General features: G+C 66.8%; 104 protein-coding genes, 2 tRNA genes and 1 other RNA gene (2 of these 107 running past the window's edge). 49 read left to right on the top strand and 58 right to left on the bottom strand.

Features of this window, described 5'->3' with window-relative positions:
• Positions 1–63 carry the end of a tRNA guanosine(34) transglycosylase Tgt gene (tgt, locus tag MFF26_RS15610; RefSeq protein ID WP_137827314.1) on the top strand. 1,089 nt of this gene lie to the left of the window's left edge, so only the last 63 of its 1,152 coding nucleotides appear in the window; its start codon lies beyond the left edge, outside the window; it ends in the stop codon at positions 61–63.
• A gap of 3 nt (positions 64–66) precedes the next feature.
• Here tgt and MFF26_RS15615 read toward each other — a convergent pair whose 3' ends face one another.
• On the bottom strand, positions 67–324 hold the full coding sequence (locus MFF26_RS15615; RefSeq protein WP_137827313.1) for a hypothetical protein: 258 nt from the start codon (positions 322–324) through the stop codon (positions 67–69).
• Between the two features lie 284 nt (positions 325–608).
• Between MFF26_RS15615 and MFF26_RS15620 the strand changes: the two genes are divergently transcribed.
• Positions 609–684 (top strand) — tRNA-Lys (locus tag MFF26_RS15620).
• A 395-nt stretch (positions 685–1,079) separates the two neighbouring features.
• Here MFF26_RS15620 and MFF26_RS15625 read toward each other — a convergent pair.
• The 3 genes from MFF26_RS15625 to MFF26_RS15635 all read right to left on the bottom strand — a co-directional run bounded on the left by MFF26_RS15625 (position 1,080) and on the right by MFF26_RS15635 (position 4,884).
• Positions 1,080–2,696 (bottom strand): FG-GAP repeat domain-containing protein, encoded by a 1,617-nt coding sequence (locus MFF26_RS15625; RefSeq protein WP_238308179.1) that lies wholly within the window; start codon positions 2,694–2,696, stop codon positions 1,080–1,082.
• Positions 2,697–3,332: 636 nt separating this feature from the next.
• Complete coding sequence (locus tag MFF26_RS15630; RefSeq protein ID WP_238308180.1) at positions 3,333–3,869, bottom strand: hypothetical protein; 537 nt, start codon at positions 3,867–3,869, stop codon at positions 3,333–3,335.
• 682 nt (positions 3,870–4,551) lie between these two features.
• Entirely contained in the window at positions 4,552–4,884 is a 333-nt protein-coding gene (locus MFF26_RS15635) for a hypothetical protein (protein ID WP_137827311.1), read from the bottom strand.
• A gap of 398 nt (positions 4,885–5,282) precedes the next feature.
• On the opposite strand from MFF26_RS15635, the gene MFF26_RS15640 reads away from it, so the two are divergent.
• Complete coding sequence (locus tag MFF26_RS15640; RefSeq protein WP_238308181.1) at positions 5,283–5,930, top strand: lytic transglycosylase domain-containing protein; 648 nt, start codon at positions 5,283–5,285, stop codon at positions 5,928–5,930.
• Positions 5,931–6,118: 188 nt separating this feature from the next.
• On the opposite strand, the gene MFF26_RS15645 is transcribed toward MFF26_RS15640, so the two are convergent.
• Entirely contained in the window at positions 6,119–6,691 is a 573-nt protein-coding gene (locus MFF26_RS15645) for a YciE/YciF ferroxidase family protein (RefSeq protein ID WP_137827309.1), read from the bottom strand.
• Positions 6,692–7,220: 529 nt separating this feature from the next.
• On the opposite strand from MFF26_RS15645, the gene MFF26_RS15650 reads away from it, so the two are divergent.
• Both MFF26_RS15650 and MFF26_RS15655 read left to right on the top strand, forming a co-directional pair.
• Positions 7,221–9,152: a PAS domain-containing protein gene (locus MFF26_RS15650; protein ID WP_238308182.1), complete on the top strand. Its 1,932-nt coding sequence runs from the start codon at positions 7,221–7,223 to the stop codon at positions 9,150–9,152.
• A gap of 354 nt (positions 9,153–9,506) precedes the next feature.
• On the top strand, positions 9,507–10,679 hold the full coding sequence (locus MFF26_RS15655; RefSeq protein WP_238308183.1) for an alpha/beta hydrolase: 1,173 nt from the start codon (positions 9,507–9,509) through the stop codon (positions 10,677–10,679).
• Positions 10,680–10,732: 53 nt separating this feature from the next.
• Here the strand turns inward: MFF26_RS15655 and MFF26_RS15660 are convergent, their stop codons facing one another.
• The 3 genes from MFF26_RS15660 to MFF26_RS15670 form a co-directional block, all read right to left on the bottom strand.
• Complete coding sequence (locus MFF26_RS15660; protein WP_137827306.1) at positions 10,733–11,332, bottom strand: hypothetical protein; 600 nt, start codon at positions 11,330–11,332, stop codon at positions 10,733–10,735.
• 16 nt (positions 11,333–11,348) lie between these two features.
• Complete coding sequence (locus tag MFF26_RS15665; protein ID WP_137827305.1) at positions 11,349–12,524, bottom strand: zinc-dependent alcohol dehydrogenase; 1,176 nt, start codon at positions 12,522–12,524, stop codon at positions 11,349–11,351.
• Positions 12,525–12,978: 454 nt separating this feature from the next.
• A complete protein-coding gene (locus MFF26_RS15670) occupies positions 12,979–13,215 on the bottom strand; it encodes a DUF6894 family protein (RefSeq protein WP_137827304.1) in 237 nt (78 codons plus the stop codon).
• A 209-nt stretch (positions 13,216–13,424) separates the two neighbouring features.
• Between MFF26_RS15670 and MFF26_RS15675 the strand changes: the two genes are divergently transcribed.
• Positions 13,425–14,219, top strand: a complete 795-nt coding sequence (locus MFF26_RS15675; RefSeq protein WP_137827303.1) for a Crp/Fnr family transcriptional regulator — start codon at positions 13,425–13,427, stop codon at positions 14,217–14,219.
• Between the two features lie 91 nt (positions 14,220–14,310).
• Here MFF26_RS15675 and MFF26_RS15680 read toward each other — a convergent pair whose 3' ends face one another.
• Both MFF26_RS15680 and MFF26_RS15685 read right to left on the bottom strand, forming a co-directional pair.
• Positions 14,311–16,215 carry a PAS domain S-box protein gene (locus tag MFF26_RS15680; protein ID WP_238308184.1) on the bottom strand — a complete coding sequence of 635 codons (1,905 nt, stop codon included), beginning with the start codon at positions 16,213–16,215 and terminating at the stop codon, positions 14,311–14,313.
• A 708-nt stretch (positions 16,216–16,923) separates the two neighbouring features.
• Positions 16,924–18,099, bottom strand: a complete 1,176-nt coding sequence (locus MFF26_RS15685; RefSeq protein WP_238308185.1) for a peptidoglycan-binding domain-containing protein — start codon at positions 18,097–18,099, stop codon at positions 16,924–16,926.
• Positions 18,100–18,632: 533 nt separating this feature from the next.
• On the opposite strand from MFF26_RS15685, the gene MFF26_RS15690 reads away from it, so the two are divergent.
• The 3 genes from MFF26_RS15690 (at position 18,633) to MFF26_RS15700 (ending at position 20,226) form a co-directional block, all read left to right on the top strand.
• The gene (locus MFF26_RS15690) at positions 18,633–18,806 is read left to right on the top strand and encodes a hypothetical protein (RefSeq protein WP_171015364.1); all 174 of its coding nucleotides are present in this window, start codon (positions 18,633–18,635) and stop codon (positions 18,804–18,806) included.
• A 607-nt stretch (positions 18,807–19,413) separates the two neighbouring features.
• Positions 19,414–19,797 (top strand): phage holin family protein, encoded by a 384-nt coding sequence (locus MFF26_RS15695; RefSeq protein ID WP_238308186.1) that lies wholly within the window; start codon positions 19,414–19,416, stop codon positions 19,795–19,797.
• Positions 19,798–19,983: 186 nt separating this feature from the next.
• Positions 19,984–20,226, top strand: coding sequence for a hypothetical protein (locus tag MFF26_RS15700; protein WP_171015363.1), 243 nt, complete (start codon positions 19,984–19,986; stop codon positions 20,224–20,226).
• Between the two features lie 208 nt (positions 20,227–20,434).
• Here the strand turns inward: MFF26_RS15700 and MFF26_RS15705 are convergent, their stop codons facing one another.
• From MFF26_RS15705 to MFF26_RS15720, 4 genes are all read right to left on the bottom strand, one after another.
• A complete protein-coding gene (locus tag MFF26_RS15705) occupies positions 20,435–22,204 on the bottom strand; it encodes an ABC transporter ATP-binding protein (protein WP_238308187.1) in 1,770 nt (589 codons plus the stop codon).
• Between the two features lie 73 nt (positions 22,205–22,277).
• Positions 22,278–24,053 (bottom strand): ABC transporter ATP-binding protein, encoded by a 1,776-nt coding sequence (locus MFF26_RS15710; RefSeq protein ID WP_137827297.1) that lies wholly within the window; start codon positions 24,051–24,053, stop codon positions 22,278–22,280.
• A complete protein-coding gene (locus MFF26_RS15715; protein WP_238308188.1) occupies positions 24,050–24,397 on the bottom strand; it encodes a hypothetical protein in 348 nt (115 codons plus the stop codon). The genes MFF26_RS15710 and MFF26_RS15715 overlap by 4 nt, the downstream gene beginning before the upstream one ends.
• A 509-nt stretch (positions 24,398–24,906) precedes the next feature.
• On the bottom strand, positions 24,907–26,817 hold the full coding sequence (locus tag MFF26_RS15720; protein WP_238308189.1) for a TonB-dependent receptor: 1,911 nt from the start codon (positions 26,815–26,817) through the stop codon (positions 24,907–24,909).
• Positions 26,818–27,044: 227 nt separating this feature from the next.
• On the opposite strand from MFF26_RS15720, the gene MFF26_RS15725 reads away from it, so the two are divergent.
• The gene (locus MFF26_RS15725) at positions 27,045–28,001 is read left to right on the top strand and encodes a helix-turn-helix transcriptional regulator (protein WP_137827294.1); all 957 of its coding nucleotides are present in this window, start codon (positions 27,045–27,047) and stop codon (positions 27,999–28,001) included.
• 39 nt (positions 28,002–28,040) lie between these two features.
• On the opposite strand, the gene MFF26_RS15730 is transcribed toward MFF26_RS15725, so the two are convergent.
• The 6 genes from MFF26_RS15730 to MFF26_RS15755 are packed head-to-tail and all read right to left on the bottom strand — an operon-like array spanning position 28,041 to position 34,914.
• The gene (locus tag MFF26_RS15730) at positions 28,041–28,709 is read right to left on the bottom strand and encodes a class I SAM-dependent methyltransferase (RefSeq protein WP_137827293.1); all 669 of its coding nucleotides are present in this window, start codon (positions 28,707–28,709) and stop codon (positions 28,041–28,043) included.
• A gap of 53 nt (positions 28,710–28,762) precedes the next feature.
• Positions 28,763–29,830, bottom strand: a complete 1,068-nt coding sequence (locus tag MFF26_RS15735) for a glycosyltransferase (RefSeq protein ID WP_137827292.1) — start codon at positions 29,828–29,830, stop codon at positions 28,763–28,765.
• Positions 29,827–30,774, bottom strand: coding sequence for a glycosyltransferase family 2 protein (locus MFF26_RS15740; RefSeq protein WP_137827291.1), 948 nt, complete (start codon positions 30,772–30,774; stop codon positions 29,827–29,829). The genes MFF26_RS15735 and MFF26_RS15740 overlap by 4 nt, the downstream gene beginning before the upstream one ends.
• 47 nt (positions 30,775–30,821) lie before the next feature.
• Entirely contained in the window at positions 30,822–31,970 is a 1,149-nt protein-coding gene (locus MFF26_RS15745; RefSeq protein WP_137827290.1) for a glycosyltransferase, read from the bottom strand.
• Between the two features lie 9 nt (positions 31,971–31,979).
• Complete coding sequence (locus tag MFF26_RS15750) at positions 31,980–32,870, bottom strand: glycosyltransferase family 2 protein (protein WP_137827289.1); 891 nt, start codon at positions 32,868–32,870, stop codon at positions 31,980–31,982.
• Positions 32,860–34,914 carry an HAD-IIB family hydrolase gene (locus tag MFF26_RS15755; RefSeq protein ID WP_137827288.1) on the bottom strand — a complete coding sequence of 685 codons (2,055 nt, stop codon included), beginning with the start codon at positions 34,912–34,914 and terminating at the stop codon, positions 32,860–32,862. The genes MFF26_RS15750 and MFF26_RS15755 overlap by 11 nt, the downstream gene beginning before the upstream one ends.
• 57 nt (positions 34,915–34,971) lie before the next feature.
• On the opposite strand from MFF26_RS15755, the gene MFF26_RS15760 reads away from it, so the two are divergent.
• Positions 34,972–36,012: a glycosyltransferase family 4 protein gene (locus MFF26_RS15760; protein WP_137827421.1), complete on the top strand. Its 1,041-nt coding sequence runs from the start codon at positions 34,972–34,974 to the stop codon at positions 36,010–36,012.
• Positions 36,012–37,211, top strand: coding sequence for a glycosyltransferase family 4 protein (locus tag MFF26_RS15765; protein ID WP_137827287.1), 1,200 nt, complete (start codon positions 36,012–36,014; stop codon positions 37,209–37,211). The genes MFF26_RS15760 and MFF26_RS15765 overlap by 1 nt, the downstream gene beginning before the upstream one ends.
• Here the strand turns inward: MFF26_RS15765 and MFF26_RS15770 are convergent.
• Entirely contained in the window at positions 37,208–38,182 is a 975-nt protein-coding gene (locus tag MFF26_RS15770) for a glycosyltransferase family protein (protein ID WP_137827420.1), read from the bottom strand. The two genes, MFF26_RS15765 and MFF26_RS15770, sit on opposite strands and share 4 nt — an antisense overlap.
• Before the next feature lie 201 nt (positions 38,183–38,383).
• Between MFF26_RS15770 and MFF26_RS15775 the strand changes: the two genes are divergently transcribed.
• The gene (locus MFF26_RS15775) at positions 38,384–38,959 is read left to right on the top strand and encodes a glycosyltransferase family 29 protein (RefSeq protein WP_137827286.1); all 576 of its coding nucleotides are present in this window, start codon (positions 38,384–38,386) and stop codon (positions 38,957–38,959) included.
• Between the two features lie 10 nt (positions 38,960–38,969).
• Positions 38,970–39,614 carry a hypothetical protein gene (locus MFF26_RS15780; RefSeq protein WP_137827285.1) on the top strand — a complete coding sequence of 215 codons (645 nt, stop codon included), beginning with the start codon at positions 38,970–38,972 and terminating at the stop codon, positions 39,612–39,614.
• Between the two features lie 199 nt (positions 39,615–39,813).
• Here MFF26_RS15780 and oxlT read toward each other — a convergent pair whose 3' ends face one another.
• Complete coding sequence (gene oxlT, locus MFF26_RS15785; protein ID WP_137827284.1) at positions 39,814–41,115, bottom strand: oxalate/formate MFS antiporter; 1,302 nt, start codon at positions 41,113–41,115, stop codon at positions 39,814–39,816.
• Between the two features lie 963 nt (positions 41,116–42,078).
• On the opposite strand from oxlT, the gene rplM reads away from it, so the two are divergent.
• The 4 genes from rplM to MFF26_RS15805 all read left to right on the top strand — a co-directional run bounded on the left by rplM (position 42,079) and on the right by MFF26_RS15805 (position 43,772).
• Positions 42,079–42,540 carry a 50S ribosomal protein L13 gene (gene rplM / locus MFF26_RS15790; RefSeq protein ID WP_238308192.1) on the top strand — a complete coding sequence of 154 codons (462 nt, stop codon included), beginning with the start codon at positions 42,079–42,081 and terminating at the stop codon, positions 42,538–42,540.
• A gap of 2 nt (positions 42,541–42,542) precedes the next feature.
• The gene (gene rpsI, locus MFF26_RS15795; RefSeq protein WP_137827282.1) at positions 42,543–43,028 is read left to right on the top strand and encodes a 30S ribosomal protein S9; all 486 of its coding nucleotides are present in this window, start codon (positions 42,543–42,545) and stop codon (positions 43,026–43,028) included.
• A 94-nt stretch (positions 43,029–43,122) separates the two neighbouring features.
• Positions 43,123–43,479 (top strand): DUF2293 domain-containing protein, encoded by a 357-nt coding sequence (locus MFF26_RS15800; RefSeq protein WP_137827281.1) that lies wholly within the window; start codon positions 43,123–43,125, stop codon positions 43,477–43,479.
• 83 nt (positions 43,480–43,562) lie between these two features.
• Positions 43,563–43,772, top strand: a complete 210-nt coding sequence (locus tag MFF26_RS15805; RefSeq protein ID WP_137827280.1) for a TOBE domain-containing protein — start codon at positions 43,563–43,565, stop codon at positions 43,770–43,772.
• A gap of 2 nt (positions 43,773–43,774) precedes the next feature.
• On the opposite strand, the gene MFF26_RS15810 is transcribed toward MFF26_RS15805, so the two are convergent.
• Entirely contained in the window at positions 43,775–44,653 is an 879-nt protein-coding gene (locus MFF26_RS15810) for an aldose 1-epimerase family protein (protein ID WP_238308193.1), read from the bottom strand.
• Positions 44,654–44,726: 73 nt separating this feature from the next.
• On the bottom strand, positions 44,727–46,499 hold the full coding sequence (locus tag MFF26_RS15815) for an ABC transporter ATP-binding protein (protein ID WP_137827278.1): 1,773 nt from the start codon (positions 46,497–46,499) through the stop codon (positions 44,727–44,729).
• Positions 46,500–46,716: 217 nt separating this feature from the next.
• On the opposite strand from MFF26_RS15815, the gene MFF26_RS15820 reads away from it, so the two are divergent.
• The 7 genes from MFF26_RS15820 to MFF26_RS15850 all read left to right on the top strand — a co-directional run bounded on the left by MFF26_RS15820 (position 46,717) and on the right by MFF26_RS15850 (position 52,423).
• Positions 46,717–48,195 (top strand): protein adenylyltransferase SelO, encoded by a 1,479-nt coding sequence (locus MFF26_RS15820; RefSeq protein ID WP_137827277.1) that lies wholly within the window; start codon positions 46,717–46,719, stop codon positions 48,193–48,195.
• A gap of 116 nt (positions 48,196–48,311) precedes the next feature.
• Positions 48,312–49,418, top strand: a complete 1,107-nt coding sequence (locus tag MFF26_RS15825) for an acyl-CoA dehydrogenase family protein (protein ID WP_373324482.1) — start codon at positions 48,312–48,314, stop codon at positions 49,416–49,418.
• Positions 49,415–50,014: a class I SAM-dependent methyltransferase gene (locus tag MFF26_RS15830; RefSeq protein WP_137827276.1), complete on the top strand. Its 600-nt coding sequence runs from the start codon at positions 49,415–49,417 to the stop codon at positions 50,012–50,014. The genes MFF26_RS15825 and MFF26_RS15830 overlap by 4 nt, the downstream gene beginning before the upstream one ends.
• Entirely contained in the window at positions 50,001–50,690 is a 690-nt protein-coding gene (locus MFF26_RS15835) for a cytochrome b/b6 domain-containing protein (protein WP_137827275.1), read from the top strand. The genes MFF26_RS15830 and MFF26_RS15835 overlap by 14 nt, the downstream gene beginning before the upstream one ends.
• On the top strand, positions 50,690–51,433 hold the full coding sequence (locus MFF26_RS15840) for a molybdopterin-dependent oxidoreductase (RefSeq protein WP_137827274.1): 744 nt from the start codon (positions 50,690–50,692) through the stop codon (positions 51,431–51,433). Before MFF26_RS15835 ends, MFF26_RS15840 begins: the two co-directional genes overlap by 1 nt.
• Positions 51,434–51,599: 166 nt before the next feature.
• Positions 51,600–51,675, top strand: a tRNA-Ala gene (locus MFF26_RS15845).
• Between the two features lie 136 nt (positions 51,676–51,811).
• Positions 51,812–52,423: a hypothetical protein gene (locus MFF26_RS15850; RefSeq protein ID WP_137827418.1), complete on the top strand. Its 612-nt coding sequence runs from the start codon at positions 51,812–51,814 to the stop codon at positions 52,421–52,423.
• A gap of 146 nt (positions 52,424–52,569) precedes the next feature.
• On the opposite strand, the gene rfbA is transcribed toward MFF26_RS15850, so the two are convergent.
• From rfbA to rfbC, 4 genes are read right to left on the bottom strand one after another with little or no spacing between them, the layout of a single operon-like run.
• A complete protein-coding gene (gene rfbA / locus MFF26_RS15855; RefSeq protein ID WP_137827273.1) occupies positions 52,570–53,460 on the bottom strand; it encodes a glucose-1-phosphate thymidylyltransferase RfbA in 891 nt (296 codons plus the stop codon).
• A gap of 18 nt (positions 53,461–53,478) precedes the next feature.
• Positions 53,479–54,363: a dTDP-4-dehydrorhamnose reductase gene (rfbD, locus tag MFF26_RS15860; protein WP_137827272.1), complete on the bottom strand. Its 885-nt coding sequence runs from the start codon at positions 54,361–54,363 to the stop codon at positions 53,479–53,481.
• A complete protein-coding gene (gene rfbB / locus MFF26_RS15865; RefSeq protein ID WP_137827271.1) occupies positions 54,363–55,424 on the bottom strand; it encodes a dTDP-glucose 4,6-dehydratase in 1,062 nt (353 codons plus the stop codon). Before rfbB ends, rfbD begins: the two co-directional genes overlap by 1 nt.
• Positions 55,425–55,468: 44 nt before the next feature.
• Positions 55,469–56,020: a dTDP-4-dehydrorhamnose 3,5-epimerase gene (gene rfbC, locus MFF26_RS15870; RefSeq protein WP_238308194.1), complete on the bottom strand. Its 552-nt coding sequence runs from the start codon at positions 56,018–56,020 to the stop codon at positions 55,469–55,471.
• Positions 56,021–56,225: 205 nt separating this feature from the next.
• Here rfbC and MFF26_RS15875 point away from each other — a divergent pair, with 205 nt between their 5' ends.
• A complete protein-coding gene (locus MFF26_RS15875) occupies positions 56,226–56,660 on the top strand; it encodes a DUF2147 domain-containing protein (RefSeq protein ID WP_137827269.1) in 435 nt (144 codons plus the stop codon).
• 22 nt (positions 56,661–56,682) lie between these two features.
• Here the strand turns inward: MFF26_RS15875 and MFF26_RS15880 are convergent, their stop codons facing one another.
• The 7 genes from MFF26_RS15880 to MFF26_RS15910 form a co-directional block, all read right to left on the bottom strand.
• Entirely contained in the window at positions 56,683–57,696 is a 1,014-nt protein-coding gene (locus MFF26_RS15880) for a peptidoglycan -binding protein (RefSeq protein ID WP_137827268.1), read from the bottom strand.
• Positions 57,696–58,694: a MotA/TolQ/ExbB proton channel family protein gene (locus MFF26_RS15885; RefSeq protein WP_137827267.1), complete on the bottom strand. Its 999-nt coding sequence runs from the start codon at positions 58,692–58,694 to the stop codon at positions 57,696–57,698. The genes MFF26_RS15880 and MFF26_RS15885 overlap by 1 nt, the downstream gene beginning before the upstream one ends.
• 141 nt (positions 58,695–58,835) lie before the next feature.
• The gene (locus tag MFF26_RS15890) at positions 58,836–59,657 is read right to left on the bottom strand and encodes a TIGR00282 family metallophosphoesterase (protein WP_137827266.1); all 822 of its coding nucleotides are present in this window, start codon (positions 59,655–59,657) and stop codon (positions 58,836–58,838) included.
• A gap of 8 nt (positions 59,658–59,665) precedes the next feature.
• The gene (locus tag MFF26_RS15895; RefSeq protein ID WP_137827265.1) at positions 59,666–60,256 is read right to left on the bottom strand and encodes a 5-formyltetrahydrofolate cyclo-ligase; all 591 of its coding nucleotides are present in this window, start codon (positions 60,254–60,256) and stop codon (positions 59,666–59,668) included.
• Positions 60,246–60,402: non-coding RNA, 6S RNA (gene ssrS, locus MFF26_RS15900), on the bottom strand. Before ssrS ends, MFF26_RS15895 begins: the two co-directional genes overlap by 11 nt.
• Before the next feature lie 101 nt (positions 60,403–60,503).
• Positions 60,504–60,839: a cell division protein ZapA gene (locus MFF26_RS15905; RefSeq protein WP_137827264.1), complete on the bottom strand. Its 336-nt coding sequence runs from the start codon at positions 60,837–60,839 to the stop codon at positions 60,504–60,506.
• Positions 60,840–60,858: 19 nt separating this feature from the next.
• On the bottom strand, positions 60,859–61,161 hold the full coding sequence (locus tag MFF26_RS15910; protein WP_137827263.1) for a DUF4164 domain-containing protein: 303 nt from the start codon (positions 61,159–61,161) through the stop codon (positions 60,859–60,861).
• A 380-nt stretch (positions 61,162–61,541) separates the two neighbouring features.
• On the opposite strand from MFF26_RS15910, the gene gap reads away from it, so the two are divergent.
• The 6 genes from gap (at position 61,542) to MFF26_RS15940 (ending at position 67,423) form a co-directional block, all read left to right on the top strand.
• Entirely contained in the window at positions 61,542–62,549 is a 1,008-nt protein-coding gene (gene gap / locus MFF26_RS15915; protein ID WP_137827262.1) for a type I glyceraldehyde-3-phosphate dehydrogenase, read from the top strand.
• 102 nt (positions 62,550–62,651) lie between these two features.
• Complete coding sequence (locus tag MFF26_RS15920; protein ID WP_137827261.1) at positions 62,652–63,143, top strand: hypothetical protein; 492 nt, start codon at positions 62,652–62,654, stop codon at positions 63,141–63,143.
• Positions 63,144–63,159: 16 nt separating this feature from the next.
• Entirely contained in the window at positions 63,160–64,362 is a 1,203-nt protein-coding gene (locus tag MFF26_RS15925; RefSeq protein ID WP_238308195.1) for a phosphoglycerate kinase, read from the top strand.
• A 229-nt stretch (positions 64,363–64,591) separates the two neighbouring features.
• Positions 64,592–65,659, top strand: coding sequence for a class II fructose-bisphosphate aldolase (gene fba, locus MFF26_RS15930; protein ID WP_137827259.1), 1,068 nt, complete (start codon positions 64,592–64,594; stop codon positions 65,657–65,659).
• 10 nt (positions 65,660–65,669) lie between these two features.
• On the top strand, positions 65,670–66,338 hold the full coding sequence (locus MFF26_RS15935) for a thiamine phosphate synthase (RefSeq protein WP_137827258.1): 669 nt from the start codon (positions 65,670–65,672) through the stop codon (positions 66,336–66,338).
• Positions 66,335–67,423: a tetratricopeptide repeat protein gene (locus tag MFF26_RS15940; protein ID WP_238308196.1), complete on the top strand. Its 1,089-nt coding sequence runs from the start codon at positions 66,335–66,337 to the stop codon at positions 67,421–67,423. The genes MFF26_RS15935 and MFF26_RS15940 overlap by 4 nt, the downstream gene beginning before the upstream one ends.
• 28 nt (positions 67,424–67,451) lie before the next feature.
• Here the strand turns inward: MFF26_RS15940 and MFF26_RS15945 are convergent, their stop codons facing one another.
• The 4 genes from MFF26_RS15945 to MFF26_RS15960 all read right to left on the bottom strand — a co-directional run bounded on the left by MFF26_RS15945 (position 67,452) and on the right by MFF26_RS15960 (position 71,356).
• Positions 67,452–67,910, bottom strand: a complete 459-nt coding sequence (locus MFF26_RS15945; RefSeq protein WP_137827257.1) for a hypothetical protein — start codon at positions 67,908–67,910, stop codon at positions 67,452–67,454.
• Positions 67,911–68,042: 132 nt separating this feature from the next.
• Entirely contained in the window at positions 68,043–68,438 is a 396-nt protein-coding gene (locus MFF26_RS15950) for a hypothetical protein (protein ID WP_137827256.1), read from the bottom strand.
• Between the two features lie 102 nt (positions 68,439–68,540).
• Positions 68,541–70,361: a methylmalonyl-CoA mutase subunit beta gene (locus tag MFF26_RS15955; protein WP_137827255.1), complete on the bottom strand. Its 1,821-nt coding sequence runs from the start codon at positions 70,359–70,361 to the stop codon at positions 68,541–68,543.
• A 143-nt stretch (positions 70,362–70,504) separates the two neighbouring features.
• Complete coding sequence (locus MFF26_RS15960; protein ID WP_137827254.1) at positions 70,505–71,356, bottom strand: undecaprenyl-diphosphate phosphatase; 852 nt, start codon at positions 71,354–71,356, stop codon at positions 70,505–70,507.
• A gap of 256 nt (positions 71,357–71,612) precedes the next feature.
• Here MFF26_RS15960 and MFF26_RS15965 point away from each other — a divergent pair, with 256 nt between their 5' ends.
• From MFF26_RS15965 to MFF26_RS15975, 3 genes are read left to right on the top strand one after another with little or no spacing between them, the layout of a single operon-like run.
• Positions 71,613–72,305, top strand: coding sequence for a glutathione S-transferase family protein (locus MFF26_RS15965; RefSeq protein ID WP_137827253.1), 693 nt, complete (start codon positions 71,613–71,615; stop codon positions 72,303–72,305).
• Positions 72,306–72,349: 44 nt separating this feature from the next.
• Positions 72,350–73,489: a tRNA epoxyqueuosine(34) reductase QueG gene (gene queG / locus MFF26_RS15970; RefSeq protein WP_238308197.1), complete on the top strand. Its 1,140-nt coding sequence runs from the start codon at positions 72,350–72,352 to the stop codon at positions 73,487–73,489.
• On the top strand, positions 73,486–74,361 hold the full coding sequence (locus tag MFF26_RS15975; protein ID WP_137827252.1) for an SDR family oxidoreductase: 876 nt from the start codon (positions 73,486–73,488) through the stop codon (positions 74,359–74,361). Before queG ends, MFF26_RS15975 begins: the two co-directional genes overlap by 4 nt.
• A gap of 85 nt (positions 74,362–74,446) precedes the next feature.
• On the opposite strand, the gene MFF26_RS15980 is transcribed toward MFF26_RS15975, so the two are convergent.
• The 5 genes from MFF26_RS15980 to ppk2 all read right to left on the bottom strand — a co-directional run bounded on the left by MFF26_RS15980 (position 74,447) and on the right by ppk2 (position 81,354).
• Positions 74,447–76,402, bottom strand: coding sequence for a methyl-accepting chemotaxis protein (locus MFF26_RS15980; protein WP_137827251.1), 1,956 nt, complete (start codon positions 76,400–76,402; stop codon positions 74,447–74,449).
• Between the two features lie 275 nt (positions 76,403–76,677).
• Positions 76,678–77,448: an NUDIX hydrolase gene (locus tag MFF26_RS15985; RefSeq protein WP_137827250.1), complete on the bottom strand. Its 771-nt coding sequence runs from the start codon at positions 77,446–77,448 to the stop codon at positions 76,678–76,680.
• Positions 77,399–77,893 (bottom strand): DUF983 domain-containing protein, encoded by a 495-nt coding sequence (locus MFF26_RS15990; protein ID WP_137827249.1) that lies wholly within the window; start codon positions 77,891–77,893, stop codon positions 77,399–77,401. The genes MFF26_RS15985 and MFF26_RS15990 overlap by 50 nt, the downstream gene beginning before the upstream one ends.
• Before the next feature lie 23 nt (positions 77,894–77,916).
• Positions 77,917–80,289 carry a ribonuclease R gene (rnr, locus tag MFF26_RS15995; RefSeq protein ID WP_137827248.1) on the bottom strand — a complete coding sequence of 791 codons (2,373 nt, stop codon included), beginning with the start codon at positions 80,287–80,289 and terminating at the stop codon, positions 77,917–77,919.
• Between the two features lie 150 nt (positions 80,290–80,439).
• A complete protein-coding gene (gene ppk2, locus MFF26_RS16000) occupies positions 80,440–81,354 on the bottom strand; it encodes a polyphosphate kinase 2 (RefSeq protein WP_137827247.1) in 915 nt (304 codons plus the stop codon).
• A gap of 235 nt (positions 81,355–81,589) precedes the next feature.
• On the opposite strand from ppk2, the gene MFF26_RS16005 reads away from it, so the two are divergent.
• Positions 81,590–83,059, top strand: coding sequence for a cobyric acid synthase (locus tag MFF26_RS16005; RefSeq protein WP_137827415.1), 1,470 nt, complete (start codon positions 81,590–81,592; stop codon positions 83,057–83,059).
• Here the strand turns inward: MFF26_RS16005 and MFF26_RS16010 are convergent.
• Both MFF26_RS16010 and cbiB read right to left on the bottom strand, forming a co-directional pair.
• Positions 83,035–84,129, bottom strand: coding sequence for a DUF3616 domain-containing protein (locus MFF26_RS16010; RefSeq protein ID WP_137827246.1), 1,095 nt, complete (start codon positions 84,127–84,129; stop codon positions 83,035–83,037). The genes MFF26_RS16005 and MFF26_RS16010 overlap by 25 nt on opposite strands.
• Positions 84,130–84,201: 72 nt before the next feature.
• Positions 84,202–85,197, bottom strand: a complete 996-nt coding sequence (gene cbiB / locus MFF26_RS16015; protein ID WP_137827245.1) for an adenosylcobinamide-phosphate synthase CbiB — start codon at positions 85,195–85,197, stop codon at positions 84,202–84,204.
• An 11-nt stretch (positions 85,198–85,208) separates the two neighbouring features.
• Between cbiB and cobD the strand changes: the two genes are divergently transcribed.
• Positions 85,209–86,204 (top strand): threonine-phosphate decarboxylase CobD, encoded by a 996-nt coding sequence (gene cobD / locus MFF26_RS16020; RefSeq protein ID WP_238308204.1) that lies wholly within the window; start codon positions 85,209–85,211, stop codon positions 86,202–86,204.
• Between the two features lie 6 nt (positions 86,205–86,210).
• Here cobD and MFF26_RS16025 read toward each other — a convergent pair whose 3' ends face one another.
• Positions 86,211–87,386: an MFS transporter gene (locus MFF26_RS16025; RefSeq protein ID WP_137827244.1), complete on the bottom strand. Its 1,176-nt coding sequence runs from the start codon at positions 87,384–87,386 to the stop codon at positions 86,211–86,213.
• A 236-nt stretch (positions 87,387–87,622) separates the two neighbouring features.
• Here MFF26_RS16025 and MFF26_RS16030 point away from each other — a divergent pair, with 236 nt between their 5' ends.
• Entirely contained in the window at positions 87,623–87,823 is a 201-nt protein-coding gene (locus MFF26_RS16030; protein WP_137827243.1) for a hypothetical protein, read from the top strand.
• 30 nt (positions 87,824–87,853) lie between these two features.
• Here MFF26_RS16030 and MFF26_RS16035 read toward each other — a convergent pair whose 3' ends face one another.
• The 3 genes from MFF26_RS16035 to MFF26_RS16045 are packed head-to-tail and all read right to left on the bottom strand — an operon-like array spanning position 87,854 to position 90,398.
• Complete coding sequence (locus MFF26_RS16035) at positions 87,854–88,483, bottom strand: TadE/TadG family type IV pilus assembly protein (protein ID WP_171015360.1); 630 nt, start codon at positions 88,481–88,483, stop codon at positions 87,854–87,856.
• Positions 88,483–89,079 (bottom strand): TadE/TadG family type IV pilus assembly protein, encoded by a 597-nt coding sequence (locus MFF26_RS16040; RefSeq protein ID WP_238308198.1) that lies wholly within the window; start codon positions 89,077–89,079, stop codon positions 88,483–88,485. Before MFF26_RS16040 ends, MFF26_RS16035 begins: the two co-directional genes overlap by 1 nt.
• 5 nt (positions 89,080–89,084) lie before the next feature.
• Positions 89,085–90,398, bottom strand: a complete 1,314-nt coding sequence (locus MFF26_RS16045; protein ID WP_281405152.1) for a TadE/TadG family type IV pilus assembly protein — start codon at positions 90,396–90,398, stop codon at positions 89,085–89,087.
• A 376-nt stretch (positions 90,399–90,774) separates the two neighbouring features.
• Between MFF26_RS16045 and MFF26_RS16050 the strand changes: the two genes are divergently transcribed.
• On the top strand, positions 90,775–92,184 hold the full coding sequence (locus tag MFF26_RS16050) for a malonyl-CoA decarboxylase (RefSeq protein WP_137827240.1): 1,410 nt from the start codon (positions 90,775–90,777) through the stop codon (positions 92,182–92,184).
• 145 nt (positions 92,185–92,329) lie between these two features.
• Positions 92,330–92,686, top strand: a complete 357-nt coding sequence (locus tag MFF26_RS16055) for a CsbD family protein (RefSeq protein WP_137827239.1) — start codon at positions 92,330–92,332, stop codon at positions 92,684–92,686.
• A 51-nt stretch (positions 92,687–92,737) separates the two neighbouring features.
• Here the strand turns inward: MFF26_RS16055 and MFF26_RS16060 are convergent, their stop codons facing one another.
• Positions 92,738–93,523: a 3-hydroxybutyrate dehydrogenase gene (locus MFF26_RS16060; RefSeq protein ID WP_137827238.1), complete on the bottom strand. Its 786-nt coding sequence runs from the start codon at positions 93,521–93,523 to the stop codon at positions 92,738–92,740.
• A gap of 193 nt (positions 93,524–93,716) precedes the next feature.
• Between MFF26_RS16060 and MFF26_RS16065 the strand changes: the two genes are divergently transcribed.
• A complete protein-coding gene (locus MFF26_RS16065) occupies positions 93,717–94,679 on the top strand; it encodes an acetyl-CoA carboxylase carboxyltransferase subunit alpha (RefSeq protein WP_137827237.1) in 963 nt (320 codons plus the stop codon).
• Between the two features lie 506 nt (positions 94,680–95,185).
• Positions 95,186–96,655, top strand: coding sequence for a L,D-transpeptidase family protein (locus MFF26_RS16070; RefSeq protein WP_137827236.1), 1,470 nt, complete (start codon positions 95,186–95,188; stop codon positions 96,653–96,655).
• A gap of 170 nt (positions 96,656–96,825) precedes the next feature.
• On the opposite strand, the gene MFF26_RS16075 is transcribed toward MFF26_RS16070, so the two are convergent.
• Complete coding sequence (locus MFF26_RS16075; RefSeq protein ID WP_137827235.1) at positions 96,826–97,620, bottom strand: cobalt-precorrin-6A reductase; 795 nt, start codon at positions 97,618–97,620, stop codon at positions 96,826–96,828.
• Between the two features lie 47 nt (positions 97,621–97,667).
• On the opposite strand from MFF26_RS16075, the gene MFF26_RS16080 reads away from it, so the two are divergent.
• Positions 97,668–98,945, top strand: a complete 1,278-nt coding sequence (locus MFF26_RS16080; protein ID WP_238308199.1) for a DNA polymerase IV — start codon at positions 97,668–97,670, stop codon at positions 98,943–98,945.
• Between the two features lie 371 nt (positions 98,946–99,316).
• Here the strand turns inward: MFF26_RS16080 and MFF26_RS16085 are convergent, their stop codons facing one another.
• Positions 99,317–100,207 (bottom strand): cell envelope integrity EipB family protein, encoded by an 891-nt coding sequence (locus MFF26_RS16085; protein ID WP_137827233.1) that lies wholly within the window; start codon positions 100,205–100,207, stop codon positions 99,317–99,319.
• Between the two features lie 468 nt (positions 100,208–100,675).
• On the opposite strand from MFF26_RS16085, the gene MFF26_RS16090 reads away from it, so the two are divergent.
• Complete coding sequence (locus MFF26_RS16090; protein WP_137827232.1) at positions 100,676–101,227, top strand: GcrA family cell cycle regulator; 552 nt, start codon at positions 100,676–100,678, stop codon at positions 101,225–101,227.
• Between the two features lie 130 nt (positions 101,228–101,357).
• On the opposite strand, the gene MFF26_RS16095 is transcribed toward MFF26_RS16090, so the two are convergent.
• A complete protein-coding gene (locus MFF26_RS16095; protein WP_238308205.1) occupies positions 101,358–101,783 on the bottom strand; it encodes a DUF1036 domain-containing protein in 426 nt (141 codons plus the stop codon).
• Positions 101,784–101,904: 121 nt separating this feature from the next.
• Positions 101,905–103,218, bottom strand: coding sequence for a glycerate kinase type-2 family protein (locus MFF26_RS16100; RefSeq protein ID WP_137827230.1), 1,314 nt, complete (start codon positions 103,216–103,218; stop codon positions 101,905–101,907).
• A 218-nt stretch (positions 103,219–103,436) separates the two neighbouring features.
• Between MFF26_RS16100 and MFF26_RS16105 the strand changes: the two genes are divergently transcribed.
• The 4 genes from MFF26_RS16105 (at position 103,437) to MFF26_RS16120 (ending at position 105,701) form a co-directional block, all read left to right on the top strand.
• A complete protein-coding gene (locus MFF26_RS16105) occupies positions 103,437–104,210 on the top strand; it encodes an N-formylglutamate amidohydrolase (RefSeq protein ID WP_137827229.1) in 774 nt (257 codons plus the stop codon).
• A 58-nt stretch (positions 104,211–104,268) separates the two neighbouring features.
• Entirely contained in the window at positions 104,269–104,577 is a 309-nt protein-coding gene (locus tag MFF26_RS16110; RefSeq protein ID WP_137827228.1) for a DUF1244 domain-containing protein, read from the top strand.
• Between the two features lie 170 nt (positions 104,578–104,747).
• Positions 104,748–105,014, top strand: a complete 267-nt coding sequence (locus tag MFF26_RS16115; RefSeq protein ID WP_003601858.1) for a DUF2312 domain-containing protein — start codon at positions 104,748–104,750, stop codon at positions 105,012–105,014.
• Positions 105,015–105,203: 189 nt separating this feature from the next.
• Positions 105,204–105,701, top strand: coding sequence for a lipocalin-like domain-containing protein (locus MFF26_RS16120; protein WP_137827227.1), 498 nt, complete (start codon positions 105,204–105,206; stop codon positions 105,699–105,701).
• Between the two features lie 15 nt (positions 105,702–105,716).
• Here the strand turns inward: MFF26_RS16120 and mepK are convergent, their stop codons facing one another.
• The 3 genes from mepK to MFF26_RS16135 all read right to left on the bottom strand — a co-directional run bounded on the left by mepK (position 105,717) and on the right by MFF26_RS16135 (position 111,232).
• Complete coding sequence (mepK, locus tag MFF26_RS16125) at positions 105,717–107,180, bottom strand: peptidoglycan L,D-endopeptidase MepK (RefSeq protein ID WP_137827226.1); 1,464 nt, start codon at positions 107,178–107,180, stop codon at positions 105,717–105,719.
• Positions 107,181–107,472: 292 nt separating this feature from the next.
• Positions 107,473–109,473 carry a L,D-transpeptidase scaffold domain-containing protein gene (locus MFF26_RS16130; protein WP_137827225.1) on the bottom strand — a complete coding sequence of 667 codons (2,001 nt, stop codon included), beginning with the start codon at positions 109,471–109,473 and terminating at the stop codon, positions 107,473–107,475.
• Positions 109,474–109,741: 268 nt separating this feature from the next.
• Positions 109,742–111,232: a sigma-54-dependent transcriptional regulator gene (locus tag MFF26_RS16135; RefSeq protein WP_137827224.1), complete on the bottom strand. Its 1,491-nt coding sequence runs from the start codon at positions 111,230–111,232 to the stop codon at positions 109,742–109,744.
• Positions 111,233–111,553: 321 nt separating this feature from the next.
• Between MFF26_RS16135 and MFF26_RS16140 the strand changes: the two genes are divergently transcribed.
• Positions 111,554–112,971, top strand: the 5' portion of a protein-coding gene (locus tag MFF26_RS16140; RefSeq protein ID WP_137827223.1) for a M3 family oligoendopeptidase. 460 nt of this gene lie beyond the right edge of the window; the window shows 1,418 of its 1,878 coding nt (coding positions 1–1,418); it begins with the start codon at positions 111,554–111,556; the stop codon falls past the right edge of the window.

Genomic DNA, 112,971 nt, shown 5'->3' on the forward strand with positions numbered 1-112,971 from the left:
GCGGACTTCATCGGCGCGACCAAGGAGGGCTGGGCCCGTGCCGAAGCCGCCGAGAAGGCCTGACGCTCAGCGCAAGTCGGCGCGCTTCTGCGCCTTGGTGTAGCTCGTGATCGCCGCCTGGCAGCCCGGCGAGAGCTTGGCCTTGTTGGTCTTGAAGCAGGCGCGCACCTCGGGACCGTCGGGGGCGAGATCGCCGCAGAAGCTGAGATAGTCGCCGGTGCAGTGCTGCCGCAGGGCATCGCGGTCGGCCGGCTGGCCCGGTGCAGGAGCGGCCCAAGCCGCGCCGGTGGTGAGAACGAGGGCGAAGAGGGTACGTCCGATCATCAAGTCGTCTCCTGCGCCCGGTCTGGCCGGGCGGCGAGGGTAGACCTGCCGATCTGGACGAGAGTGCGGCCATTGCATGGCCAGACCTTCGAAGCCTCAACGGCATGCCAAGAACGCCGGCTGCTCGGCTCGCTCTCTGCTCCGAGGGGCTGCATGACAGGGTGTGTCGGAAGCCTGCTTGGGATGACGCTCGCTGCGTGTTGACCCTCCCGCCGCGACCCCCTATTGCGAGCCACACGCACCGCCCACCGCCGCCCCGCGAGGCAGCCTCGGGTCCGCCGTGCGAGCGCGTAGCTCAGTTGGTAGAGCAACGGACTTTTAATCTGTAGGTCCTGGGTTCGAGTCCCAGCGCGCTCACCATCTCACTGAAACTTGCTGGACGATCCCACCCTCCGGCCACGAGGGATCACGACATTGCGGGCACCGATCAAAATGACGAAGGTCTCTGTCCTTTGTCGTCATGCTGATCAGGGTCGTTGAGAGCGGCTGTCATCGCCGCAGAGAGGGAGCATCGCGCCCGGCAGTGCGGCGGCGCTCCTGTTCCGCCTTATTTAGTATGACCTTCACCGCGGCACCGACGCTCACCAGGATATCTGCTCGCGTACAACGTTCGCCGATGGTCAGAAGATCGACCCATACACTGCTTTCAGAGCCAGTTGCGTAGATGAAGCCCTCGGTGTCGCGCGACGGTCGCTCAAACACGCCAGCTGATCGTATCGGCAGGATCACTCCAATCCTGCCGATACTGCCGAGGGTTAAGCAACGATTGTCCAGCCCGAATCGATCGAACCGATATTGGGCGCGGCGGCGACCCGCCCGGTCGCGTCGAGCAGCCATTCGTTGACGTGCCCGGCCGTATCCCGCCACATCAGATCGACCGTGCCATCTCCGTTGTAATCGCCCGTACCGATGAGGGTCCACTCAGCCCCAATGGTTCCGATGTTCGGCGCGGATGAAACCTTTCCGGTTGCGTCGAGCAGCCACTCGTTCACATGCCCGGCCGAGTCCCGCCACATGAGATCGGCGACGCGGTCGCCGTTGAAATCGCCTGTCCCAATCAACGTCCATTCGGCGCCGATCGTGCCGATATTGGGAGCGGAGACCACCTGACCGTTGCTGTTCAACAGCCAGGCATTCACGTGACCCGCTGTGTCTTGCCACAGGATATCGGCCCTGCCGTCGCCGTTGAAATCAGCGATGGCCTTCTTCTGCCATTCCGCGCTGATGGTGCCGATATTGGGCGCAAACGCGACCGCGCCGTCGCTGTTCAGCTGCCACTCGTTGACGTGGCCCGCGCTATCCCGCCAAAGGATGTCGGATGTCCCATCGCCGTTGAAATCGCCGAGACCCTGGAAGGTCCATTCGGCACCGATCGTGCCGATATTGGGCGCAACGGCGACTTGGCCATGCGTGTCGAGGAGCCACCCGTTGATATGGCCCGCTCCATCACGATACAGAATGTCGCCAGTGCCGTCGCCGTTCAAATCCCCGATCCCTTGCGCAACCCATTCGGAACCGATCGTTCCGATGTTGGGCGCTGCGGAGATTTGTCCGCCGCTTCCTATCAGCCATTGGTTGATATGACCGCTGGCATCTCGCCACAGCAGATCTGAAGTCCCATCGAAATTGAAATCCTTGGCGACATACGGCGAACCATCGTTGACGCTATAACCAAGGTCTCGCATGATAGCGATGTCGAGACTGGATATGTCATATCGCGTCTGGTAATAGAAGTATATTCCATTCATTAGATCTTGGCCACCGTGCTCGTGGTCACTATTGAATAAGTGAAAATATTGCTGGCCGTTGTTTAGCGTCGTGACCGGCACGGGCCCGCCCCAATTCTTTTGAGCGTAGTACCCAGTGAAATATGCACTTCCGTTTTGATTTATCGAAACAAGTTGGTCCCAGGGCGTCGCGTAGCCGGGAAGAGAGCCTGAATTCGTGTCACGATAGCCGGAGACCCCCAACCCATGCGCGATCTCATGCATGAAGACGCTGAGGCCATCGACTTTATCGGCCGGCGCGGCCGTGTTGGGGTCCAGCCAAAGTGTATTGAGATAGGCCGGATCGACATTGATCATGAGATCGGGGGATGATCCATTGGAATCCCGCGAGGTCCGCATTTCATAGGACGTATTCGGCTCATAAATTTTTCGATCACCCTCTGCTCCGACATAAACGACAGAGGCGGGGCCACCGCTCGCTCGACCACTTGAAGTGCTTGATACGTTAACTTGTATATCCAGCACGCCGAAGCCACGAATGTATCGCGACCATTGCTCGGCAGCCGCCGCTACGGCGTTGTACAGAGCACCGTCCTGCGCCGATTTGGACGGATCATTCAGTGTGACTGTATATCGGAAGCTCATTGCTCAAACCTTATTCCTGACGCTATACGATCACTTTATATTAAGCGCTGAATGCTGCCACGACTCGGGATGATACACTGGCGACCAGAGCACTCTTGTTCGACCCACTGTCCGCTGAGCAATATCACAGGCTTTCGCAACAGGCTAAATATCTCGTAACCGAAAATAATTTTCAATTTATTGATCGACCCGCCTCGATCACCCGCCCTCCGGACGACAAGCTCCAGGCTTGGCGCTGCCGCGGCTACCCGGTAAATTTGCGTCGAATACCTCATACGTACGTCTCGCGTCAGCGATGAGACGTCCTCGAATACAGGTGATTATGAAGCCGGAACTAGAAATTTAAATTGCATTCGGTGATGCGCCTAAAGCTTTCGGAATTATCACCCGTCTGACCGAACTTCACGAAATCGCCATTGGGACTGGTGCGTTCCACCCTGATATCCAGGCTCGTCATGAAAGCGTGACAGCGAGAAGCGAGCGCATCGGCGTATGCCGATGACACTGCAGAACCTGCATAGCTTGAGGGCGACGACGGAGGCACGCGTAGGATCGGAGAAGACACGATCCAGCGTGCAACGCCGAAGGCCATCGTCGTGGCCTTCCACCGACAACCGTTTCTACAGGTGAAAGCCTTTACGCAGCCCTGTGTTCACCGGTCGTGATGCTTGAGAATTCGTCGGAGATGACCTCGTGCAAACGCCTCAACCAGTTTTCTGCAATACTCGCTCTTTCCTCGGCTGCGGTCGCCCGCTCTTCGGCCGCGCGGATCCGCAATTCTGCCTCAGCCTCGATTTTGGCAGCTTTCGCCTCGGCCGCGCGCACTCTCTCACCGGCGCGCTTGATGTCCTCGCGAACGCGCTCCAGCAGCTCCTGAACCCTGTGCTCCTGCTCCTGCGCTTGCGCTTCTGTTTCGCGCGCATGAGCGGCCGCAGCTCGCACTCGGTCGATCAGGCCGGTCCAATCCTGGAATGACGGAAGGGGCTCTGAACTCGAAAGGGGATTTTGCTCGAGGCTCGCGTGGACGATGCGCAATATGTTGGGAAGCGTGGCACTCGGTTCTGAGATTGCCGCCAACTCCGCCATAGCGGGCGACGTCTCAAGCGCGTTGACTTGCTCTTCGGGGCGAATCTTGAACGATGGATCCCACCGCATCTTCTTCGTCAGGTCCATCGGGAGCGTCTTCCAGCGAGACATGTTGCCAAGTGGGCCCGTATGGGCAACCACGGGATCCGCGGCATCAGTCTCGTTAACCAATCCGTTCGCACAAGAAAATTGTGCACTCGATCACGCGATATCGTGAGATTGGAACAAGATGTGTCTCTTGAGACACGTTTTCCGTTAACAAATGGTTAATATATAACAAAATACAATTAAAAGATCTGTGTAGCTTACACGAAACCAATCGGCACAACTAAGATTCCTAAGATCGACAATACATTAGATGATGAATACAACATTATTGCGCAATGCGTGATAGCCGGCCGGTAATCCATGCACTGAGCGCGATGTAGGGATCTAGAACGATTTGGCAATTTGTAAAAAAGCGATAGCAAGAGAAAGAGAGACACTTGTATGCATGAGATTGTGTTGAAATTGCCAGACACAGGATTGTAAACCAAGCCAAATGCGTTCGGTGCCCAAATCATACATGTGGCAATTAATTATTGAGGCCAACAAGCAAGAGGAGCCGCGTTGGTCAATTTAATCGAGACTGAATTGCAACGCTCAGTGCGGGCGTCCATCGCCAGATACGTGCGGCAAATGGATATGAGCCAATCCGTCAAGCCACATACGATACCAGAATTATCCTTGGCAGCTATGAAACGCACACCCCGAATTAATGTGTGTTAGTTCAGCGGAAGCACCAAAGAAGAAAAAGACCGATCGCTTGTAGGGTGCACATTCCAAACAATGCAACGATCCACTTGTACAATTCAGCGGAGTTATCTCGTAGGACCAGCACATCCCGTTCGATAATTCGAATATGATGGGAATTGGCATTCTCATATTTCTTGATTTGTTGCCATTCGTTTTGAAGCTCGCGATGCCCCTGTTTTGCTGGGGGCTCATTATTCGCTGATTGCGGCATGGCAAACTGGGACAGCGACCCAGATGTTGTAGCGTCAGCGACAAGACGGCGAGCGCCGCCATCGCGCGCACGGATCCAATGTTCCTGACTGTTCATTGCGCCTACCTCTCGGAGGGCCGCGCGCGCGGCCCGCTACATCCTCGATCACGATCGCAGTCCGCTGGTCGAACTGCACAGCACGGCCCAGCGCACGGCCGTTATTCCGGTCGGCCAGTTGCGCCCTTTCATCTTTATGCATGTTTCGCGCCCGTTTTAGGCACCCGGACGAACAATCGTGTGACCGGCGAATAAGCGAGCCCGTGAAGGGCAGAAGCCGCCCTCCTGCCGAACTGTCGCCCGGACTTTCGCCCGACGGTTCGACGCTCAAGGAGGTAGAGAACGCGGCCAGCCAGCTTCAGCGCAGCAAGGTTGCCCCTCGCAGAGATGAGCGAATACCGACTGGCAACCAATTTGTGGTAACTCGAGCCTCCAACGGAGGCAGTATGTTGCGTCGTTTGAGCTACCTGCTCGTGCTGGTCGCCCTGACCGCCGGTGATGTGACGGCACAGGAATCGGCCATCCCCAGTGATCGTGCGACGTATGTCGGAATGGTCCGGCGGGCGGCGACCGAGCGCGGTTTGCCGCCGGATCTCGCCGAGGCGGTCGCGCAGATCGAGAGTTCGTACGACCCGCGGGTTGTGGGTACGGTCGGCGAGGTCGGCCTCATGCAGGTCCGCCATCCCACGGCTCAGATGCTGGGTTTCAAGGGCACGATTGCAGAGCTCGCACGGCCAACGGAGAATGTCCGCTACGGGGTCGCGTATTTGGCAGGTGCTTGGGGGCTGGCACGCGGTGACGTGTGTCGCGCTCTGATGAAGTACCGCGCTGGCCACAAGGCGGAAACGATGACGCCCCTCTCTGTCACGTATTGTCAGAGAGCACGGGCCTATCTCGCGGAAATCGGATCGACGCTGGCGAGCGGCGTCGGACCCGCACCTGTAGCGGCCGTGGCTCGCCCGACCGTGGAGCCTGCGGGTCCGGCCCGCATGCCGAGCTGCCAGCGAGGAACGCCGGCCTGTAGTAAGCTGTTCTGGGCAGCGCACGAGGCACGCGTCCGCCGCATCGTCGCGCAACTGCAATCGGGTCGACGGTCAGGAGGCTGAGAGCACTTGATCCGCTAGCCGGATACCGCGCTCATCGACAGATGGGTTCGGCAGAAATATGCCCCCACGGCAACTGCGCTGCGTCATGATTGAACCCGCCGAAGCAAAAGAATCCAGCTGATCGCAGCATCGAGGGGCGCCTGAAGGGCGCCCCAGGATCACGGGCCTAAAGCGGTATGAGGTGGCGCCTAGGCCGCCTTGCCGCGCCCGCCGCCGCGCTCCTTGCTTCCGGCTTTGGCGGTCTCGTTCTCGGCCTGGTCGTTTTCTGACGGATCGCCCTCGACATTGATGCGCTCGGCAATCTCGCTCAGAAGCGCGTCGGTCTTCTTCTCCTCTTGCAGGGTTTGATCGAGCAGCTTGGCCGCATCCGCATAGCCGAGCTGTTTTGCCCAGGTCTTGAGGGTACCGTAACGGGCAATCTCGTAATGCTCGATCGCCTGAGCACACGCCGCGAGCACCGCGTCCGATGCCGGGCTATCTGCAAACTCCTCGAGATCTTCTTCCATTTCAGAGGTCAGCCCTTGCATGGCTTCGCAGGTCTTGGCCCGGGCAGACTTTCCGATGATTTCGAACACCAGCTGGAGCCGTTCCACTTGATCGGCACTTTCCTCAGCATGGGTTTCGAACGCTTGCCGCAGCTCATCGTTTTTTGCTGCTTTGGCGGATTTTTTAAGCGCCTTTACCGACTGCCTTTCAGCATAGTAGACGTCTTTCAGCGTTTCATAAAAAGCATCCTGCAAACTCTTTTGCTTAGCGGCCATGTGTATTTGTCCTATAAAGAGAATTGAATAAAGCTGCAGGAGAGCGCTCACCGGCAGACGACGCCTTGAGAACCGACCGAAGACGGTTCGGGTCCGTAAATTTGTCGAGGAAAAGCTGAAAAATTCGAGGAACTTTGTAGGGTCGACTCAGCCAGCTTGCCGTCGCGCACCCCGTTTCAAGGCAGAGGCGAGCCGAATTGCTTCATGTGGCACCATCGCGGGGAACGTTCGCGCACAACGCAATGGGTCGGGTCAGCACCACCGAGTGCCTAACGCGCATAGGGCTCATTTCCTCGTTAACCGGGGCCCCTCACACCGCCCAATCGGTGACCGCGGCTTGCATGGCGAAGCCGCCAGGAGGCCGCCTCGACCGAGCAGAACGCGCGCTGCGGCTACGCTCTCTTGTGGAGACCATCCGAAGCGGTGGGACAACCAAAACCAGGCCAACGGGCGACGAAAACTCCCACGATTGTGCGAGACGATTGCGCGCAATTGGGTTATGAGACGATCGCATAAGCCACCTGTGCCGATGTCCAAACCCGCTCTCCCCAGTACCACCTTCGATCCCGTCCGGTTGGACGCCCTCGCCGCGCTCGATTTGCTCGATACGCCGCCGGAGGCGGAATTCGACGACGTTGCTCATCTGGCGGCATTGGTCTGCAACACGCCGGTCGCTCTAGTCAGTCTGGTGGCCGGGGATCGGCAATGGTTCAAGGCGCGTGTCAGCTTTCCGGCCTGCCAAACTGATCTGAATGCCTCGGTTTGCGTCCACGCGCTCGCGGCACCCGATCTCCTCATCATCCCGGACCTGACGGCCGACCCGCGGACGCGTGACAATCCGCTCGTGACCGGTGAACCGTCGATCCGGTTCTATGCCGGAGCCCCCCTGCGCAGTCCTGACGGGCATGTGCTCGGCAGTCTGTGTGTCATCGACCATAAGCCTCGGGCCCGAGGCCTCACCACCGCGCAGGCGGACGGTCTGCGGCGGCTGTCGCGGCAGATCACGACCGTGCTGCGCGAGCGGCAGCTCAACCGGGACATGCGGGCCGCTCGGGACGCGCTGCGGATCTCCGAGGAGCGACTCACCTTCGCCTTCGCGGCGGCGGGCGGCCTCGGTTGGTGGGATTGGGACATCCGGGCCGACCGGCTCTATGCCGGCGAACAATTCGCTCGAATGTTCGGTGTCGATCCGGCCGAAGCGGCGAAGGGCGCGCCGCTCTCGGCCTTCATCGATGGCATCCACCCCGATGATCGGGGATGGGTCGGCGAGCGGATCCAGCTCGCTCTCGAGAAGGGGGGCGAATTCAGCGAGGAATATCGCCTGCGCCACGGCGATGGGACGATCTCGTGGGTCCATGCCCGCGGACGCTGCTTCCACGATGCCGATGGAAGAGCGTCCCGCTTTCCCGGCGTGGTCCTCGATGTGACCGCCCATCGTGACGCGGTCGCGGCCCGCCTCATCAGTGAAGCCCGGCTGCGGACGGTCATGGAAGCTGTACCGGTCGGCATTCTGCTGGCCGAAGCTCCGTCCGGCCGCATCCTGATGGGCAACAGGCGGCTGGCCGACTTTCTCGGTCACGACACGCTCTATGCTCCCTCCAGCAACGCCTATGGAAGCTTCGTGGCCTTCCATGGCGACGGGCGGCCGGTGGAGGGACATGAATATCCGCTGGCGCAGATCACCAGCGGTGCGTGCAAGCGGGCGAGCCTCGAAGTGCAGTACCAGCGCCCGGACGGCACACGCCGCTGGATCGCGATCGCCGGCGAGGCGATCGAGGATGAGCAAGGCGCGACCATGGGTGCAGTGGTCGCGGTCAGCGACATCGAAGTGCGCAAGGCCGCCGAAGCCCATCAGGACATTCTCAACCGCGAGCTGTCGCATCGGTTGAAAAACACCCTGACGATGGTCCAGTCGATTGCCTCGCAGACCCTGCGCAACGCATCGAGCCTCGACGCCGCCCGCGATGCCTTGGCGGCCCGATTGATCGTGCTCGGCAAGGCGCACGACATTCTACTGGACGGGCAGACCGACAGCGCCCGCGTGGATCGGGTGGTGCAGGAGGCCGTAAACCTTCACGACGACACCGGACAACGCTTCCGGGTCACCGGCCCTGACCTGCTGATCGGCCCGTCTGCCGCGCTCTCGCTCGGCCTCATGCTGCATGAGCTCGCGACCAATGCGCAGAAGTACGGCGCCCTCTCGGCGCCGGGGGGCAGGGTCTCGATCGAATGGACGGTCCAAGGGGAGGGGGCGGATGCCGTGTTCCAGTTCGACTGGCAGGAGCAGGACGGCCCGCCGGTCACGCCTCCCACGCGCAAGGGTTTCGGCTCACGGTTGATCCAGCGCGGCCTTGCCGGGGGCGGCGTGTCGCTTCGCTATCGCAGCCTGGGGGTGCATTGTACGTTGCGTGCCCCGCTCGCCGAATTGCGCATCGACGTGCAACCGCTCGCACTCCCCTGAGGCGTCCGATGCGTGATCGGCGCAGTCGACACCCGCTTGTGATGCGTCGACGGATATAGGCGGAGCCTTCAGAGCGAAACGCCGTAGAAAACTAACGACCGATGGCAGGATGACGCAGGCCATGGTGACCGCGAACTGCCGCAATCGCGCGGCATCTTTATCGAGGGCAAGAATTCGTTAACCGTCATCTGGCCCTGGCATGGATCGAGATTGGGTGCGGGGCCGCTGGTGTTCGAGATATATCCGGGGAAGCAGCGGAGGCTTTTGGGCGCCGGCCTCGCAGCCACGCTGGCCCTCTTGAGCGCTTGCGCCGGCCGCCCGACCGGAGTGCTTCTCCCGATCGCCGAAACCGGGATGCTTCCGGGCACATCGCGGGTCGAGATGCTGGTGGCGACGACTCGCAAGTCGGCGAGCGATCGCGGTGTGCTCTTCTCCGGCGAGCGCGGCGACGCGGTGACCTATACCGATCTCGCCGTCTCGATCCCGCCGGACACGACGCGTCAGCCGGGGACCGTCCAATGGCCGAAATCGCTCCCCGGAAATCCGGCGACCGATTTCGTTGCCCTCCGCGCCGAGCCGGTCGAGCGCTCGAAAGTGTCAGCCTGGACGGGCCGCACGGTTCGACGCGGGGCCAAGCGCCACGTTCTCGTGTTCATCCACGGCTTCAACAACAAGTTCGAGGATGCCGTCTTCCGGTTCGCGCAGATCGTGCACGATTCCGGTGCCGAGGTGGCGCCGGTGCTGTTCACGTGGCCGTCGCGCGGATCCGTGCTGGCCTATGGCTACGACCGGGAAAGCACCAATTTCTCGCGTAACGAGCTCGAGACATTGCTGCGGGATCTCGCGAAGGATCCGAATGTCGGTGAGATCACGGTGCTGGCCCACTCGATGGGCAACTGGCTCACCTTGGAAAGCCTGCGCCAAATGGCCATCCGTGACCGTCGCGTCGCGCCCAAGATTCGCAATGTCATCCTGGCAGCGCCGGATGTCGACATCGATTTGGCCCGGTCCGCCTTCCGCGACATGGGCCCGAACCGGCCACGGCTGACTCTGATGGTGTCCGGCGATGACCAGGCGCTAGCGGTGTCGCGGCTGGTCTGGGGCGACAGCGTGCGGTTGGGCGCCATCGACCCGACGGCCGAGCCGTACCGTACGGAACTCGAGCGTCAGAATATCGGCGTCCTCAACCTTTCAACAGTGAAGGGTGACGATCCCCTCAACCACGGCAAGTTCGCCTCCGGCGATGTGGTGGCCCTGCTGGGCAAGCGCCTCGCCGATGGCCAGCCCATCTCGGACGGCCAGATCGGCATCGGTGATCGGTTGGTGAGCACGGCGGCCGGCGCCGCCTCGACCGTGGCCACCGGTGCGGCGCTGGCGGTGGCCGCTCCGGTCGCCATCATCGATCCGCAGACGCGCGAGACATATGGCGAGCATCTATCGAATGTCGGCTCGGGCCTCCGCGATACGGTCGGCTCAACCGTCGATCTCGCCGGCGCCCCCGTACGGGCTATGACCGGCAATCGCTAGCCGGCTCGTCCCCTCATCAGCCGAGACGAGCCGGCTCTGCGAAAACCGCTGTGTCAGGCGGCGGACGTTCTCGGCGAAACCTTAGCAAGGTGCGGGGCATGCCGGAGATCATCGGGTGTCTTGAAATCTCGCGCGGCACCACGGGACGCCTGGACGCCGCGTGGGAAGCCGCTTCGATTCCGGTAGGATCGCTTTCGACCGACATCGCGGCTGTGCCGCGCCGAATGGGCTTTGGCATCAATGAGATCGACCGCCGTGATACCGAGGAGAAGGGCGAGGGCGACGACGACGTTGTCGCGCTTCGGGTTGTCGTGCCGCAACGCCGTCATCACGGTCGCGATATCGATCCCGTCCCCGGCGACGCGGCTCCACAGACCGAGATTCTTATCGACCGACAGCGAGAGGATGCCGCTGCCGATCTCGCGAACGCCGTAGACGCGCACCAAGGCCTCCTTGCCCTCCATTCCGAGCGGACGCGTGATGCTGCGCGGCGCGAGAAGTTCAGTGAGGCCCAGGGCCAGGCTGAACCAGCCGAGACCCTTGGCAAGGCTGTCCGGCACGCCTCGCGAACTCGGCCCGGACCGTAAAACCTTCGGATCGCCCTCGGACCGTGTGATGTTCGAGAGGCTCGTGAGGCTTGAGATGTTCGTCATGATCTCTCTCGATGGGTCAGGGTTTAAGAACGACTTTGATGCAGCTGTCCTGCTTGTCGCGGAACGTTCGATACATCTCCGGTCCCCGGTCGAGCGGGACCTCGTGGGTGATGACGAAGGAGGGATCGATCTGCTCCTCCTCGATCCGGCGGAGGAGGTCGGGCGTCCAGCGTTGCACGTGCGTCTGACCCATACGGAAGGTCAGGCCCTTGTTCATCGCCGCGCCCATCGGGATCTTGTCGACCAAGCCCCCGTAAACGCCCGGTATCGAGATCAGGCCGCCCGGTCGGCACACATAGATCATCTCGCGCAAGACGTGCGGCCGGTCACTCTCGGCGAGCAGGAGCTGCTTGGTTCGATCATAGACCGTATCCGGCATGGATAGCGTGACGTGGCTTTCCATGCCGATGCAGTCGATACACTTCTCGGGACCCTCGCCGCCGGTCAGTTCATTGAGCCGCTCGACGACGTTCTCCTCGTCGAAATTGATCGTGATGGCACCTCCGGCCTCCGCCATCTCCAGGCGCTCCGGGATATTGTCGATGGCCACGACCTGCTCGGCACCCAGTAGGATCGCCGAGCGGATCGTCATCTGTCCGACGGGCCCGCAGCCCCAGATCGCCACGGTGTCGGTGGGTTGAATGTCGGCCTGCACCGCCGCCTGCCATCCGGTCGGGAAAATGTCGGACAGGAAGAGCAGCTTCTCGTCGGGAATACCCTCCGGCACCTTCTGGACGGTCGTGTCGGCGAAGGGCACGCGCAGGTACTCGGCTTGGCCGCCCGGATAGCCCCCGGTGAGGTGAGAATAGCCGAACAATCCCGCAGTCGTATGGCCGAACACCTTATCGGCGAGGTGCTTCTTCCGATTGCTCTTTTGACAGACGGAGTAGTAGCCGCGCTTGCACTGATCGCACTCGCCGCAGACGATCGTGAACGGCACGACGACCCGATCACCCTTCTTCAGCTTGCCGTTGAGATTGCGGCCGGTCTCGACGACTTCGCCCATGGTTTCGTGCCCCAAGACGTCGCCGGGCAGCATGGCTGGGATGAAGTTGTGGAACAGATGCAGGTCGGATCCGCAGATCGCGCAACTCGTCACTTTGACGATGACGTCGCGCCCGTCTTCGATCTCCGGATCGGTGACGGTGTCGCAACGGATGTCTTCCTTCCCATGCCAAACCAGGGCTCGCATCGCCTTCTTCTCCCATCGGCTGAGGGTGCGAGAGCCAAATCCGAGGGATGTATCGGAGCTGAAGTCTCGCGGGATGGTGGTCGGGATTTCAACGGGGCGAACCGGCCCGATCTCCGCAGCGTTCCCGCGGACAATTCCCTAGGAGACCTCCGCAACGCGGCACTCATCGGATGGAACGCAATCGATCCCGCGTCGGCAACGCACCGGCGCCGGACCTCGGGACATGTCCGAATCGCCCAGCCCAGCGCGCCACGTCTCTCGCAGGTCCCTGCGGCTTTGCCCGGGGCTATCGGATGGGGGGCAACTCGTGCCGCCCTTACGTCGGCAAACTGCAACGTGCGCCGCAAGTCATCCAATACGAAATCGATAGGGGAACGCTTGACCCGCTACCTTGTGAGTCCCAGTACATACTTGCTTGGAATCCAGTCGCCATATTAATGCGCAAATAGCAGATCTATATTTCCCATTTACCACAAAAATTCAGATCCGCTGTATACAATATTTTACCGAACTCGTCCCTGAGAATTGCCCGGTAATGCTGGGTCATGCCGTCTGGTATGTCGCTGTCGCACAGTCCAGGCAAAGCCAGAATCGTCGCTTGGCGGGCCTCGACAATGTCGCGATACGTCTCGCCGTCTTCGTCGCGCGTTTCTTCGCAACCCTTGACTGTGTCTATGTAAAAACGTGGCATTTTCTGTTTTTCTTGCCTAAAAGATAGGCATCAGATACAAATCCGAACAGAAAACAGCGCAATAACTTGGGTTATGATCATTACGAGAATCACAATACATCGAGCGCAGGCAGGGGCACTGGCGTGGCCGGGTGAATTACTAAGGAACTGGACGGATGTACTTCGTTGATCCGAACAATTGAATAGAGCGGCATCCTGGAGGGAGTCCCATGGAGCCGATCATCCCCGTCATCGAGCTCAATCGCGAGAGGCCCGATACCGATCGCATCCCGTGGCACCGAGCCCCGGCGCCGGATGGAAGCATGTTCGGTTGTGCCCTGGCACGCAAGCTCGACGCATTCGGCCCACTCACGGAGCAGGATCGGTCGGCACTTACGGGATTGACCGTCTACACGCGCCCGGTCGGGCGGCATGTCGTACTCGTCGAGCAAGATTGCGCGGCCGACCACGCGCTCATCGTCTTTGCAGGATTCGCTGGCCGGCATAAGCGCCGCGCATCCGGTCGACGCCAGATCCTGGCCTATCTCATCCCCGGTGATCTCTGCGACCGGGGAGCGCTCCACGGATACCCTCTCGACCACGCCATCGAGACGCTGAGCCATTGCCGGATCGCCCGCGTCCCCCGCGCAGCCTATCTCGATCTGATCGAAAACCATCCCGGCATCGCGTTCGCCCTGCAACGCGCACGGCTCGCCGAGGAGGCGACGGGGCGCGAGTGGATCGCCAATATCGGCATCCGCTCGGGCGTCGAGCGCGCGGCTCATCTCCTGTGCGAATTGCTGGAGCGCCTGGGATCGATCGGCCAAGCCTCGGACGGTCGGTTCGACCTGCCGTTGACCCAAGCGGATCTGGCCGAAGCTCTCGGGCTGTCGAGCGTCCACATGAATCGGGTGCTGCAAACGCTCCGGCGTGACGGGATGATCGCGTTGCAGGGCCGCCATCTGCGAATCCTCGCTCCGCGACGGCTTCGCCAACTCGCGGAATTCGAGGCCAGTTACCTTTAAATTCTTAGCTCCTCCCGGCCTTACCACCCCTTACGGCGGAGTCGCTGTCCGTTGGCGAGATGGGCCCGATCGTGCGGGGTCGAGCGCGCCTCTACGGTGCGTTCTGCACGGCGGGATGGACACCGGCGGCCGTGGCGATGAGTACCGCTTCGGGAAGGGTGTGGGCACCGAGGGCCTCCATCAGCCGAGCCCGATGGATCTCCACCGTACGGGGGCTGATACCCAGGGTGCGAGCGATGGTCTTGTTGGTGCCGCCCGCCAGCAACCCTTCGAGCACTGCGCGCTCACGGTCCGACAAGGTCGCAACCCGATCACGGGATTCATCGTGTACCCGTGTCCGCTCCGCCGTATCGCGAATGTCCGCAAGCGCCGTCTTCACCGAAAAAATCAGCGCGTCATTGGTCCAGGGCGCTTCAAGGAAATCGACCGCTCCCGCCTTCATGGCGCGAACTCCGAAGCCGACATCGCCCGCACTGGCGCCAACCGTCACCACCGGCAGGTGCGTGCGGTAGGCCTGAAGCTCCTTCGCAATCACGAAATCGCCGCGCTCTTCCAAGTCGAGCACGACGCAGCCGGGCATCAGGGAACCGGCAATCTGCAGGAGGGCCCGACCGCTGTCGAAGCCCTGGACTTCGTATCCCGCGGCCTCGAGGGCAACTGCGAGTTTCGATCGGGCCTCATCCGCGGTCGCGACCACGTAGGCGTGGAGACCCGCGTCCATCGTGATGTCTTGCGCGATCCCACCCACTTGGCGGCTGCGACCATCCTCCGCTGGGATCGGGAAGAAGGTGTCCCGGATCCGGCGTACGGCCCGGTCCGAGGCACGCAGGATGCGATATTCCACGACCAGCGTCTCACCGCGACCGACCCGCTCCAACGCCTGTGCCGCGCCGTCACGATCATCCGGGTGCACGCTGGCCAGCCATGTGGCGATATCTGGCATGTCCTCTACGGCCATGCCCCAAATCCTCTCGAAAGCCGGACTGAGGTAATCGAGCCGCTGACTTTCCACATCGGCCAACCAGAGCACGTTTGCCGAATGATCGGCGAAGCGCCGGAAGCGCTCCTCGCTCTCGCGCAGGGCCCCTTCGGCGCGCCGCTCCCGATCGACATCTTGCAGCACCACGATGGCCTGTTGGATCTCGCCATTGCTCTTCAGCACCGGAATCGAGCTGACGCGCATCCAACAGGCATGCCCCTCGGCGGTCCGGTGCAGGAAGCTCGTGCCCTGAACGACCTCGCCCCGGATCGCCCGCGCAAACGGGTATTCATTCGGTTCGAGGATCCGGCCATCGGTGTCGAAACCAGTCCATTGCGGCCGCAGCTCGGGACTGACGGAGGGAGCCTTGCCGCCCGGCAGGAACCGCCGACAGAGCGGATTGGTCAGCACCGCCTGGCCATCGGCTCCGAACAGTCCGGCTCCGAAGGGAAGATGCTCGATCAGCGCAGCGAACCGGGCTTGTTGCGCCTCGATTTCCCGCAGGGCGGATCGGAACCGCTCCTCCGTGCTGACCCGCTCGGTCGTCTCGTGCACATGGCAGAGCACGCCCTGCACCTGCCCACCATCGTCCCGGACCGGGGAATAGGCGAACGTCCAATGGCTCTTCTCACGGACCCCGTGGCGATTCACCGTGACGGTGTAATCTTCGAGATAGCTTGCCTCCCCGTGCAACGCACGATCGGTCAACGGCCCGATCTGATCCCAAGCCTCGCTCCACACCTCCGGGAACGGACGCCCCAAAGCCTCGGGCTTGACGCCGAGGATGGGTCGATAGGCGTCGTTGTAGAAGCTGACGAGGTTCCCCCCCCAGGCGAGATACATCGGAAAGGCCGAATTGAGCATACTGCTCAACGTGTACCGCAGGGCGAGGGGCCAGCCTTCGATGGGCCCGAGGGGGGTGGCTTTCCAGTCGTGCTCTCGAATGCGAAGGGCCAATTGGCCGCCTCCCGTCAGGAAATCGTCGGTATCCACGCTGATCTGCTTCCGGGCTTGCATCGGGGTGGACCACTCCAAGGTTCAGAGACCGTTGTGGTGGAAGGAGCCCATTCTACGGGGCCAGCGATGCGCGGATCAGACAGGCTGGCTTGTCCAGACGAGGCCAACCACTTCCGTTAACGTCAAAGCGCTAAACTCAAAGCGAGCACATATCTTTCATGTATGTTGATCGATGATGCGTAATCGCATTGCGCGATGGCGGCTGTTATAGCCTTATCCACTTCGGCATTTGGCATGCTCGATCGCGTCATTGATTTTTGTTGGAAAAGAATACCCCAGCACCGATGAGGCGGCGCAGGGCGAGCTAGATGATACACGATCAGCCAGAATACTCATCAGATCTGCACCAAAGAGATAAAAATTTTAATCAATGATAGAATGGTATCGACTCAATTTCGAATCATTAAATCCAAACCTCAATGACCGATATTGATGTAGACAAGCGACACTGGTCGCGATCGTCATTTGTACGTGTCCGACAAATGACGCCTCCAGTATCGACAATTGTTGATCTTGAAAATTGTTGTGGTAGCCGGGCAACGATTGCCGGTCGACTGTTAGTCGATGGCCCCACCCGAAGATGCGGCAGGGTGATCGCATTTCAAACAGGAGGGGCGGCGAGACCGCACTGCCTGCCGAGAGCCGGCGGCACGAATGCCGCTCGGCGATCGACGAAGCTGGTCGCGAACTCGCCGCCCGAGCAGGGCGCTATCGGTTGCCCGACTCGTTCTGCCCTTCACCACCGGCGCGCCCGGCAGGCGCGTTGTCCCGTGCGGCCAGCCCGTCCCTCGTACCGCCGGATGCTGACGGGCTCGTCCCAGACGCTGACGTCGAGCCGGTCGTCTGCGGGTTAGGATTTCCCGGCACGCTCGCGCTGACCGTCATGCCGCCCATGAATTCGCCGCGCTGCCAATTGGGCATGCCGATGGACGCGAGGAGATTCGTGGTCAACGTGCCGGTTGGTTCGAGCCCCTGTGCTTGCTGAAAGTGCGTCGCAGCGATCGTCGTGTCGTTGTTCCAGTTGCCGTCGAGATGGCCGGCAGCGTAGCCGCGCTGATTGAGAACTTGCTGAATCTGGCGCACACCGTCCGCATTCATCCAGAGCGCCTCGCCGGGGCTGTCGGCACGCTCCATGGCGATGCGCTGGTTGTCGACCTGCCGGTCCCCTCCTGGTCCAGCCGCCTGCGAGGGCTGAGGCCGCGCCGTTTTGGCGGCCTGTGGACCTGTGCCTTGCCCCGACGAGAAAATCCGATCGGTCAGGCCGAGGGCGGCGATCAGGCCGACTTCGAGATGACCTGTCGGCTCAAGCCCGTTGACCTGCTGGTAGCTGCGCGCCGCTTGCACGGTCGTCTGTCCCCACCGCCCGTCCACCTGTCCAGTGTTCCAGCCCTGTTGGTTCAGGGCCTGCTGGATCTGCCGGATACCGGCCGGGCTGACATAGAGCGGCGTGCCGCGGCCATTGGCACGTTCGATGACGATGCGCTGGTTGTCGGGCTGCTTCGTGCCCTGATCGGCTCCCTGGCCCACGTCCTGTCCGTCGCGATTGCCGAGAACGACGTCCTTCTCGAGACCCAAGCCGTAGACGAGCGGAATCGTGAGCGTCCCGGTCGGCTCCATATTCTGCGCCTGCTGAAAACTGCGCGCGGCGGATGTGGTCTGCGGGTTCCAGCGCCCGTCGACGGTTCCGGTGCTGTACCCCTTCTGCGTCAGCGCCTGCTGGATCTGCCGCACGCCCGCCGAGCTGACGTAGATCTGCGTCCCCTGTCCGTCAGATTGGTCTTGAGTGGTCCGCTGATTGCTGACGGCCGATTGCTGCGCTTGGGCGTAACCGCCTGCTAGTGCTGTAAGGACCGTACTTACGAGGAAGATTTGCTTCAAAGCCATGAAGACCTCCTGCCATGGACATGGAGGCGAACCGGGCCTGTCGACCCCCGTTTCCTACGGGGGAACCCCTAGGAGACACCCGGCGTGAGCGGATCCATTGTACAATCGTCGCCTTTTTCGTCGTAGCTCGACACCCAGCATCGCTTGGGATCAACCGACCCTCGCAATGGCCGCTTGGGCGATTGTACCGTCTCGGTACCCATGCACTCCCAGCCGAGTCGTTTCGGCATTTCGATTGAACCGAACGTCGGAGCGAAGCACGACACAGCCGTTCCGCCACCGACACGGTGCCGCTTCACACTTCGAGGTCGTTGCGGTCTTCCGAGACTGTTTCGCCTCACTTACCATCCGACTGCGTACTGGTCCCGTGTCGATCAATCGTATTCACATGATCGGCAGGCGGGGCACCGAGACTCGCTGGTCAATCGCGGCATGCTTCCCTTCCTGTGCGATGGTGAACGGAGAAGATTGACACACCCGCATCTGCTCGTGATCCTGACAGGCAGTACGTGATTCTACGCAGGAGCAATCCGATGCGTGCTCTCAATGTCTTTCTGGCGGCTTTTGCCCTGGCCACGGGCGCCTTCTGGTTCACGATGCTCTCGAATCCGCCGAGGACGGCTGCCGCCCCGCGTGCCATCGCCGATTCCTGGCCGGCCAAGCCGAAGGCACCGCCCATTGCCGACGACTACGACTCCGAGTTCTGAAGAGGACCTTGTCGTTCTTACACCACAAAAATTAGCGTTGCGCTGCGTGACGTGCAGTCCGACGCCACTATTCTTATTCAGTGAGTTCTATCTATAAGTATCGCTTCGCTATTCAATTTTTTTTAAATTTTAGATTCCTTGAACGAACACGAAGGCACGGCCGGGCCCGAATATGGCGCCTCGTCGGACAATTCGAATCAGTTGTCATCCCGGTCGCGACAGACGGTCGAACACCGCAAGAACAAGTTTGGACGATGTCGTCCGGAACCGCTCATCAAGCGAACACCACCCACGGTTTGCGGGCTTAATAGCTTTGGCCCGCGCTGCCTCATCCATCGTTCATCCGTCGCGCCGTTCTACAGCATCACATCCCAGCGTCCGACCTCGAAGGCGATTCAGCGGAATGGGTGGTGTAGGGAGCGATGTTCGCCGTGCCCGTCGAACATCCTCTGCCCAGCGGTCCAGCGCCTTGCGGCGGAAGCCTCTGTCACACTTCGGTCGGTTGGGGGCGGACGGCGTGGAGATCATTCCTAGATACGGTGTCGGTGCGGACGGCTGGTTAGGACGCCGCACTGCCCGCCGACATCCATGCTCCAAGAAGGCTGCCGTGACCGAACCCACATCGCACCCGATACGACCGGACTCGGACCCGCGCAGCACTCCCTCGCTGATTGCAGCCGCCACCCGTGATGCGAGTGCTCAGTTGGCGGATCTGCTTCGGTTGGCGCGGATCGAAATGCGCGGAAACGTGAGGGCCGTCGCGACGCTCGCATTGCTGTTCGGCGGAGCGGCGCTGCTGATCCTCGTCTCGCTCGTCCTCCTGCTCCTCTCGGTGCGGGATGCGATCGCGGTGCTGGTCGGATCCGATGCGATCGCAGCACTGATCGTGGCTCTGCCCTTCCTGATCGCAACAGCAATTCTGATGTGGGCCGGCCTTCGGAGAATGAGTCTGCGAGAGGTGCCGAGAGGAAAAACACCCGACCACTCGTGACGTGCAGGCGCCGGACCAATCGCGCCTGACACCGCAAGGCGTCCGCTGCAGCACCGTAGGCCATGACGACGGGACCGATCTGCGCAGCGGCGTGAAGAAGGGGCAATGTGATTGGGCGGAGGGAGAGGAGGTGTCCCGCACCGTACAGCCGTTGCACTTTCGAAGATCGGCACGCAGTCTGGCGCGATGGCCGATCATGCTTCGCCCAACCGTCCCCTGCCCGAGAGCCTGACGCGGTTCCTGTCGGATCCAGCGTCACAGGTGATCCCGCTGCAGGCGCACGCCTTTCCCCGCCTCGACAAGCCCGAAACGAACAAACGCCGGCCCTCGCCGCCGAACCGGGCGATGCGTATCTTTCTGGCCTGGGCGCTCGCTTACAACGTTCTCGGCTTCGCAATTATTGTCTTGCTATGGCGGAGCCTGGGTTGAGGACAACCAGAGCGGCAAATAATACTCAAAAAATATATTACGACACACATTGACAGACTAAACTTGTGCTGACGGCAGGGAACTATCCATACAATCAGCCGCCTAGTAAAAACTCTCATATCTTCTTGGCTGAAGTGTCCGAAACGCCGCGGTCGGGAGCGCAAGCTGGGGCCAGCGTCGGAGCCGTAGCGAAATCGACGTGGTGCGATCAGTCCCTCAAGCCATGGTCCGATAGCCGCCACCGCTCCGTGTCGCGATAGGCGTCCCAGAGTTCGCGGTAGAGGGGGCAGCGCGCCGCTAGTTCGGCCGGCGTGCCGCTATCGACGACGCGACCCGCTTCCATCACCACGACATGGTCGGCACGGGCCACGGTCTGGAGCCGATGGGCAATCATGACAACGGTTCGGCCCATACGGAGTGCTTGCAATCCCTCGACGACGCCGTGCTCGCTCTCCGCATCGAGGGCAGATGTCGCCTCGTCGAGGAGAACGATCTCGGCGTCCTTCAACAGGGCACGCGCAATCGCCACCCGCTGTCGCTCTCCGCCCGACAGGTCATAACCTCCCTCGCCGAGCCGGGTCTCCATCCCCTCGGGAAGCTGTGCGATGAAGTCGGAACAGCAAGCGCGCTCGGCCGCCGCCCGGCATTCCGCCTCGGTGGCCTCGGGTCTCGCAATCCTCAGATTGTTCGCGAGAGTGTCGGAGAACAAAACTACGTCCTGCGGCACGACGCCGAGCCGCGCGAGATGCCGGTCGAGCGGGACAGACCGGATGTCCTGGCCGCCGATGGTGATGCGCCCCGCCTGCCCGTCGAAGGCCCGGGCGATCAGCGTCAACAGAGTCGATTTGCCGGCTCCGCTCGAGCCGATCACGGCGCTGACCTTACCGGCGGGTAGAACGAGATCGAAGCGATCGAGGACCGGGCGATCCGAATCGTATCCGAAGCGGATGTCCTCGAACCGGATTTCGCCGGAACGCGGCGTCTCGGCGCCCTCGTCAAGGGGCGGTTGATCGAGGATTGCGGCGGCGCGGCCATGGGCATCGCCGACGAGGCGCAGCATGAAACCCTCGCCGATCGAGGCTTCGAGGGGTGGCTGTAGTAGCAGCACCAGGACGAGGGCAACGACGAGTCCCGGCGCGCCGAGCGCGCCGAATGCGAAGAGGCCGACCGCGACCGCGATCAGGCTGAGCAGCGCCAGATCGAGGAGGATGCGCGCGGCGCTGACCAGCGGCGCGACCGTGCCGATCGTTCCGCGATAGAAGGCGTGCAAGGCCTCGACCTGACGGCGATAGGCGTCCGCATGTGCACCGACCTGCCCGAGCGCCCGCAGCACCGGCAGTCCCGTGAGATACTCGACCATGCGCTCGGCGGCGTTCGCGACGAGGCTGGCCTGATCCCGCGCGAGCCGGGCGAAGGCGCGGTCGACGCGGCGATAAACCAGTGCGGCGATGAGGACGAGAAGCGCGATCGTGCCGAGAAACGCGAGATGCACGTGGGCAAGCGCGAGGATGAGGGCGAGGGTCAGGATGGCATGCCCGATCTGTCGACCGAGACCGTAGCCCGCCTCTTCTTCGAACCAGCGGAAGCGATGGATCACGAGATCGGATAGACGCGCCGCACCGATCCGCGACGTGGTGCCGAGGCCGAGGCGGCGCAGATGCGCGAACAGCGCGAGCCGCAGACCGGCGACCGCCCCGTAACCGGCCTCGAAGCCGCGGGCGAACCCGGCCGGCATGACGACAAGCCGGGCGAGGAAAGACGACACCACGATCGCGGCAGCGATCCAGGCTTTCCCGCTGTCCCAAGTGTCGGCGGCAATCTCACCGATCACCCAGGCGCCCGCCAGCAGCGGCAGAGCGGCAAACCCCGCATCTGCCGCCAGGAGCGCCAGCCCCATCCGGTAGCGGCCGCGCAGCCCCGGCTCGATCCGGTCGAACAGGTCGCGGAACCAGGATGCGGCATCAGCCTTGGGCGACACCCGGCTCCCCGGCTCCGGGGCGCGAGGCATCCCGGAGGTTGCGTCAGGTGCGTGCCGCATGAATCGCCTCATGTTACGGAAAATCCCCGTCCGGCATCGTGGGATTCTGCAAAGCCCAGAAGTGCGCGTAGCGCCCACGCTTCGCCAGCAGCGTTCGATGGTTGCCCCTCTCGATGATCCGCCCCTGGTCGAGGACGACGATGCGGTCGGCATCGATGATCGAGGCCAGGCGGTGGGCGATGACGAGGACGGTCCTGCCGCGGGCCAGACTGCCGAGCGCGCGCTGAATTTCGCGCTCGTTGATCGGATCGGCCGCGGCCGTCGCCTCGTCGAGGACGAGGATTGGTGCGTCGTGCAGGAGCGCGCGGGCAACGCAGAGTCGCTGCCGCTCTCCGCCGGAGAGGGCGGCGCCGCCGCGATCGAGCCGTGCCTCGAGTCCGCCCGGCAGACGGGCCACGAAGCTTTCGGCACGAGCTTCGGCCAGTGCCTCCAAGAGGGCGGAAGCGCCTGATTGCGGCGCAGCCAAGCGCAGGTTCTCGGCTACGGTGCCGCTGAACAGCCAGGAATGCTGCGGTACGGTGCCGACGAGGCTGTAGAGCGTCTCCGGCGCCATGGCGCGCAGATCGACGCCGCCGATGGTGATCCGGCCCTGATGCGGGTCATGGAAGCGCATCAGAAGGTTGGCCAGGGTGGTCTTGCCCGCCCCGCTGGCGCCGACGAGGGCCGTGACCGTGCCGGGCTCCAGCACGAGGTCGATCTGGTCGAGCACCATTCGTTCGCCGCGACGGAAGCCGAGCCCTTCGAAGCGGACAGTCCGATCACTGGGGCGCTCGGATGAAAGAGCGCGGGACAAGGGTGGTTCGGCAAGCAAGGCATCGATCCGGCTCAACACTTCGCCCTGCTGCGCGAAGCGGAAGACGAAGTTCGGGAGCCTTGTGATCAGGCCGCCGAGGCTCGGCGCGAAGACGAGGAAGATCACGAGATGAGGAACAGCCAGGTCGCCCCGCGCCGTGAGCCAGAGGCCCAGCGGGAGAACGAGCAGTAGGCCCGAACCGACGCAGACCTGTAGCACCGCGCTCGCCAGCAGGACCCGGCGGACCCAGTCGCCGATCACCGCGAGGTAGCGCTCGCTGACGGCGCGGAAGCGAAGGAGCGAGCGGCCGTCTCCGTCGAACAGGCGCAGGGTGGGCAGGCCGGCCGCGTACTCGGTCGCGCGCGCCGCCATTTCGGCGCTGCGCTCGTAATAGGCGCGGGTGATGTCGGCCGAGTTCCCCGTCATCATGCGCATGGCGGCGAAGCCGAGGAGGATCGGCAGCGCGGCGGCCAATGCCATCCGCCAATCGAGGGCGAACAGGACGACGAGGACGATCAGCGGCGCGGTGAAATTGGCACTGGCCTCCGGCACGAGATGCGCAACGCCGTCCTCGAGGCTCTCGACATCGTCGAGGACGAGCCGGCGCAGGGCGCTGGCGCCGTAGCGTTCGGAAACCGCCATCGGCACTTGGGCAAGATGCGCGGCCAGGGCCAATCGCAGATCCCGCTGCACATCGACGGCGATCTTGTGGGACAGGGCGGTCGAGCCGAGGAAGGCGAGCCGCCCCGCCACGACGAGGCCGGCGATGCCTGCCACGGCCCATCCCATCCCGGCCATGTCGGGGGTGGGTTCCCATGCCGTCACGATCAGCCAGACCACGCCGAGTTGCCAGGCAAGGCCTAGGAGCGCCGCGATCAGGCCGAGCGCGATCGAGACCGTCATCGCCAACGGCTGCGTGCGCAGGTAGCCGGCGAGTTGGATGAAGGTGTTGGCCAACGTGTATGCAACCGGCGCGTTCGGCGCGTCGGCGCTCATGGGGCCGACCCGGTCTCGGCAAGCCACATCCGGGCCTGTGCCTGCGCCTCCGCGTCGCTCGCGACCACGGCGTAAGGATAGGGCAGGAACACTTTGTTCATCAGCGACAGGGCCTTGAGCGCCATCGACTTGCGGCGGTCCGCATCGGGTTCGACTCGAACAGCACCGGCGCAGAGACGCTTCTGTGTTGCCTTGGTCGCGTTGAACCAAGCCTTGTACGCCCTCATGAAGCGCGGGGAATCTTTTGGCATCTCCGCGCCGTGGAAGATGAGGACGAAGCGCTCATTGCGAGCCAAAATGGCATCGAACGCCGCGATACGGGCTTCAACCTCGGTATCGGGCACCCGCTCCGGCACTTGGCAGCGGGCCAGGGGCCAGCCGGAGAGATCGAAGTAGGATAGGGCGGATCGAGCAGGATCAGCCGTCATGCGAGGTCTCCGTGATGGCTCAGGGCAGTTGCGCAAAGCGGCTTCACGGAATCGCGCCCGCCGCGCTCTGATTGGGCTAGGGCGGCGCGAAGCCGAAGGAGGCGCTCGCCAATCCAACGAAGACCATCGCGGCCTTCAATCCGGGCACCCGCAAACCGGGTGTGGCGGTAGGGTGAGCGTGGCGAGGTAGGCGGTGACGCTCGACCCCTCGGACCCCGAGCATTTGAGTGTCCAGGGCCGCAGGGCGAGCGAACCGAGCCCGATCCGTTGGAAGGCCAGATCGGGCCTCCGCATGATCCGGCGCGGACTAATCAACGTCACGCCCAAGGCGACGGACTGAGCGATGGAGCGCCCGCCGATCGTCGTCGGGACTGGAGCCGGAGGCACCGCGTCGAAACCGGTTCCGTTTGCATGGTCCCGCCGCATCAGAACCGCATCCGCCACGAGATACCGACGATGCGCGGCTGCCCGATGGTGCTGAACGTGGCCGGGCCTGAGGCAAAGCTGTAGGTTCTGTAGGTCCGATCGGTCAGGTTGTTGGCGAAGACGCGCAGGGTCGATGCATTGCCGAAGCCGAACTCGAGTCCGGCATCGAAGGTGGTGAAGGAGCCTTGCGATAAGACGTTGTTCGGATCGAAAAAGGTTCGGCTCACCGTTCGAGCGGCGCCGGTCAAAGCCATTTGGGCCGGGATCCACGGCTGGTCGATGAGATAGCGGAAGCCGACATTGGTCACGAGGTCGGGCGCGTAGGGCGTGCGGCCCCCGGCGATGCGCTTGTCGGAGATCGGATCAGTGTAGCCGGAGAACTCAGAGCGGCCGAGAGCTCCCTGGGCATTCAGCGTCAGGCGGTCGGTGGGACGCAGGGTCAGTTCGATCTCAACCCCGGTGCTCGTCCCTTCCGCCGCGTTGCGCAGTACTTGGAAACCGACGGGGCCGGTGTAGATCTGCTGCCTCGAGGACTCGATCCGGTAGAACGCACCCGAGACCGTCGCCATGCCGTCCAGCATGCTGGTGCGCGCGCCGACCTCGTAATTCCAGGCCGTCTCCGGCTGATAGGCAACGGCGTCGAGCGGACTCGATACGGCACGATTGAAGCCGCCCGGCTTGTAGCCTTGAGAGACGAGAGCGTAGATCCGCGTCGTCGGATCAACTTGATAGCCGAGCGACACTTTCGGCTGGAAGTTCGTGAAGTTGGCGTCGTTGGCGAAGTTGAAGCCGAAGCCGGCCCCGTCGAAACGGATCGACGACCAGTCGTAGGCGAGGCGAGCACCGACGGTGAGGTCGAGCCGGTCGGTGAGCGCGTAGGTGCCCTCACCGAAGGCCGCGATGCTGCTTGCCTCGACGACGTTGCGAGTGCCCAGGCGCCGAAGCGAGAACTGATTGTCGAAGAAAGCGAGGCCGGCTACGCCCTTGAACGGACCGCCTGCATCGTAGGCGGCGCGGAACTCCTGGTAGAGGGTCTGGTGGGTCTCGGGCAGGGCTTGCCCGAAGAGGCGACGCTCAAGGTCCACGCCCTGGAAGGACGTCACGCTGGAGAAGGTAATATCGTTCAGCCGGTAATTCATCGTCAGGCCGGCCGTCGTCACCTCGCGGTTCAGAAAACTGTAGGGGAACGGGATGGCGGAGGAGCGAAAGAGCCGCTTCTGCACGTCGGAATCGAGGATGTAAGTCTCTTCGCGCGATCGAACCGTGTCGTGCGAGGCGAAGAGGTTGGCGTCGAAATCGCCGCCAGCCGGGGCGTAGCGCAGTGCCGCCCGCCCGCGCAGCCCAGTCGACCAGTCCGTGTCGTCACGGTTGCCGTCGATATCACGGATCTGGCCGGTGAAATTGCGGCCCTTCAGACCCAGATCGAGGAAGAGGGCGTCCGGAACCAGCACGCTCGTGGTCGCGGTGCCGATCTCGAACAGGCGGTCGGAGACAGTGCCGAATACGTCGACCCGCGCCGTGCGAGGCTTTTCGGTGGTGATGTTGAGGACGCCGGCGAAGGCGTTCATCCCGTAGAGCGTCCCCTGCGGTCCTCGCAGGAGTTCGATACGATTTACGTCGAACAGATCCTGCGCGAGGTTGGCTGAGGCCTGAGGGACGCCATCGACGTAGACCTGCACCGCCGGATTGTAGAAATCCGGCGAGGAAATGCCACGAATCGTGACATTGGCGAATGGCCGGCTGCCACGGTTCGCGATGACGACCCCGGGCAGAACTTTCTGTAGGTCGCTGACCTCGCGGACATCGGTGTCGGCGAGCTTCGCCGCCGTCACGGCGGAGACGGCGCCGTCGACCTTGTCGAGGCGCTGCTCACGCTTGTTGGACGTCACCGTCAGCTCTTCGAGCACCACCGCTTCAACCGCCGGCTGAGCCTGGGCATCAACCCCATCTAAAAACACCACCAATGCCGTGGCGCTGAAAGCATATCTTACTATCGAGAGCATTTCTAAACTACGAGCCCGCCCGATCGATTAATAATGCCTCCTCATCTTTTCCGACGATCTTGTCTGCCACTTTCGGGGCTGGCATTGACGCCATCGGTACTCAATCGAGTTTCGGGTGGGGAAGGCAGGGCGTTGTGTCGAATCCACATATCGACGGCCCGACGGCGGCAGGGTCGGCGCCCTCCTGGCAGGAGGCCGTCGCGGATGGTCTCACGCGGCTCGGATGGTCCGACAAAGCACGGGTCGAGGCGATCGCCAGCGATATCGCCGTCGTTTTGGTCGAGGCTTATCTCGACCGCGATGTGCGGCTCGACCTCGCCGGTTCGACCACGTTCTCGTTGAGCGTCGTTCTCGAAGGCAGCGGTCGTCTCTCGGTCCGGGGGCGACCGCCGATCGAGGTGGGGGCGGGAATGGCCGTGCTGTTCGCCTGCCGCGGCGAGGCGTCGGGCGAGGATCTGTTCCGTGGCGGTCAGCTCTTTAGGGTCGTCGATTTTCGGTTCGAGGAGAGTTTCCTGATCCGAGCGGATGACCCGCGTTTATCGGGTTTGACCCAACGTTACGCCGATGCGAGCGGCGGGGAGGGCGGCGGCGTCTTTCTGGAGGCTCGTCCGGCACCCGCCATCCTGATGCAGATCGCCAACGACATCACCCGGATGCCCCCTTCAGCCGCGCCCGAACGCCGCCTCTATCTCCACGCCAAAGCGATCGAAGCCCTAGCCGCCGCGATCCAATCGCTCGACGGCGACGTGAAGGGACGGCGCAGCCTCCGGCCGCAGGAGCGGGAACGGCTGATGCGGGCACGCGCGATCCTCGATCGCGACTTCCGACGTCATTGGACGATTGAGCGCTTGGCGCGAGAGGTCGGGGTCAACGAGAAACAGCTGAAATACGGGTTTCGCGATTTAGTCGGCCAACCGGTCCATGCTTATCTCACCGAACTACGCCTGGATGCGGCGGCGCAGATGTTGAAGCAGGGGTCCAGCGTCGCCGATGCGGCGGTTTCCGTGGGGTTCGCGAATCTCAGCCATTTCAGTAAGGTGTTCCGCACGCATCGCGGCGTGAGCCCGTCCCGCTTCGCCCGGCTCGGCTGAGACCAGAACCCCAGACGGGGCCCAGGGTGCTCTCGTGTCTCAATCCAGTTTGATGAACTTGCACTTGCCGTCGAGCGGCCACGGCCCTCTCACACCGAACTCGGCGCAGAACTGGTCGACCGCGCGGGTGACGCCGGGGAAGCGGCCGCCGAGGCGATCGTAATCGTCGGCAATGAGCAGGCCGCCGGGCCGCAGCACCGGCCACCAGGCTCGCAGATCGGCGGCCACCGACGCCTCCTCGTGGCCGGCATCGAGATGGATCACGTCGGCACGGACGCCGCGCAGGCGCAGCAGCTCGGCCGCGTTCACCGAATCGAGGGGCAGGGGCAGGATTCGCTCGGCTTGGCCCTCGCGCAGGACGTTGGCCAGGAAGGTTTGATAGAGGCTCGGGAAGCCGTGCTCCGTAGCGAGTTCGGCAAACAGGGACTCGTCCGCCCAATGGTCGACGGCGCCGAGCCACGTGTCGACCGCGATCACCGTGCCGGGGATCCCGCGATCCGTCAGCATGCGGGCGAAATGGAGTGCACTCGCGCCCTTCCAGGTGCCGATCTCGACGATCACACCGGGACGGAACTCGTCCACCGCCTGCTCCAAGAACGGATGGTGGCTGCGCCATCCCTGAAGGTCGAGGGGGCGCAGCTGTGCCGGCGGATCGGCGAAGGGGTCGCGCCCATGCCACAACGCGGCGAGGAGGTCCTGTCGAGTCATAGCTTACCCCGGATTCGGGTGAGGTCTGGGCCGGCAGGCCCGGAGGGTTGAGATCAGGAGACCGCGTTCGCGGTGGTGAGCTGCGCGTAGAGCGCCTCGCACCGGTCGAGCCACCGGTCGCGGGTGAACAGGCGCTCGACACGGGCACGGGGAACGCTGCGGGGAATCGCGAGTGCCTCGCCGATTGCCGTTGCGAGTGCAGCGGCATCGCCGGTCGGAACGAGGCATCCGGCTTCGCCGACAATCTCAGCGGCCGCTCCGGAATTGAATCCGGCTACGGGGAGGCCGCAGGCCATTGCCTCGACCGCCACCAGCCCGAACGGCTCGTCCCAACAGGGTGTGAACAGGTAGACCGAGGCGCGTCCGATCTCCGCCGCGAACGCGGCACTGGAGAGATGACCGCCGTAGCGGATCGCGCCGCCGAGAAGCGGGGCGACCTGCGCGTCCCAGTAATCCGTCTCCTCGATCGGGCCGAACAGGGTCAGCGCGAGGCCCGCCCGACGGGCCGCCACGATGGCGAGATGCGTCCCCTTGATCGCGGCGATGCGCCCGCACCACACGGCGGTACCGTCGCCCCCCTCCCGGAAAGGCCAGGCGTCGGGATCGACGCCGTTATGGAGCACCGAGACGGCGGACGGCGCACCGTCCGGCCACCACGCGCGGGCGTGAGCCTGCGACGTCGCGGTGATCCGATGGTTCGGGGCGAGGCTGTCCTGCACGAACCAGCGCAGGGCATCGTAGGGCGGGACATGGAGGGAGGTGAGCGTCGGCATCGCTCCGGTGCGCCGGCGCTCCAGGGGGAGGCGGCTCAGGCTGTTGTTGTGCAGTAGATCGAAGCCGCCGGCGGCGATCCGATCGCAGGCGGCGGCATAGCCGGCATCGACATGCGCCTTCAGCCCCGCATCGCCCCGATGCTCCAGCCCTGGGAAACGGTGTTCGTGATGAACGGGGATCACCGGGTCGATGGTGAAGCGACCGTCGCTGTCGCCGGCGGCGAAGAGAACGATCTCGTGGCCGCGGGCCGTCAGGCCATCGGCGAGGTGCCAGGTATAGGCTTCGAGCCCCCCCGCGAAGGGCGGCGCGATCGGATGGCGGAGATGGGCGAGGAGGGCGATCCTCACGCCGTCACCGGTTCGGAGGCGGTTCCGGCCGCAGGCCCCGCCGCGCAAGCCTGCGCCTCCAGATGGCGGATGACCGACGCCGCGTTGTTGTAGGGCTGATGCCCCTGTTGCCCGGTCAGGGCGAAGTCGTCGGCATCCGGCCGTCGTAAGATGCGGATCGGCCGGTCGGGCGTATCGTCGATGAGGCCCATGATCTTGAAGGCGTAGAGCCAGTGGCCCATCGTGCGGTAGCCCCACTTGGCCTCGAACAGTTCCGCATTGCGGACCACGCTGTCGAGATGATGGACCGGCGGCATGTGGTGCCGGTGATATTGGTGGTAGGACAAGGCGCCCTTGATCCAGGCGATCGGGATGCCCTGCCGGTCCAGGATCTTGCCGAAATCGGTGTCCTCGCCGCCATAGCCCCGGTAGCGCTCGTCGAAGCCGCCGATCGCGAGAAAGGTGGCGCGCCGCATGGCGAAGCTGAGTGACCAGAAGCAGCGGTAATCGGTGCAGATCTCGATGCCGGCCTTGGGTGGGCCGCGGCGATCGGAATGCTTCTCGGCGATGCCGTTGAAGCCCTCGCAGGTCCAGTCGCCCGAAGTGGCATGCTCGGGCAGATGAAGCACCTCGCCCATGAGCAACCCGTCGAGCTCGCTCAAGCCCCGCGCGTAATCGGCCACGAGGTCGGGCGACGGAATGCAGTCCACATCGAGGAACACGATCGTCTCGCCACTCGCGGCCGCGACGCCACGGTTGCGGGCGGTGGCAAGGGGCAGTTCGGCGCCCGGCACGAGGATCTGACGGACCGGGAACGAGGTTTCCGGCAGATCGTAGGGCGCATCCTGCATGACCGCGACGATGAACTCGGCGGGCGGCTGCGTCTGGCGTTCGAGGCCGATCAGGACGTTGCGCAGATGTCCCGGGCGACCCCGAGCCAGGGTCACGACGGATACGGTCGACATCACGAGAGGGGCTCCGGCTGCGAGGAGGACGGTACGGGTGTGATCACTCAGGCGGTCGCGACGACGCGCAGCGGAGCGGTCTCCGCCACACCGTCCGCTGCGCCCCGCCACAGTTCGTCGGTGAGCCCTTCGAGCCAACCGGCGGCGCGGGCCGCCGCCTCCGGCGCGTAGAGGCTGCGCAGGGCGGTCCCATCGAGAGCGCGGGCTCGGTCGAGAAGATCGCGCCAGCCTTGCAGGTCGCCGGGCCAGACGGGGGCCTGCACGGCGGCGCCCAATCGGACGAGGGCCTCCGCCTTGCGGGTCTGCTCGCCGAAATAGCGCCATTCGGGCATCACGATCAGGCGTCCCCCGACGCGGGCGACCTCATGCACGGTGTTGTCGCCGGCGGAGGCGACGACGATGTCGGCGGCGGCGAGATAATCGGTAACCGAAGCGACCCAGCCGCATTCCCGCAGATTGGCAAAATCGGTCTCGTGCCCCTCGCGGTGGGTCGGTCCGAGAGTCAGCCACAAGGCCTCGGGCGCCGCCCGCGCCGCCACGGTCAGGGGGGCGTAGGGCGTCCCGCTGCCGCCGCCCCCGGTCACCGCGACAATGATCTCGCGGTCGGGGTCGAGGCCGAGTCTCTGCCGCGCCTCCGCGCGGGTCCGCACCCGGTCGAGGCTGGTGCAGAGGCCGCCGCTGTAGAACGTCTTGGCGCGCAGGGTGTCCGGATAATCGTCCTGCTCCAGCCGTTCGTCGAAGGGGGCGAGCATGCCGACGCAGGCCTCGTAGGCGCCGAGATGCCCGATATCGGATCGGTCGCCATGCATCCGGATCTGCACCGCGGGCACGCTGGCGATCCGTGACAGCAGAGCGATCTCCGCCGAGACGTCGACGACGAACAGGCCGATGCCGCGCTCGTCGAGATGGTCGAGGATGGTCCGCATGGTCCGGCGCATCGCGGTCAGCCCCAGCGGCACGCAATGCATCACCTGCGGCGTCGGCTCGGCGTAGAGGCGCGGCGTAGGCACCGCAGCCCCGATCATGTTGGGCAGGGCGACGATCTCGATATCGCGGGAGAACCCGTCGAAGAGCTGCGGCCCGGCGGTCAGCACCGAGACGGGGCGGTCGGCGGCGAACTCGGCCGCCACGGCCATCGTGCGGTTGGCATGGCCCCGGCCCTGGTGGTGAACGAAGAACGCGATCGGCTTCTTCATGAGCTTCCTTCAGGAGAACAGGGCGTCGGGCCGCAGCGAAGCGGCGAGCTCGGAGGATGTCGGGCTACGGATGAGGCGGATCGCCGGGGCGGATTCGTCCCAGGCGATGAGCCCGGCTTCCGCGAACTGGCCGAGCCAGTAGCCCATGCACCAACGTCCGTGCCGGGCGCGGAACCGCTCCGCATTGGCGAGGATCGACGCGAAATGCTGGAGCGGCGGCACGTGGACCGGATGGTGCTGGTGATAGGCCCGGGCGCCCGCGATCCAGAACGTCGGCAGACCGGTCCCGGCCAAACGCGCGGCGAAATCCGTTTCCTCCCCGCCGTAACCGGCGAAGGCCTCGTCCATCCCGCCGAGCGAGCGCCATGCGTCGGCCTCGATGGCAAAGGACAGGCCCCAGAGCTGGCCGGCATCGGGCTCGTACCGGATGCCGTTGTCCGGGATCGCGGGCCGAGCCGGATGCCGGTGGGCCTGTCGGTCGAGCGTCGCGTCGTCGAGGCGGTCGTCGGCAGCGTCCGCCGAGGGCCGGTCCGGCGGCAGGTAGAGGACTTCGCCGAGGAAGAGTCCCGCCGTCTCCGACGCGGCCGCGGCATAGGCCGCGACAAGGCCGGTCGAGGGGATACAATCGACGTCGAGGAACACGAGGAGATCGCCGGTCGCGGCCTCGGCGGCCCGGTTGCGGGCGGCGGCGAGGGGCAGCTGTTCGCCTGGGACCACGAGGTGGCGCACGGGGCAGCCCGGATCGGGCAGCTCCCGGACCGGGTCCGGCTGCATCCAGGCGATGACGAGTTCCCGCGGGCGGACGCTCTGCCGACTCAGGCCCCGCATGAGGTTGCGCAGGCGATTGGTCCGGCCGCGCACCAGAGTGAGGACGCTGACCCCCGACGCTTCAACAGGCATCGGCCGACAATCGACGGAAGTGCAGGACACCCTCGATGATGCCGCGGGCATGCGAGGCGCGCGCGACGTAGGAATGGGCGAGCGCGGCGTTGGTCGCGAGCCCGTCGGAATAATTGGCGACGATGATCGCCTGGGTGCGGGCGCGCAGCATCTCGACGTCGTTGCCGGAATCGCCCGCCACGAAGACCGCCCGCTCCGGCAAGCCGTAGAGCGCACGGACATGATCGACGGCGCTGCCCTTGGAGGCCGCCGCGGGCAGGACGTCGAGGTAGCGCCCGTGGGAGTGGATCACGTTCGCGCTCAGGCCCGCCGCAGCGAGACGGTCGCGCACGCGTCGGGCGGTGACCGCGTCCCCGAAGAAACTCAGTTTATGCGTCCGCTGCTCCAGCGGGCCCTGGGGCACCAGCGCATCGAGCTCGGCGAGCGCCGCATTCACGGCGGACCGGTCCCAGCCCGTTGAGACGGCGGTGCGCCACGCGGCATCCGCGGTGTAGGTCACGCCGTTGGCGTCGAGGTGATAGATCTCCGATCCGACGGAGGTGATCATCACCTGTGGCTGCGGGCTGTCTTGCTGCTCCAGCACCGCCATCGCACTGTGGAACGACCGACCGGTGGCGACACCGAAGGCTAAGCCGGCCTGGCGGCTGCGCCAGCGGCGAAAGATCCCCAGTCCCGCCTCGCAACCCACCAAGGTGTTGTCGATGTCGCTCACCAGCAATTGCAAGGGCGCGGCCAACGGTGGCTCGGGAGTGAGCAGACCGCGCAACAGGGCATGGTAGCGGGCCGTGTGCCGCTCCCAATCGTAGGCCGCCGCCGCCCGCGATCCGCCCGACACGCAGCGGGAGCGGAAGGCGGCATCGGACAAGATGTGCAGGCAGGCCGCTGCGATGGTCGTCGGGGCCCGGGGATCCACCAGCAATCCGTTGCCGCAGATCTCGACGATGTCGTTGGGCCCGCCGCTATCGGTGGCGACGAGCGGCAGGCCCGCGGCGGAGGCCTCGAGCAAGGTCAGGCCGAACGGCTCGTTGAGGGCGGGATTGACGAACAGGCCGCCGCGCTCGCGGGCATAGGCGTAGATCGCCGGCACGTCGTCCGGGCGATGCGTCTTCGGGTAGGCGACGCGCCCGTAGAGGTCGTAGCGGTCGATCAGCACGAGGAGGTCGCGCATGGTGGCCGCCATGTCGCCGTCGAGCGTGTCGATATCCTCCCGGGTGCCGGCCACGATCACGAGGTTGGCGCGCGCCTGAAGCTCAGGACATTCGCCGTAGGCCCGGACCAGGGCCGCGAGATTCTTCCGCGCCACCGGCCGGGCGAGCGCGAGCAGCGCCGGCTTGTGCGGTTCGCGCAGGAAACGGTCGATGGTCGCATCGACCCTGGGGTGGGGACGGCTCGCCGCGAACCGGGCCAAGTCGCTGCCCGGTGGCAGGACGCGTACGCGGCCGGGATCGTAGGTCGTGTAGCCAGCATATTGCACTTCCGCCTCGTCGCGCGACGAGGCGACGACGAGGGCGGCGCGGGCGAGCGCGGCTTCTTCGGTGGCGATCCGGCGTGTTAGATCCGGAGACGGTACGGCGTCGCCTCCGAGGGTCGACAGCTTGACCCGTCCGAGCGAATGGGCCGTGAACACGAAGGGAATGCCGAGGCGGTCCTCGACGAGGCCGGCCACCGCCGCGGCATCCGCGTAATGGGCGTGGATCAGGTCGGGCGGCGACGGCTGAGCGGCGATCCAGGCGATGAGGTTCTGGGCAAAGCTCTCGACCTCGCCGTACATCTCTTCCTTGACCCGGTAGCCCGGCGACGCGCTCGCAAGCCTGACGAGCGCGACCTTGTCGGCGATCGCCTCTTCGGGCACGGCGTAATCGGGACCGGGGAGGTCGTGGAAGAGCCGCGTCGCCACCACGATGCGCGTGATGGTTTCGTCCTTGGCCGAGGCGGTGACCAGATCGAGCAGGTAACGGATATGGCCGCCGGTATCCGCCGTCAGTCCGTAGACGACGTCGCTGCCGCGCAGGCAGCCCTGTAAGGCGACGTGGAGAACGAACATAGGAGGTTCTATGGATCGGATCGCCCGGCACCGTACACATCATATGAGGTGAGGCTGTTGTTCCGTGTCGCTCAAGTCGCACCTAATATTTTTCCTGTTCCCCCACTGCATCACGGCGGTACCGAAAGGATTGTCCACGATCTCTCGATGGCTTTGCGGGGCATCGGCGTCGATGTGACGCTGTTTGCATCCTCAGATAGCGTGACAGAAATCTCCCGTATCGGCGATCATCCAAGTCTCGATGCCTTGGAACGTCGTTATGGCCGCGTCGCTCCCGGTGTCCCGGCGGCACTCGACGCGTTGCAATTGGAAGCCCTGCGTCTGCGGCTCCCCGAATTCGACATCGTGCATGCCCACGGCGAATTCGCGCATGCGGCGCTGCTCGGGGAGCGTCGGCGCAGGAGCCTCACCACGGTGCATTGGCGGGTGGACGAACTCGACCGTGCCTTGTTCTTCGCGGGTTTCCCCGACCTACCGGTGGCGGCAATCTCGGCGGCGCAGGAGGCCGGCATTCCTCCGGCGAACCGGGCTGGGATCGTGCATCATGGCATTGCCGCGGACCGCTATGCGCTTCGGTGCGAGCCCGACGGGCATGTCGCCTTCGTCGGGCGAATGACCGACCAGAAACGGCCGGACATCGCGATCCGCGTCGCCCGTGCCGCCGGCATTCCGATCCGCCTCGGCGGCACGATCGATGTCGGCAATCCAGATTATTTCGAGCAGAGGGTTCAGCCTCTGCTCGGACCGGACGCCACCTATCTCGGCCCGATCGACGACACGGCGAAGGGTGCGTTGCTGGGCGGGGCCAGAGCGCTGCTCTTCCCAATCGACTGGCCGGAGCCTTTCGGCCTCGTGATGATCGAGGCGATGGCCTGCGGTACACCGGTAATCGCCTGGAACCGCGGTTCGGTGCCGGAGATCGTCGAGGACGGCGTCACCGGCTTTGTCGTGACGTCGGAGGACGAGGCCGTGGAAGCCTTGGCGCGGATCGGGCAGCTCGACCGCCGGCAGGTGCGGCGCCGCTTCGAGGAGCGATTCACCGCCGAGCGCATGGCCCGCGACTATCTCGCCATCTATCAGCGTCTGCTGGCCGCCTGATGCGCATCGCGCTGCTCAACTGGGACTATCCGCCGAACCCGAGCGGGCTGTCGACGGCCGCCCGCGAGATCGCCGAAAGTCTGGCCGAGGGCGGTCAGGAGGTGACGGTCTTCACGCTCGACCGGAGCGGGCGTGAGCGGGTCGGCGGCGTCACCGTCGAAGGCCTCGCCCTGCCGCCCGGTGGCACGCTCGCGCGCTTGCGCCGATGGGGCTCGGTCGGGCATCTGGCGGCACCGCTCGCGTTCCGGCGGGCGGTCCTGTCCGCCCACGCCGAAGCGCCCTTCGACGTGATCGAGGCGACGAACTGGTACGCCCCCGCCGTGCTGCTCACCGGGCGCCGCGACCTGACTTTGGTGACGCGCAACTCGACGCCGGCCGGGCTCACCCGCGGCCCGGCCTCTTCCCGGCGCAATCGATGGGATGAACGAAGTGCCGACACTCTGGAGCGTCGGCAGGCGAGGGGCAGTGCCGGTCTCATCGCCAACACCGCCGAGCACGGAGCGGTGATTGCCCGGGCCTACGGGCTCAGCGGCCGACAGCCCTCCGCCGTGATCGGTCTCAGCCTGCCGCCGGCGATCGTCGAGAGCGCCCGCGCCGCTGCCTATCCGGAGGAGGACGCCCCGGTGCGCCTGCTGTTCGTCGGTCGGGCGGAGGCACGCAAGGGCTTCGACCTGCTGCTCGGTGCCATCGCGATCCTGGCGGAGGAGCAGGCCCGTGGCGCCCTGCCGGCCTTCCACCTCGATCTCGTCGGAGTGCCGCCCGGCGATCTGCCGGCGGACCTATCCGCGGCGGCGCGCCAGCGCATCCGCGCCTGCGGCCGCGTCGATGCGGCGGCGCTCGCCGCGGCCTATGCACGATCCCACGCGGTGCTCGCACCGTCGCGCTACGAGAGCTTCGGCCTCGTCTATCAGGAGGCCATGGCCTATGGCCGGCCGGTAATCGCCTGTGCCGAGGATGCGAGCGCCCGCGCTTTCGTCGGCGCGCCGGGAGCCGGTCCCCTGGCCGCTCGCGCCGCAGGGTCGGCGCTCGCCGATGCCCTGCGTCCGCTTCTCCTCGATCCCGGGCTGCGGCGTGCCTATCGCGCCCGTGCCCTGGCGGCGGCCGGGCGGTTCGATCGCGCGAGCCTCGGACGTGAAACCCTGGCCCTCTACGAAGCGGCGATCGCGGCGGCCCGGCGCAGGCGAAACGGCTCTTCCTAGGCTGACGGGAGGTCAGGCTCATCGCGGTAGGGACGGAGCAAGGCCTCCTCCTCTTCCAATCGACCGCGGCCCGGATCCAGGGCCTCGTAACGGCGCGAGCGCGCCGCGACATGGGCGCAACTAAGGTGATGGTCGATGGCCCCGTGCAGGGAGATGAAGCTTTCGCGCCATCCGGCATCGAGCTGGGGCCGTTCGTGCACACGACCAGCATAGGCCACGTCGCCACGGTTCAATCGATACTGCACATCCGGAAACATGTCGGAGAGAACGCCGTCGACGCGGTTGCGCCGTGGCAGACCGATCGAGCGGACGTCGCCCGTCTCTGCGAGCGCGGCGAGTGCGGGGAGGAGGCGTCCGGTGGCGGGTTCAAGCGTCTCGTCGGCATCGAGCTGCAGCATCCATCGGTGGCGGGCCAGAGCCTGGAGCGCGTTGCGCTGCGCCGCGAAGTGCCCGGCGAGTGGACGGGCAGCCACCCGGACCGCGCCGGCCGAAAATCCCGGCACTGCAATGGCGCGCGGCGGGGCCGCATCTGCGTCGAGGAGGATCGCGACATCGTCGACCCAGCCGGCCTGCGCCGGCAGCTTGGCCAGCACGCTGTCACACTCCTCGGGTCGACAGAGGAAGCCGAGGGAGACGGGGCGCGTTTCGGCCGTGGTGAGGTCGAAGAGTTCCGCCCGCGCCGCATCCTCGGAATGGGGATGCAGCAGCGCCGCTCGCCCCGCCTCGTCGAGCCATCGGACGCCGCGTCCGTGCCGGGTGGCAGCGATGCGCAGCGTGTAGAGGTCGAGCCCATAGGGCGCATCGGGATCGGACTCGAAGGTCGGCGCCGCGAGCGCGCTCGCCAGATGGGTGCGGCAGCGGGCGGTCTCGGCCCCCGTGTCGAGCAGGACACCGCAGGAGTCGCAGGCCGTTCGGAACAGGCGCCGACGCCCATTCGGATAGGTGAGCGCCCGTGCGGTCGGCGCGAGCATGGCGGCCGCGCAGACGAAGCAGCGTGGAGAGGTCGTCACGTCGGCTTGTCGTCCCTGCGGCGCATCGAGACCCTGGTTGAACGGGGACCGCGCCTTACCTGGGCGAGTTCCCGAGCGTGGCTCCGCGAACCCCCGACCCCAGTGTCCGTCGACGTCGATCCCTCGGGAGCCGGTCCGCCTCGCTTTCCGCCGTTCGCATCCATGGCCATCGTTGGCAATGCGCCGGAGCCCCGCGCAACGGCGAGTGCCATCGACGAGGCGGCCTGCGTCGTGCGTTTTAACAATGCCGCGGGCTTCGGGGGACGGACCGGCTCACGGGTCACTTACCTCGCCCTGGTCAATCGCGGCGGCCAGATGCGGGAATGGCTGGAGGACGAACTTTTTCTGGATCGCCCGGTGATCCGGGCGGCGGAGGCGTTCATCCTGCCGTTCCCGATGCTCGCCCCAGAAGCGAACCTCCCCGAGCCGATCTGCTGGACCCGCGCGATCCTCGCGCGACTGCGCCCGACGGGTCGCCCGATCCATATCCTGCCCGAGTCGCTCCACGAGCGTGCTCGCGGCTTGCTCGCGGCAGGGACGAGCGGGCGACCGAACCCGAGCACCGGCTTCCTCGTGACGCTCGCGCTGCTCCTCGACCGGCCCAGCGATGCCGATCCGATCCAAGCTTTCGGCTTCGGGTTCGATGGTTGGCCCGGACATCCCTGGGCTGCCGAGCGTGCGTGGTTCGAGCGAGCCGAAGCGGCCGGGCGCCTGCGTCTGCACCCCGTCGAAGGATGAATCCCAATCCATGGCCACGCTGATCACTGTGCTGAAGAGCGGCGGGCGCTACGATGCGACCTGGATCGCGCGGTTGGCTCGAGGGGTGCGCCGCCATGCGCCCGCCTTCACGCGGATCCTCTGCCTGACCGACCTGCCGCTCGTCCTCGAAGGTGTCGAACGCGTGGCCCTGCGCCATGACTGGCCGGCGTGGTGGGCGAAGATGGAGGCATTCCGCCCTGGCCTTTCAAAGGGCACGACGCTGCTGTGCGATCTCGATACCGTCTTCACCGGTCCTGCCGATCAACTCGCGGAGCCGGGCCTCGCCGCTATGGAGGATTATTTTCATAAGGGGCGGCTCTCGAGCGCTTTGCTGCGCTGGAATGGCGAAGAACTCGCGAATCTCTACGCGCGTTTCTCGGCCGATCCCGCGCGCTGGATGGCCGCCGGATCCTGCGGCCCGGTGCCGAACGGGGTGCACGGCGATCAGGTCGTCATCGATCATCTTCTCCGTCAGGACGGCGTGCGCCCCCGGTTCTTTCAGGAGATCGCACCGGACCTTCTCGACTTCTACGATCCCCGACGCGATGCTCACGGGCCGGTCGTGGTCTTCATCGGCCCGTCCAAGCCCGACAAAGCTCGCGGCTCCGTCCATGCTGCCTGGGCCGAAGTCTGAGCGACAGCTGGAGGCCCGTCATTCGCCGTGCCTCAGGGTGCTCACCGCTGAAACGAGAAGGCCCCGCCGGTGATCGGCGGGGCCTTCTCGTTGGGGTGGAACGGGGAGCACCGGAGGTGATGTCCGGAACCCCGCTCCTGATCTCGGCTATCGACTTCCCGGCGAGGCGATCTCCGCGTCGCCGGGAAGCGTCGCTGACTTAGGCCGTGGCGAGCGCCGGGGCGCGGGCCATGCGGGCCTCGTTGGCGGCGTGGTGCTGCTTCAGCATCGGCCGCAGGACGGCGATGGCGAGGAAGGCCGCGATGAGGTCCATGATCGCCACCGTGTAGAGCACGGTCGCCCAGGTGCCGGTCGCCTGCATCAGCAGGTTGCCGACCGGGACGAACAGGGCGGCCAGACCCTTGGCGCAGTAGAGCACGCCGTAGATCTTACCGATGTGCTTCGAGCCGAAGGTGTCCGCCGCCGTCGCGCTGAAGAGCGAGTAGACTTCACCCCAGGCGAGGAACACGATGCCCGAGAGGATGACGAAGGCCCAGGGGTTCGAGCCGAAGTAGCCCAGCGCGACGATGCCGATGCCTTCCATCGCGAAGGCGATGAACATCGTCTTCTCACGGCCGATCCGGTCCGAGATGAAACCGAACAGCGGGCGCGAGATGCCGTTCATGATGCGGTCGAGCATCAGGGCGAAGGGCAGGGCGGCCATGGCGAAGAAGTACAGGTTCACCTGGAAGTTCTTCACGCCCAGATCCTGCGCGATCACGCCGAGCTGCGCCACCGCCATCAGGCCGCCGGTCACCGTGCAGGTGAACATGACCATCATGACCCAGAACACCGGGGTCGAGAGCGCCTCGCCCAGGGTGTAGTCGCGACGGCTCTGCATCACCTTGCTGGAGAACTTCACCTCGTCCTTCTGCGGGCCGCGCATCATGGTCGAAGCGGCGATGATGATCGCGCCCTGGATCAGGCCGAAGATGAAGAAGGCCTGGGCGTAGTTGCCCGCGTCGATCATCTTGGCAATCGGCAGGATGGTCAGGGCCGAACCGGCGCCGTAACCGCCCGCCGTGAGGCCGACCGCCAGACCGCGCTTGTCCGGGAACCACTTGAGGGCGTTGTTGATGCAGGTGGCGTAGACGCAACCGACGCCGATGCCGCCGAGGACCGACCCGACATAGAAGCCGGTCAGCGAGGTCGCGTAGGAGTTCACCACCCAGGCGAGGCCGGTCATGAAGCCGCCGAACATGACGACGCGGCTCGGACCGTACTTGTCGATGAAGTAGCCCTCGATCGGCGTCAGCCAGGTCTGGACGACGACGAAGATGGTGAAGGCGACTTGGATCGCTGCGCGGTCCCAGCCGAAGGTCTTCTGGATCTCGGGGACGAACAACGTCCAGGCGTATTGGATGTTTGCCGCGGCCACCATGCAGGCGACGCCGAGGACAATTTGGAACCATCGATTGGATGATGTGACGGGTCTATCTGGGGCGATAGAGGACGTTGCCATGGGCGCTCTCCCTCGATCAGGCTTCGACACTTCCGGCCTGACTCGTTTGACGTGATGAACTTTCGCCGCACTTGGTTCGGCTGCCAAGGTCCAGGTCCCGCAAGGGATGCCCCCAAGGCCTCCGTGGCATGCATTATTTGGTATACCAGCAAGGCCGGCAAGCGAAATAATTCCGAGCCAAACATGAAATTGTACGGATTAAAAACTGCTCCCCTTCGTGCGTGTGGGTCCAGAAAGCGCTGCCACGCTGCGTTTTCCTAGGGAGAGCCCACAGTCGGCCTCAAACGTCGCCTGAATGGATGATGCAAAATAATCTGCTTAGTCTGGTAAGACGGCAAATTTAAATTACGAACGTATCAAGAATTTTCCTGCTTATCGCGACGTCAACGACGATACCCGCTGCGGGCATCCCTGCCTGATTGCGCTTTCTACGCGAGATTGAGCGTTCAGGGCCGCCGTGGCTTTCGCGATCTGAGCTGAAAACGACAGCCGCTGGCGCCTGCGAATCGCACCCGATGCACCGTGATTGGGCACAAGCCTGCCGGCAGACATTCGTCACGGCACGATAATGCCAGACCCGAAATAAACAGCCGCGCCGGGATTAGCCGGCGACGGGAACGCGTTAATTTAATTGTTCCGTTTAGGACGGGACGAATCTCCAACTCAGCCCGCTCCGGCGCAAGCCGCGGCGGGTTTTTCTCGTTCGCATGTCGGCTTTCTCGACGGACCAAGCACGGCACCTGACGCCCGTAAGGCGTCCCGCCGGTGGCTGATTGCGGCAGAGAGCGGTATCTAATTACCGCATCAGGCAACTGCCTCGATATGTTGCGGTTTTTGCGTTTTCATGTGTTCGACATGCCTTGACGCGGCGAGGCAACCTCAGTATTGCCCTCTCGCACGCCGCTGCGTCCTCACCGACGCGGCGGCGCTCTCTTTCTAACGTCACCGGCACGGGAATCGGCCATGAAGACCACTTCGCTGAAGCCCGCCGACGTCGACAAGAAGTGGATCGTGATCGACGCGGAAGGGCTCGTGGTGGGCCGCCTCGCATCGATCGTGGCAATGCGCCTGCGCGGCAAGCACAAGGCCGCCTACACGCCCCACGTCGATTGCGGCGACAACGTCATCGTCATCAATGCGGACAAGGTGAAGTTCACCGGCCGCAAGTACGACCAGAAAATCTACTTCCATCACACCGGCTACCCGGGCGGCATCAAGGAGCGCTCGGCGAAGTTCATCCTCGAAGGCCGCTTCCCGGAGCGCGTCGTCGAGAAGGCCGTGGAGCGCATGCTTCCCCGCGGTCCGCTCTTCCGCCAGATCCTCGGCAACCTGCGCGTCTACAAGGGCGCGGAGCACCCGCACGAGGCCCAGCAGCCGCAGGCGCTCGACGTCGGCTCCCTCAACCGTAAGAACGTGAGCGCTTGATCATGGCGACCCTTCAGTCCCTCGCCGATCTCAATCGGGCGAACACCCAGACGACGAACTCCGAGAACGAGGCTCCGGTCCACGTCCAGAAGCTGGACGCCCAGGGCCGCGCCTACGCCACCGGCAAGCGCAAGGACGCGGTCGCCCGCGTTTGGATCAAGCCCGGCAAGGGTGACGTCGTGGTCAACGGCCGCCCGGTCGAGACCTACTTCGCCCGTCCGGTGCTGCGCATGATCCTGCGTCAGCCGCTGGAGATCGCCGGTCGCGTCGATCAGTACGACATCACCGTCACGGTAAAGGGCGGCGGCCTGTCCGGTCAGGCCGGCGCCGTGCGCCACGGCCTGTCGAAGGCCCTGACCTATTACGAGCCGGAGCTGCGCTCGCCGCTCAAGCGCGAGGGCTTCCTCACCCGCGACCCGCGCGTGGTCGAGCGTAAGAAGTATGGCCGCAAGAAGGCCCGCCGCAGCTTCCAGTTCTCGAAGCGCTAAGCGGTTCGAAGCATCACCAGGGGAGGGCGGGGCCGCGAGGCTCCGCCCTTTCTCGTTTCAGGGAGCCCGGAGAGCATCAGATGAGGGAGCCCGCATGAACACGCGCGTCCCCCCAGGCCTACCCGGCGACCGCCGCGCCGCCGTGGCCGCCGCCTTGCGGCAGCTCGCCCCGCGCCTGCCCGCCTTCGAGGCGGAAGCCGTGCTCGACCGGGCGATGCGCAGTCCCGGCCTGCGGCTGGCCCTCCCGGAAAACGCGGCTTGGCTCGCGCTCACGGCTTTCGCCCGGCACACCTTCACCGATTACGACGACCTGCTCGCCGAAGGCTATGACCGCGACAGCGCCCGTCACTTCGTGCTGGACGACATGAACGCGACGCTCAGCGAATGGGGCAGCCGTCGCCTCGTCTCGGAGGAGGAGGACGAGGCGGATGAACCGCTTGCCGAATCGTGACGGAAGAGCCGGTAGCACCCGCTTGCCCGGTGGCCTGGGGTGAGGCAGGGAAGCCGCTCGTCAATAACGGGAAAGAGTTTCCGATGAAGCTGAGCGCGCGCAACGTCCTCAAGGGCAAGGTGGTGTCGGTCGAGAAGGGCGCGACCACGGCCCATGTGAAGATCGAGATCGCCAACGGCCAGACCGTCACCTCGTCGATCACCAACGAGTCGGTCGAAGCTTTGGGCCTGCAGGTCGGTTCGGACGCCTATGCCGTGATCAAGAGCTCCGACGTCATCATCGCCGTCGACTGAGTTCAGCCTTCGAGCGTCAGCGCGATGCCGTGTCCAGCCTGGCCGCCGGGAGCGAGCAGGCGCTGGGAATCGCGCTCCGATAATTCTCCGTCGAAGCCGGCCCAGTCGGCATGGCCGGTCCAGGCTTCGAGGGAGAGGAACGGCGCGGTCGGGCGTGTCCACACCGCGAGATGGGGGAAATCCTCCACCCGCATGGCGATGGTCCGGCCACCCGGCGCGATGAAGCGGAGCGCCCGGCTCTCCACGTTGAGAAACACCAGCGCCTCCGTGAACATCTCCGGGTCGAGATCGAGGCGCGCCCCATCGAGCGGCACCTCCCGCTGCGAGCGCACCAGCAGCCCGCCCTCGCCGACCTCGGGCACGAAGGGTCGCTCCACAGCCTCGAACAGGACGGCGTAGCCGCCGCTAGCCCGCCGCTCGCCCCCGGCGAAGGGCCAGGGGAAGGCCGGGTGGAAGCCGAGCGCGTAGGGGAGAGGCTTCTCGCCCCGGTTGCTGACGGTGAGATCGAAGGCGAGGCCGCGGGCGGTGACCCGAGCGGCCACGTCGAGCCGGAAGGCGAAGGGGTAATGCGCCCGCGTCCCGGCATCGTCTTCGAGCCGCAGCGTCACCGAATCGTCCGTTCGGGCCACAACGGTTAACAGGCAATCGCGGGCGAAACCGTGCTGCGCCATGGGGTAGGGACGCCCCTCGACCTGCACCATCCCCCCCGCCGAGGCGCCGACCACCGGGAAGAGCCAGGGCGCATGTCGGTTCCAGTGAGCGGGGTCGCCGTTCCAGAGATATTCCTGGCCCTCGACCTGCCAGGAGACCGGCTCGGCCCCCTTGAGGGCGATCCGTGCCGTCGTGCCGTCTTCGGCCCGAATCTCGATACACTCGGCCATTCTCGCTCCCCGCTTTCGACCTCGATCGATAGCGGGGCCGTACGCGCGGCGCTACCCGGCCGGCGAGCCGCTCTCAATCGCGTGACGCGGCCTCGGACGCCTCGAGGGCTGGGATCACCTGGGCCGGCGGGCCGGAGGCGATGATGTTGCCGGCCTCCAGCACGAAGACCGTGTCGGCGCGGCGCAGTGAAGACAGGCGATGGGCGATCATGATGATGGTCCGCGTGCCCGCAAGTGCGCTCAACGCGCCCATCACCGCCGCCTCGGTCTCGCCGTCGAGGGCGCTGGTCGCCTCGTCGAACACGATCACGTCGGGATCGTGATAGAGGGCGCGGGCGATGCCGATGCGCTGGCGCTGGCCGCCGCTGAGCCGTGCGCCCCGCTCGCCGACCCCGGTCCGATAGCCCTCGGGCAAGCCCGCGATCATCTCGTGGATGCCGGCGAGCCGGGCGGCGCGCTCGATCGCACCCGGGTCGATCCGGTCCGGCGGCAGGCCCAGAGCGATATTCTCCGCGACCGTGCCGTCGATCAGGAAGACGTCCTGCGGCACGTAGCCGATTCGATTCTGCCAAGCCGGCAGGGTCTCGGGGCCGAGCGGGCAGCCGTCGATCAGGACGCGGCCCTGGGTCGGCGACAGGATGCCGAGGATCAGTCCCACGAGAGTCGATTTGCCCGACCCGGTGCGGCCGACGAGACCGACGGTCGTGTGGGCCAGGATGGTGAGGTCGAGGGCGTGCAGGGTCGGACGGCCAGGCTCGTAATCGAAGCCCACACCCTCCAGCCGGATGTCCGTCGTGAAGGGCAGGCGCTCGCTCGTGCGGGGGACGGGCGGCCGCTCGCCTTCCAGCGCATCGACGATGAGCCGCACCCCGGCAAGGGAGAAGCGTAGCTGCGAGACCGAGGTGAAGATGTTCTGGAAGGCCGGCAGCATGCGATAGCCCGCGAAGGCGAACAACCCGAGCAGCGGCAGCATGCCGGCGGTGTCGAGACCCTGCGTCAGCGCGAAGAGCACCACCGCGATCACACCGCCGAAAGCGAGGGCTTCGATTACGAAGCGGGGCAGCTGACCGGTGAGGAGGCTCTCGGCCAGCGCGCGGGCGTAGCCGCGAGCTGGAGCATCGAAGCCGGCCGAAAAGGTCTCGGCCCGACCGTACAGCTTGAGTTCGGTGAGCGCCCCGAACGTCTCCTGCACGACGCGGTACCGGCCTTCATTGCCCGCCACCGCCCGCGTTCCGAGCCGGGCGAGGCGCACCCGCGCCACGAGGTAGATCAAGACGTAGAGGCTGCCGAAGCCGCCGCCGAGGATCAGCGCGAGGCGCGGCTGATAGCCGATCAGAAACACGATCACGGCCAATGCCGAGGTTGCCCGCGAGGCGATCACCAGGATCGGCGTCAACACCCCGAGGACGAGGCGGTCGGTCTCGGACAGGACGTTCTTGGCGAGTTCCGCGCTGTTGGACCGGGCGAAGAACAGGCGCTCGCGATCGACGTATCGCGCCAGCAACCGCCGGGCGAAATCGTACCCGACGAGATGGGCGAACAGCAATTGGGCGAAGGCGAGCCCGGCATTGACGGCGCTGGTCAGCAGGATGGCACACAGAGCCGCGCCGCCGGTCACGAGGAGAAAACTGCGCGGGTCGGTCAGCCCCAGCGCGTCGCGTAGGCCTGCCAGAACCGGCACCCGCGCGGCCGCCGCCGGATCGCCGACCAGGGTCAGGAACGGCAGCACCGAGGCAATGCCGACGACTTCGAGAAGCGCCGCGATCCCGAGTCCCAAGCCGAGCCATCCGAGGCGCCGCCGGTCGTGCGGGCGCATCACCCGCAGGAGATCGAGGAGGGTCCTCAAGGGCGCACCGAACGCGGAACGGAGGGAGCCGAAGCCCAATTAAAACCGTTTAAGAACAAACGGTTAGGCATTTCGAAGCGGGGCTTGTAGCATTCGCCAGAAACCCTGTCGACCGGTTTCCGGGCCGGTGATCCGCCGGTTCTGATGAACCGGACGCCTTCCCGCCTGTTCGACAGGAATGCTGAGCTCCTCCGTCGACGCATCCGAAGAAGTCCCCATGCCGGCCCCAATCCCCTTCGACAACAGCTACGCGCGACTGCCCGCCCGCTTCCACGCGCGCTTGGCACCGACGCCGGTTGCAGGCCCCAGGCTGATCAAGCTCAATCGGGCGCTCGCCGAAGAATTGCGGCTCGACTCCGCCTGGCTCGGCAGTCCCGCCGGCCTGGCGATGCTGGCCGGCAATGCCGTCGCGGAGGGCTCCGAGCCGCTCGCGGCCGCCTATGCCGGGCATCAATTCGGCAATTTCGTGCCTCAACTCGGCGACGGGCGGGCGATGCTGCTCGGTGAAGTCATTGATGTGCATGGTCGCCGCCGCGACATTCAGCTGAAGGGCTCGGGGCCGACCCCGTTCTCGCGCATGGGCGATGGCCGTGCCGCACTCGGGCCGGTGCTGCGCGAATATCTCGTCAGCGAGGCGATGGCCGCCCTCGGCATTCCAACGACCCGAGCCCTGGCGGCGGTCGCGACCGGCGAGCCGGTGATCCGCGAGACCGTGTTGCCCGGTGCCATCGTCACCCGCGTGGCGGCGAGCCATATCCGCGTCGGCACCTTCCAGTACTTCGCGACCCGCGGCGACACGGAGGCCGTGCGCGCGCTCGCCGATCACGTCATCGCCCGCCACGATCCGGAGCTGGAGGGGCGGGAGGACCGTTACCGCGCCCTGATCGCGGCGGTGTCGGCACGGCAGGCCGAACTGGTCGCCCGCTGGCTCCTCGTCGGCTTCGTCCACGGCGTCATGAACACCGACAACATGTCGGTTGCCGGCGAGACGATCGATTACGGCCCCTGCGCATTCCTCGATGCCTACGATGCGCGGACCACGTTCAGCTCCATCGACCGGCACGGGCGCTACGCCTACGGCCAGCAGCCGCGCATCGCCCTCTGGAACCTCACCCGCTTCGCCGAGACCTTGCTGCCGCTCCTGTCCGAGGACGAGGATGCCGGGGTCAAGGAGGCGGAAGCCGCCCTCGCCACCTTCGGACCGCGCTTCGACGCCGCCTATCGCGGGGGGCTCGCCCGCAAGCTCGGCCTCGCCGAACTGCGCGAGGGAGATGCGGAACTCGCCGGAGACCTGTTGCGGGTGATGGCCGAGAACCAAGCAGACCATACCCTGACCTTCCGGCGCCTCTGTGCCGCGGCCGAGACGTCCGACGTCGATGGCCTCGTCCGCGACGGCTTCGTCGATCCGACCGCCTACGATGCCTGGTCCGTCCGCTGGCGCTCGCGGCTTGCCGAAGACCCGCGCGATCCGGCCGAGCGGGCCTCGGCCATGCGCGCGGTCAACCCGGCCTTTATTCCCCGCAACCACCGCATCGAGGAGATGATCGAGGCGGCGATGGAGCGGGACGATTTCGCACCGTTCGAGACTCTCCTCGCGGTTCTGTCGCGGCCCTACGAGGATCAGCCGGAGCACGCCCGCTACGCCGAGGCCCCGGAAGGCGGGGGTGTCGGTTACCGGACCTTCTGCGGCACCTAAGCTGAGCATGATTGGGGAGGACAACATTTGTTCTCTTGAACAGACTGGCGTCACCATGCGTTTGCTGGTGGAGCGGACGGCCGCATTGGAGCCGCTCCAGCACGCGCGAGTTCTCTTTGTCCGCTCATTCCTCGCTTCATCTCGCCGCATCTCCGATCGAGGCCGCGAGCGACGACGCCTTTCCCCATGTCGCGATCGGGCGTCTGCGCCGGATGGGTCGCCTCTCCGCTCCCCTGCCCACGGCGCTCGGCGGCGAGGGCTTGTGTGAGCCGGAACGCGTCGGCGACCTCCGCCGGCTCCTCACCGAGATCGGCCGTGACAGCCTTCCGGTCGGGCGCCTCTACGAGGGGCATGTCAACGCGCTGGCCCTCGTGCTGCGCTACGCCGATGCCGAGACGCGGGAAGTGCTGGCCCGCGACGCCCTCGACGGTCACCTGTTCGGCGTGTGGAACACCGAACCGAAGGACAATGGCCTGACCCTCGATCCGGCGGGGCGGCTGCGCGGGGCGAAAAGCTTCGCCTCGGGCGCCGGCTTCGTCACCCGCCCGCTCGTCACCGCGCGGATGCCGGACGGCCGCAGCCTGATGCTGATCCTGCGGCTCAAAGCGGGAGAGCGGGCCGATCTCAGCGAATGGCGCGTGCACGGCATGCGCGCCACCGCGACCGGCACGGTCGATTTCTCCGGCCTGCATGTCGGCGAGGGCGCGGTGATCGGCGCACCGGACGATTATTTCCGCCAGCCGTTCTTCTTCGCCGGGGCGTGGCGCTTTCTCGCCGTCCAGCTCGGCGGCATGGAGGCGGTCGTCGAGACCCACCGTGCCCATATGCGCGCGACGGGGCGAAGCAGCGACCCTCACCAGCAGGCGCGGTTCGGGCGCAGCCTGATCGCTCTCGAATCCTGCCGCCTCCTCGTTGCTCAGGCGGCCGACATCGTCGCCGCCGAGGCGCTCCCGCCGGAGCGCGTCATCGCCGGCGTCAACCTCGCCCGCGCCGCCGTGGATCAGGCCGGTCTCGACGTGCTGACCCTGGCGCAGCGCTCGGTCGGGCTCGCTGGATTCCTCGACGACCATCCGCTCGAAGCGCAGATGCGCGATCTCGCGACCTATCTGCGCCAGCCCGCGCCCGATTTCGCGCTCACCGGCATGGCCGCCCACGTGCTGGATTGCGAGACACCGCTCCATGCCCTCTGGCCGGAGGTCCGTTCCCAGGGATGCGAGGCATGAGCGGTCGCCACGCTCAGACCCTCCCGGCCCGCTACTTCGTCGATCTCTACGCGTCGAATCCCGATCCCTGGCAGTTCACGTCGAGCGATTACGAGCGCGACAAGTACATGGCGACGCTCGCGGCCCTGCCGCGCCCTTGCTACGACCGGGCCCTCGAGATCGGCTGCTCCATCGGCGTCTTCACCCGTGAGCTCGGCGAGCGTTGCGCCGAACTCGTCGCCCTGGACATCGCGCCCTCGGCGATCGCGGTGGCCCGCGAGCGCTGCGCCGACCGGCCACAGATCGATTTCGTCGTCGGCGCCGTGCCGGGAATCTGGCCGGACGGGCGCTTCGACCTGATCGTGCTGTCCGAAGTCCTCTATTTCCTCGATCGCGACGATCTCGCCCGCCTCGTGGCGCGGGTCGGACAGAGCCTGATGCCCGGAGGCGAGTGCGTGCTGGTGCATTGGACCGGCGAGACCGATTATCCCCTGTCCGGCGACGAGGCCGTGGACGGTTTCATCGCCGGCGCGTCGTGGTTCTGCCGCCCCCTGTCCCATCAGCGCACCGGGCAGTACCGCCTGGACGTGCTCCGGTCGGGCCATGAGGCGGGCTGAGCCCCTCCGCCATCCGCTCTGGGTGCGCCTGACCCACTGGATCGGGGCGGGCGCCTTCCTGGCGCTGACGATCAGCGGCTTCGCGATCCTGCTCGCCCTGCCGCGCCTGTTCTGGGGTGAGACCGGCGCCAACGAGGCTCCGGCCTGGATCGTCCTGCCGCTGCCGGTCAATCTCGAACAGACCGGATGGGGTCGTAACCTCCACTTCCTCTCGGCCTGGATCTTCGTGCTGGGCGGCGCGGTCTACCTCATCGCCGCCCTGGTGACGGGCCACCTGTTCCGCCGCCTCGCGCCGGACCGTGACCAACTCCATCCCGCCCATCTCGCCAGCGAGATCCGCGATCACCTCCGACTCCGTCCGGCGGTGCAGTCCGACGGCGGACACGCGCGCTACAACGCCCTGCAGAAGCTCGCCTACCTCGTCGTCCTGCTGGTGCTGGCCCCGGTGATGCTGCTGTCGGGGCTGACCATGTCACCCGGCGTGACGGCCGCCTATCCCGAACTGTTCACGCTGTTCGGCGGGCGGCAATCGGCCCGCACCATCCATTTCCTGGCCGCGACGCTGCTGGTCGCCTTCCTCCTGGTGCACCTCTGGCAGGTCCTCGCCAACCGCCCGCTGCGTCTGATGAGGGGCATGATCACCGGCCGCTCCGGCGGCGATACGGAGAAGGCCTGATGCCGGACATTTCCCGCCGCCGCCTCCTGCTCGGCTCCTCGGCGCTGGGCCTCGGCCCCCTGCTCGGCGGCTGCGAGCTGATCGAGGGCGGCCCGAGCCGTGCGGGTCTCTACGGGCTGAGCGACACGCTGACGCTCGCGACCCAACGCTTCCTCCTGCGCGATCAGCCCCTCGCCCGGGAATTTTCGCCGGAGGCGATCTCGAAGATCTTCCCGGCCATCAACACGACCGATCCGGACAACCCGGATTACCGGCGCTCGAAGGAAGCGGGCTTTTCCGATTGGCGCCTGCCGGTGAGCGGCCTCGTCGAGCGTCCGACCGCCTTCTCGCTGGCGGAGCTGAAGGCCATGCCGGCTCGCACGCAGGTGACGCTGCATTCCTGCGAGCAGGGATGGTCGGCCATCGGCGGCTGGACCGGTGTGCCGCTCGCCCACGTGCTGGCGAGCTGCGGCCTGAAGCGCGAGGCCCGCTTCGTGGTGATCCGGACCGTCGATGGCTGGTGGGACAGCTACGACCTGTTCGACGCGCTCCACCCGCAGACCATCCTGGCCTACGGCATGAACGGGGGTGATCTGCCGGTCGCCCACGGTGCCCCCGTGCGCCTGCGGGTGGAGCGCCAGCTCGGCTACAAGTCGCTTAAATACCTCGCCAGCATCGAGGCGATCGATCGGATTTCCGGCCTCGGTCAGGGCCGGGGCAGCATGGTCTCCGAACTGGGTTTTGCCTGGTACGCGGGCATCTGAGGACGCTGCAACCGAGCGATTTTCCGAGGCGGCAAAAAAGCGAGCGGCCGGGCAAGAAGGGGGTTGAGTCCCGCCAATCCTCCGCTTATAGAACCGGCCGTCGGCAACGGGCAGCGCCCGAAGCGAGACACCGCCGAGACCTCCAGCGGTCGCGGCGAGATAGGTTGGGGCCTTAGCTCAGCTGGGAGAGCGCTTCCATGGCATGGAAGAGGTCATCGGTTCGATCCCGTTAGGCTCCACCATCCTCCTTTAAAATATTCGATCCGCAGAAAGCCGCCACCGGGCGGCTTCTTCGTATGTGGTCCCCTCTGCGCTGGGCACGATGGACCTTTCGACCTCGGCGACGTATGGCGCTGCACGATGGGTGCGGCGACACGAATGCTGACGGTGGGGCTCGCGATGGCCGGTGCGATCTCGGCGCCCGCCGTGGCACAGCCGCAAAACCTTCGGCCGGAGGCGCAGGATGGTACGGGGACGCGCGCGGTGATCGAGACCCTCAGCGCCCGTCTCCTTGCTGCGCCGAGCGCCACGGCCGTTCTGGAGGCCTGGTGCGCCGAGCGGGGGCTTGCCGCCGATCCCCGCATTCTCGCGGTGCGCGTGGCCGGTATCGACAAGGCTCCGACCCCGCTGCAGCGCGAGCGCCTGGCAGTCGGTCCGGACGAGAGCGTGCGCTATCGCCGGGTGCGACTCACCTGTGGAACCCATGTGTTGTCGGAGGCGGACAATTGGTACGTCCCCGGCCGGCTGACCCCCGAGATGAACGCCGCCCTCGACGGCACCCAGGCGCCGTTCGGAGCGGTCGTCCGCCCGCTGAAGCCGAGCCGACGCAACCTTTCGCTCCACATGGTGTGGCGCCCGGGGGAGGGGACGATGCCGGGCCCCGACGCGCCGCTCTTCTCGGTGGAGGCGTTGCTCTCGGCAGACGGCGTGCCGTTCTGCGAGGTGGCCGAGACCTATACGGGTGCCGTCCTGGCGCGGGGCGAACGCTGATCCGATCATCACCGGTGCGTAGCGCACCGGCGGTCGTCACCATGCGCGCGGGATGCGGCAACAGTGGGTACTGCCCGCAGGGGAGCCGCCGCGCCACCCCATGATGGCGCGGGACTGAGCGCGGAGCGCGGGCCGCGTGGCGTCGATCAGAACGATTGATCGACCCGGCGCCCTTCTCGGGCGAGGCGCAGCAGGTTCTGGCCGTACTGGGTCTTGGCGAACATCTCGCCCCGGACCTGGAGTTGCTCCTTGTCAATGAAGCCCTGGAGAAAGGCGATCTCCTCCAGACAGGCGACCTGCAGCCCCTGCCGGTGCTGCAGCACCCGCACGAACTCGGCGGCCTCCAGCAGGCTGTCATGCGTGCCGGTGTCGAGCCACGCGTAGCCCCTGCTCATCCGCTCGACGTGGAGTTGGCCGCGTTCGAGATAGGCTTGGTTGACGGAGGTGATCTCCAGCTCGCCCCGATCCGACGGCTTCACGTCGGCGGCGATGTCGAGAACCTGATTGTCGTAGAAGTACAGGCCGGTCACCGCCCAGGGACTCTCGGGCGTCTTCGGCTTCTCGACGAGGCGCAGCGGCCGGCCCGCATCGTCGAGGGTGACGACGCCGTACGCTTCCGGATGATCGACATGGTAAGCGAACACGGTCGCGCCGTGTTTGCGGGCACTGGCGCGGGCGAGCAGGGTGCTCATGCCGTTGCCGAAGAACAGGTTGTCGCCGAGCACGAGCGCCACGTCATCGGAGCCGACGAAGTCACGGCCGATGATGAAGGCCTGGGCCAGCCCCTCGGGTCGCGGCTGCACCGCGTAGGTGAAGGTGACGCCGAACTGCTCGCCCGTGCCGAGCAGGCGCTGGTAATTGCCGAGATGCTCAGGGCTCGAGATGATCAGGATCTCACGGATACCCGCGAGCATCAGCACCGAGATCGGGTAGTAGATCATCGGCTTGTCATAGACCGGCAACAACTGCTTGTTGATCGCCAGCGTGGCCGGATGCAGCCGGGTGCCGGAGCCACCGGCGAGAACGATGCCCTTCATCGAAACGACCCTATTCGTTCACTGTGCCGGCCCGACCAAGCGGTCGAGGATGTCGTCGAGCGCCGCCGCCCAGGGGCGGGGCGTGACCCCGTACGCGTCGGTCAGGCTCCGCGTGGAGAGGCGGGAATTGGCCGGGCGGCGTGCCGGGGTCGGATAGGCGGTGGTCGGGATGCCCTCGACCGGCACCGAGCGCCCGCCTCGTCGGGCCGAGCCTTCGACGATGGCGCGGGCGAAGCCGCACCACGTGGTCGCGCCGTCGTTGACGAAGTGGAAGGTCCCGGTCGGCGCCGCCGGATCCTGCGCCAGCCGCAGGGCGATCGTCGCCAAGGCCGCCGCGAGATCGGCCGCCGAGGTCGGGCAGCCGTGCTGATCGTCGACCACCGTGAGCTTGTCGCGCTCGGCGGCCAACCGCAGCATCGTCTTCACGAAGTTGCCCCGGTGCGGGCTGACCACCCATGCAGTGCGGACGATCGCGTGGAGCGGGTTGCCGGTGCGCACGGCCATCTCGCCCGCAGCCTTGCTGGCGCCGTAGACGCTCGTCGGGTTCACCGGCGCATCGGGGTCGTAGAAGCCCTCGCCCGTGCCGTCGAACACGTAGTCGGTCGAGACATGGATCAGCGGAATACCCCGCCGCTTGGTCTCTGCGGCGAGGATCGCCGGAGCCAGCGCGTTGAGGCGCCACGCGGCGGCGACATCGCTCTCGGCCTTGTCGACCGCCGTGTAGGCGGCCGGCACGATCACCGCCGCATAGGTCCGGGCATCGAGGGCGGCGGTCACAGCCGCCGCATCGGTGATGTCGAGGCTAGACCGGTCGGGGGCGTCGATCCGGACGCCTTGCGGCCAAGCATAAGCCTGAAGTTCCGTACCGACCTGCCCGGCGCCGCCGACGACGAGGATGTCCATCAGCGGTCCTTCTCCGCGGAGAGGCCGAGCCGCTCACCGGAGTAGCGGCCCTCGCGGATCGGGCGCCACCACGACTCGTTGTCGAGATACCATTGCACGGTCTCGACCAAAGCCTCCTCGAACACCTTGGTCGGGCGCCAGCCGACCTCGGCCTCCGCCTTGGACGGGTCGATGGCGTAGCGCCGGTCGTGGCCGGGACGGTCGGCCACGAAGGTGATCAGTCGCTCGTGCGGTCCGTTCTCGGGACGAACCCGGTCGAAGGCGGCGCAGAGCGCCTTCACCACGGCGAGATTGTTGCGGACCGAGCGCCCGCCCAACAGGTAGGTCTCGCCGAGGCGACCCCGCTCCAGCACCGCGACGAGGCCGCGGGCGTGATCCTCGACATGGATCCAGTCGCGCTCGTTCATTCCATCGCCGTAGACTGGCAGATTCTTGCCGTCGAGCGCTGCCAGGATCATCAGCGGGATCAGCTTCTCGGGGAAGTGGCGTGGCCCGTAATTGTTCGAGCAGTTCGTCACCAGCACCGGCAAGCCGTAGGTCTCGTGCCAGGCCCGCGCGAGGTGATCGGACGCGGCTTTCGAGGCCGAGTAGGGCGAGCGCGGATCGTAGCGGCTCTCTTCCGTGAAGAACGCGTCCGGCGGCAGCGAGCCGTAGACCTCGTCGGTCGAGACGTGGAGGAAGCGGAAATTCTTCTTGGCCTCGCCCTCGAGGCTCTCCCAATGGGTGCGGGCGCCGTCGAGCATCACCTGCGTGCCGATGACGTTGGTCCGCACGAAGGCGCCCGGATCGGTGATCGAGCGGTCGACATGGCTCTCGGCGGCCAGATGCATCACCGCGTCCGGCTTGAAGTCGGCATAGAGGGCATGGACGCGGGCCGGATCGCAGATATCGGCCTGCTCCAGGCGATGACGCCGATCATCCTTCAGCGGATCAAGCGAGATCGGATTGGCCGCATAGGTCAGCGCGTCGAGGGTCAGAACCTCGTGACCGAGATCCTGCACGAGGTGCAGCACCAGCGCTGAGCCGATGAAGCCGCAGCCGCCGGTCACCAGAATGCGCATCGCGGGGTCTCTCCGTCGGTCCTGAGGTGGGAAGGGGCGCGGGTTTAGAACACTCGTCCGAGATCGGCGAGCAGGGGAGCAGTCTTGTCCTTGCCCGACAGGATCGCTTCCGCCTCGCCGACCGGCCAGTCAATGCCGATGGCCGGATCGTTCCAGCGCAGATTTCGATCGTTCTCGGGGCTGTAATAAGCGTCGACCTTGTAAGCCACCATCGTGTTCGGCTCCAGAGTGCAAAAGCCGTGCGCGAAACCCGCGGGCACGAAGAGCTGCTCACCGCCCGCCGCATCGAGCCGAACCGCGACGGAGCGGCCATAGGTCGGTGAGTCGGACCGGAGATCGACGGCGACATCCAGGATCGCCCCGGCCAGGACCCGGATCAGCTTGGCCTGCGCCGCGGGCGCGGTCTGGAAATGCAGGCCACGGACCGTGCCCTGCGGTGCCGAGAACGATTGATTGTCCTGAATGAAGACGTTGGCGATACCGGCCTGGGCCAGCACATCGGCCCGGAAAACTTCCGAGAACCAGCCGCGATCGTCGCCGTGACGCTTCGGGATCACCCGCTTGACCGCCGGGATGTCCGTATTGATCACCTGCATCCGCCGAACTCCTGCCGCTGCCCAGCCCACCTCCCTGGGCCACCCTGAACGCTTGAGACGTTGCAACGCGGCGAAGTCAAGGCACCGTCATCAGAAATCCAGGGCTGAGATGCGCCCGGAAGCGTGACGCTTGCGCCCCACACCGTCGGGTCATACCGGTGTCCCCCCGGCTGCCGCCGGACGATTGCCAGGAGTCACTGTTACGATGTTTGCGCTCGTTTCACCCCGCCGCGCCTGCCGCATCGCGCTCACCGCGACGCTCCTCGGCTCCCTGGGTGGCCCGGTCTTCGCGCAGAAGGGCGCCGACCTCGCGGGGTTGTGGCAGACCGAGAATGCGGGCTCGACGGTGCGCATCGCCCGGTGCGGAGCCGGCTATTGCGGAACGATCGCGGCGACCCCCGGCCCTGGCCTCGACGCGAAGAATCCCGATCCCGCCCTGCAATCACGCAAGCTCGTCGGCGTGCAGATCATGTCGGCCGGCACGCCCAGCGGAGAGGGGTTCGAGGGCAGCCTCTACAACCCCAACGACGGGAAGACCTATGCGGGCAGCCTGACCCCCAAGGGCCCGGACACGGTCGAGGTCGCCGGCTGCGTTCTCAGCGTTCTCTGCAAGCGCCAGACCTGGCGCCGGATACGATAGGCGAAACTCTGACGGAGCCGTCTCACCGCTCCGTCAGCTTCATCTCGATCCGTCGATTGCGGGCATAAGCCTCGTCGCTCGTGCCCGAATCCAGTGGCTGGAACTCGCCGAAGGCGCCGGCCAGCAGCCGCTGCGGCGGGATGCCCTTGGTGCGCAGATATTGCACCACCGCGATGGCGCGGGCAGCCGAGAGCGCCCAGTTCGATGGGAATTGGAAAGACTGAATCGGGCGCGCGTCGGTATGCCCGTCGACTCGCAGCACCCACGGAATATCGGCGGGGATCTCCTTCGAGATGTCGAGAATGGCGCCCGCGATGCGGTCGATCTCCGGGCCGGCCTCGGGCTTGAGCGCGGCGGAACCGGCGGCGAACAAGACCTCGGATTGCAGCACGAAGCGGTCGCCGACGATGCGGATGTCCGAGCGGCTTCCGATGATCTGTCGCAACCGCCCGAAGAAGTCGGAGCGGTATCGAGCGAGTTCCTGCACACGCTGCGCCAGCGCCACGTTGAGGCGGCTGCCCAGTTCGGCGATCCGCGCCTGACTTTCCCGGTCACGGGACTCGGAGGCCGACAGCGCGTCCTCCAAGGCGGCGAGCTGACGGCGGAGCGCCCGAATCTGTTCGTTGAGCAACTCCACTTGGTTCTGCGCCCGCGCCGTGGCTCCGCGCTCGGCGGCGAGTTGGGCATCGACGTCGGAGGCCTTGCCTTGGCCGGCTGTCGCGGCGTCGGCGAGAGCCTGAAGGCGGTCGCGCTCGGCTTCCGTCGCGGTCAGGGTGTTGCGCATGCCGGCCACCGCCTCTTCCTGCGCCCGGCGGCTGGAACGCTCAAGGGCGAGCAGGTCGGTGAGGTCGGCGATCTGACGGTTGAGGCGGTTCAGCACCGCGTCGCGCCCGGTCAGTTCCTGCGACAGGAAGAACTGGCCGACGACGAAGACGGTGAGCAGGAAGACCACCGAGAGCAGCAGCGTCGCCAGGGCGTCGACATAGCCCGGCCAGACGTTGAGGCTGCGATGCGCGCGGGCGCGGGTTGAGGCCATCACTCGGCCTTTTCGCGGGCGAGGCGATCGAGCACCTGCTTCAGTTCACGCTCACGGGCAGCCTGCGCCTCGACCCAGTCGCGGATCATCTGCTGCTCGGCGCGCATGTGCTGAACGAGCCCCTGGATGCCCTCGGCGAGATTGGTCATCGCCTGGGTCGCGGCCCGGCCGCCCCCGCCCTCGGCGACGACGCCGCTCAAGCGATCGATGGCCGCCTGAAGCTCGCGAGCGAGCGCCGGATCGTGCTCGGGCGCGGGCCGAACTGCGGCGGCGGCTGCGGCGGTCGGTACCTCCTCCTCACCGGAGACCAACCAATCCTCCAGTTCGTTGTGGAAACGGGCATGGGCCTGCCCCGCCTGAAGATCGAGGAAGCCGATCACGAGCGACGAGGCGAGGCCGAACAGGGAGGCCGAGAACGCCAGGCCGATGCCCGACAGCGGCACGGCAAGCCCGCTCTTCAGCTCGTCGAACATGACCGCGGCGTCGCCCCCGCCACGCATCCCGCCGATCACCGCCCCGACGGCCGACAGCGTCTCGATCAGGCCCCAGAAGGTGCCGAGCAGGCCGAGCAGGATCAGGATGCCGGCGCTGTAGCGCAGGATCTCGCGCCCCTCGTCGAGGCGCACGGCGATCGTGTCGAGATGGGCGCGGGTCCCGGACAGCGTCACGCCCTGACGCCGCGTCTCGATGGCGGGAACGAGCGGAGCCAGCAGCGTCGGCTTCTCCCGCGGCGCCTGCCCGGCGGCGACCGCGTTGACGTACCGGGTTTCGCGAAACAGCCGGGTCACCTGTCCAAACGCGAGCAGCACCGCGATCAGCAGCACGCCGAGGATCAGCCCGTTGAGACCGGGATTGGCGAGGAAGGCCGGTGTGATCTGTCGGTAGAGAACGAAGGCAAGAAACCCGACCAGAACCAGGAAGACCAGCATCCGGACGAGCGTCATGCCGGGTTTGGCGATCGGCGGGCTGTCGGAGGAAGACGCGGGACGGGCCGCCATCGGGTCCATGCTCGTGTTAGGGGCCGACGCCAGGGGGAGGGCACCGCGCGCGGGAGAAAAGCGGCGGCACTCTGGCGACTTGGCCTTTGACGATCAAGTCACCGGGCCTCCCCGCGTCGGGGCGTCGACGCGGAATGGCCGCTAATCCCATTCCCGTGGCCAGCTCTCGTCCAGATGCGGCCCGAGCCGCACCGCCCAGACCTTGTTCGCGAGCCCCGTGGAATCATCCGTTTCGACGGCGATCCCGCAGAGCGTGCCGGGGCCGGTGGCGGCCTCCAGGCGCGAGCCCGGCGTCTTCTGAAGGAAGCGGCGAACCGGCTCCTCCTTCTGCATGCCGAGCACCGAATCGTAGTCGCCGCACATGCCGGCATCCGACAGGTAGGCGGTGCCGCCAGGCAGGACACGGTGGTCGGCGGTGGGCACATGGGTATGCGTGCCGACGACGAGCGTGGCCCGCCCATCGAGGAAATGGCCCATCGCCTGCTTCTCGCTGGTGGCCTCGGCATGCATGTCGACGATCACCGCATCGGCCGCCGCCCCGAGCGGGCAGGCCTCCAATTCGCGGTCGGCCGCCGCGAACGGGTCGTCGAGGGGATCGAGATAGATCCGGCCCATCACGTTGACGACGAGGACGCGGGCGCCCCGCGCGGTCTCGATCACCGTGGCGCCGCGCCCCGGCGTGCCCGGCGGGTAATTGGCGGGCCGGATCAGCCGGGGCTGCCGGGCGATGAAGACCAGAGCCTCGCGCTGATCGAAGGAGTGATTGCCGAGCGTCACGGCATCGGCGCCCGCTTGGAGGATCTCGTCGCAGATCGACTCGGTGATGCCGAAGCCACCGGCGGCGTTCTCGCCGTTGATGACGACGCAATCGAGCCGCCAGCGCTCGCGCAGCCCGGGCAGGCGGTCGGTGACGGCCTGACGGCCCGGACGTCCGACGATGTCGCCGAGGAAAAGGATACGCATGAACGAACTCAGACTTGCCGGAGCGGTACCGGACCTTCCTCGGTGACCATGTGGTCGAGGGGGCGGTCATGCGGCTCGGCCGGGACTTCCGGAATCTCCTGGACCGAGAAGGCGATGCCGATCGTCAGCACCGGGCCGTTCTTCGACAGCCGCTCGATCGCCTGATCGTAATAGCCCGCGCCATAGCCGATCCGCTGCCCTGCCCGGTCGAAGGCGGCGAGCGGCACGATCAACGCGGTCGGATCGAGGGGAGGGAGGTCGTCGCGCGGCTCGGACAGCCCGAAACCGCCCTTCACCAGTTCCTCGCCGGCTCGCCACTCGCGAAAGACGAGCCCCTGCTCGGTCACCTTGGGCAGGGCGACCCGCTGCCCGCGGGCGAACAGGCGCTCGATCAGCGGGCGCGGATCGATCTCGCTCCGGATCGGCCAGAAGGCGCCGACCAGGGGCGCACGCGCAAGCTCCGGAAGACCGGCGATGAACGCGGCGGCCTTCTGCGATCCGGCAAGGCGGGTCTCGGGCGAGAGAGCGTCGCGCCGGGCCAGGACCTCGGCGCGAAGTTGCGCCTTGTGGGCGCGTCGGGGGGAAGAGTGCGGAGCCACCTGAGCCGTTGGAGTGTCGATCCCGGGAAACCTACAGAGTAGGTGGGCGCCGTGTTGGCCAAGTCCACGGACGAGGCCAGGAACAGCTCCCTAGGGAGTCGATAAGGCCCCGGGGAAAGTTCTCCTGACGAACTCTGCAGCCCCGCCCACGAGAGATAGACGTGCCGGGGCCCGGACGCCAGGGGCCGAATGCCGCGAAGCGCGAAGAAATCGGGTGCCGCCTCGATCTCCCGTGCTCGGACGGACCTTATCCCCCGGATTGTCCCGATAGGGCGCGCGCCAATCGATCGATGCGCTCGGCGGCGACGCCGACGCCCGCGGCCAGACGCGCCTGCTCGCCGGCCTCTCGCGCGGCCTCACGTTCCATGTCCTCGATGCGGCGGCGCGCTTCCTGCAATTCATCGACCAGCGTCAGCGCCGCCATGATCTGGAGGCGCATGTCGCCGATCTCACCGAAGGCCCCGCGCATATCGGTGACGCGCCGGTCGAGCTCGCCCGCGAGCGTTTCGAGGTGGCTCTCCTCGCCCGCGCCGCAGGCCATCCGGTAGCTCTTGCCCGCGATGGTGACGCTGACATGGGGCATGGGACGCAGTTTCTCTCGGTTACGCGCCGGACGGGCCGGACAGGACATCCTTCACGGTCTCGATGGCGCGATCGAGGCGACGGCCGACTTCGCCGGTGGTGACGTTCATGCGCGCCAGCCGGGCGCCGGCGGCGTCGAGTTCGGCGGCGAGCCGGGCGCGATCCTCCTCCAGCAGGGCGAATTCGGTATCCCGATCACCGCGGCTGCGCTCGGCTTCGAGCCGTCGGGCCACCGCGTTCTCCAGCAGGGCCAAGGCCGCATCGAGCCGGCCGATCGCTTCCTCTAGGTTGACCGTCGCCGGCTGTCTCTCGGTCTTCGCCATGCCGCCCGATCGATCCTTTTCCGCTCCGCCCCGGCTCAAGAGGTTTCAGCCAAGCATATTCGAAATTCCAGCCTGTTGGCAGCGATGCCCACGATCTTTGACAGCCCCGGTCGCCATGTTAGAGAGCCCGCGCCCGGCCCGCTCACGCCTTTCGCGAGCCGCCGTTCAAACGGAAGTCTCACCGTGCCCTTCTTTGGCTCCCCGCGCAGACCGTCCGCCGTCCGGACGCGTGCGGGTGTGGGCCGTCGCCCGGTTCATCTCAGGTTCAGCGCGGCCCCGCTTGGAGCGGTCGCGTCATCGTCGGCCGCGGAGCCTCGGCGCACCGCATCACTGGTCCCCCATCGGCGCGCTGGCGCGCCCCACATACAAGGAGTCACGCCGTGACCGTCAAGGTTGCCATCAACGGGTTCGGGCGCATCGGCCGCAACGTGCTGCGCGCCATCGTCGAGGCCGGCCGCACCGACATCGAGGTCGTGGCGATCAACGATCTCGGCCCGGTCGAGACCAATGCCCACCTCCTGCGCTACGATTCGGTCCACGGCCGCTTCCCGGCCGAGGTCGCGGTCGAGGGCGACGCCATCGTCATCAACGGCAAGCGCATCAAGGTCACGGCCGTGCGCAACCCGGCGGAACTTCCGCACCGCGATCTCGGCGTCGACATCGCGCTCGAATGCACCGGCATCTTCACCTCGAAGGACAAGGCCAAGGCTCATCTCGACGCCGGCGCCAAGCGCGTCCTCGTCTCGGCCCCCGCCGACGGGGCCGACCTCACCGTGGTCTACGGCGTCAACCACGACGGGCTGACGGCCGATCACCTCGTCGTCTCGAACGCCTCCTGCACGACGAACTGCCTCGCGCCGGTCGCCAAGGTCCTCAACGAGACCGTCGGCATCGAGCGCGGCTTCATGACCACGATCCACTCTTACACCAACGACCAGCCCTCGCTCGACCAGATGCACAAGGATCTGTACCGGGCGCGCGCCGCGGCCCTGTCGATGATCCCGACCTCGACCGGTGCGGCCAAGGCCGTCGGCCTGGTCCTGCCGGAGCTGAAGGGCAAGCTCGACGGGACCGCGATCCGCGTGCCGACCCCGAACGTCTCGGCGGTCGATCTCGTGTTCACGGCCAAGCGCGCGACCTCGGTCGAGGAGATCAACGAGGCGATCAAGGCGGCCGCCTCCGGTCCGCTCAAGGGCGTGCTGGGCGTCACCGACCGGCCGAACGTGTCGATCGACTTCAACCACGATCCGCACTCGTCCACCTTCCACCTCGATCAGACCAAGGTCATGGACGGCACCTTCGTGCGCATCCTGTCCTGGTACGACAACGAGTGGGGCTTCTCGAACCGCATGGCCGACACCGCCGTCGCCATGGCCAAGCTGATCTGATCACCTGATCACCGCCGAATGCGAGGCGGCCGGACTGATGCCGGCCGCCTCGTGAGCGTTCCGAGGGCGAACTCGCCTTCCTTCAAACACGGTGTGCACGCGATGACCGAGACCTCGCCGACCCAGTCGTCCGGGACCGACTTCATCCCGACCACCCCACCCGCTTCCGCCGCACCATCGCCCGCAGCGGCCTCCACGGTGAAGCCGACAACGGACAAGGCCGGTCTCTCCGCCGCCGCGCCGGTCAATGCTTCCGATCAGCTTGCCCGCATCGAGGACAAGACAGCCCGCATCGAGGACAAATATGCCCGCTCGGAGGCGCTGCTCTCTCGCGTCGAGGAGAAGGTGGAGAACGCCTCCTCACGCATGAACGAGGCGGCCCGTCAGGCCGATCTCGCCTCGCTGCGCGGCGAGGTGCGCGGCATGGCCGACCGCATCAACCGGCTCCCCGGGACCGGCGCCCTGGTGCTCACCGCGCTCATCACCGCCGTGCTCACCGTCGCCCTGATGGTCGCCGTGCAGCGGGCGAATCTCGACAAGCTGCTCCCCCCGAGCCTGGGCGGCTCGGCACCAACCTCCACGACCAACCCGTAAGAGCGATCCGACCGGCATGACCGATTTCCGCACCCTCGACGATGCCGGCCCGCTCCAGGGCAAGCGCGTGCTCCTGCGCGTGGATCTCAACGTTCCCATGGAAGGGGACCGCGTGACCGATGCGACCCGCATCGAGCGGGTGGTGCCGACGATCCGCGAGATCGCCGAGAAGGGCGGGAAGGTCATCCTGCTCGCGCATTTCGGCCGTCCGAAGGGCAAGCCCGACCCCAAGGACTCGCTGAAGCCGATCCTGTCGACGCTTTCGGACAAGGTCGGCAAGCCGGTGGCCTTCGGCGAGGATTGCATCGGCGACGCCGCAGCCTCGGCCGTCGGCGCTCTCAAGGACGGTGACGTGCTTCTCCTCGAAAACACCCGCTACCACGCCGGTGAGGAGAAGAACGACCCCGAGTTCACGAAGGCGCTGGCCGCCAACGGCGACATCTACGTCAACGAGGCATTCTCCGCCGCCCATCGCGCGCATGCCTCGACCGAGGGCCTCGCCCGGGTGCTGCCGGCCTATGCCGGACGCCTGATGCAGGCCGAACTCGACGCGCTGACCAAGGGATTGGAATCTCCCACCCGTCCCGTCATCGCCATCGTCGGCGGCGCCAAGGTCGCGACCAAGATCGACCTTCTGGAGAACCTCGTCGCCAAGGTCGACATGCTGGTGATCGGCGGCGGCATGGCCAACACCTTCCTGCACGCGCAGGGCAAGGATGTCGGCAAGTCGCTCTGCGAGAAGGATCTGGCCGAGACGGCCCAGCGCATCCTCGCGGCGGCCAAGGAGAAGAACTGCACCATCATCCTGCCCGCCGACGCACTGGTGGCCCGCGAGTTCAAGGCGAATGCCGAGAACGAGACGGTGACGGTCGATGCCGTTCCCTCCGATGCGATGATCCTCGATGTCGGCGCCGCCTCCATGTCGACGATCGACGGCGCGATCGACGAAGCCCGCACGCTGGTGTGGAACGGCCCCCTCGGCGCCTTCGAGCTCACCCCCTTCGACACCGGCACCGTCGCGGTCGCCCGCCATGCGGCGGCCCGCACGAAGGCCGGACAGCTCGTCAGCGTGGCCGGTGGCGGCGACACGGTGGCGGCTCTCAACCATGCGGGCGTCGGCGAGGATTTCTCCTACGTCTCGACCGCGGGCGGCGCGTTCCTCGAATGGCTTGAGGGCAAGGAGCTTCCGGGCGTCGAGGCCCTGCGCGCGAAGGGCTGACGCCCGCTCCGTTCCCCTACCCGCGCGGATTTCGGGCCCCACCCGATACCGCCCGCGAATGCCGAAATCGGTTCGTACCGATTTCGGGCGGGAAGGGTTCGGGTCGCGACGAAATCGGCGGATATGCTCAAGTTTTTGACGCCGGGGCGCAGGCTGACGGCGCGTAATTGCCTATATACGCCCTGAAGAGATTGGCCCGCGCAAGGCCGCATCGGACGAGGTTTGAACCATGGCACGCATCACCCTCCGGCAGCTTCTCGACCACGCCGCCGAGTACGGCTACGGCGTGCCCGCCTTCAACCTGAACAACATGGAACAGGGCCTCGCCATCATGGCGGCGGCCGACGCCACCGATTCACCGGTGATCCTGCAGGCGAGCCGCGGCGCCCGCGCCTATGCCAATGACGTGGTGCTGGCGAAGCTGATCGACGGTCTCGTCGAGATCTACCCGCACATCCCGGTCTGCATGCATCTCGACCACGGCAACAACGAAGCCACCTGCGCCACCGCGATCCAGTACGGCTTCACCTCGGTGATGATGGACGGCTCGCTGAAGGCCGACGGAAAGACCCCGGCCGACTACGCCTACAACGTCGACATCACCCGCAACGTCACCAAGATGGCCCACTGGGCCGGCGTCTCGGTCGAGGGTGAGCTCGGCGTGCTCGGCTCCCTGGAGAGCGGCACCGGCGAGGCCGAGGATGGGCACGGCGCCGAGGGCGAGCTGTCCCACGATCAGCTCCTGACCGACCCGGAAGAGGCGGTGAAGTTCGTCCGCGAGACCAAGGTGGATGCCCTGGCGGTGGCGATGGGCACCAGCCACGGCGCCTACAAGTTCACCCGCCAGCCCGACGGCGACGTGCTGGCCATGAACGTGATCGAGGAGATTCATCGCCGCCTGCCGACGACCCACCTGGTCATGCACGGCTCCTCCTCCGTGCCGCAGGAATTGCAGGACATCATCAACAAGTTCGGCGGCCAGATGAAGCCGACCTGGGGCGTGCCGGTGGAGGAGATCCAGCGCGGCATCAAGCACGGCGTGCGCAAGATCAACATCGACACCGACAACCGCATGGCGATGACCGGCCAGATCCGCCGCGTCCTGACGGAGACCCCGGAGGAGTTCGATCCGCGCAAGTATCTGAAGCCCGCCATGGAAGCGATGACCAAGCTGTGCAAGCAGCGCTTCGAGGAATTCAACACCGCCGGGCAGGGCAGCAAGATCCGTCCGATCTCGGTCGCCGAAATGGCCAAGCGCTACGCCAGCGGCTCGCTCGACCCGCGTATCGACGCCTGAGAGCTCTGCCTTGAGTGATCCACAACCGGCAGGCCCCAAGCCTCGCCTTGCCCTCCTGTCACCCTACGGTCTCGGTCCCGCCGAGGCCGAGGCGGCCGCGGGGGCGCTCGACGCCGCCTGCGCGGCGGGGGACGTTGCGGCGGTGATCCTCCGTCTGGCCCCCTCCGACGAGCGCAGCCTCGTGTCCCTACTCAAGCGGCTCTGTCCGCCGGCGCAGGAGCGGGGCGCGGCGGTCGTCGTCGCCGTGCCGGAATATCCCGGCGATCTCGTCTCGGTGTCGGCCCGCGGTGGGGCGGACGGCGTGCATGTCGATCGCGCCGAGGACGAGACCTTGCGCGACCTGCGCGGGCGTCTCCGGGACGGGCGCATCCTCGGGGCGGGCGGTGTGCTCGGATCGCGGGACGCCGCCATGTTGGCCGGCGAGGCCGGCGTCGATTATCTGCTGTTCGGTGGTCTGTTCGCGGATGGGGGCGCACCCGACGCGGCGGACGTGCGGGAGCGCGCCGCTTGGTGGGCTGAAATCTTCGAGACGCCCTGCATCGCTGTGGCAGCGCAGGCCGATGAGGTCGCGGCCCTCGCCGCAACGGGCGCCGAGTTCGTCGGCCTCGAAAGCGCCCTCTGGTTCGGCGATGCCGAGGGCGTGCGGACGGCGCAGGCGGCTCTCGACAAGGCTCGATGATACTTTTCAACGTTTCGGATTTTCCGAAGTCGAGGCGTCGCGGCGGCCGGGCCGGTTGGCCCTCCCTCGCCGCGCTCGCGGGTCTCCTCTTCGCGCCGGGAACGCCGTGGGCGGCTCCGAAGGCGCCTGCCACGGTGCCGCCGAGCAAGGACGTTGCACCGAAGGTGAGCGGGCAGGGCCTAAATCGCGAATTGCCCTCGCCCTACAGCGTCAAATCCGACGGCGCGCAGCCCGCCAAAGCCGATCCCAATTCCGACGCGGCCTACGGCGCCTATCAGCGCGGACGCTACGTCACCGCCTTTCGCGAGGCGACGAAGCGGATCGAAGCAAATCCGAAAGATGCCCCGGCCATGACGCTGCTGGGCGAACTCTACAATCAGGGCCTCGGGATCAAGCAGGACCCGAAACGGGCGCTGGAATGGTATCGCCTCGCCGCCGCGCAGGGCGAGGCGCACGCCATGGCCTCTCTCGGTCTGATGGCGATGGATGGGCGCGGCCAGCCCAAGGACATGAAGACCGGGTGCAGTTGGCTCGAGCAGGCGGCGCAGCGCGGCGAGCCGAGTGCCGCCTACAACCTCGCGCTGATCCAGATCGGCGATGCGAAGCCGGAGGAGCACATCAAGGCGGCGGCCAATTTCCGCAAGGCGGCGGAGGCCGAAATCCCGCCGGCGCAGCACGCACTCGGGGTGCTGTATCTGCAGGGTAAGGGTGTCCAGAAGGACACGGTGCAGGCGGCGCAGTGGTTCCGGCGTGCCGCCGACAACGGCGATCTGGCCGGCGAGGTCGAGTTCGCGATCCGGCTGTTCCTCGGCGACGGCGTGACCAAGGACGAGGCGCGGGCCGGCCGTTACTTTCTGCACGCGGCCCGGCGGGGCAATGCCATCGCCCAGAACCGGATCGCCCGGCTTTACCTAGCCGGACGGGGCATGCCGAAGAACCTCGTCGAGGCGGCGGCGTGGAACCTCGCCGCCGCAGCTCAGGGCCGGCCGGACGAAGTCCTCGACCAGGGAACCGCGGGTCTCAATCCCGAAGAGCGCAAGCGCGCCGAAGCATTGGCCGCGGAGCGCGCCAACCTCCAGCCTTGAACAAGACCGACTCCCGCCGCCGAATGGATTAGTGATCCTCGGCGGTCGCGCCGGTGTCCGAAATGTCCGTCACGGAGGCCTTGTCCACCGGCGGTTCGGCGCTGGCGACCGATTTCGTCTCGAGCAGGGGCTGGAGGCGGGCAGCGAGTTGCTTGTCGAGATGCCGGGCATAGGCGCCCTTGAAGTAGCGCTCACCGGTGCCGCGCCCGTAGAGCTGGTCATGGGCGACCGCCATGCGCTGGACTTCCGGACGGCAGAGGAAGCCGATCACCCCGGCCGCCTCGTACCAGCGACCGTCGCGGGCCAGCCGCATCGCCTTCGGGTTCGACAGCACCGTCTCGGCAAAGCAGGCCGTGGCCGCGTCTTCGAGGGGGCTCAACACGACATGGGCCGTGCCGGGCACGCGCTCGCGCTGACGGGCGGGTCGCGCCTCCGCCGCGGAGGAGGCTAGAGCGACGGCAAGACCGCAGAGCAGCACGGCTTTCATGGGGCGTCTCGAACCAGTGTCGAACACCCGCATTCTTTGCTGAACAAATCGTCAGATCTAGGGCGCTGAGCCGCACTTCATGACGCAGTGCGAGACAAAATCAGCCTGTCGCCCGGGCGCCACATGTGCCGTTCAGCCGCGGCGCACAGCATTCCAGTTGCCGCTGCAGCTGATGAGCCCGCCACCAACGGTCTGCCACGTGCCCGAGCCGCTGCCGGCGGGGGTCAATCGACCGACCACCTGGGCGGAATCCTGGCCACGGGAGATCAACCCGCGGACCGCGCCGTTCTGTGAGACGCGCCCCTGGATATTGACTTCGCCCCCACCGTAGACCGCTTCGCCGCGCTGGATCTGAACGCCGTAGCGGTAGGCCCGATCGCAGGGACCGTCGCGCGTGACCACCTCGATGCTCCAGCGCCCGTCATAGCGGTGCGGTACCTGTACCTTGCGCTGGGCGGCATCGACCGGACCAGCCACCGTCACAGCGATGACGGCGGAAAGGCAAGTCGCGAGAATCGGCAGGCGCATGGCGTCGGGTCCGGCTGTCCACATACGGCAGGATCGCCCTGCACCCGGCCGAACATTGGTTCAATGCCGGGAGAGTCAAGGCGTGTCCGACTGGCGCCCGGGTCAGCCCTTCGCCCGAATCCCCGCCTCGGTCAGGAGGGCGAGCAGATCGCATCCCGCGAACAGGAAACCATCGACCCCCGCTTCGCGCAGGCTCGCTTCATCCGCGGGCTTCCCGGCGAGGTAGAGCGTACCGCAGCCCGCCGCCTTCAGGGCTCGAGCCGCCGGGACGGCCTCGGTCTCGTAGAGCTTGTCCGATGAACAGAGACAGGCGAGCCGTGCGCCGGACGCCTTGAAGGCGTCCGTGAGAGCGGCGACATCGGAGAAGCCATCGTTGCCGAGCGCCTCGATCCCGCCCGCAGCGAAGGCGTTGGCCGCGAAGGTCGAGCGGGCATTGTGAATGGCGACCGGCCCGAGATTGGCCAGGAACACGACAGGGCGCTGGCCGCCTTGCGCCAGGATTGCGTCGGAGGCGTCGCGCAGGGCTTCGTAGGGCTCGGCGACGCGCAGGGAGGGAAGGGCACCGGCCGGTCGCGCTTCCGCCTCGCGCGGCGCCACGTCGAGCACCGCCACCGGCTTTTCGGCGAGAGAGGGGAACTCGCTGGCGCCGGTCAGCGGCTGCTTGCGGGTCGCGACCGCACGCTCGCGCGCCGTTCGCACGCCTTCTATCCGGCCGGCGAGGGCGCCGGAGGCGAGGCTCCGGGCGAGCCCGCCCTCCCGCTCGATCTCCTGGAAGGCCGCCCAGGCCTTTTCGGTCAATTCGGCGGTCAGCGCCTCGAACCCCCCAGCGCCCGCGGCCGGATCAGACACCTTGGCGAGGTTCGATTCCTCCAGGAGCACGATCTGGCTGTTGCGCACCACGCGGCGCGCGAAGGCATCGGGGAGGCCGAGTGCGAGGGTGTAGGGCAGGGCGGTGACCGAATCGGCGCCGCCGAGGCCCGCGGATGCCGAAGCCATGGCCGTGCGCAGGATGTTCACGAAGGGATCGCGGCGCGTCATCATTCGCCACGCGGTCTCGGCCAGCACCCGCAGGGGCTTCGGCTCCAGCCCGCAGGCTTCCTCGACCCGTGCCCAGAGGCGGCGGATCGCCCGGAACTTGGCGATGGTCAGGAATTCGTCGGCATCCGCCACGAGCAGCACGGAGATCGCCTCCCGCGCCCGGTCCAGATCGTGTCCGCCCGCCTCGAGCGCGCGGAGATAAGCGACGGCCGTAGCGAGCACGGCGGCCAGTTCCTGCACTTCGCTGGCGCCGGCCTCGTGGTAGGGGCGGGCATCGGCCAGAGCCACACGGCCGCGATAGGCGGAGAAATCGGTGAGCGCCTGAGAGAGCCGCGTTTCCCAGCCCTCGCTCACCCAGCCGGTCGCCGCCTGCCCGCCGAGCGGGTCGAGGCCGAGATCGATGTCGAGTTCGGCCGGATCGTCACCGCGCCGTTCGACCAGTTGCTTGAGCAGTGCCGCGACCTCGAAGCCGCGCCCGCCCGCGTCGATCCGCAGGGCGATGAGCGGCAGCATCACGCCGTTCAGCGCAGCCTCGAGCCCATCGGCATCGGTGAGGGCAAGGCCGAAGCCGCGGGCGGCGGGAGCCCCGGCCTCGACCAGAACCAGAGCGTCGGCGCCCCCCTCGAGATCCGTGAGCGCCTGGGCGGCGGCTTTTCCGGCGTCGGGATGATCGATGCGCTGCGCCAGACGCCAAGGTCCGGGGGCCCTGACCGGCTGGGCAACGGGGGCTGCCGGCTCGTAGAGCGGTTCGATGCGAAGGCCGTCCGCGGTCTTCGAGACGAGCCGCTTCTCGTAATCGCCACCCTTCAGCGCGGCATCGACCGCCTTGCGCCAACGCTCGCGGGTCGCGGGCTCGAACAACTCGGCAAGCGGACGATCTTCCATCGTAAACCCTGGCGGTACGGCGATTCCGGCTCGCTCCTTGTAAGAGCGGCGGCTCGGCCGCAAGCCTTTGCACGGGCCACGGCGGAGCGACAACCGACTTTAGTCCGGGTGGAAGCGCAGGTACCGTTCAAAATCCTGAAGCGTCAGCCAAAAATAATCAGTCCCGCGAAACCGAGCGAGCCGACGATGATGCGCCACCACGCGAACAGCCAGAAACCGTGGCGGGACACGTAGTCGAGCACGGTCCGCACCACGATCAGCGCCGAGACGAAGGCGGCCACAAACCCGATCACGATCAGGACGGCGTCGTCGGAGGACAGGTTCTTGTAGTTGTCGAGAAGGTCCTTGGCGAAGGCGCCGGCCATCGTCGGCATGGCGAGGTAGAACGAGAATTCGGTGGCCGAGCGCTTGCTCGCACCCATCAGCATTGCGCCGACGATGGTGGCGCCCGAGCGCGAGACGCCGGGGATCATCGCGAGACACTGGAAGATGCCGATCTTGAGCGCCATCGGCAGGCTGAATTCGAACACGTCGGTCTTGCGCGGCGCCTCCACAGTATCGGTATGGCTCTCGTCGGCCGGGGTCGCCTTGGGTTCGCCGACCATGTCGTCGATGACCAGCAGCACGAGGCCGCCCGCGACCAGCGTGGCGCAGATGATCCACGGGTTGAACAGGTAGGCCTTGATCAGTTTCGAGAAGAGGCCGCCGATGATCGCCGCCGGTAGGAAGGCGACCAGAACGGCTGCCACGAAGCGCCGGGCCTTCGGGTCGTTCGGAAGGCTGCGCGCGATGCCCCAGAGCTTGCCGAAATAGGCGTAGAGGATGGCCAGCACCGCACCGAGCTGGATCAGCACCTCGAAGGTGTTGTTCGGCGAGTGGAAGCCGATGAAGTGGCCGACCAACAGCTGGTGACCGGTCGAGGACACCGGAATGAACTCGGTGGCTCCCTCCACCACGGCGAGCACGAGCGCCTTCGCGATCAGGACGAGATCCATGGGTCTGCTGCTCCTCGCGCCGGCACGGCGCCCATTCCGCGCCGTGTGGGCGGGCGCGCGACACCGGGCAAGACGACGGCGGTGCGGCAGCTTTGGGGCGGCAGCGTTGACGCGCGGTTACCGAGATGCATCAAGCGTGTTAACGGGGCCGAAACGGACCGGACATAATCCTGGCTTGTCGGCCAGGGTCATGCTCGGCCGCAGCGAGTTGCCGAGCCGGCGGCTTCTTCACACGTCACGCTGAATCACGGCCTCAATGGCGACCCTTCACCACGCTCCGTTCTGTCCGAATTCGCGGTTCATCCGTCTCGCGCTCACCGAGATGGGCATGGAACCGGTGCTCGTGGAGGAGCGGGCCTGGGAGCGACGCCGGGATTTCCTCATCGTCAACCCGGCGGGCACCACGCCGGTGCTGGTCGAGCAGACCGGGCTCGCGATCCCCGGGGCGGGGGTGATCGCCGAATATCTCGACGAGACACGGGGACTCGGCCTGAACGGACGGCGACTCCTGCCCGACACCACCACCGCCCGCGTCGAGGTGCGCCGCCTCCTCGACTGGTTCCTCGTGAAGTTCAACGGGGAGGTGACCGAGTATCTCGTCACCGAGAAGATCGACAAACGCTTCATGCCGAGTTCGGAGGGTGGTGGTCCCCCGGACATGAACGCCATCCGCGCGGCGCGCACCAATGTGCGCTATCACCTCAAATATATCGGCTACCTCATCGGCCAACGCCGTTGGCTGGCGGGCGACCACCTGACCTATGCGGATCTGGCGGCGGCGGCCCATCTTTCCTGCGTGGATTATCTCGGCGACGTGCCATGGGACGAGGACGAGATGGCGAAGGACTGGTACGCGCGGGTGAAGTCCCGCCCGTCCTTCCGTCCCCTCCTCGCCGACCGGGCACCGGGAATGCCGCCATCGGCCCATTACGCGAATCTGGATTTCTGAAGCCCGAACGGACGGTCCTGACCGGTTCCGCCCTCCGTCAGGTCGTGGAGGAACGGGCCCGCAAACTCGGCTTCGATGCTGTGCGCGTCACCCGCCCCGATGCCGTCCCGCTGACCCGCGAGCGGCTGCCGGCTTGGCTGGCGGCCGAGCATCACGGCAGCATGGACTGGATGGAGGAGCGCGCCGGCCAGCGGGCCGATCCGTCCACCCTCTGGCCCGAGGTCCGCAGCGTCGTTATGCTCGGCATGAATGCCGGGCCGCAGACCGACCCGCTCGAGCTTCTGGCACGGAGGGATCGCGGCGCCATCGCGACCTACGCGCAGAGGCGCGACTACCACGATGTCATCAAGGGCAAGCTGAAGGAGCTCGGCGGCTTCCTCTCCGCGCGCTCGGGCAGGCCGGTGAAAGTCTTCTGCGACACGGCTCCGGTGATGGAGAAGCCGCTCGCCCAGGCCGCCGGTCTCGGCTGGCAGGGCAAGCACACGGTGCTGCTCTCGCGCCAGCACGGCAATTGGCTCATGCTCGGCGCGATCTTCGCGGCCGCCGATCTCCCGATCGACGCCCCCGAAAGCGACCATTGCGGCTCCTGCCGTCGCTGCCTCCAGGCTTGCCCGACCGCCGCCTTCCCGGCCCCGTATCAGCTCGATGCGCGGCGCTGCATCGCCTATCTCACCATCGAGCATGCGGGCCCGATCCCGGAGGAATTTCGCGAGAGCATCGGCAATCGCATCTTCGGCTGCGACGATTGCCTCGCGGTCTGTCCCTGGAACAAGTTCGCCGCAAAAGCGCGCGAGTCGCGCATGGCGGCCCGGTCCGATCTCGCCGCCCCTCCGCTGGCGGAGCTATCCCGGCTGGACGAGGCCAGCTTCCGGTCCTTCTTCGCCGGCACGCCGGTCAAACGGACCGGTCGCGACCGCATGCTCCGCAACGTGCTCATCGCCATCGGCAATTCGGGGGATGCCACCCTCGGCGAGGAGGCCGCGCGCTGTCTCGCCGACCCGGATCCGACCGTACGGGGCGCCGCCGTCTGGGCCTGTGGGCGTCTGTTCCCGGCCGTGCGGCTCGCGGCCCTCTACGCGGCCCATGGCCAGGACGAGGCGGATGCCCATGTGAGGGACGAATGGCGCGCCCTCTCGCTCACCCCTATTCAGGGGGCGCCCGCTTCGGAGACCTCGCCCGCATGAACCTCTTCGTCTTCGGCTTCGGCTTCTCTGCCCGCCATTTCGCCGAATCCGAGCGGTCGCGTTTCACCACCGTCCGGGGAACGGTGACCGAGGCGGATCGCGCGCGAAAGCTCGCCGCCGAAACCGGGTTCACCCTGCGGGCCTTCGGCCCGGAAACGGACGATCCCGGCATCGCCGACGACCTGGCCGATACCGACATCCTTCTCGTCTCGGCTCCGCCCGGGCCCCACGGTGACACGGCGCTTTCTCGCTACCGGGCGGCCATCGCGGCCAGTCGGATCCGGTGGATCGGCTATCTGTCGACCATCGGGGTCTACGGCGATCAGGGGGGCGCCTGGATCGACGAGAGCACAATCGCCACCCCGAAAAGTGCCCGCTCCCGCGAGCGCCTCGCGGTCGAGGAGGCGTGGTTGGCGCTCGGGGCCGAGACCGGCAAGGCGGTGCAGGTGTTCCGTCTCTCGGGCATCTACGGACCCGGTCGGAATCCCATCGTGAAGCTGCGCGAGGGCCGCACCCAGCGCATCGTCAAGCCGGGGCAGGTGTTCAACCGCATCCATGTCGCCGACATCGCCACGACGCTGGCGGCCTCGATCGATCGACCGAGGGGCGGCGCGATCTACAACGTCACCGACGACGAGCCCGCGCCGCCTCAGACGGTGATCGAGCATGCCGCGGCTCTCACCGGACTGCCGCTCCCCCCCGCCGTCGATTTCGAGACGGCGGATCTGAGCCCGATGGCACGCAGCTTCTACGGCGAGAACAAGCGCGTCCGGAATGGCCTGATCCGCGGGGAGCTGGGCGTCACGCTCGCCTATCCGACCTACCGTGAGGGTCTGGCCGGTCTGGTCTCCGATGCCGAGCGCGGCCGCTGAACCGGTAGCCGCCTGCACGCCTCGTTCTCGGCACTCCAACCGTCGTGGGACCTCCACCAGAACCCGTGCCCCTTCAACAGCCGCCTCAGATGAACTGGACGCCGAACTCGTCGCCGGTGTTCCACATGCGCTGGCAGGCGAGCGGCGCCTCACCGGTGCATTGAAGCGTGAAGCGCTCCGGCAGGCCGCCCCCCACGACCCTCAGCTTGGCGCCGGATTTCGAGCGGTTGAGCACCTCGCACTCGACGGTCCGCTCGCTGCCACCGCGCGGCGGCGTGTAACTGACATGGGCATGGGCGAGGACGCGCACTCGCACGTCGCCGCGCCTTTCTTCCAGATCGATGCTCCACGCATCGAGGTTACTGGTGAAGCTCTCGACGATCTCGGCGGTCGCCTGCATGTCGGCGTTGACCTGCCCGGTGGTCGCCCTCTGCTTCACGCTCGCCGAGGCGGTCTGGGCGATGAAGCCCTGTACGGTGTCGACGACGGAAGCGGTGGAAGCCATGGCCTGTCCGACTTCCCGTGACACCGCCTGCATTGCCGAGATTTCGCCGGTGATGCGCCCGGTCGCCGAGCGCGCCTGTTCGGCCAGGCTCTTCACCTCGGTGGCGACGACGGCGAAGCCGCGGCCCGCGGCGCCCGCGCGGGCCGCCTCGATGGTGGCATTCAGGGCCAATAGGTTGATCTGCTCGGCGATGGAGGTGATCAGATCGACGACCCCGTTCATCGCGGAGGCCGCGTCGCCGAGCCGCTCGGACAGTTGTCCGGCCTCGACCATTCGGCTCTGAATCTCGCCGACCGCTTGGTTCGAGCGGTCCATCTGCTCGGCGATCTCGGACGAGGTGCGATGCATCTCCTCGGAGGCCGCAGCGACGTCGCGCACGCGCCCGAGGGTCTGTTCCGCCATGGCGATGGCGCTGGAGCGCACCAGCATGTTCTGCGTGATGTCGAAGGCGTATTTCACGACCTTGAACGGCCGACCCGCCGCATCGAGCACCGGGTTGTAGGACGCCTGGATCCAGACCTCTTTCCCGCCCTTGCCGATCCGCTGATAGACGGCCGAGCTGAACCGACCCTCGCGCAGGCTGTCCCAGAAGCCGGCATAGGACGGGCTTCGGGCATATTCCGCGGTGACGAACAGGCTGTGATGCCGACCCCGCACCTCGTCCAAGGTGTACCCCATCGCACCGAGAAAATTCTCGTTCGCGTCGAGGATGGTGCCATCCGTATCGAACTCGACGACGGCCTGTGACCGACGCGCCGCCTCGACCTGCCCCGCCATATCGGCGGCCACGAGCTTCGCCGACGTGACGTCGCTGGCGTATTTCACGACCTTGATCGGTTTGCCGGTCGGATCGAAGATCGGGTTGTAGCTCGCTTGAATCCACACGTCGCGGCCGTCCTTGCCGCGACGCCGGAATTCGCCGGCCTGATACTCGCCGCGCGACAACGCCTGCCAGAAATCACGGTAAGCCGGCGAGCTGGCCTCGCCCGGATCGACGAACAAGCTGTGGTGGCGGCCTTCGACCTCCTCGAATTCGTAGCCGAGGGCATTGAGGAAATTCGGGTTGGCATGACGGATGGTGCCGTCCAAGTCGAAGTGGATCACCGCCTGCGACCGGTCGATGGCCGCGATCTGGCCGGCAGTTTCGGCGGCGGCGAGGCGCTCGGCGGTGACGTCGAGGGCGAACGTGACGATCTGCACCGGCTTGCCGCGGGCATCGAGCACAGGATTGTAGGAAGCGCGGATCCAGACTTCCCGCCCGTCCTTCGTGATCCGCCGATAGGCCGCCGCCTGAAACGTGCCCGCTCGCAGAGACTCCCAGAAGGCCGCGTAGGCGGGCGTCGTGACCTCCTGCGGATCGACGAAGATCCTGTGGTGACGTCCGCGCACTTCCGCGAGGCCGTAGCCCATCAGGCCGAGAAAATTGTCGTTGGCGTCGAGGATCGTTCCGTCGAGGGCGAACGTGACGACAGCCTGGGAGCGGTTGAGGGCGTCGAGCTTGGCCGTCGCTTCGGACCGGCGGAGGGCAGCAAACATCGCGCGAACCTGCATACAATCAGAACTTAACATTTGGCACGGTCGCGTAAAAAATCAGCTAATTTTGCGCGCTTTGATTCCAGGAAACGAGCATCGTCGACATCATCATCGGCCAAAGGATCTCGCGGCCGCCACAACACAAGGTTTGATATCAGACGCACCTTGAGTTGCATGGGTTTTGTCTAGGGGTGATCTTGTGTTGCGTACCCTAATATCCAACGATGATCACCCTATCGCCGAAGCAGCCACCCGTCTCAACACGGGCGACTGAGCGTCTAGATATCCTCGCGCAGGCTTTTGCCATGGCGCTCGAAGTAGAACGGGATCGGTCGATACGGCGGGAAACCGGCCGAGGCGGCGGCCTCGAGGTCATCGAGAACGATGCGGGTGATGCGCGGCAGATCCAGCTTGCGCGCATCATCGAGGGTAACCCAGGCCAGTTCGGTGAGTTCGGCCTCGGGACCGACGATCCCGGTCCGCTCGGCGGCGACGCTTCGGCGATCGACGACGAAGAAGCGGGTATCGAACCGGCGCGGCCGCTTCGGCGGCGTGATCGCCCGGGCCACGAGATGGAGCGCTTCGAGATCGGGCATCACGCCGTCCTCGGCGAAGGCCTGCCACGCGCCTTCCGGAACGGCTTCCGGCGGGCCGTAATCGCGCGTCCCGATGAGGAGGCCGGTCTCTTCATAGGTCTCGCGGATCGCCGCGAGGGCGAGCGAGCGGCCGAGGTGATGGGGCGCGCGGGGAAGCTTGGCGCGCAGGGCGTCGTCGGCGCGTTGCGAGAGGGCGCCCGCCACCGGCATCTGCCGGTCGGACTGCTCGATCCGCCCCCCCGGAAAGACGAACTTGCCGCCCATAAAGGCGAGGCGCGCGTTGCGCTTGCCCATGAGAACGCGCAGGGCCTTGCGGGACCGGTCGAGGACGATCAGCGTTGCCGCATCGCGGGGACGAAGCGCCACCGCCTTGGCCGGAACGACCGGTGCCGGGGAGGGGATCTCAGGCGTTTCCGAGGCCGGGGGCGCCGCCTGTTCGGGTTCCTGCCTCACCGCCGCGCCTCTCCCCTGCGCCGAGCCCGTCTCGGGCAGGCGGTGCCATGCTGAACCCATGCATGCCGAACGCGTATTGCAGGCCGATCACCGCCCCCTTCACCGGCTGGAGCAACCCGAGCGCCAGGACGAGGGTGAGCAGCGGCCAGACGGTGAGCGACAGCCAGAGCGGCACGTCGTAGCCCATCTCGACCTCCAACACGAGGTAGCCGACGAGATGCCCAACGAGGAAGATGACGAGATAGGGCGGCAGGTCGTCGGCCCGGTGCTCCGCCATGGCGAGGCCGCAGGCTTCGCATTCGGGCCTGACCTTCAGGAAGCGGCCGAACAGGCGGCCCTTGCCGCAATGCGGGCAGCGGTTGAGGAAACCGCGAGCCATGGCCGGGATCAACCGCGTGCGCGTCGCGGCCGCCGCGTCCGGCGGGGGAAATGCCTGGATGTCCATGGCCCGATCCTACCCGCTCCGCCTCAGCGGCGCGAGCCGCGATGACGCCGCGATCCGTCGCCATCCGTCGACGGAGGCTTCGTCGAGGCCCGGCCGGGCCGGGATTTCGCGGATTTCGCCTTCTCGATCTTCGCTTTTCCGAATGTCGGCTTCCCGGCCCTGGTCGCCGCGCCCGGTCGGCGTCCGCCGCCCTTCTGGCCGGACCGGCTCCGCCCCTCCGACAGGATCTCAAAGCGCAGCGCGCCCGCGACCGCCGCGGCCTCCACGAGCCGGACCTCGACCGGATCACCCAAGCGATACGTCTCGCCGGTGCGGTCGCCGACGAGGGCGTGCAGGGTCTCGTCATGGCGGTAGAAATCGGCGCCGATGGTGGCGGCGGGCACGAAGCCGTCGGCTCCGGTCTCGGACAGTTTCACGAACAGGCCGGCGCGGGTCACGCCGGAGATGCGTCCCTCGAAGGTCGCCCCGACCCGGTCGGCGAGGTAGCCGGCGATGAGCCGGTCGATGGTTTCCCGCTCGGCCGCCATGGCCCGGCGCTCGGCGCCCGAGATCTGCTCGGCCACCGCGTCGAGCGTGCCCGGCGTCACGTCGGAGGGCAGCCCGTCGGTGCCGAGCTTGCAGGCCCGCACCAGGGCACGGTGAACGATCAGGTCGGCGTAGCGCCGGATCGGCGAGGTGAAATGCGCGTAGCGGCGGAGATTGAGCCCGAAATGGCCGAGATTCTGCGCGGCGTAGACGGCCTGCGCCTGGGAGCGCAACACCACCTCGTTGACGAAGATGGCGTGCTCGCTCTCCGCCACCTGGGCGAGGATGCGATTGAACAGCGAGGCCCTGAGCGCCCCGGCCTTGGTGATCTTGATGCCGATGGAGGCGAGCACTTCCGAGAGCGCCCGCATCTTCTCCAGGGCCGGCTCGTCGTGGACGCGATAGATCAGCGGAGAATTCGCCGCCTCCAGGGTCTCAGCGGCGGCGACATTGGCCTGGATCATGAACTCTTCGATGAGGCGATGCGCTTCCAGGCGCTCCGGCACGATCACCCGATCGACGCCGCCCTCCGGTGTCAGCAGCACCTTGCGTTCGGGGAGATCGAGGAAGAGCGGCCCGCGGGCGTCGCGCGCCCGCTTCATCGCCTCGTAGGCCGCGTAGAGCGGGCGGAGCGCCGATTCCAGGATCGGCCCGCTCGTCTCGTCGGGCCGTCCGTCGATGGCAGCCTGGGCCTGAGCGTAGGCGAGCTTGGCGTGCGAGCGCATCAGGATGCGGTGGAAGCTGTGCGTGCGCTTCACCCCATCGGCGCCGATGACCATGCGGACGGCGATCGCCGGGCGGTCCTCGCCCTCCCGCAGGGAACAGAGGTCGTTGGAGATGCGCTCGGGCAGCATCGGCACGACGCGGTCCGGGAAATAGACCGAGTTGCCCCGGAGCAGCGCCTCGCGGTCGAGGGCCGAGCCCGGTCGAACGTAGGCGGCCACGTCGGCGATGGCGACGGTGACGAGGAAACCGCCCGCATTGGCCGGATCGGGATCCGGCTCAGCCATCACGGCGTCGTCGTGGTCCTTGGCGTCGGGCGGATCGATCGTGATGAGCGGCGCCTCGCGCCAATCCTCGCGCCCCCGCTTCGTCGCACGCTTGGCCGCATCGGCCTCCGCGAGCACGGCCTCCGGAAAGACGTGGGGGATGTTGTGGACGTGGAGCGCGATGAGGCTCACGGCCTTCTCGGAGCCGAGCGCACCGAGCCGCTCGCGCACCCGGCCGCGGGGCAGGCCGAAGCGGGTCTCGCGCTCCACCGCGACGCTGACGAGATCGCCGTCGCGCGCCTCGCCCTCCTCGCCGGGCGGGATCGCGATCTCCTTCCCTTGCGACTTCTTGTCGACCGGTAGGATCCGTCCGCCGTCGCGCCCGGCGCGATAGATGCCGACGATCTCCGCGCGGTTCTTGCCGATCACCTTGATGATGCGGCCGGTATAACGGCCCGGCGCTTCCCCGTCGGGCGTGACACGGATCAGAGCGCGGTCGCCGAGGCCGGGCGCCGGGCGATTGCCCCTGCGATCCGCCCGCGGCATCTCGACGACGATCTTGGGTGCTTCGCCCTCGCCCTCCCACTGGGCCGGCCGGGCGACCAGATCGCCATCGCGGTCGCGGGCGGAAATGTCGGCGACGACGACATCGGGCAGGCGACCGCCCTCGCGAAAACCTCCGCGCTTGCGCTCCAGGCTACCGTCGCCCTCGATCTCCTTGAGGATCGCCTTCAAACCGATCTTGTCGGCTCCCTTGATGCCGAACGCCTTGGCGATCTCGCGCTTGCCGGCGGGGCCGGGCGATTCCGCGACGAAGGCGAGGATCTGCTCGCGGCTAGGGAGGGAAGGGCGCTTGCCCTGCGGGTCGATGCGTTTGGCCAAGGAAAGGTCCGCCGCGGCGCCTGTTTAGGAAGGCGGCGCGGTCACTGTGAAGGAAAGAGAACGGTTCGGAACCGTGATGTCTACCCAACATGGGCCCTTCCGCGCCCCGCCACAACGTCCGGCACCATCCCGCCAACAGTTTAACCCGGCTCAATACCGCGCAGGCACGAACATGTCCGGCGGCACCGGATGTCGCAAATAGTCTGCATGGCGCACCCGATCCGGCAGGACCACGGGCGGATGCTCCACCGTTCCATAGGGAACCTGATTGAGCAGGTGGCTGATGCAGTTGAGCCGCGCCCGCTTCTTGTCCACTGCCTCGACCACCCACCACGGCGCCTCGGGGATATGGGTGCGGGCCAGCATATCCTCCTTGGCGCGGGTGTAATCCTCCCAACGACGTCGCGACTCGACGTCCATCGGCGAGAGCTTCCATTGCTTGAGCGGGTCGTGAATGCGCATGCGGAAACGCATGGCCTGCTCGGCATCGGTGATCGAGAACCAGTACTTCACCAGCACGATACCGGAGCGCACCAGCATGCGCTCGAATTCGGGGACGGAGCGGAAGAACTCCTCCACCTCGGCTTCGGAGCAGAAGCCCATCACGCGCTCGACCCCGGCACGGTTGTACCAGGAGCGGTCGAACAGCACGAACTCGCCGGCGGCGGGGAGGTGGGCGACGTAGCGCTGGAAGTACCATTGCGTCCGCTCGCGCTCGCTCGGCGCCGGCAGCGCCGCAACGCGACAGATGCGGGGATTGAGCCGCTGGGTGATGCGCTTGATGGCGCCGCCCTTGCCGGCCGAATCACGCCCCTCGAACAGGACGACGATGCGCAGACCTTCGGTCTTCACCCAGTCCTGAAGGCGGATCAGCTCGTGCTGGAGGCGCAGCAGCTCGCGGAAATAGGTTCGCCGATCAAGGCCGACGCCGACGGCCTCTTCTCCGAGCCGGTCGAGGCGTGCCTCGTCGAGTTCCAGCTCCCATTCCTCGTCGTAGCTGTCGGCGATCTCGCGGCGGATCGCTTCGAGTTCCGCGTCGCCGAAGCGGCTGCCGTCCTGGCTCATCGTCGAAGTCTTCGCCTAAAAGGGTCGTTCGTCCCGCTGCTTAGACCACCCTCGTATGACAGGCCGGCGAAGCCGGATTTGCCCCTTCGATCTGTCGACGTTTGGCGCACGCGACGCGGCGCGACAGGCAAGCGGACCATGGAGCCCTCGACCGCGCGCCCGCGCGGTGCCATGCGGAGCGCATGCCGAACCGCCGACCGATCCCGACGAGGCCCGCATTGTGACCCGCGCGCTGATGATCCAGGGCACCGGCTCCGATGTCGGTAAATCACTGCTGGTCGCCGGCTTGGCGCGCGCCTTCACACGTCGAGGGCTCTCCGTGCGTCCGTTCAAGCCGCAGAACATGTCGAACAACGCCGCCGTCACCGCCGATGGTGGCGAGATCGGCCGCGCCCAGGCGCTGCAGGCCCGCGCGGCTCGCGTGCCGCCCTCGGTCCACATGAACCCGGTGCTCCTGAAACCCCAGAGCGATGTCGGCTCCCAGGTGGTGGTGCAGGGGCGAATGATCGGCACCGCCAAGGCCAGCGAATATCAATCGTGGAAGCCCCGCCTGATGGCCTCGGTGCTCGACAGCTTCGAACGCCTGTCCGCGGAAGCCGACCTCGTTCTGGTCGAGGGCGCCGGCTCGCCGGCGGAGGTGAACCTGCGCCGGGGCGACATCGCCAATATGGGCTTCTCCCGCGCGACCGGGACGCCGGTGGTGCTCGTCGGCGATATCGACCGCGGCGGGGTCATCGCCAGCCTCGTCGGCACGCAGGCGGTGATCGATGCCGACGACGCGGCGATGATCCGGGGCTTTATCGTCAATCGCTTCCGCGGCGATCCGAGCCTGTTCTCCGATGGCATGGCGCTGATCGCCGAGCGGACGGGCTGGGCACCTCTGGGCCTCGTCCCGTTCTTTCCCGACGCCGCTCGCCTGCCGCCGGAGGACGCGCTGGCTTTGGACGCGCCCGATGCACATCGGGCGGCGGGCGTTCCCCTGGTGGCGGTCCCGGTCCTGCCGCACATCGCCAATTTCGATGATCTCGACCCGTTGCGGCAGGAGCCGGGGGTGACGGTCACCTTCGTGCGACCGGGCTCACCGATCCCGGCGGACGCCGCGCTGATCGTCCTGCCCGGCTCCAAGACCACCATCGACGACTTCGCCTTCGTCCAGGCCCAGGGCTGGGACATCGACATCCGCGCCCATGTCCGCCGTGGGCGGCCGGTGCTCGGGCTGTGCGGCGGCTACCAGATGCTCGGCCGCACCATCGCCGATCCCGACGGCGTCGAGGGCGCCCCCCGCACGCTCCCCGGCCTGGGCCTCCTCGACATCGAGACGGTGATGCGGGGCGAGAAGCGCCTCATCGCCGTGACGGGCGCGACCTCTCGCGATGGATTGCCCTTCTCAGGCTACGAGATGCATGTCGGCGACACGACTGGCCCCGACACCCGAAAGCCCCTGCTGCGCTTCGCCGATGGGCGGCCGGACGGGGCGGTCTCGGCCGACGGGCTCGTGGCCGGCACCTACGTGCACGGCTTGTTCTCCGACGACCGCCAGCGCGCCGCTTGGCTTGCACGGTTGGGTGCGCCCCCATCGTTGGACAGTTACGAGACCGGGATCGAAACGGTGCTCGACCGTTTCGCGGACCATCTCGAAGCGCATCTCGACTGCGACCGGCTGCTCGCCCTGGCGGACCCTCAGCGCAGACCGGGCACGGTGTAGCGCCGCGGCGCGCCATTCTTCAGGCTGTCGAAGAAGACGAGCACGCGATCCGGCCCGACGAGCGTGATCGCCTCGGGCTTGCCGCGGCTCTCGGATTCATCGAGCGGCGCGAGGCGTCCCAGGGCGACCGGGCCGTCCGTGCCCTTCGGATCGAAGCGGAACAGGCGATAAGGCACGTCCTGGAACTGCGCCGGGCCGGTCAGGACAAGCAGATGCCCGTCGGGCATCACCGTCAGATCGCGGATGCCCGCCCCCTCGCCGACCTCAATCGGGATCACCCGCGGCGTGCCGGTATAATGTTCATGGCCCGCCGCGAAGAGAACATCGACGGGCACCACCACGAGAAACGCCTTCCCTCTGAGCGAAGGCGCCCGCAGACCGGCGTAGAGATCGGGACCGATGACGGCGAGGCCCTCGATGTTGAGGCCGTTCGCGGTGGTCAGATCCTTCAGGAAATGGTCGCCGACGATCGGTGCCCGCGCCAAGGCATCCCCCAACCGCCACGTGGTCTCGACCGCCGCCTCCGGCGCCTCACCCTCGCCCACATCCGGCTTGCCCTCCGCGGTCACACGGAGACGGGCGAGCAGCATCGCCGAGAGGGTGAAGGCCTGCGAACGCCGTCCGCAGCCATGCGAGCCGGTGACGTAAAAGTAGGGCGCGGCATAGGCGACACCCTCGCCGTCGAGTTCCTTGAACTTCTGCCGGGCATCCGGACAACCCGGCCCCTTCGGCTGGCGGCCGAGCGTCTCCGGGTTCGGGCCTTCGCCGATGAGATCGACCCGCTTCTTCGGTGCGATGCGGTTGCCCTCGATCGCCACGAACTGCGCCTTGCCGCCCTCGTCGTTGACGAGCAGGCAGCGCCGCTGGCCGCCGCCCAGATCGATGCAGGCGATGCCGCTGATGTCCTCCGCGACGTTCTTCCGTCCCGCCTCGTCACGCCCCGGCGCCCAGAGGTCGTCGACGAGTTCGTAGCGCTCGGGATCGGGCTGCAGGATCGGCTCGGAGGCCATGGTCGGCGTCACCGCGAGGAGGGCGGACAGAAGGGTCGCAAGGCAGGGAAGCGAATGCAACGGGCTGGTCCGATCGGCTTGAGCGAAGTGTCGGGGGAGGACGGGCAACCTGTCAACGCGGCCAGGCTTCCCTCACAATCCGAAAGCGATGCCCACGGCCGCGACGATACCCGCGAACATCAGCCCGCAAGCCCGGCGGTAGAGCCGCAGCGCCCGGTCGATATCGGCGGGTCCGGCCTCGGCCCGGCCATCGCCCATCCAGGCATCCTCGACGCGGGTCGCGCCGTAGACCCGCGGCCCGGCGAGCCGCAGACCCAGCGCCCCGGCCATGGCGGCCTCGGGCCAGCCGGCATTGGGCGAGCGATGGCGCCGCGCATCGCGGCGCAAAGCCCGCCACGCACCGGCGGCGGAGGCGTCCCGATCGAGGGCCGCGGCGGCGATCAGGAGCAGCGCCGTCAGGCGGGAGGCCGGGAGATTGACGAGGTCGTCGAGCCGGGCGGACGCCCAGCCGAAGGCCTCGTGGCGCGGGGTGCGATGGCCGATCATGCTGTCGGCGGTGTTGATTGCCTTGTACAGCGCCCCGCCCGTCAGCCCCCCGGCGCCGATCCAGAAGGCCGGAGCGACGACGCCGTCGGAGAAGTTCTCCGCCAGGCTCTCGATCGCGGCCCGGCACACGGCGGCCTCATCGAGGCTGTCGGGATCGCGGCCCACGATCATCGCGACGGCGCGCCGGCCGCCCACCACCCCCTCGTGCCGAAGGGCGGCGGCGACACGCGCCACGTGGACGAAGAGGCTGCGCTGCGCCGGCAGGCTCGCTGCCAGACAGGCCAGAATCAGGATGCCGACGATTTCCCCCGCGAAGCCGGCAAGGACGCTGACCGCGAGCGTGATCGTGGCCACCGTCGTCAGCAGTAGAACAAGGGCCAGCACGCCGGCGCGGCGGCGCGCCGCGAACGCGCCGCGGTTCAGCCCTGCCTCGAGCCGGGCGATCAGCGTCCCGATCCAGGTGACAGGGTGACCGAGCGCCCTGTAGAGGCGATCCGGGTAGCCGCAGACCGCCTCGATCGCCAGCGCGAGCGCGAGGATGGCGAGAGCGTCGGGCGGATGAGTCAGGGCGTTCCAGGACATCGTCGGTGCGGATCGGTAGGGGAGACGGCGTGGCGGACGAGGCGGAGGCGATCCCGCATGGCGGCGATCTCGGCGCGGCGCGCCGGTCGTTTCCGGATGCGCCCGAGCCGTGGATCGACCTCTCGACCGGCATCAATCCGGTGCCCTACCCGCTGCCGCCCTTCGAAGCCAGCACCCTTCACCGCCTGCCATCCCCCGACGACCTCGCAGGCCTGAAGCGCATCGCCGCAGCCGCCTACGGCGCGCCGAGCCCGGACCATGTCGCGGCGGCACCCGGCACGCAGATCCTGATCGAGACCTTGCCGCGCCTCGTGCCGTGGAGCCGCGTCGCGGTGATCGGCCCGACCTATGCCGAGCATGCCGCCGCCTGGGCGCGGGGCGGCCACACGGTCGAGGCCGTACCCGATCTGGCCGGTGCGGCCGACGCGACGGTCGTGGTCGCGGTCAGTCCGAACAATCCGGATGGACGGGTCGTCGATTCGCGGGCGCTGCGACGGGCGGTGGCGTCGGGCGGACTCGCCGTGCTCGATCAGGCATTCGTCGATCTCGAGGACGCGGAACAGGCCGCGCCCGGTCCCGGCCTCGTGATCCTGCGCTCGTTCGGCAAGACCTACGGGCTCGCCGGACTCCGGCTCGGCTTCGCCCTGGCCGAACCCGCCCTGGTGCGTCGGCTGGAGGCGGCCCTCGGCCCCTGGGCGGTCTCGGGCCCGGCCATCGCGGCGGGCTGCGCGGCCCTGGCCGACGAAGCATGGCGCCGGGACGCCGCCGAGGCGCGGGGCCGGGATGCGGCGCGTCTCGACCGCATGATCCATCGTGCGGGCGGGCGGATCATCGGGGGAACGCGGCTGTTCCGCACCGCCGCCTTCGACGATGCGCCCGGCCTGTTCCGCCGCCTGGGCGAGGCGGGGCTCTATGTCCGACGTTTTCCCGAACGGCCGGATCAACTTCGCTTCGGGTTGCCGCCGGACAAGACCGCGTGGTGCCGGCTCTCCCGCGTTCTCAGATGAGTCGGCTCAGCTGACGGTTCTGGACCGGTCGAGCAGCGCGACACCGAGCGCCGCCAGGGCGCAAACCCCACCCACGGCGCAGACACCCAGCCAGCCGGCATGGAGGAAGGCCCTCGACCCGCAGAAGGCCCCGATCGCACCGCCGACGAAGATCGCCGTGAACAGCACCGTGTTGATGCGACCGCGCGCGCCGGGCACGAGGGCGTAGGCGCGAGTCTGATTGGCGATCAATGCGCCGTTGAGGCCGATATCGATGAGGAGCACGCCGATGGCGATGGCGAGAAGCGAGGTCTGCCCGGCATAGGCGAGCACGGCAAAGGCCGCCACCACGAACACGCTGCCGGCGATGACGACGGGCCGAGCGCCGCGCCGGTCGCTGTAGCGGCCGGAATGCGGCGCGATCAGCGCTCCCGCCACGCCGATTACGCCGAACAAGCCGGCTCCGGCGGAGGTAAGGCCGAAGGGTGGCGCCTCGACGAGGAGCGCCAGGGTGGCCCAGAACGCGTTGAAGCTCGCGAACAGCAATGCCTGGGTCAGGCTGGCCATGCGCAGGACCGGCTGCGTCCGCACCAGATGGACGAGGGAAAGCATCAGCGCGCGGTAGCGCAGCTTCTGGCGCGGCACGATCCGCGGCAGGGTGCGCTGGGCGAGGATCGCGAGGGCGACCGAGACCACGGCCGCTGCGAGGAACACGCTGCGCCACCCGAAATGGGCGCCGACGAGGCCGCTCGCGGTCCTGGCCAGCAGAATGCCGGACAACAAACCCGTCATGACCCCGCCGACGATGCGGCCCCGGCTCTCGTCGGGGGCGAGTTCGGCCGCGAAGGGCACCGCCTGCTGCGCGGCACAGGCGAGGACGCCGATGGCGAAGCTCGCGAGCGTCAGCACCGGGAGGTTCGGGGCGAGGCCCGCAACCACGAGAGCGACGGCGAGCCCGAGGAGTTGGCGAACGATGAGGTCGCGGCGTGCCAGCGCATCCCCGAGCGGGACTAGGAACAGGATGCCGAGCCCGTAGCCGACGAGGCTCGCCGTCGGGACAAGCAGAGCGGCCCGCTCGCCGAACTCGGCGACCAGCACCGCCAGCAGCGGCTGATTGTAGTAGATGGTCGCCACCGCCCCGCCGGCGATCAGGGTCAGCCCGATCCGGGTCGGCCGGGAAAGGTCGCGCGTGCTGGTTTGCATGGCCGGCGGTCTACGCCGAACGCAAGGCCACGCGCCAGCCTCTCCCATGGCCACGCTGGCATGGATTGTGATGTTGCCTATATGTTTCGAGTCGCGTTGCTTCGTCCGGCGTTCAGGCAAGCACCGGTACAGCGGTGACTTCGTGCGCAGGGCACTCGGTGTCAGTCGATTCGGGAGAAACGACTGACTGATCCGGGGCAGGCGCGCGACACGATCACGACACGATGGAGCCGTGCATGTCGAGCTACCGCATTCAGTTCGCGAAGGAGATTTTCGGCGTTCCGTTCACCGTGGGCCATGTCGATATCGTTCGGGCCCGTGATCCCGGTCGGGCGTTGCGCGCCGCCGAGATCCGCTTCGCCCGCTCGCACGGCATCACGGATTGGCGCGAGCGCGCCGACATCGTCGCACTCGCCGACGAGCGATCGGGCGGGTGAGGCCGGCGAGCCGTCATGGAGCTGACGACGTCAGGTCGCCTTCGCGTTGCATTCCTTACCATTGGGCAGAATGACTTCGGAATCGAGCCCCGTTCCCAAGCTCTGCCCACCGCGAACGGGCCAAGCGACGGTTTCCGACCAGTTGAAATTGAAATTCACAGTCTTCATCAAGCGCCCGAGAATCGTGGCGAACAGCGGCTGATAGCTCATCTTGACTTCGGAGAGGATATAGCGCGCGCCACTCCTCTGGAAATTGGTCGGCACGTCGAGGCCGGCTGCCTTGCCAACGGTGCGGCTGCCACCGCTCGTCGGCCAAGTCGAGCAGACGAAGGTCGCATTGTTGGCGTTGACGCCGATTGCGGAGATCTGAATCGTCGCAAGCGACGCGTCGAATGGGGCCAGGACAGGTCTGGCCGCCCGCAGGTTGTCATTCATCGTGGCGGGCGTGATCTGCTGCGTGCTGTTCTGCGAGGTCAGATCCGCCAGGGTACGGGCGAGTTTGCTGACCTTATTCCGGTGATCGGTGACATTCACGTATTCGGCGACGCCGTAGATCAGCATCAATAGGATCGGAAAGAGGATCACGAACTCGATCGTCGCGACGCCGGATTCGTCGTCAGTGAAGCGCCGCAAGCGGGGGGCAGGTACGACGCGACGCATCAGCAACCTCCGGTCAGGCTCTTGTCGTACGGCTCGACCCGAAAGACCGAGGCCGATTGCAGCAGCACCGCACCATCGCTGAAATTTCTCATTCCGATTTGCAGGAAAAGAGGAGCGATCAGCGGCAGCTTTACCGCAGCACGCACGATGGCAATGCTCTGCGAGCCGGGACATTGATAGTTCTGACCGAAACTCTTCGACCATCCTCCGCTCTTCGAATCGACCGCGGAATCACTCCAAGCATTCGTATCGAAGCTGGTCGTGGAGACCTGCACGTCGACCTTCAAGTTATCGCAACTGAAAAACACCACCGGTGCGTTGCTTCCGCCGCACATCAAGGCGCGCATGTTCTGTAAGGTTTTTTCGGGGGTGAGCGTCGCTCCGTTTGAGCTCTGGAACGATCCGGTCAGCAGGGCGCGCGTCGCGACTTGAAGCGAAGCGTCCAGATTCTGGCGCGCGAGGTGCACGAACGCGTACTGGAACAAAATGAGGATCACAGCGACGAAGAGAGAGCCGAAAAAGGCAAATTCGATGACGTAAGCGCCGCTCTCATCTTCGACGAAACGGTGCGCGAGGCCCGCGCGTGGCGTGCGCAACGGGCTCACTTCGACAACCTCACGACCTTGTAGCTGTTGTAGATCGCCTTGAACGCGTCGCCGACCGATGCCGTGGTCGCGGCATTGACGTACATGGTGGGCGCGCTCGCGCAGGCTTTGAGTTGAGGCACGATGTCGTCGAAGCGCGTACCTTTGCCTCCGATCTGGCTGGGCTGGCCCAAGGTCGCGAGGTAGCCCCAGTCCGGCGACAGGTCGATATAGGGGGCGTAGAGCACGCCGATCGACACGTTCGGATCGAGCTTGCGGCAGTCGCTCGGCGCGAAGGGCCGGACCTCGGCGCGCAGCGGCGTGTTCCAGGTCCAAGTCCGGTTGGGATCCTGCACGCCATCGGTTGCGATGATGACCAGCTTCCGCGGAGAGGAACTTCCATCGCCCGGCGTGCCGATGACCTTGGCGAAGGCCGGCATGACATCGGAGAAGTGGGTCGCACCCTCGTACTCGCTCGACGAGTTCGGGCTCTTGGGGAGCGAGGTCAGGGCATTGCTCAACACGGACGTCAACGGCACGATCTGTGTCAGGTCATTACTGAACGAGTGGACCGAGATGCGCAGCCGCTTGCTGGCCGCGGTCTGCTGCATCAGATCATTGACGAAGTCGGTGATGCCCTTGTTAATCTCGTTGATGCGCAAGGTGACGTTATTTTTCTGCGCCCAGTCGAAAGAATCGGCGTAAGTGACTTTGGTGGTCTTCTGGTTGCGGCCGGTGCCGGTGGTGACCGTGTCCGTCACCGGCTCGTTATCGTGGCAGGCGAAGGCACAGCCAAAACGCTTCTGAAGCTTGGCGATATCATCGCTGGTCGCACCGATCGCCATGGATCCCGAGACGTCGATGAGCAGGTAGATATCCACGAGGGGCGACAGGTTCACGCTCGCCGACGCGTTTCCGCTGATCGGCAGCGACTTGAATCCAAGCACCCCCAGCATGGTGGTCGGCATCGACGAGGTATAGGTCGCCCCGATGCTGGCGACACGGTCGGTGAGCTTGACCTCGATCTTTCCGACGGTGCCGGTGGGCAAGTTCTTCATGGCACTGAAATAGTCGGCGCCCGCCTTCTCGGCCGCACTGCGCACTTCGGCGTCCGACTTGCCGGCGCTGTCGGCATCCTGCGCTGCCTTGGCCGCCACGAGCACGGCGCCGTCCATCGCCGTGTTGATGCGGGTCCGCTCCGCGACGGCATGCCCGTAATCGACCGCGCCGCCGACGACACCGGCCATCGGCAGCATCATGACTGCGAGCAAAATTGGAATAGACCCCCGGTCGTCTTGGGTAAACCGCGCGATTCTTTTAAAATTAAGCATCTGAGCCACAGCGGATTGGAGCAACTGGTTGCGCCCCAAGTAATCTCGGTCAATTGAAAAATGCTTAAGTCGTCAGTCAGGAATCGGGGGCATCCCTAAGATTTTACTGTCGATTCCTCGACGTTTACCGTGATCCTACGTGGCAATCGGAGCTCGATACGCATCGATACAACCATACCGGCTTTTGCCGCTTCCTGAGAAAGCGGCCGTTGTCCACAGGGGAGCCTTTGGCATCTCTCGATTCGGCGCTTCGCCGTGGTCTTGTGTGGGTCGATCCCATGTCGGCGCTGGCGCACGGCTCGGCATGGCCCTACTTTGGAACGAGGCTTGGCCGCCCGTCCGGGGCGCCGGCCGGGCTTGCAGGGGCCTGTCGGTCATGGCGGCGATCTCGTTTCTCGGCGATCTCATCCAGACCATCAGCGATCGCGGTCGCGACCTCATCAGTTTCGGCCGCAGCGACCTTGCCCGCGCCGCGAGCGCGGCTGACCTCGCCAAATTGTGCGAGGATCTGATCTCTCGGCGCGGTGAAGCTTCGGGCGTGGCGCTGGCGCGGCTCATTCTCGATCGCTACGCCCTGCTGCCCGAAGACGAGCGGCTCGCCTTTCTCGAACTCGTCGCCGCGGAATTCGGCGCCGACCATGCGGCGGTGGAGGAAGCGATCGCGGCCTATCGCGACGAACCGAGCCGGGCCCGGCTCGGCGTGTTGCATGAGGCCGCCGAGCCGCGTTCTCAGGAACTGATCCGGCGCCTGAACCTCGCCCGCGGCGGCACGCTGGCGTTGGTCCGGATGCGCGAGGATCTGTTCGTGCTGCGCAAGCGCCTCAAGGACCGGGATGCCTCACCCGACCAGCGCGATGCCGCGGACAGTCTCGACAGCGATTTCGAACACCTGTTCGCCTCGTGGTTCAACCGCGGCTTCCTCGTGCTGCGGCCCATCGACTGGTCAACGCCCGCCGACATCCTGGAGAAAATCATCCGCTACGAGGCGGTGCACGAGATTGCCGACTGGGACGAACTGCGCCGCCGCATCGAGCCGCCGGACCGGCGCTGCTTCGCCTTCTTCCACCCCGCCTTGCTCGACGAGCCCCTGATCTTCGTCGAGGTGGCACTGACGTCCGGCATTGCGCCGGCGATCCAACCGATCCTCGCCCACGAGCGGGAGTCGGTGCCCGCGCGCCTGGCGACGACCGCGATCTTCTACTCGATCTCGAACTGCCAGAAGGGATTGGCCGGCGTCACCTTCGGCAACTTCCTGATCAAGCAGGTCGTCGAGGATTTGGCCCGCGAGATCCCCTCGCTCAAGACGTTCGTGACTCTCTCGCCGGTTCCGGGCTTCCGCACGTGGCTCGACCGCGAGCGGCGGGCCGATGCGCCGCAGGGGCTGACGCGGGAGGATGTCGAGACCCTGCGCCTGCTCGACGGCGACGCTTGGCGCAATGACAAGGCGACCTGCGAGGCGGTGCGCCGGGCAATGCTTCCGGCGGCCGCGGCCTATTTCCTGCGCGCCAAGAACGAGCGCGGACGGCCGCTCGATCCGGTCGCCCGGTTCCATCTCGGCAACGGGGCAAGGTTGGAGCGGATGAACTTCCTCGGCGACGTCTCGGGCAAGGGGATGCGCCAATCCTACGGGCTGATGGTCAACTACCTCTACGACCTCTCGGCGATCGAGAAGAACCACGAGACCTACGCCAATCTCGGCACCGTGGCGGCGTCCTCGGCGGTCAGCCGCGAGCTACGCTCGAACCTCCCGCCGCCGCGGGCCGTGGTGCTGGCGGAGGCGGGGTAGGGCGGTCCAACAGCTCATCCTTCCGGCAATCCGTGCCTTTTTACGTTGCAACGCGGGACCGATCCTGTCCCCGAACGTTCTCCTCTCCGATGCCGGTCCGTCCGCTCGCGCGGCGGCGGACCCGTGAAGCACGAGGAGTTGCACCATGGTTGACACGGATCGCATCGTCGGGGCCGCCAAGGATCTCGGCGGACGCGCACAGGGAGCGGTCGGCGATGCCGTCGGCTCCGACCGGGATTCCGTGGAAGGGCGCTACCGCGAGGCCGAGGGCCGGGCGCAGCGTCTCTACGGGCAGGCCAAGGACACCGTGCGCGATGTGGCCGACGATGTCGGCGACTATGCCAGCGACGCCTATGACCGCGTCGCCCGCAACGGCGGCACCTATCTGCGCGACGGGCGCGAGCGCGTTCAGAGCCAAGTGGGCGAGAACCCGTTCGTGGCCCTGCTGATCGCCGGCGCGGTCGGTTACGGCCTCGCCCTGCTGCTGCATTCGCGGCGTTGATAGGAATTGCGACCGGCGGGTCGACCCGTCGGTCGCGCAAGAAGGGCGGCGCTACTGCGCCGTCCAGCCGCCATCCATGGCGAGGTTGGCGCCGGTGATCTGGCTGGCACCGTCGCCGCACAGAAACACCGCCAGGGCTGCGACCTGATCGACGGTCACGAATTCCTTCGTCGGCTGCGCTTTCAGCAGCACATCCTCGATCACCTGTTCCTTGGTGAGCCCGCGCGCCTTCATCGTGTCGGGGATCTGGCTCTCGACCAGAGGCGTCCAGACATAGCCCGGCGAGATGCAATTCACCGTGATGCCGAAGGTGGCGAGTTCGAGGGCCGCGGACTTGGTCAGACCGGCGATCCCGTGCTTGGCCGCCACGTAGGCCGACTTGAAGGGCGAGGCGACCAGCGAGTGCGCCGAGGCCGTGTTGATGATGCGGCCCCAACCCTTGGCCTTCATGTGGGGGATCGCCGCCCGCATCGTGTGGAACGCCGAGGACAGATTGAGCGCGATGATCTGGTCCCACTTCTCCAGCGGAAACTCCTCGATCGGCGAGACGAACTGGACGCCGGCATTGTTGACGAGGATGTCGACGCTGCCGAACGTGTCGGTGGCGAGCGCGATCAGGCCGCCGATCGCGTCGGGCTTCGTCAGGTCGGCCGGTGAATAGGCCGCCTTCACATCGAACTCGGTCTCGATCCCTGTGCGCGCCGCCTCGATCTCCTCCGGCTTGCCGAACCCGTTGAGGACGACGTTCGCCCCCTCCTTCGCGAAAGCGCGGGCGATCGCGAGCCCGATGCCGCTGGTGGAGCCGGTAACGACGGCGGTTTTCCCTGTGAGGCTCATGGATCGTCCCTCCCGATGCACGCCGCGCGGGCAGTCGGCTCGGACATGCCTCAAGGCGCACACGAAGTCGACTTTAGGGCGTAGGCGGCCGCTGACGGTCGGCGGCGGTTGACACCCGCGCCTGCTTTCCCGACATCACGCCCCACCGCGCAGGGCGCGGCCGCAGAGCTGAATTGGACTGGACCGACATTCGATGGCGGCGACGCGCTCCTATCTCGACTTCGAAAAGCCCGTTGCCGAACTCGAGGCGAAACTCGAAGAGCTCAAGGCACTCGGCCAGCGCGACGGCGCCGTCTCGATCAGCGAGGAGGTCGGGCGCCTGGAGGCCAAGGCGGCCCAGGCGCTCGCGGAAATTTACGCGACGCTGAGCCCCTGGCAGAAGACGCAGGTGGCCCGCCATCCCCAGCGACCGCACTTCGTCGATTACTGCGCCGGGTTGATCGAGGAATTCACCCCCCTCGCCGGAGATCGCAGCTTCGGGGAGGACGAGGCGATCATCGGCGGATTCGGTCGCTTTCGGGGGCGGCCGGTACTGGTGCTCGGTCAGGAGAAGGGGGCCACGACCGAAGCGCGTTTGCGCCACAATTTCGGCATGGCCCGGCCCGAGGGCTACCGCAAGGCGGTGCGGCTGATGGAGACCGCCGACCGCTTCGGCCTGCCGGTTCTCGCCTTCGTCGACACTGCGGGCGCCTTCCCCGGCATCGAGGCGGAAGAGCGCGGGCAGGCGGAGGCCATCGCCCGCTCGACACAGGCCTGCCTCGCCCTCGGCGTGCCGAACGTCGCGGTCGTCATCGGTGAAGGTGGGTCGGGGGGCGCCATCGCCATCGCCACTGCCAACACGGTCCTGATGCTGGAGCACGCGATCTATAGCGTCATCTCGCCGGAAGGCGCCGCCTCGATCCTGTGGCGGGACCAAGGACGGGCGCACGAAGCCGCCACCGCCATGAAGATCACCGCCCAGGACCTCCTGCGGCTCGGCATCATCGATGGCGTGATCCCCGAGGCGACCGGCGGCGCGCATCGCGACCGTCAGGCGGCGCTCTCCGCCACGAGCGACGCCCTGTCCCGCGCCCTCGCCGAGTTCGACGGCCTCAGCCGCGACGAGATCCGTGACCGGCGCGCCCAGAAGTTCCTGGAAATCGGCCGCAAGCTCTGAAACATCGCGCCGCTGATCGAGCGGCGGAAGATCCGGGGCTTCGCGCTTTCGCGCTCAGAAGACGATCACGTGCTATCCTGTGTCGTGCGCGGAGAGCCTGTCCTGAGGACGGCTTCCTGCGTCCACGCGACGAGTCCGCGGTTTGAGCTTTCCCCGCGATCCACACGCCGTATCGGTCGCGAGGTGCGCAAAGCCACCCGACGGCTCGATGGATTCCATACGAAGCCAGTGATCCAGCGCCGAATGCGGAACGCCGCTGTGCTTAGATGGGCGTCGAGGCCGCCTTCGCCGTGTTATTTTCGTCGGCGATACCGCTTTAAGTGCCTCCAGGGCCCTTGAGGGTCATTTGCCAGGGAACCGTAACCGCCGGGCAACACTCGTCGACCAAATGCGGCACCGCCTTGTGGTAACACCTGGGTAAGTTTACCCGAGCTATGGGTTAGGGGAGTGGCGTCCGCGAACGGGCTGAAGTCCGGCGGACGAATGTATTCGAGGACGGATTCCCCATGGCTGTGCGTCCGTTGGCGGCGGCTGCCGCCGTTCTGGCGACGACCCTCGCGATCTCTCTCGGCGGCTGTAACGACAGCGCCATGCTCGGCGGCGCGTCCACCCGCAGCCTGACGCCGATTCCGACCCAGACCCTCTCGCTCATGCAGACCAAGGGCATGAGCCAGGGCGACCCGATCCTGGTCCGCGCCTTCAAGAAAGAGGCGGAGATGGAGGTTTGGAAGCGAACCGCCACGGGCCAGTACGCGCTTCTGAAGACCTTCCCGATCTGCCGCTGGTCGGGCCAGCTCGGCCCCAAAACCAAGCAGGGCGATCGGCAGGCGCCGGAAGGCTTCTACACGATCACGCCGGGTCAGATGAACCCGAACTCCAGCTACTACCTGTCCTTCGACGTCGGCTATCCCAACGCCGTCGATCGGGCCAAGGGAGGCACCGGCAATTACATCATGGTGCACGGCACCTGCTCGTCGGCAGGCTGCTTCGCCATGACCGACGCCTCGATGTCGGAGATCTACGCCCTGGCCCGCGAGGCGTTCAACGGCGGGCAACGGGCTTTCCAGTTCCAGGCCTATCCGTTCCGGATGACGGCGTCGAACATCGCCAAGTTCCGCAACGACCCCAACGCGCCGTTCTGGAAGAATCTCAAGGAGGGTTCGGATTACTTCGAGGCCCTCAAGGACGAGCCCCGCGTGGCCGCCTGCGGAACGAAATACGTCTTCGGCGGTGCCGAGGTGGCGGCGGGCAACTGCACCCCGCGCGTCGATCCGCTGGTGGCCGAGAAGCGCGACCGCGACAACCGCGAAGTCGCGGAGCTGATCGCCAAGGGCACGCCCGCGACCCGCGTGGTCTACGAGGACGGTGGCCAGAACCCGGTCTTCCGCCCTCAGCCTGCGCCGACCACCACCTTCGCGAGCCTGACCGAGTCCGACAAGGATAAGGACAAGGAACTGGCCTACACGGCCAAGGATTACGGCCGGCATCACCTCGGTGAGATCAGCCGGCCGGAAAGCCTCGCGCTCGGCCCGCAGGAAATCGAGATCGACGCCAAGGGCAAGCCGATCCTCGTCGCCGCGGCCCCCGCCGACGCGCCGGGACCGACCAAGGCCGCCGCCGCCCGCAAGGCGAGCGAGAAGCCGACGACCGTCGTCGCCGTGCACGCGCCGTCCAAGACGGAGGATGGCAAGGCCGGAGCGTCCAAGCCGGCGCGCATCACCGTGGCCGATGCCGATGGGGACACCAGCGCCTATCACAAGCTCATGGGCAATATGGCCGGCAAGAAGGGTAAGGAGGCCGCTCCGGTCGTCGCAGCGGCTGCCACTGCAGCAGTTGCCGAGACGGCGGCATCCACGCGAAAGCCCGCCGCCCCGGCACCGCACGCGAAGCCGAAGCCCGCCGCATCCTCGAAAGAGGCGGCCCCTTCGACGAAGCCCCAGGCATCGGTGACGACGACGGGCTCGCTCAAGAACTGATCCATCTTGGCCGCAGGCTTCGCTGCGGCTCTCCTTCCGCGAAGGTTGCGGCCAGGCGAAAAACGACGACCTCGGCCGAACGGCCCATCGCCTCCTTCTGGTCGGGCGGAAGGGCAATCGCTCGGCGGGTGAGACGGTCAATTGCCGATCCGATCGTCACCGATCCAGGGTCAGAAACGGCATCCGTTCTCGAGCCACGGCAGCGCGCTCTCCGCGTCCGGGACCGACGGAACATCCGGGAGGGCCGGGGGCTGCACGATGACGACGGGAATCCCGAGCCGGCGCGCCGCCTCGATCTTCGGATAGGTCGCAGCTCCCCCGGAATTCTTCGTCACCAGCACCTCGATGCCGGCCTCGCGCATCAGCGTCGTCTCGTCGTCGAGGGTGAACGGTCCGCGCGCGCGAAACACCTCCACCCGCGGCACCGGCAGCGCGTCGCCGACCGGCTCAATCGTGCGCACGACATAGGCGTGCTGCGGTGCGCGGGCGAAGACGCTCAGCTCCTGACGCCCGATCGTCAGGAACACGCGTTTCGGACGGATCCCCAGCAAGGGGACGCAGGCCGCGACGCTCTCCGACTCGGTCCAGTCATCGCCCGGCTGCTGCTTCCAGCATGGACGGCGGATGGCCAGGAACGGCACGGCACAGGCACGACAGGCCGCGACCGCGTTGGCGGAGATGCGGGCCGCAAAGGGGTGGGTCGCATCGATCACAGCCTCGACCGCATGCGCGTCGAGCCATTGCGCGAGTCCGTCCGCCCCGCCGAAGCCGCCGATGCGGATGGGCACCGGCTCCGGCCGGGGCGCGGTTGTTCGTCCGGCGAGCGACAGCGTCACCGCGAAGTCCGGTCGCCCGGCGAGACGAGCCGCCAAGGCGCTGGCTTCCGTGGTGCCGCCCAGGATGAGAATTTTCAGAGGACGGGCGCTGCCGAGCCCCGACCGACCCTGGTCCGTGGCATTCGTCATTCGTACACTGCCGGAGAGGAGCCCTCCGGAGGCGGAGAAGGCGTACCATGTCCCCCTTCTGCCGCGATTGCCTGACGTCGCAAAGTCAGAACGCCCGGCGCTGCCACGCCTGCGGTTCCCCGCGGCTACTCGACCATCCGGAGCGCGATGGCCTGACCATCGCGCATGTTGATTGCGACGCCTTCTACGCGGCGGTGGAGAAGCGTGACGATCCCGCCCTGCGCGACCGGCCGCTCATCGTCGGCGGCGGCAAGCGCGGCGTGGTCGCCACCGCCTGCTACCTCGCCCGCATCTCCGGCGTCCGGTCCGCCATGCCGATGTTCGAGGCGTTGAAGCGCTGCCCCGACGCGGTCGTGATCCGACCCGACATGGAGAAATACGCCCGCGTCGGCCGCGAGGTGCGGGGGATGATGCTCGCGCTGACGCCCCTGGTCGAACCGGTGTCGATCGACGAAGCCTTTCTCGATCTTTCCGGCACCGCTCGCCTGCACGGGACGAGCCCGGCACTGACGCTCGCCCGCTTTGCCGCGCAGGTGGAAGCCGAGATCGGCATCACGGTGTCGGTCGGGCTCTCGGTGAACAAGTTTCTAGCCAAGATCGCCTCCGATCTCGACAAGCCCCGGGGCTTCTCGATCATCGGCGGCGCGGAGGCGGCCGCCTTCCTGGCGGACCGCCCGGTCGGCATCCTGCCCGGTATCGGCGAGAGCGCGAAGACGCGTCTTGCCGGTCTCAACGTGCATCGCGTCGGCGATCTGACGCGGGTCGGCGGTGAGCGGTTGCAGACAGCGCTTGGCCGCGACGCCCTTCGCCTGCTGGCGTTGGCGGAAGGGCGGGACACCCGCCCCGTGCGCCCGACCCGGGAGGTGAAGAGCGTCTCTGCGGAAACCACCTTCACGGCGGACATTGCCCGTTTCGACGAACTGCGCCCGATCCTGTGGGGGTTGTGCGAGCGGGTCTCGTCCCGGTTGAAGCGGGCCGAACTCGCCGCCGGCAGTGTCACCCTGAAGCTCAAGGATGCCCGTTTTCGCCTGCGCACCCGCACCCGCGGCGGGCTGCCGCCAACCCAGCTTGCCGAAAGCCTCTTCCGTGCCGGCGAGCCGATGCTGCGGGCAGCCTGTGACGGCACAGCATTCCGCCTGATCGGCATCGGCGGCAGCGATCTCTGCGCCGGCCTCCATGCGGATCGGGGCGATCTAGCCGATCAGGGCATCGAGCGCCTAGCCCGCCGCGAAGCCGCCCTGGACCGTCTGCGGGAGAAATTCGGCAACGGGGCGATCCAGCGCGGGCTGGTGTTCAATGGCGAGGGCGAGCGACGCGGCGGCTGAGACAGGCCATCAGATCCGCTCGGCGTCCGACGTCGAAACGAGCCCCGCATTGACGGCGATTCAGACGAGGTGCGCGTCGGTGCGCGCACCTCGTCTGGATCAGCGGCAGGTTGTTCCCAACTGGCTGCAGGCTAGGGAACAGCGCCCGCACCGCCGCATGATCGCCCGTCTCGTCGGCATTGCCCTCAAGCCCTGGACTTCACGCGCCCGGACATCATCGACACCGTCGTCCCCGCAGCGATTTCACCCTTCGCAATCGCCCGTACAGCGGGTCTGATCGTAGCCTCCGCGTTGCGAAGCACGACAGCGGTCATCTTGGGAAGCTGCCGCAGCCAACACGCCCAGCTGGCAAACGCCCCTTCTACGCGAAGTCAGCGCCGGCAATCCGCGTCCGACTTGGCGTCGCCCTTGCCCTTGTCCTTCGTCAGGTCGAGCTGAGTCAGGTTCCCGGAGATGGCGAAGTCGCCGTAATCGAGATTCAGCCGGCCGCTGACGCCGTTCTCGTAGAGGTCGAAGGTCAGCGTATAGATCGGTGTCCGCTCGCCTTCGCCCGCGGTGAAGTAGCTGAGCGTCACCGGCCAGCGGCGCATCCCGGCGAGGTCGCCCTCGCGCAGCGGCTTGTCGCGCTCGGTATCCGCGGCAGGCGCCGCGCTCGCCCGTCCGATCACCGCCAGGGTGTCGTAGACCTTGCGGCCGTCATCGGAGCCGTCGAACACCTTGGCGGACACGGTCGTCTCACCGGCCTTCGCCGCCTTGAGCAGGCGCAGCATATGGCGGACCGGGAACATCACCTCGCCGCCGGACTGGAACTCCGCACGCTTCGGCTCCTTCAGCTTCACCTTCAATGCCTCGCTCCCGGCCTCGGCAGTGCCGTCGATCGCGGCCGACGGAACGTTGTTGAGGAAGGTGGCCGTGCGGAAGCGGAAGCTGGCGCCGTCGCCGCTCTCGAAGGTGGAATTGCGCAGATCGGAGGTGCGATTCCCGGATTCGGAGGAATCCAGCATCGTTACCTGCCGGGTCTGCATGGTGAAGCCGCGGCAGGCATCGCCGGAAAAGTCGATGACGATGCGTCCGCGCACGCTCTCCACCGAACGCGTCCCCTCGGACCGGGCGAGCGACAGGTCATAGACCGCCCGGTGATTGACGAGATGGATCGCCGCCTCGTTCGGAACCGGAGCGGCGGGGCTCGCCGCTCCCGCGCCGGTCGCAGCGGACGAGAGGAAAGCGACGATCAGGAGGGCCGGTGCGAGGCGCAGACGCATGCGAACTCCGGAATTGGGACCGGCCGTGCGGCCGAGTGCCCGACAGATAGTCGAAGCGTCCGAACAGGCAAATCCAAGCCCTGTCTGTCGCTTCGTCCTCGGCTTGCCGGGAGCGGGCCCCACGGGGAAACGGGGCCATGATCCCCGATGGGAGATCCGTAAAATTATTGATATCGGAGAATATCTTATCAATGATCTTGCGGCGCCGAAGCGATGGTTCGGGCGGAGCGGCCGGGCGATCGGACGATTGGCGGTGGAAACCGCCGCCGGGGTCGCCGCGGCGCTTGCCCCGCGGTCGAGCCGTCCTGTAGTCTCCCTCAGATCGCCGAGCGGATGTTCGGTCCGTGTTAACCGATCTGTGCAGGGCCGCGTCGACGGCTCGCGCAAAGCGGCTTTGCGCCGTAGGCGGATGCTGGGGCCGGTGGGATTTTACCGGCCATGGCGATGCGGAACGTTGTGGAGGGGGCAATGACGGAAGCGGTCCCGAGCTGGACGGATGAGCGCGTGGAGCTGCTTCGTCGCCTATGGGATGACGGGCTCAGCGCCAGCCAGATCGCCCTGCAGATCGGCGGCGTCTCCCGCAACGCCGTGATCGGCAAGGTTCACCGGCTCGGACTGGCCGGTCGGGTGAAACCGCTCGGGCAAGTCGCCGCCAATGGGCGACGCAAGGGCGACGAGGTGGAGATCGAGGCCAGCGAAACCGTCGTGATCGTCGAGGAACCGACCGTTCCCGAGCCGCCCGCGATCGTCACGCACCGTCCCGCCCCCGATTTCCCTCTGAACGCTCTGCCCTCCGCCGCACCGCAGCCCGTGGCGCTCGCGGTGTCCGAGCGTGTCACCATCATGGACTTGCGGGACTCGATGTGCCGCTGGCCGATGGGCGATCCGACCAAGCCGGATTTCCGCTTCTGCGGCGCTCGCTCCATCACCGGTCTGCCTTATTGCAGCCAACACGCCCAGATCGCCTACCAGCCCGCCGCCGAGCGCAAGCGCGACCGCCGCGTCGCGGGCATGCGCTGAGGTCCAGAGAAACCGGACACAATTCCGGGCTCTGCTCGCATAACGAGCCTCAGTTACGCACCTGTCGTTGGCGCTCGCGCCAACGGTCAGTGCGCCATGGGATCGGGATTGTCTTGCGTACAAACGTCCGTCAGGGACCGCCCGTGACGGGCTGACCCGGATCGGAGAGCTGGATCGTCCAGTTCTTCTGCTGGCCGGTGTCGACTTCGATGAAGCCGTTGCGATCGAAGCCGCGTGCGAGGCAATCCTCGACGCCGCGGATCGTGAAGGCGGTATCGCGGGTGCACATCATCGCCCGCCCGCCCCATTCGCCGCCCCGCGTGTAGTCCACCGCATAGACGTAGTAGAATTGCGCCGCGAGGGCCCCCTTCTGCAGGGTTTCGCAACTGCGCGGCTTCAGATCCCACCAGCCTTCCGTCACCCAACCCTGGGCGTCGCGGTAGCCCAGCGTCACCCCGACCTTGCTGGCGGTCTGGTTGCACAGGCGCAGATCGGCGCGGGCCGAACCGGGCAGGAGCGTGAGCCCCGCCGCGAGACACAGAGCTAACAGGGAAATCCAGCGACCGCCCGCGGGCCCCTGCGCGAATGGCTTCGAGAGAGACGAGGCGGCGCGGCACTGGCCGCGATAGCATCGGGCACCGCTGGTTCGTCCGAGCGCCCCCTCCTGGATCAAAACTCTATCCGACGAGGATGACGCGGCAATCGTTGACATTCGTGCGGGTCGGACCGGGTTGTACGAGATCGCCGATGGTGGCGAAGAATCGCGTCGAATCGTTGTCCGTCAGCATCGCCTGCGGATCGAGGCCGGCGGCGCGGGCGCGCTCCAGCGTCGAAGCGTCGACGAGACCGCCGGCCGGATCGGTGGCCGCGCCGCGTCCGCCATCGGTGCCGTCGGTGTCGGCGGCGATCCCGGCGATGCCTTCGGCTCCATCCAGGGCGAGGGCGAGGGCCAGGGCATATTCCTGGTTCGGCCCGCCGTCACCCTCGCCGCGGATCGTGACGGTGAGTTCGCCGCCGGAAATCAGCGCGACCCGCCGCCCGGCCGCCTTGGCATCGAGGGCCAGACGCGCATGCTCGGCGGCGACCTCGCGGGCCTCGCCCTCGAGGTCCGATCCTAGCATCACCGGCTCGTAACCGGCCCGCCGCGCCGCCTCGGCCGCGGCTTCCAGCGCGTCGATCGGGCGGGCGATGATGCGGTACTCGGCCCGCGCGAAAGCGGGATCGCCCGCCTTCGGGGTCTCGTTGGCCGGATCGTTCAGGAGGGCCAGAGCGGATTCCGGCAGCGTGATGCCGCGCCGCTCGCAGATCGCGCGGGCATCGGCCAGGGTCGAGGGATCGGGCACGGTCGGGCCCGAGGCGATGACCGAGGGATCGTCGTGCGGCACGTCCGAGATCGCCAGGGTGAGGATCGACTTGGCGTTCCGGGCGGCGACGGCGAGCCGGCCGCCCTTGATGCGCGAGAGGTGTTTGCGCACCGCGTTGATCTCGTTGATCGGCGCGCCCGAGCGCAGCAGAGCCTTCGTGATTGCCTGCTTTTCCGCCAGCGTCAGATTGCCGGCCGGTGCGATCCAGTTGGCGGAGCCGCCTCCGGAGAGCAGCACCAGCACCTCGTCCTCAGGACCGGCGCTCGCGGCGATGGCCAGCGTTTCCCGGGTGGCCTCGATGCCGGCGGCGTCCGGCACGGGATGGCCCGCCTCGACCATGCGGATACCCGGAGCGTCCTCACCGTAGCCGTGGCGCGCCACGGCGAAGCCGACGATGCGGTCCTCCGGTACGCCGTGCTCCTGGCGATAGAACCGGCTCGCCACCGCGGCCATGGATCCGCCGGCCTTGCCCGCACCGAGGATGATGAGACGACCCGGCGTCGGCGCCGGCAGATGGCCGACGAGGCATTTGCGCGGGTGCGCGGCGGCGATGGCCTCGTCGAGGATGGCGGACAGCAGGGCGCGCCGCTCCCGGATGGCCGGATCGGACGGGGCAGGGGCTGTCATGGGCGTCCTCGCGGCAGCGTCTTCAGGTCTTGCTTGGCTTCGTGCTTGCCCGAGCCCCGGCGGCACGGCAAGTCTCCGCCGTTTCACAAAACTTTCGCAGGGCGCCGCATTCTTTTTGTAGGGCGGTCGCCGGACCGGCTCCGGCACCGATCCCGCATGGCGGCGTCCGCTCGGCCGTCGGCCCTGTCGAAGAAGCCCGGCCTGCCCAGATAGACGCCATGTTTAGTCCCGATCCCGCGACCACGCTTCGCCCCGAGGAACCCGTCGAGACCATCGATGGCGATCCGGCGCGCGGCTTGCTCATCCTGTGCGAGCACGCCTCCAACCACGTGCCGGACGACCTCGACCGCCTCGGCGTGCCCGAGCGGGAATTTTCCCGCCACATCGCCTACGACATCGGCGCGGCGGCGGTGACGCGCCGGTTGGCGGCCCTGCTCGGCGTGCCGGCCGTGCTGACGCGCTTTTCCCGCCTCATCATCGATCCGAACCGGGGGCGACGCGATCCGACCTTGGTGATGCGGCTGTCGGACGGGGCGATCGTACCGGGCAACGCCCGCATCGACGCCGCGGGCATCGCCGAGCGGATCCGTCGCTTCTACGCGCCGTTCGATCGGGCAGTGGATGCCGGCGTGGCCCGGGCCGAAGCCGAAGGCTCGCCGCCGATGATCCTGACCATGCATAGCTTCACCCCGTTCTGGCGCACCATCGCCCGCCCGTGGCAGGTCGGCGTTCTCTACGACCGCGACGATCGCATGGCCCGCCCGATCATCGACGCCCTGATCCGCGATCCGGCCGGTCTCTGCGTCGGCGACAACCAGCCCTATGGCGGGGGCCTTCCGGGCGACACGATCGACCGCCACGCCACCGCCCGCGGCCTGCCCAACGCCCTGATCGAGATCCGGCAGGATCTGATCGGTGGGCCGGAGGGCCAGGAGGAATGGGCACAGCGCTTCGCGGCGCTGCTCCGGCCGATGCTGAAGCCGCCGGCTTGACGGCTCGCCGCCGGGGAACGACCTGAGGGCGACAGTCCCACCGACAGGATGCTCCCCGATGAACGACATCGATCCCGCCACGCAGACCGAACTGGAGGCGGCGGTGTTCCGTCGGCTCGTGTCGCACCTGCGCAACCGCACCGACGTGCAGAACATCGACCTGATGAACCTCGCCGGCTTCTGCCGAAACTGCCTGTCGAACTGGCTCAAGGATGCCGCCGACGAGCGCGGCCTCGGCGTCACGAAGGATCAGAGCCGCGAGCACGTCTACGGGATGCCCTACGAGGAATGGAAGCGGCAGCACCAGACGGAGGCGAGCTCCGATCAGCAGGCCCGCTTCGACACGGCACAGGCCAAAGGCCACTGAACGGCGTCACCGGGCGACCTTCGGCGGGCGATCGACGCGGTTGCCGGCGGCCTGCGCCCCGGCCAAGGACGGCGGCATCAACCGCTGAGTAAGGTTGATGGGCTACCCCCGGACGATCCGGCGCGCCGGCCCGTTGGGGTCGGCCCGCCACCGCACGAAGGAGCGCCGCCATGGCCGCATCGCCTGCCCCCGCCGTCGACCCGTCCTCGGTCGCCGCCGATCAGCTCAAGAGCATCATCGAGCGCATCGAACGCCTCGAAGAGGAGAAGGCCGGCATCGCGGGCGACATCAAGGATGTCTATGCCGAGGCCAAGGCCAACGGCTTCGACGTGAAGGTGCTGCGCAAGATCATCTCCCTGCGCAAGCGCGACCACGACGAGCGCCAGGAAGAGGAGGCGATCCTCGAACTCTACCTCCAGGCGCTGGGCATGGCGTAGGCGCGTCGCCCAGTCGTTCGGCTCTCAATCGCGTTTCCAACGCGACGTCCCTTCGACCGGCGGCGTGGTCCCACGCTGTCGCAACGCGCTTCGGCTGTTGACGGAAGCCGTCGAACCCTTCGGTTCGGACGCATCGAACCGCCCCGCCCGGTGTTAACCTGCGCTTCGCACACCGGACGGGGTTGTCTTATGAGCACATCGGGCCGTTACGCCACCCTTCTCGTCCTCGCCGCCGGTGCCGCGCCGCTCGCAGCCCGGGCGGAATCCGATCCGCGGCTGACCGGATTGTGGAAACTCGTCTCCTATGAGGTCGAGGTCCGCACCGACGGGACCAAAATGCCGGTGATGGGCGAGCGGCCCACGGGCTATGCCTATTTCACCCCAGAGAACCGGGTTTTCTTCGTGTTGACCGGCGAGGGCCGCAAGCCCGCCGAGACCGACGCGCAGCGCGCCGACCTCTTGGGCACTCTGGTCTCCTACAGCGGCACGTTCCGCACGGAAGGCGACCAATGGACGGCGAAGCTCGACGTGGCCTGGGACCCGAAATGGGTGGGCACCGAGCAGACCCGCATGTTTTCTCTTGACGGCGAGCGGCTGCGGGTGCTGACCCCCTGGCGGGTCATGCCCAACTGGGCCGACAAGGGCGAGACCCGCAGCATCGTGACGTTCGTGCGCGGGAAGGATTGAGCGCGGCGCCGCGCCTCAGCGGAGCCGGGCTGTCTCGGGCATCGTCTGCTCGCTGACGCGAGCGGCGGACACGGCTGCCGAGATCCAGAAGGCCCCGGGAGGCGTGGCATCGGGCATCAAACGCACTTGGGCGACCCGCACCGGCGCGCTCGGACGCGCGACAGCCTGCGCCGTAGCGACGAACAGGCTGCGGACCTGCTCGCGCGGGTCGGCATCCGCCGGGACCAGCGGGACGGGGGGCTCGGCGGTCTCGCGCTCGGCGGCTGCCTCCACGACGGCCACATTGGCCATTCCGGCGAGCCCGGAACCGTCGAGCGAGGCGAGTTGGACCGGGCGGCGCGGCGGGAGCGGCACGTTGTGCAGTCCCGCCACGGCGATGAGTTCCGTAGGACGGCGCGGCGGCAACGGTGCGACGATCGATCCGGCGGGCACGGCCATCCCGGTCAGAAGTTCCTTTGCCGAGGGCGTACCCTGCTTGAGGGTCGCGTTGCGCAACGCTTCCGAGGCGTTCGGAGCGGCATAGGCGAGCGCTTGGCCGGTCGCTTGCGCCGCGGCCTGGGCTGCGCCGGTACCGTCGGACGGATCGGCGCTCGCCACCACGACGCTGGATTTAGTCCGCCCCTTGGCCGGAGTCGGCGCGCTGGCGACGGTTGTCGTCGACGACGGGCTCGCGCCGCCGCCGAACAGCGAGGCGAAGAAGCCCTTCACGCCGGGACCGTCGTCCATCTCCTCGGCGCTCGCGACCATCGTCTGGCCGAGCACGGTGCCGCCGCGGGCCAGGATCTCGGCGCGCGCCTCTTCGTAGCGGGCCAGGGGCTTACCGTCAGCCGGGAGGTGAACGGTCTTGCCGTCGGGGAACAGGCGGGCGAGCTGGTCGCTCGTCATCCGTGGCCAGGACCGCACCGAGCCGACATCGAGATGGACGAAGGGCGAACCGGACCGGGGATACCAGCCGACGCCGCCGCGCTGCAGCCGCATCCCGGCGGCGCGGATCTGGTCGATGCTGGCATCGGGAAGGAAGAAATCGATGGCCTTGCCGGCCATGTGCTGGCTGGTCTCGGCGACGCCGGAGGAGCGTCGGCGCAGCATCCCGTTGGTCTTCGAGCTGCGATAGCCGCAGACGATGCGCAAGGGCGCTGTCGATCCGATGGAGCGCTGCGCCTCCCAGATCACGTCGAACAGACGCGGATCCATCTTGGTGGCTTCGTTCTCGCGCCAATCGCGCAGGAGCCAGTTGAGCTGATCGAGGGCGGATCGGTCGTAGCGCCCGTCACGCTTGAACACGACCGTGACGCTCTCGCCGGTATGCTCATGGACCATCGAAATCTGGCGGGTGTCGCCATTGGCGACCGCGTCCTGCGTGCCCCCGGTACCGGCGAGCAGGACCGCGGCGACCGAAGCCAGGACCGTGACGAGCCGCCGCCGGCCGGAGACCGGAGAGGGGGCAGGCACGCGGTTCCGCAGAAGGATCTGCAGCATTGTCCTCACCTCCGCCGGGCAGGTCTCGCAGGCCCGCCTGTTGGGCCGCAAACCGACCATCCGAAGGACGGGTAGGGGGCAACCATGGCGATGCTGGGGGCCAACCGTGGCGGAAACGTGCCGCGCAAGAGCGTCGGCACACCTGGGCGCTGAAACCGTTGTGAATTGCGAGGACGGTGACCGTTCAGCGTGCTCGATCCGGGGGCGGTTCATCCTGACACGCCTCCGGCCCAGACCAACGGCATGTCAGGAACAAGCTGGACGCGCAGCCCCAAAATCGTTCGTAGCCGGTCTACCAAAAGCTACGGGATTCGCGGCGCACCGGCTCGGGCGGCCAGGGCTCACCGAACATGTCCACGTTGCGTCGGGGCTCCGTCCGCACGGCCTGACGCGGCGCGGGCGCGGGGCGGGGAGCCGGACGATGCACATCGTGGGCGACCGGAGCGGCGCGTGAGGCCGTGGCCTGCTTGGCCGGGCCCGACGGGGCACGCGCCACTGCCTCGGAGCGCGGGGCGAGGCCGAGGGCGACCTTCATCGGACCATCATAGCCATACAGGTCGGTGAGGGTACGGTAGGACCCGAACTCGTCCACGGTGGCGGTGAAATAGGCGAGGTGGACCGGGAGCTTCGCCGGCAGGCGGAGGGTGCGCTCGCCCTTGCCGATCAGCTTCTTCAACCGCTCCTCGGTCCAGTCGGGCAGCACCGCATCGGCAAAGCGGAAGGGATCGTCCACACGCACGCAGCCATGGCTGAAGGCCCGGGTCGAGGCCGAGAACAGCGACCGGTTCGGCGTGTCGTGCAGGTAGACCGCGTGCTGGTTCGGGAACATGAACTTGATGAAGCCGAGCGCGTTGCGCTCACCCGGCGGCTGGCGCAGCGAGATCTGACCGCCTCGGCGGACCACCTCGAACCCGGCGGTGCGGCCGGAGGCCAGCATCTGCTTGAGGATCGAAGGCGGCACGTACCAGGACGGATTGACGACGGCGTATTCCATCATCCCCGAGAAGGTCGGGGTCGGGCTCTCGGGCTTGCCGACGATGACACGCGTCTCGTCCTTCAGGCTGCCGTTGCGGAAGACCCGCAGCTTGAACTCCGGCACGTTGACGAAGACGTAGTCCGAGCCGAGGTCGGAGGGCAGCCAGCGCCACCGCTCCATGTTGACGATGAGATCCGCCTCGCTGCCGCTGCTTCTGGGAACACCGGAATCGGCGAGAGCCGCGACGGTAGCGCGGGTGAGCGTACCATTGGCGGGCAGACCCCGGCTGCGCTGGAAGCTAGCGACGGCGTCCGCCACCGCCCGGTCGTAGGCATCGGCCGGCTTTCCGGTCTCACCGGCGGCTGTGTCGCCCATCCCGGTCGGGCCGCTCCCCAGACCGAAACGGCTGCGCAGCAGCGGCACCCGCGGATCGCTCATGCCGAGCTTGAGCACCGGCCCCGCCGGCAATCGCACGGTCGGCGTCCCCTGCGGACGGCCTGCCCGCAGGGAGGCGAGCCGCGCCTTGAGTGCGAGATAACCGGGCTGATGCGGATTGTAGCCCTGCAGGATCTCACCCGCCTTCGGTCCGGCACCGCCGACGCGGGCCAGGGTCGCGTCGGCGGTCGGCAGATCGAGGCTCGGCGTGACGAGCTTCGAGATCGAGGCGGGATTGACGCGCCCGCCCCGGGCGTCGCGGGCATAGAGGGCGATCGCCGCCGAGAGTTTCAGGTCGGCTTCGGCGATCTCCGCATCGGTATCGGGACGGCTGAGCTTCCCCAGCACCGGCACGGGGTAGGCGTTCGGATCGAGCCCATCCTCCTCCGCGGCGCGCAGGCGCCCGATGGCGGCGTTGGCCGCCGCGGTGAAGCTGCCGTTCTCGACCCAGGCCGGCTTGAAATTGCCGAGGGCATAGAAGGCCTGCATGGCCTCCCGGTCCTTGCCCGTCAGCCGCTGGAGCAGGGGAGCCGGATCGTTGAGGCGAGCGAAGACGGCGGCCGGCAACGGCTCGCTCGGCGCCACGGGGGCAACTGGAGCTTCCGCAGTGGGAGCCGCTGCGTCCGGCGGCGTGGAACTCTGGAGCGGAGGCGGCGCGGGCGTTCCCTGGTCGGGAGCTGCCTCGGGCACCGCCGGGTTCGTCACGGCTGGTGGATCGGCGGGCGTCTCGACCGCCGCTTTCTCGATGGCCGATCTGGGAATCGTGGCGTCGCCCGCGCCGAACTCCTCGCCCCGCACGGCCGGAGCCAGAGCGAGCAGGGCCGCGAACGCGACGGACAGGGTCCGCAGGACGCTCGATCCGGCTCCGGTTTCAGCGTGCATGGCGGCAACTCCCAGGAAACGGCCGAGTTTGCCGCAACCTTCATTAAAGATCATCGTTCCAAGCCTGACCGTGCGCAACCGCACGGTCACCCGGCATCGGATCGTTGTTTTGGGCGAGGACCCAGCTGTCTCGTCGGCCAGGATGCGGACCACTGGCTACTTTGCCAGTTTTGTGCGTCCATTCCGGGCCCAAACACCTTCCGCCCATCGTTGAAGACGCTCCGCCCGGCACGCAGGCGGAACGAAGTCATGCGTGCGGCGACCGCGATCAGGCTGCGTCGTCGGCGCGCTCGTCCTCGTCGAGCCCAAGTTCCTTGAGCTTGCGATAGAGCGTGGATCGGCCGATTCCGAGGCGGCGGGACACTTCGGACATTCGGCCGCGGTAGAATTGCAGGGCGAAGCGGATCGCCTCCGCCTCGATCGCTTCCATGGTCTTCATCTCGCCGGTGTCCTCGACCACGAGGGACATGGCGTGGGGATCGCGCACTTCGACGCGCACGATCTCGCGCACCGGCTCCATGCCACCGGCCGGCAGGGCCGACTGGTTCGGCGCCGGCGGGATGCGCACGTCGAAACCTTCGACCTGCGCGGCGATCTGGGGAAATTCGGCGACGGTCAGTTCGTCGCCATCGGCGAGCACCACGGCACGGAACAACGCGTTCTCCAACTGGCGGACATTGCCCGGCCACGGATAGCGGGTCAGGAGCGCCATCGCCTCCGGGGTGATGCCACGCAGGCGCTTGCCCTCTTCCGCGGCGAAGCGGGCACAGAACGAGCGCACGAGATCCGGAATGTCCTCCCGGCGCGCTCGCAGGGGCGGCAGGGTCATCGGGAAGACGTTGAGACGGTAATAGAGATCCTCGCGGAACTTGCCCTGCTTGACGAGGTCGAGCAGCGAGCGGTTCGTCGCCGAGATCAGGCGGATATCGACGCGTACCGCGCGCTTGCCGCCGACGGGATCGACTTCGCCTTCCTGAAGCGCGCGCAGGAGCTTCACCTGCGCGTCGAGGGGCAACTCGCCGATCTCGTCGAGGAACAAGGTGCCGCCCGATGCCTCGACGAACTTGCCGACATGGCGCTCGGTGGCGCCGGTGAAGGCTCCCTTCTCGTGGCCGAACAGGGTGGATTCCACGAGATTGTCGGGGATCGCGCCGCAATTCACGGTGACGAACGACTTGCCGCGGCGCTCGCCCGACCCCTGGATCGCCCGGGCCAGCACCTCCTTGCCGACACCGGATTCGCCCTCGATCAGCACGGGAATGTTGGACTTCGCCGAGCGCTCGGCGAGCCGGATCACCCGATCCATGTCCGGGCTCTTGGAGGCGAGATCCTTGAAGCCCAGCGATCCCGAGGCGCGGCGGCGCATCCGCCGCACTTCCTCTTCAAGCTGATCGACGCGGAGCGCGTTCTTGATCGAAACCTGCAGCCGTTCGGCGCCGGCGGGTTTGACCACGAAATCGACGGCGCCGGCCCGCATGGCGTTCACGACGGCGTCGATAGAGCCGTTCGAGGTCTGGACGATGACCGGCGTGTCGATGCCGCCCTTCCGCATTTCGGCGAGGACGGCCAGCCCATCCATGCCGCCGGGCATGACGAGGTCGAGAAGAACCACGTCGATGCCTTCGCCCGCCCGCAGCAGGTTGAGACCGTCGAGACCGTTCTCGGCGATCCGAGCCTCGAAGCTGAGGCGGCGCACCATCGCCTCGGCGAGGCGGCGCTGAACGGGATCGTCGTCGATGATCAGGACGGTGGTGGACATGCGGGGCGCCTCGCTTTCCGCTTTTCCCCGGCCGTCCGCGCGCAGCTTCCGCGGAGGCGGGGCCGATCATACGTGGGGCGGGCTGTTTCGTTTCGGCGCACAAGGTCGCTCAGATGCGTAAAGCGCCGCTTAACGACACCGGCACTTTCCGCGCAAAAGGGCTTGGAGTCTGATCGGGATCGCCTTTCGTGCCGGGACGCCCGTTGCGAGCGCGCGGCGGATCCGAGTTGATCGGCGGCCCTGACCGCTCGATATCAGGGGGCGGGAACGCGGGCCGGTTTTCGAGCCTTGACCCGTCTCTTCGCGAGGAAGCTGCACATCATGTCGAGCCGAGCCGTCATCGCCGCCCTGTCACCGGAAATGGCGAGGATCCCGGACGGTCTCGCGGCCCTGCGCGGCGCGGCGCAGGCGGCGGATCTCGGCACCCTGCCCGAATGGGACCTGAGCGATCTCTATCCCGGCATCGATTCCCCGGACTTCCGTGACGACCTCGCGCGGGCCGAGGCCGAGGCACAGACCTTCGCGGAGCGTTATACCGGTCGCATCGGCGAGATCGCGCTGAGCGCGGACGCCTCGGCCGAGTTGGGACGCGCGGTTGCGGCCTTCGAACAGATCGAGGATCTGATGGGTCGGCTGATGTCCTATGCCGGCCTCGTCTATTCCGGCGACACGACCGACGAGACCCGCGCCAAGTTCTACGGCGACACCCGCGAGCGGCTGACCGCGGCCTCGGGCAATCTGCTGTTCTTCGGGCTGGAGCTGAACCGCGTCGAGGACGCGGTCATGGATCGAGCCATGGCGCAAGGCGCGCTCGCCCAGTACCGCCCCTGGATCGAGGATCTGCGGGCGGAGAAACCCTACCAGCTCGATGATCGCACCGAGAAGCTGTTCCTCGAGAAGTCGGTCACCTCGAACGCCGCCTGGGACCGGCTGTTCAACGAGACCATCGCCTCGTTGCGCTTCTCGGTTCAGGGCGAGCAGCTGACCCTGGAGCCGACCCTCAACAAGCTCCAGGATCGCGACGGCGCCGTTCGCCAGGAGGCGGCCCTCGCCCTGGGCGACACCCTGCGCTCGAATCTGCGCGTCTTCGCGCTGATCACCAACACGCTGGCCAAGGACAAGGAGATCTCCGATCGCTGGCGCGGCTTCAAGGATGTGGCGGATGCACGCCACCTCTCGAACCGCGTCGAGCCAGAGGTCGTCGCCGCGATGGTCGAGGCGGTCCGCGCGGCTTATCCCCGCCTGTCGCACCGCTATTACCGGCTCAAGGCCAAGTGGTTCGGCGTCGAGGCTCTGCCCTATTGGGACCGGAACGCGCCTCTGCCGAAGGTCGAGCAGCGGACAATTCCCTGGGCGGAGGCCCGCGACACCGTCCTCGACGCCTACAACGCCTTCTCACCGGACATGGCGGGAATCGCCAAGCGCTTCTTCGACGGCGGATGGATCGATGCGCCGACCCGACCGGGCAAGGCACCGGGCGCCTTCGCCCACCCGACTGTGCCCTCGGCCCATCCCTACGTGCTGGTCAATTACCAGGGGAAACCGCGGGACGTGATGACGCTGGCACATGAGCTCGGCCACGGTGTCCATCAGGTGCTGGCGGCGCCCAACGGTGCCCTGATGGCGCCGACGCCGCTGACGCTCGCCGAAACTGCGAGCGTGTTCGGCGAGATGCTGACCTTCCGCAAGCTCCTGGCCGAGACCACCGACCCGACCCAGCGCCGCGCGATGCTCGCGGC

It is taken from the genome of Methylorubrum suomiense (assembly GCF_022179765.1).
Taxonomy (GTDB): domain Bacteria; phylum Pseudomonadota; class Alphaproteobacteria; order Rhizobiales; family Beijerinckiaceae; genus Methylobacterium; species Methylobacterium suomiense.

What these genes read in the sequence shown, in the direction of transcription:
- MFF26_RS15615 (WP_137827313.1), bottom strand. Translation starts at nt 324, where the DNA reads ATGATCGGACGTACCCTCTTCGCCCTCGTTCTCACCACCGGCGCGGCT.
- MFF26_RS15625 (WP_238308179.1), bottom strand. Translation starts at nt 2,696, where the DNA reads ATGAGCTTCCGATATACAGTCACACTGAATGATCCGTCCAAATCGGCG.
- MFF26_RS15630 (WP_238308180.1), bottom strand. Translation starts at nt 3,869, where the DNA reads ATGGACCTGACGAAGAAGATGCGGTGGGATCCATCGTTCAAGATTCGC.
- MFF26_RS15635 (WP_137827311.1), bottom strand. Translation starts at nt 4,884, where the DNA reads ATGAACAGTCAGGAACATTGGATCCGTGCGCGCGATGGCGGCGCTCGC.
- MFF26_RS15645 (WP_137827309.1), bottom strand. Translation starts at nt 6,691, where the DNA reads ATGGCCGCTAAGCAAAAGAGTTTGCAGGATGCTTTTTATGAAACGCTG.
- MFF26_RS15650 (WP_238308182.1), top strand. Translation starts at nt 7,221, where the DNA reads ATGTCCAAACCCGCTCTCCCCAGTACCACCTTCGATCCCGTCCGGTTG.
- MFF26_RS15655 (WP_238308183.1), top strand. Translation starts at nt 9,507, where the DNA reads ATGCTTCCGGGCACATCGCGGGTCGAGATGCTGGTGGCGACGACTCGC.
- MFF26_RS15660 (WP_137827306.1), bottom strand. Translation starts at nt 11,332, where the DNA reads ATGACGAACATCTCAAGCCTCACGAGCCTCTCGAACATCACACGGTCC.
- MFF26_RS15665 (WP_137827305.1), bottom strand. Translation starts at nt 12,524, where the DNA reads ATGCGAGCCCTGGTTTGGCATGGGAAGGAAGACATCCGTTGCGACACC.
- MFF26_RS15670 (WP_137827304.1), bottom strand. Translation starts at nt 13,215, where the DNA reads ATGCCACGTTTTTACATAGACACAGTCAAGGGTTGCGAAGAAACGCGC.
- MFF26_RS15675 (WP_137827303.1), top strand. Translation starts at nt 13,425, where the DNA reads ATGGAGCCGATCATCCCCGTCATCGAGCTCAATCGCGAGAGGCCCGAT.
- MFF26_RS15680 (WP_238308184.1), bottom strand. Translation starts at nt 16,215, where the DNA reads ATGCAAGCCCGGAAGCAGATCAGCGTGGATACCGACGATTTCCTGACG.
- MFF26_RS15685 (WP_238308185.1), bottom strand. Translation starts at nt 18,099, where the DNA reads ATGGCTTTGAAGCAAATCTTCCTCGTAAGTACGGTCCTTACAGCACTA.
- MFF26_RS15690 (WP_171015364.1), top strand. Translation starts at nt 18,633, where the DNA reads ATGCGTGCTCTCAATGTCTTTCTGGCGGCTTTTGCCCTGGCCACGGGC.
- MFF26_RS15700 (WP_171015363.1), top strand. Translation starts at nt 19,984, where the DNA reads ATGGCCGATCATGCTTCGCCCAACCGTCCCCTGCCCGAGAGCCTGACG.
- MFF26_RS15710 (WP_137827297.1), bottom strand. Translation starts at nt 24,053, where the DNA reads ATGAGCGCCGACGCGCCGAACGCGCCGGTTGCATACACGTTGGCCAAC.
- MFF26_RS15730 (WP_137827293.1), bottom strand. Translation starts at nt 28,709, where the DNA reads ATGACTCGACAGGACCTCCTCGCCGCGTTGTGGCATGGGCGCGACCCC.
- MFF26_RS15740 (WP_137827291.1), bottom strand. Translation starts at nt 30,774, where the DNA reads ATGTCGACCGTATCCGTCGTGACCCTGGCTCGGGGTCGCCCGGGACAT.
- MFF26_RS15745 (WP_137827290.1), bottom strand. Translation starts at nt 31,970, where the DNA reads ATGAAGAAGCCGATCGCGTTCTTCGTTCACCACCAGGGCCGGGGCCAT.
- MFF26_RS15750 (WP_137827289.1), bottom strand. Translation starts at nt 32,870, where the DNA reads ATGCCTGTTGAAGCGTCGGGGGTCAGCGTCCTCACTCTGGTGCGCGGC.
- MFF26_RS15755 (WP_137827288.1), bottom strand. Translation starts at nt 34,914, where the DNA reads ATGTTCGTTCTCCACGTCGCCTTACAGGGCTGCCTGCGCGGCAGCGAC.
- MFF26_RS15765 (WP_137827287.1), top strand. Translation starts at nt 36,012, where the DNA reads ATGCGCATCGCGCTGCTCAACTGGGACTATCCGCCGAACCCGAGCGGG.
- MFF26_RS15770 (WP_137827420.1), bottom strand. Translation starts at nt 38,182, where the DNA reads ATGCTCGCGCCGACCGCACGGGCGCTCACCTATCCGAATGGGCGTCGG.
- MFF26_RS15775 (WP_137827286.1), top strand. Translation starts at nt 38,384, where the DNA reads ATGGCCATCGTTGGCAATGCGCCGGAGCCCCGCGCAACGGCGAGTGCC.
- MFF26_RS15780 (WP_137827285.1), top strand. Translation starts at nt 38,970, where the DNA reads ATGGCCACGCTGATCACTGTGCTGAAGAGCGGCGGGCGCTACGATGCG.
- oxlT (WP_137827284.1), bottom strand. Translation starts at nt 41,115, where the DNA reads ATGGCAACGTCCTCTATCGCCCCAGATAGACCCGTCACATCATCCAAT.
- rplM (WP_238308192.1), top strand. Translation starts at nt 42,079, where the DNA reads ATGAAGACCACTTCGCTGAAGCCCGCCGACGTCGACAAGAAGTGGATC.
- rpsI (WP_137827282.1), top strand. Translation starts at nt 42,543, where the DNA reads ATGGCGACCCTTCAGTCCCTCGCCGATCTCAATCGGGCGAACACCCAG.
- MFF26_RS15800 (WP_137827281.1), top strand. Translation starts at nt 43,123, where the DNA reads ATGAACACGCGCGTCCCCCCAGGCCTACCCGGCGACCGCCGCGCCGCC.
- MFF26_RS15805 (WP_137827280.1), top strand. Translation starts at nt 43,563, where the DNA reads ATGAAGCTGAGCGCGCGCAACGTCCTCAAGGGCAAGGTGGTGTCGGTC.
- MFF26_RS15810 (WP_238308193.1), bottom strand. Translation starts at nt 44,653, where the DNA reads ATGGCCGAGTGTATCGAGATTCGGGCCGAAGACGGCACGACGGCACGG.
- MFF26_RS15820 (WP_137827277.1), top strand. Translation starts at nt 46,717, where the DNA reads ATGCCGGCCCCAATCCCCTTCGACAACAGCTACGCGCGACTGCCCGCC.
- MFF26_RS15830 (WP_137827276.1), top strand. Translation starts at nt 49,415, where the DNA reads ATGAGCGGTCGCCACGCTCAGACCCTCCCGGCCCGCTACTTCGTCGAT.
- MFF26_RS15835 (WP_137827275.1), top strand. Translation starts at nt 50,001, where the DNA reads ATGAGGCGGGCTGAGCCCCTCCGCCATCCGCTCTGGGTGCGCCTGACC.
- MFF26_RS15840 (WP_137827274.1), top strand. Translation starts at nt 50,690, where the DNA reads ATGCCGGACATTTCCCGCCGCCGCCTCCTGCTCGGCTCCTCGGCGCTG.
- MFF26_RS15850 (WP_137827418.1), top strand. Translation starts at nt 51,812, where the DNA reads ATGCTGACGGTGGGGCTCGCGATGGCCGGTGCGATCTCGGCGCCCGCC.
- rfbA (WP_137827273.1), bottom strand. Translation starts at nt 53,460, where the DNA reads ATGAAGGGCATCGTTCTCGCCGGTGGCTCCGGCACCCGGCTGCATCCG.
- rfbD (WP_137827272.1), bottom strand. Translation starts at nt 54,363, where the DNA reads ATGGACATCCTCGTCGTCGGCGGCGCCGGGCAGGTCGGTACGGAACTT.
- rfbB (WP_137827271.1), bottom strand. Translation starts at nt 55,424, where the DNA reads ATGCGCATTCTGGTGACCGGCGGCTGCGGCTTCATCGGCTCAGCGCTG.
- rfbC (WP_238308194.1), bottom strand. Translation starts at nt 56,020, where the DNA reads ATGCAGGTGATCAATACGGACATCCCGGCGGTCAAGCGGGTGATCCCG.
- MFF26_RS15875 (WP_137827269.1), top strand. Translation starts at nt 56,226, where the DNA reads ATGTTTGCGCTCGTTTCACCCCGCCGCGCCTGCCGCATCGCGCTCACC.
- MFF26_RS15880 (WP_137827268.1), bottom strand. Translation starts at nt 57,696, where the DNA reads ATGGCCTCAACCCGCGCCCGCGCGCATCGCAGCCTCAACGTCTGGCCG.
- MFF26_RS15885 (WP_137827267.1), bottom strand. Translation starts at nt 58,694, where the DNA reads ATGGCGGCCCGTCCCGCGTCTTCCTCCGACAGCCCGCCGATCGCCAAA.
- MFF26_RS15890 (WP_137827266.1), bottom strand. Translation starts at nt 59,657, where the DNA reads ATGCGTATCCTTTTCCTCGGCGACATCGTCGGACGTCCGGGCCGTCAG.
- MFF26_RS15905 (WP_137827264.1), bottom strand. Translation starts at nt 60,839, where the DNA reads ATGCCCCATGTCAGCGTCACCATCGCGGGCAAGAGCTACCGGATGGCC.
- MFF26_RS15910 (WP_137827263.1), bottom strand. Translation starts at nt 61,161, where the DNA reads ATGGCGAAGACCGAGAGACAGCCGGCGACGGTCAACCTAGAGGAAGCG.
- MFF26_RS15920 (WP_137827261.1), top strand. Translation starts at nt 62,652, where the DNA reads ATGACCGAGACCTCGCCGACCCAGTCGTCCGGGACCGACTTCATCCCG.
- MFF26_RS15925 (WP_238308195.1), top strand. Translation starts at nt 63,160, where the DNA reads ATGACCGATTTCCGCACCCTCGACGATGCCGGCCCGCTCCAGGGCAAG.
- fba (WP_137827259.1), top strand. Translation starts at nt 64,592, where the DNA reads ATGGCACGCATCACCCTCCGGCAGCTTCTCGACCACGCCGCCGAGTAC.
- MFF26_RS15940 (WP_238308196.1), top strand. Translation starts at nt 66,335, where the DNA reads ATGATACTTTTCAACGTTTCGGATTTTCCGAAGTCGAGGCGTCGCGGC.
- MFF26_RS15945 (WP_137827257.1), bottom strand. Translation starts at nt 67,910, where the DNA reads ATGAAAGCCGTGCTGCTCTGCGGTCTTGCCGTCGCTCTAGCCTCCTCC.
- MFF26_RS15950 (WP_137827256.1), bottom strand. Translation starts at nt 68,438, where the DNA reads ATGCGCCTGCCGATTCTCGCGACTTGCCTTTCCGCCGTCATCGCTGTG.
- MFF26_RS15955 (WP_137827255.1), bottom strand. Translation starts at nt 70,361, where the DNA reads ATGGAAGATCGTCCGCTTGCCGAGTTGTTCGAGCCCGCGACCCGCGAG.
- MFF26_RS15960 (WP_137827254.1), bottom strand. Translation starts at nt 71,356, where the DNA reads ATGGATCTCGTCCTGATCGCGAAGGCGCTCGTGCTCGCCGTGGTGGAG.
- MFF26_RS15965 (WP_137827253.1), top strand. Translation starts at nt 71,613, where the DNA reads ATGGCGACCCTTCACCACGCTCCGTTCTGTCCGAATTCGCGGTTCATC.
- MFF26_RS15975 (WP_137827252.1), top strand. Translation starts at nt 73,486, where the DNA reads ATGAACCTCTTCGTCTTCGGCTTCGGCTTCTCTGCCCGCCATTTCGCC.
- MFF26_RS15980 (WP_137827251.1), bottom strand. Translation starts at nt 76,402, where the DNA reads ATGTTTGCTGCCCTCCGCCGGTCCGAAGCGACGGCCAAGCTCGACGCC.
- MFF26_RS15990 (WP_137827249.1), bottom strand. Translation starts at nt 77,893, where the DNA reads ATGGACATCCAGGCATTTCCCCCGCCGGACGCGGCGGCCGCGACGCGC.
- ppk2 (WP_137827247.1), bottom strand. Translation starts at nt 81,354, where the DNA reads ATGAGCCAGGACGGCAGCCGCTTCGGCGACGCGGAACTCGAAGCGATC.
- MFF26_RS16005 (WP_137827415.1), top strand. Translation starts at nt 81,590, where the DNA reads ATGATCCAGGGCACCGGCTCCGATGTCGGTAAATCACTGCTGGTCGCC.
- cbiB (WP_137827245.1), bottom strand. Translation starts at nt 85,197, where the DNA reads ATGTCCTGGAACGCCCTGACTCATCCGCCCGACGCTCTCGCCATCCTC.
- MFF26_RS16025 (WP_137827244.1), bottom strand. Translation starts at nt 87,386, where the DNA reads ATGCAAACCAGCACGCGCGACCTTTCCCGGCCGACCCGGATCGGGCTG.
- MFF26_RS16030 (WP_137827243.1), top strand. Translation starts at nt 87,623, where the DNA reads ATGTCGAGCTACCGCATTCAGTTCGCGAAGGAGATTTTCGGCGTTCCG.
- MFF26_RS16035 (WP_171015360.1), bottom strand. Translation starts at nt 88,483, where the DNA reads ATGCGTCGCGTCGTACCTGCCCCCCGCTTGCGGCGCTTCACTGACGAC.
- MFF26_RS16045 (WP_281405152.1), bottom strand. Translation starts at nt 90,398, where the DNA reads ATGCTTAATTTTAAAAGAATCGCGCGGTTTACCCAAGACGACCGGGGG.
- MFF26_RS16050 (WP_137827240.1), top strand. Translation starts at nt 90,775, where the DNA reads ATGGCGGCGATCTCGTTTCTCGGCGATCTCATCCAGACCATCAGCGAT.
- MFF26_RS16055 (WP_137827239.1), top strand. Translation starts at nt 92,330, where the DNA reads ATGGTTGACACGGATCGCATCGTCGGGGCCGCCAAGGATCTCGGCGGA.
- MFF26_RS16060 (WP_137827238.1), bottom strand. Translation starts at nt 93,523, where the DNA reads ATGAGCCTCACAGGGAAAACCGCCGTCGTTACCGGCTCCACCAGCGGC.
- MFF26_RS16065 (WP_137827237.1), top strand. Translation starts at nt 93,717, where the DNA reads ATGGCGGCGACGCGCTCCTATCTCGACTTCGAAAAGCCCGTTGCCGAA.
- MFF26_RS16070 (WP_137827236.1), top strand. Translation starts at nt 95,186, where the DNA reads ATGGCTGTGCGTCCGTTGGCGGCGGCTGCCGCCGTTCTGGCGACGACC.
- MFF26_RS16075 (WP_137827235.1), bottom strand. Translation starts at nt 97,620, where the DNA reads ATGACGAATGCCACGGACCAGGGTCGGTCGGGGCTCGGCAGCGCCCGT.
- MFF26_RS16080 (WP_238308199.1), top strand. Translation starts at nt 97,668, where the DNA reads ATGTCCCCCTTCTGCCGCGATTGCCTGACGTCGCAAAGTCAGAACGCC.
- MFF26_RS16085 (WP_137827233.1), bottom strand. Translation starts at nt 100,207, where the DNA reads ATGCGTCTGCGCCTCGCACCGGCCCTCCTGATCGTCGCTTTCCTCTCG.
- MFF26_RS16090 (WP_137827232.1), top strand. Translation starts at nt 100,676, where the DNA reads ATGACGGAAGCGGTCCCGAGCTGGACGGATGAGCGCGTGGAGCTGCTT.
- MFF26_RS16100 (WP_137827230.1), bottom strand. Translation starts at nt 103,218, where the DNA reads ATGACAGCCCCTGCCCCGTCCGATCCGGCCATCCGGGAGCGGCGCGCC.
- MFF26_RS16105 (WP_137827229.1), top strand. Translation starts at nt 103,437, where the DNA reads ATGTTTAGTCCCGATCCCGCGACCACGCTTCGCCCCGAGGAACCCGTC.
- MFF26_RS16110 (WP_137827228.1), top strand. Translation starts at nt 104,269, where the DNA reads ATGAACGACATCGATCCCGCCACGCAGACCGAACTGGAGGCGGCGGTG.
- MFF26_RS16115 (WP_003601858.1), top strand. Translation starts at nt 104,748, where the DNA reads ATGGCCGCATCGCCTGCCCCCGCCGTCGACCCGTCCTCGGTCGCCGCC.
- MFF26_RS16120 (WP_137827227.1), top strand. Translation starts at nt 105,204, where the DNA reads ATGAGCACATCGGGCCGTTACGCCACCCTTCTCGTCCTCGCCGCCGGT.
- mepK (WP_137827226.1), bottom strand. Translation starts at nt 107,180, where the DNA reads ATGCTGCAGATCCTTCTGCGGAACCGCGTGCCTGCCCCCTCTCCGGTC.
- MFF26_RS16130 (WP_137827225.1), bottom strand. Translation starts at nt 109,473, where the DNA reads ATGCACGCTGAAACCGGAGCCGGATCGAGCGTCCTGCGGACCCTGTCC.
- MFF26_RS16135 (WP_137827224.1), bottom strand. Translation starts at nt 111,232, where the DNA reads ATGTCCACCACCGTCCTGATCATCGACGACGATCCCGTTCAGCGCCGC.